Origin of the sequence: Leptospira tipperaryensis, from assembly GCF_001729245.1 — a bacterium.
GTDB classification, from domain to species: domain Bacteria; phylum Spirochaetota; class Leptospiria; order Leptospirales; family Leptospiraceae; genus Leptospira; species Leptospira tipperaryensis.
Genome location: NZ_CP015218.1, coordinates 1 through 115343 on the forward strand (window position 1 = coordinate 1; position 115343 = coordinate 115343).

The window sequence follows — 115343 nt, forward strand, 5'->3', positions numbered from 1 at the left end:
AAAATCTTTTACTTTCGAAAATAACAATTTATTAGAACAAGCTTCCCTAAAAAAGGCCGTCAAGATCCGAGCACCGGCTCTTCTTTTCGAAACACAAACGCAAAGAATTTTTCAAAAATCAAAATTCTTATCATTCCAAATTCGGTCTTGATAAGGATTCGATGTCGGATGTCCGACAATAGAATATAAGGTAGAATCATGATAGTTGTATCCATTGCAAACCAGAAAGGCGGAGAAGGAAAAACGACCACCTCTCTCAATCTCTCCATGGGGCTCGCGAGAAGAGGAAAGAAAACTTTGCTCATCGATATCGATCCTCAGGCAAACTCGACTGGTATTTTTATCAACCCGGAGACACTGGATAAATCCATGCACGGAGTTTTTAACTCCCGAATGAATATCAAAGAAATCATGGTAGATACCAAACTCCCGAATCTTTTTTTAGCTCCCTCAAAGACGAATCTTGCGGAAGTCGAAACTCTTTCCGGAAGTTCCGTGGACGCTCCCTATATTTTGAGAGACGCGCTTCAAGGATTGGAAGGATTTGATTTTTGTATCATCGACTGCCCTCCCAGTCTTTCCATTTTTACGATCAATGCTTTGGTCGGCTCGCAGTACGTGGTCATCCCTCTCCAGGCAGAAAAATTTTCCGTGGACGGAATCGTCGGACTTCAGCAGACGATCACGAGCATTAAAAAAAGAATCAATCCCAGCTTGGAAATTTTGGGCGCACTCATTACCCAACTCAAACCGCAAACACTTTTGACAAAGACCATCGTACCCGTGCTTACGAAATACTTTCGGATTTTTGAAACCAGTATTTCCGACGGAGTCGCCGTTGGGGAATCTCACCTGGCAAAAAAATCTGTATTCGAATACAACAAGTCGAGCAAGCAGGCACAGGAATACGAAGGGTTTATTGAGGAGTTTTTGAATGAGCTCAAAAAGTAAAAGATTAGGTTCCCTCGCCGACGTATTTCAAGCTGAAAAATTAGAAGGGACGATCCGCAAAATTCGATTAGACAAAATTCTTCCTTCCGACAACCAACCGAGGCAAGACAGAAAAAAAGGGGTCGAAGACTTAGCTCGAAGTCTGGACAAAGACGGACTCCTCCAGCCGATCATCGTCACAAAACAAAATCCGGAAGACGAGCACTACAGAATCGTGGCCGGAGAAAGAAGATTTCACGCCGCCAAACAACTCAACTGGGTCGAGGTCGAATGTAAAATCTTAGACCGAGACGAGAAAGAAACCTTTCGCCTCGCCATCATTGAAAATCTCCAGAGGGAAAATTTATCCCCCTATGAAGAAGTGGAAGCCATGTCTCATCTGAAGATCAGCTTCAAATATACCGATCAGGAATTGGCGACCCTTTTTGGGAAAAGTAGAAGTTATATGACCGAACTTTTGGGAATTTCCGACCTCAGCAAAGACGAACTCAGATCTTGCAAGGACGCGGGAATTGAAAGTAAGAATCTTTTGATCCAAGCGGTCTCCGCTTCTAGAAAAGGAACCTTCCCCGAATTCTTAAATTTATTTTCAACCGGCGCTCTAAAAACCGTTAAGGATGCAAAATCCTTTAACCGGGAAGAAGACAGCCTCTTCTCCTCCAAACCGAACGCAGTTGCACATTCCAAAAATCCAAGTTCGAAATCCACAGAATACAAAATCGCAAAAAAACCGGGGCTTATTCAAATCAGTTCAGAGAACGAAGAACTCCTGGGTGAAATTCTTAAACTGATCAAAAAAGAAATCCGCAAAAAATTCGAATCCGAATAATTTCTCCATGTCGCTTAATAATTTTGTTAAGCGACATTAGAATAAGTACATACAGGTACTTAGCAAAAGAATTTCCTGAAAACAGCCAAAAATGGGTCAATGAGATTGACAAAGTCGCGACAACGGGTTTAATGTGACATAATATAGTAAACGGAAATATAGTACGAAGCTTCAGTCCGGAAGGATTTAGGCCGAAGGCGTATTTATTTTGGATCCGGATAAAAAAAATTCCCCTGGATAACCAGGGGCCGGATTTTCCCGAAGGAATGTTGTTGGATGAGACATAAGTATCATTATGTCCGATAATGTCAACTCCCTTCAGAACTTTTGCTTAAAATTAATGTACTTTCCTAAAAGGAGGGTCCCGAAGGGAAATGGGCGAGCATTATCCATACATCAAATTTTTTGCCGATATCATCGATTCCGGTGTCTGGGCCAGCCTATCTTCAGCGGCCAAGACCTTGTATTTGGTGCTGCTTAAATTTAGCGACCAACACTTTAAGCCAGTCTGGCCAAGCACAGACATACTCTTAAAGCTTACCGGATTCAAAACAAAAAAATCAATCATCCAAGGAAAGAGAGATTTGATCCAGGCCGGACTCCTGCAGGTCACGCCCGGGACAGGACATACGAGTTCTCGCTATTATTTTTGCTTCAACTACCCCGGATCTAAGATTCCACCCCAGGGGTATAATTCTGGATACCTCAGAGGTGGAGAAACGGAATCCTTTGAGGGGTCAAAAAAGGGACCTCAGGGGTCTGCCGAAGGATCCCCAAACCATATCAATATAACAATCACCAACAATCAAAACCAAGAACCAGGGAAAAAGAATGCGCCTTTGAGTTTGTCTTTGTTGGAAGAAAAATACGGGAGCTCGATTTTGTCGGAAGCGCTTGGAATTGCAAAGCTTCGAGGAATGGAAGCAAACCTAAGATATGTCCAAGGGATTTGTAAGAATCTAATGGGAACCGAAGAGGTTGCGGCCCCGATGCCCGAATTTAATCAGGGTTCTCCGGGAACAAATGAAAAGGATCCGACTTGGAAGGGGTTCTTACTTTGGTCGCGAGAAAGATTGACTCGTTCCAGTGTGGAAATTTTGGAGCAGGTCCGAGTCGAACCGGATGGAAGAACTCTTTGTGTCTTGGACAACGTTCCGGAGTCCTTGCGAATGATCATAGCAAAGTACTTCACAGAGGAAATCCGTCCTCCGATATTGGTTATATTTTCCGCAAAAACCGAAGAAAATCGAACTATTTCCTCTAAATATTAAAAAGAGAACCAGGACAAATCTTGAATGAACTCTGAATCTATTCGAATCAGCCACCCCGGCTCCCTAAAAATCCGGGAAATCAAATCCTCCGGAACTTATGATTTAAAAGAAGGAAAACTTTTACGCTATACCGAAACCAAGGATTCTCCCGGAATTTCCGCCCTTACCCTACATCTGGATGGAATCTCGAGTTTGAATCAAATCCGACTTCATTCCAATCCGCAGGAACTTGCCTTTTTCCCGGATACGTTTCGTTTTGAAATTTCCATGGACGGAGTTGTTTGGGAACCGATTCTCCAAGAGACCGGATTTCGGCGTTTAAACCAGAAGGTCGGACAATGGAATTTTTCTCTCGTTCAAGCCAAATTCTTAAAATTGATCAGCCAGGTTTCTGAGAAAGACGGTTCCGGAAAATACAAGGTTTCTCTTGGGCAGTTAGAAGTTGGAATTTCGGGAATCGTAAAAATCAACGTGAGTTCCGAACAAGACCGTTTTTGGGTAAAGGAAAATCTCATCGATCAAAGACCCGACTACGGATGGGCATCGAAAGAAGTTCCCAAGCCGGGAGAAGAATTTTTTCTTACCGACCTAGGATCGATTAGTCGTGTGAACGAGCTCCGACTTCTTACTTCCAAAACGGACCCGGTTTGTTTCCCGGAAAGATTTACCGTATATTACAGCGAAGACGATCTTTCCTGGAATCAGTTGTTGGAAGAAAATCAATTCTTATCCGAATCCGGAGTTTGGTATCAATGGAGATTTCTTCCAACTAACGTGCGTTATCTGAAACTCGTGGCGCGTCAGAAAGAAAAAAAAGGTCAAGAATTCTATCAGACAAAGATCGTGGAGTTGGAACTCTATGCGACTCCGCACTTGAGCGATCTCACAAACAAACCGACTTCTGAACCTCTTCCGTATGCGACCGTGCTTCGTTCCGGTTTGGTCCGTCTTGCGGTAGACGGTGAAAATTCCGAAGGTGTTGCGGTTCAATCAAACGACAGAAGGTTGAGAGATTCTTCTACCGAATACAAAGGAATCGTAGAACTCGCCGGAGACGGAGAGGACAAAGAAGGTGTTGTCGTTCAAGGAAATGATAAACGACTGAAACACGCCACCGAACTCGCGCACGGTTTGGTTCGACTCGCTTCCAATGGCGAAAATCGGGCAGAAAGAGTTGTTCAAGGAAACGACGATCGTCTGAAGGCGGCGACGGTTTCGAGTCTTGGGATCGTTGAATTGGCTGAAAACGGGGAGACCAAAGACGGAGTTGCCGTTCAAGGAAACGACGATCGACTCAAGATCGCGACCTCGAAAAAATACGGTTTAGCGATTCTTTCCGAACCGGGGGCGTCCGAACCGGGAAAGGCCGTGACGGCTGATGATCCGAGAATCCGAAAAGCAAATACTGAATTTCCGGGAATCGTTCGTTTTGCGAAGAGCGGAGAAGATTCTTCCGAGGCGGCCGTTCAAGGGAACGACAAGCGCCTAAAAATCGCCAGCACAGAATCTTACGGAATTGTTCAACTCGCGCAGTCCGGGGAATCCAAAGAAGGCGTCGTAGTTCAGGGAAATGATAAACGACTTCGAAACGCGACCACTTCTTATCCGGGAATCGTGGAAATCGCGACCTTGGGAAACAACGCTCCTGGAAAAGTGGTTTCTTCCGACGATCCGAGATTGTCCGACAAAAGAGATCCAAAACCGCACACTCACGAATACGCTCCGTTGGATCACGACTTTAGTTCTCATACCGGATTCTTAAAAGTAAAAGGGAGCACGGAAGCGGCTTATACGAACATCGCGCCTCCTCCCGAAAATCACGCGCCGATTTACGGAAGAAACGAAAGTGAAAAAGGCGCGGGCATCGTTGGATCTGCGCGTAACGCGGGTTTGATCGGATACGGTGAAAAATTTGGAGTTCGAGGGGACGCCTCTTCCGGCGACCAGGATTCGGCGGGAGTTCTTGGGCTCGCCAAACGAGGGTTTGGTGGAATCTTTCATTCCAGATCCGGAGTGGCGCTTTTTGCAAACGGAAAAGGGATTCCTTCTTTAGGTGAAACCGGTTCCGGAAAAGCGTTTCTTGCGGAAGGAGAATCTGAATTCTCCGGAAGTGTTCGAATTTCGACGGGAAAGAATGCGGATTGTATCGCGAGATTTTTTCCCGTAAATCCATCGGACGTGATTGGAGAAGGTGATATTTTGGCGATGGGAGAAGACGGACGTTTGCAAAAAGCAAAGACGGCTAACGCGACGAATGCGATCGGAGTTGCCGTTAAATCGGCCGCCCTACTTTTTGGAGAATCGGCTCCGGCCGACGGTTCTCATTGGCTGGTTGCGGTTTCGGGTGTCGTAACCGTAAACGCGGATGCGTCTTCGTATCCGATTCAACCCGGAAGTTTGCTCGTGACCGGTTTGACCGGCGGGCACGCTGTTCGAATTTCGGCAGAATCCCTTCGTCCGGGTTCTCTTTTTGGAAAGGCCTTAACCCCGCTTCGCTCGGGAAGAGGTCAGATTCAAATTCTTCTCTGCTTTCAATGATCGAGATTTTATGAAAAAAATATCTGAAATTTACGGCTCCGCGAAGGGGCCCGTGTATTCGTTTGAATTCTTCCCTCCGAAAACTCCGGAAGGGGATCTGAAATTGATGGAGACCGTGAAAGAATTATCTCGCGTGAATCCCGACTTCGTTACGGTGACTTATGGCGCCGGCGGTTCTACAAGAGACAAGACGGTTCAAATCGTAACCGAAATTTCAAAGAATTATTCCTTTCCGACGGCTTCTCATTTTACCTGTGTGGGTGCGAATCAAGATCAGATTCGAGAAATTCTAAAAGGAATTCGTTCCCAAGGAATCGTAAACTTGATGGCTCTTCGCGGAGATCCTCCAAGAGGCGAAGGAGAATTTAGAAAAACTCCGGGCGGTTTTGAGAACGCGACGGAACTGATTTCTTTTATTCGTTCCGAGAAGATGGACTTTTGTATCGGAGGCGGCTGTTACCCCGAAAAACATCCGAGCGCAAAGTCTTTGGAAGAAGACGTCCGACATCTCAAATTGAAAGTCGACGCGGGAACCGACTTCTTAGTTTCTCAGCTTTTTTTTATGAATTCTGCCTTTGAGAATTTTCTCAACTTGGTTCGTAAGGTCGGAATTCAGATTCCAGTGATTCCGGGAATTATGCCGATTACTTCCTTTTCTCAGATCGAAAGATTTAAGTCACTGGCGGGTTGCGAGTTTCCTTCTGCTTTGATCGAGGATTTGCAGGAAGTAGAACATCGTCCCGAGGAATTTTACAGGAGAAGTTTAAACTTCTCCGTGAAACAATGCAGGGAACTTTTGGAGATGGGCGTGCCTGGGATTCAACTTTATACTCTGAATCAGTCGCACGCGAGCTATGATATCGTGAGGGAATTGAAGGGATAAAAGAAGGAGTTCCTACTTTTTTAAGGAGGTCTTTTCCTGAGCGAGAGGAATTTTTCTCTTTTGTCGGAGTTCCGACAAGGGAAGAATAAGGGAATTTTTCTTTACGAAGGAAAATTTCTGTGATAAGGAGAATTTTCTCAAATTTTCCCACCAGCCCACCTCCTCCACCCAACGAGGGTGGGGCGCGCGAACTTTCACGGTAGTGCTGTCGTAGTTACGACGGTTTTCTTTCTCCAAGTTTGAAAGTAAGGATAGATCTTCGCGGTGGTTTTGCTTGGATCCGTTGTTAAAAAAGTTGTTCTGCGCTGAAAAAGAAAATGTTCGCGCTTCCTTCTTTCTAAAACAAACTCGCCTCTTTGCCACTTGGCAAAAAGCCGGCTTCTACTCCTCTGCGATAGAGTTCCAAGATCGCTTCTCTTCCTTCTGTTCCAAGAGAACGAGTGAATTCGTTTACATACAATGCGATGTGGGCATCTACAACTTCTCGCGTCGTGTCTTGAGAATGTTTGAGGATATATTTGTAGGTTTCTTCTCTGTTCTGATATCCGAGATCGAGGCTTTTTTTGAGAGCGTTGTCAAAGTCTAATTTTAGAGTCGGATCCAAGTCCCTTCGGATCGCAATGGCGCCTAACGGAATGTGCTTTCCGGTTGTTTCTTCCCACCATTCCCCAAGATCCTGAAGTTTTTCAAGTCCTTGTCTTTCATAGGTAAAACGTTCTTCGTGAATCAAAACTCCGAAGTCGGCTTCTCCGGACAAGAGGAGAGGAATGATCTTATCATAACGAACCGCCTCCGCTTGAAAGTCATTCTTGAGAAATAATTTTAAGAGAAGATTTGCAGTTGTGAATTCTCCAGGGATAAGAATTTTTTTTCCTCTCGCGGATTCAAAATTCTTCCCTTTTTTGAAAACGAGGAGAGGGCCGCAGTTCCGTCCCAGGGCGGATCCGGAGTCGAGAATAGAATATTGATCCATTACCGAAAAGTAGGCCGCAAAGGAAAGTTTTGTGGTCTGATACTTTCCTAAAAACGCGGCGCGGTTCAATTCTTCTACGTCGTGAAGTTCTTCTCGTATCTGAAATTGATCCGAAGCCTTTCCGTGCGTAAGGTGATAAAATAAAAACGTATCGTTTGGACAGGGAGAATATGCTAAGCTGAGTTCCATCTTCTTGATTCTTTAGATTCCAGTTTTTTGAGTTCTGTCGGAAAAAGAAAGTTTCTTCCCGTTTTTTTTGGGAGAAGGTCTTGAGCAGAGTTCCCAATGAGAATGGAATTTTTTTTTCCGATTTGTCGGAGTTCCTACGAGATTTTCGAGGATCGAAATTGAGTTGCGGGATTCGTTTTTTTGTGCTAAAGGAAGTTTTTCCGAGTTTTCCCACAAACCCGCCTCCTCCACCCAATCAGGGTGGGGCGCGCGATTTTTACGGAAGTTTGTAGTTATTACGACAGGTTTTTGTAAGATTCAGAACGCATCTAAGAAGAATCTCCAACCAATGCTCCAATATCTGAGAATTTCCTTCTTCCGTCCTATGTCGTACCTCCGAAAACGAATCGACAAAAGTTCCGGCTTTCGAATACGAACATTCGCACTCTTCTTTGAACGGTTCTTGTGATTCTCCTTTAAGCGGCTGCCCTATCCGTTGCGCAAAAAATCTTAGGATTCGGGTTTCGCATTCCGATCTCGGAAATAAAAAACTCCTTCTCTAAATTCTCCTTTCCGATTTCCTGAAACAAAACATGTCTTTTGATCCTTCGCAGATTCACACGATCGCAGTCGACTTAGACGGAACTCTTCTCAATTCTAAAAGTAAGATTTCTCCCCTCACCCACGCCGTTTTGCAAAAGGCGATCGACCAGGGAAAAAATCTTGTCATCGCGACTGGAAGAAGATTTTTCTCCACCTTTTCTTTTGCGAAAGAATTCAAAGGAGACGTTCATGTAGTTTCCAACAACGGACAAATTTTAAGACATTCTCCAAGCGCGGAACGAATCTCGGAGAGTTACCTCGAGCCGAAGCTCGTCTATGATATCCTTCTTTTAGGAAAAGAATTTCATACGCCTCCGATTCTTCACGTCGATCGTTTTGAAGACGGCGTAGATATGCTCACCGAAGTTTCGATCACGAGCGAAATCTATCATAACTATTCCGGAGGCGATTTTTCTCGCACTCGTTCCATCGGAGATTTTCTTTCTCTCGATCTCGATAAGATTCTCGTAGTTTGTTTTTTATCTCTTCAAAGGGAGGATTTGGATTCTCTCGTTCAAAAAATTTCCGCGTTACCCGGCGCCTCCGATCTTCGTTGTATTCTTACAAAGATTCCCGGTGTAGCCTATTGTGTGGAAGTCATCAACGTTTCCGTTTCCAAATGGTCCGGGATTTCTCGTTTTCTTTTGTTAAAAGGTTTGGATGGAAGCGGAGTTGTTTCTTTCGGAGACGAAAGAAACGATCTTGAGATGTTGCTTCATAGCGGATTCGGATTTGCGATGAAAAATGCGATTCCCGAAATTAAAAATTCGGCGAGACACGTTACGCGATACAGCAACGAAGAGGACGGGGTCGCTCTTGCCTTAGTGGAGAATCGGATCGTTTCCTTTTGAAGTATTCTTCACTTCGCAAGAATTGCAGGCCTGCGTATAACAACCAAAGTCTTCGTCTTTAGAATGAGAGTCCTTTCCGGTAAATTCTCGAATTACGGAAAGAAGAGGAAAGAACAGCCGAATCGCGGTCAAACTCACGATTCCGTAAACGATCCAATCCTGAGTCTGAATATCAAGTTGCATATATGACCAAGTTGAAAATCAGTCTCAATAAAGTCAACGGAAAGTTTTTCCCCTCGGTGACACTTCTTTGACAATCAGACCCGTAAACCTGGTATAGTTCTTTTAACAATATGTGGTCCACACTTCGCGTTTATCATTCTACTCAGAAAGACAGAGAGATGATTGAGAATCCGGATTCTTTTTCCTGGATGACCTGTATGCGCACGATTTGGATCGCCGACAGCCGAATTCACGGCGGGCCTTCTTCTCTTCCTTCCGCCTTGGAAACTTATTCCGGCTACGAAGGTTATCGTTTTCTTTTGGAAGTCATCTCGGGTCTTCATTCCAGGCTCTTGGGTGAAACGGAAGTTCTCGCTCAATTCCGAGATAAATTTAAGAATCCTTCTCTCCCCTCTTCCGCATTTGGAGAATATTTAGCAAGGCTTCGCGACAGCCTCATTCAGGATTCTAGAAGTATTCGTTCTCGTTATCTTCAAAACATTGGCGAACAATCGTACGGCGGACTCGCAAATAAATATCTGAAAGACGCGACTCATGTAACTCTTCTGGGGACCGGGCAACTTTCCGAAAAAATTCTTCCTTGGATGAAAAATCGAAACGTGACTCTCGTGGGAAGAAACGAAACCCGTCTTTCTGAACTTTCCACTACGTTTGAAGTGAATTCGAAATTGTTAAACGACTGGAAAGCTGACGGTTCTGCGATCGTGGTCGCGGCTCCTCTGGATCTGACTCCTTATCTCGATCAGATTCATCCGGGGACTTTGATCGTAGATTTCAGAGAAGTTCCTCTGGAAAAAAAACTTCCTGATACGATTCATTCTATTTCTTTTGCTGCGATGTTGGATTCTATTCGTGAAACCGAAGAAAGAGCTCTTCAAATCAGGGAAAGAGTGCAGCCTGCGTTAGACGAAATTGTTGAAGAGCGGGAGCTCGAAGCGCAGCAATTTATTTTCGGCTGGGAAGATCTTACTTGTCCCGCGTTCTAAAGATCGGTTCCCGCAAAAGCGCTCTCGCCAGACTTCAAACCTATCTTGTACTCGGTGCCCTCCGAAAAAATTTTCCGGATCTACAGGTGGAACTCTATTTTAGAGAAGCTTCGGGCGATCAGGACTTACAAACCCCTCTCTGGAAAATGGGAACCCGAGGCGTTTTTACGCAGGACCTCACAAAAGAACTCGTGGAAGGCAAAGTCGATCTTGTCGTTCATTCTTGGAAAGACCTGGACTTGGAAGGTCATCCGGGAACTACGATTCTGGGCGTTTTGGATCGCGCGGATCAGAGAGACGTTCTTCTCTGGAAAAAATCCTCTCTTTTAAAACATTCTCCGGAAGAATTGAAGATTCAGACCTCTTCTCCCAGAAGAGAATACAATCTCAAAAAATTTCTTCCTAAGTTTTTTCCTTCTCGTTATAAAAATTCCAATCTTATCTTTCTTCCGGTGCGCGGAAATATTCAGACAAGAGTTCGTAAATGGAAAGAATCGGACGCAGACGGGCTCGTGGTCGCAAAGGCCGCCCTCGATCGTCTTTTGTCCACGGACTTTCTCAATTCCGACGAATTAGAATATCAAGAAATACGAAAGTTCTTAAAGGAAGCCTTGGAAGAATCCGTCTTTCAGATTTTTCCTTTGTCCTTAAATCCTTCCGCTCCGGCTCAAGGCGCCGTTGCGGCTGAAGTCAGAACCGACGACGTTTGGGCTTTGGATATTTTGAAAGCCCTTAGCAATTCCGACGTAGTAGCCGCAGTCGAAGAAGAGAGAAAAATTCTTCATAAGTTCGGCGGCGGTTGTCATCAAAAGATCGGAGTTTCGATTTTGAAACGTCCTTACGGTAAAATTTTGTATCAAAGAGGGCTTACCGATGCCGGAGAAGTTCTCGAAATCGAGGAACAATTTTTTTCTTTTTCGGCTCCGCCTGCAGCTTCCGTGGAAAAGGCCTATCCGGTTCCGGGGGAAGCGATCAAACAAAAAAGGACTCCTCTCCCATCTAACAAGGGTTATGTGCTCACCGCCGACGGTAAAAAGGAAAACCATATTCTTCCCGAAGAGTTGATCCAAAAGGACTGGCTCGTGACAAGAGGCAACGCGTATCCAAATCTGGATTCTTCCTTAGAACACAAGGGTCTTGTTTGGACGAGCGGTCTCAAAACTTGGCAACAGCTCGCGGAACGCGATGTTTGGGTGCACGGTTCCTTGGACGCTCTGGGTGAAGAAGAATTGCCGAAAGGGTCTCTCTTTGAAAAGAATTTGAATTTTGTAAAATGCACTCATATCGGTTCCACGGAAATTGAATCCGGTTTAGAAAGAGTTCTTACGTATCAAACGATTCCTCTCGAAGATCATCCGGATCTTTCCGATAAAACTCATTTTTTTTGGATGAGCGCGTCTCAGTTTGACAAAGCGCTTTCCTTGTTTCCTCAGATTCGCGACAGGAATCACGCCTGTGGGCCGGGAATTACTTCCTCTCATATCCGAAAAGTTCTGGGAGAATCCGCAAACATTTCTATCTTTATACACTATGAGTCCTGGCTTGCGAGTTTGGGCCTCAAGGAATTCAAAGGAACAGAGCTTGGAAACCAAACAGAGAAGAATTCGGCTTAACGCCGCCCTCAGAGATCTCGCTTCTTCGGAAAGTCTCAATTACAAAAAGCTAATACAGCCTCTCTTTATCGTGGAAGGTCTGAAAGAAAAAGAGAAAATGGATTCTCTTCCGGGCGTTTTTAGAGATACGGAAGCGAGCGTTTTGAAACAAGTCGAGTCCGATCTAAAATCCGGCGTGACACATTTTATTCTCTTTTTGGTTCCTGAGCTCAAATCGAATACTGAAATTCCAAAACCGTTTTACGAACGTGCGATTTCATCTCTTAAAAAAGAATTCCCGGAATCGTTTCTTTGGATCGACACTTGTATGTGTTCTCTTACGACTCACGGTCATTGTGGTCTTTTGCACAAGGACGGAAGTATCGACAATCCAGCTTCCGTAAAACACCTTTCGGATATCGCGCTCACCTACGCACAGTCAGGCGCCGACGGAATCGCTCCGAGCGATATGATGGACGGAAGAGTAGGAAGCCATCGTAGAATCTTGGATACGAACGGTTTTTCTCACGTCCCTGTGATGAGTTATTCCACGAAGTTTAAGAGTAATTTTTACGGACCTTTTCGTGCGGCGGCGGATTCCGCTCCGGGACACGGAGATCGTTCTTCGTATCAGATCGACGTTCGCAATCGGGAGGATTCGATTCTTTCTTCGATTCGAGACAAAGAAGAAGGCGCTGACTTTCTGATGGTCAAACCCGGAATGACTTCGATCGATCTCATCGGTCCGATCCGAGAACAAACCGGACTTCCCACCGGAGCGTATCAAGTAAGCGGAGAATACGCTTCGATACATTACTTGGCGCAAAACGGATTTTGCGATTTCGATTCCGCGTTACGCGAAACATGGCAGATCTTTTCGAGAGCGCGTTCCTCGTATCTCATTACTTATGCCGCTAGAAGAGGAAAGGAGATTTTTCAATGAGTCAGCATCAAACGTCTTTATCCGCAAATTCTTGGAAAGGAAAAACTTCGGAAGAACTTTTTGAAAGAGCAAAAAAGGTTTCTCCCGGAGGAGTTCATTCTCCCGTTCGTTCCTTTCGTTCCGTCGGAGGAACTCCCGTCTTCTTCGCTTCCGCAAACGGAGCTACGTTAACCGACATCTCCGGAAAAGAATACATCGACTATTGTCTCAGTTTTGGTCCTCTGATTCTTGGGCATCGGGATCCGGAAGTCGAAGAAGTCGTTCGCGAAACCGCCGGCCTCGCCTGGAGTTTTGGTGCAACCGAACCCTATTCTCTCGAACTCGCCGAATTTATCACGAGTCAAATCCCTTGGGCCGAAAAGGTTCGTTTTGTAAACTCGGGAACCGAGGCCGTAATGAGCGCGTTACGCGTCGCTCGCGCCGCAACCGGGAGAGAAAAGATTCTCAAGTTTGACGGATGTTATCACGGTCATTTGGACGCTCTTCTTGTAAAGGCGGGTTCGGGTCTTGCGGGAGAATCCTCTTCCGATAGCGCGGGAATTTCAGCTTATGCGATCGCAAACACTCTCGTTCTTCCTCTCGACGACGAAAAAAACGTGGAAGCCTTGTTCGCCAAAGAAGGAAAGGACATCGCCGCGCTGATCATCGAACCGCTTCCCGCCAACTACGGACTTCTGATCCAAAGAAAAGAATTTATTTTGAAGATTGTGGAGATTGCAAAAAAACACGGAACGTTAGTCGTCTTTGACGAAGTGATTTCGGGTTTTAGGACCGGATTTCAGGGAATGGCCGGTCTTCTTGGAATCAAACCGGATCTCGTAACTTATGGAAAGATCATCGGTGGAGGTTTTCCGGTCGGATGTTACGCCGGAAGAAACGACCTTATGGATCTCGTCGCGCCTGCGGGTCCGGTCTATCAAGCCGGAACCTTGAGCGCGAGTCCTTTTGGAATGAGGGCGGGTTTGGCGACTTTGCAAAAAGCTCAAAGAGAAAACGTCTATTCCATTCTTGAAAAAAGAACAAAAACATTCACCGAAGAAATGGTAAACATTCTCAACGGGAGCGGGCTGGGAGAATGGGAAGCGGTAGCGCATTCTTCTCTGTTCTGGTTTCATAAAAAAACGTCGGAGCCGATCCGCACGATCGAAAAAATTCCGGAAGGTCATAAGGAAGGTTTTGCAAAAGTATTTCACGCTTTGCTAAAGAACGGAATCTACCTCGCGCCTTCGGGATACGAGGTCGGATTTCTTTCCTTTGCACACACGGATGCGGTGATTTCAAAAACTCTGGAGACGGCCAACAAAGCTCTGAAAAATCTCTGATGTCTTCTCTTTGGAAAAACACGAGAATTCTTTTTGCAGTTATCTGGCTGGTGGTAACTTTTTCTCTCGGAGTCTGGTGGTTTCTCTTGGGATTAAAACTCACGAGTTTGATCGCCGAACTCAGCGCGAAACTCGGAGGAGCCGCAGGGACGGAAAGTCTTCTTGTCTTGGAAAGACAGAGTAGAATGATCAAGATGGAAGGTCATTTTTTTCTCGCCATGCTCGTGTTAGGCGGAAGCACTTTGATCTGGCTTTCTTATAAGGACGCACAGAGAAACAAACTCATTCATGATTTTTTTTCGACAGTGACCCACGAGATGAAAACTCCGCTCGCGAGTCTTCGTCTCCAAGCCGAAAGTCTTCAGGAAGAATTGCCCAATCCGAGCGAAAACAAACTCATCTCGCGATTGTTGATGGATTCGGTTCGTATCGAGTCCCAGATGAACCGAGCGATGTATCTCGCAAGTCTAACAAGATCAGAAATCCTTTATATAGAAAAAACGAATCTTCAAGAGGTGATCGCTTCGATCAGGGAAGACTTTCCGAGTTTAAAAATCGACGTTTCTCATCTTGAAAACTCAAACGTGGCCGCGGATCGAAAGGCGCTGGAAAGTATTTTTAAGAATCTCGCGGAGAACGCGATCAAACACGGAAGGGCGACCGCGCTCGAGGTGATTTCCAAAAAACAAGCTCCCGGAAAAATTTGGATCAACGTGATCGACAACGGAACCGGTTTCGACGGAAAATACAAAACTCTCGGAATTCCTTTTAATCGGCATACGAGCACGAGCGGAACCGGAATCGGACTTTATATCATAAAAAAATTGATGAACAAGATGAAAGGAAGAATGGAGGTCGTCCCCGTTGCTTCCGGATTTAGAGTGGATCTGATTCTTCCGGAGGTCGTTTGATGAAAGCCAAACTCTTGTTAGTCGAAGACGATCGATCTCTCGGAGAAACTCTTCAGGAAAGACTTCAGAAAGAAGGATACGAAGTATTCTGGACTGTGTCTGCGGTTTCCGCAAAAAAACTTGCGAAAGACGAGAAGCCGCATTTGATTCTTCTGGACGTAAGGCTTCCCGATGGAGACGGGTTTACGCTCGCGGAAGAACTGAAAGAAACAAAGGATTGTCCGCCGTTTTTATTTTTGACCGCGCAGGCCGGAGCTCCCGAAAGACTTCGCGGTTTTGAATTGGGTGCTGAAGAATTTATTCCAAAGCCGTTTCATCTCAAGGAACTTTTGATACGAGTCAAACACGTATTAGAATCTCATAAACATTCCATTGAAGAATCCAAGTTTCGTTATAAAGATTATATATTAGATTTTCAAGGGTTTCAGATCAAAAAAGGAACGGAAGAATTTCCGCTTTCGAAAAGAGACTGCGCCCTACTCCACTTTTTAGTAAGCGAACGGGATCGCACCGTCAGCCGCGCCGAAATTTTGGACAGACTTTGGGGAGAGGAAAGCTTCCCGACAAATAGAACGATAGACAACTCGATCGTACGACTCAGACAAGCCTTCGGTGAAGACGGAGACGCCGTGATTCGTTCGGTAAGAGGAGTCGGTTATCAATGGACTGGAGATATTCAAAATGTCGAATGAACGATATTTAAACGCGTTGCAAGGGATTGCACAAAAAATTCCGCCCGTATGGATGATGAGGCAGGCGGGGCGTTATCACAAACACTACCAAGCCCTTCGGCAAAAACATTCTTTCGAAGAACTCTGTAAAATTCCGGAACTCGCCGCGGAAGTCGCCTTCGGGCCCGTAGACGAATTTGATTTCGACGTAGCGATTCTTTTTTCCGATATCCTCTTCCCTCTGGAAGCGTTAGGGATGGGATTAAAATACACCGATGCCGGACCCGAACTCGGTTTTGCGATTCGATCCAAAGAAGATCTCGCGAAGTTAAAGTCAGTAAAGGATTCCATTTCCTTTATGCAATTTCAAAAGGACGCGATGAAATTGACTCGGGAAAGAATTCCAAAAGAAAAATCTCTGATCGGCTTCGTGGGCGGTCCTTGGACTTTGTTTACATACGCGGTCGCGGGAAAACACGAGGGCAACCTTTCACTTCCGAAGACATTGACGAATGTCAGGAAAGAATTCTTAGAAGAGATCGTCCAATTCTTAAAGGCAAACATCGCCTTACAATTGGAGGGCGGGGCAGACTTGATCATGATTTTTGATACCGCCGGCGGAGATCTTTCACCGGCGCTTTTTGAGGAGATCGTGGTTCCCGGAGTAAAAAGTCTCGCCGATGCCTTTCCGGGAAAGGTCGGATATTATAGCAGGGGAACCGCTTCTCCGCACTTTCAGAGCGTACAAAGAATTTCTTCTCTTGCGGGTTACGGACTCGATCATCGATGGGATCTTCGAGACGTTTTTAAAACCGAAAAAAGAATGATCCAAGGAAACTTTGATCAGGCGTTATTGTTTATGGAAAGAGAAGAATTTAAGAAAACTCTAATAGACTATTTGAAACCGTTCCAAGATCTGGCTCCGTCGGAAAGGGTCGGTTGGGTCTGCGGACTCGGTCACGGCGTAATGCCTAAAACGCCAGAAGACAACGTAAAAACATTCGTAGAAACAGTGAGAGAAACATTCCGATGACTACAGCAAAAGATTTGATCGCAAAATACGACATACCCGCTCCGCGTTATACGAGTTATCCGACGGTCCCGTATTGGTCTGAAAATCCGACAACTGAAGAATGGTTGGACAAGGTGAGAAATCGCCTGAGTCCGGAAGATTCTTCGTTATCCTTGTATCTTCATATTCCTTTTTGTGAAACGTTATGCTCCTTTTGCGGATGTAATACTTCGATCACAAAAAATCACGCCGTGGAAGACCCGTATATTCAATCTCTACTCGAAGAATTTGAAAACTACGTCGTCGCCGTTCCTGAAATCGGACAAAGGGAATTAAAAGAACTGCATCTAGGCGGAGGAAGCCCGACTTATCTTTCCGAGAAAAACATAGAATTCTTATTAGATTCTATGTTAAAAAAAATGAATGTATCTTCAAAACCTGATTTTTCACTCGAAGTGGATCCGAGAAGAACGAGAGAGACACAACTCAAGATTCTTCATGATTTTGGTTTTAGAAGAATCAGTCTCGGAGTGCAGGATTTTGATCCCGAGGTGCAAAGGCTCATCAATCGTACACAACCGTTTGAAATGACGGAAAGAATCACCGACGTTTCCAGAAACATAGGATTTAGTTCCGTGAACTTCGATCTTATCTACGGCTTGCCAAAACAAACCTTGGATAGTATGAAACGAACTGTTGAAAAAACTCTCGAGTTGCGTCCCGATCGAATCGCATTCTATAGTTACGCTCACGTCCCTTGGATCAAAGCGGCACAGAGGCTTTTTACCGAAGCCGACCTTCCTTCCGGTCCTGAAAAAAGGGAACTCTATGAGGTCTCAAGAGAGATGTTTCTGGAAGCGGGTTATCATGAAATCGGCATGGATCATTTTGCTCTGGAAACGGATTCTCTCTCTACGGCGGCGAAGAATGGAACTTTGCACCGAAATTTTATGGGATATACAACAAAAACTACGGAAATGCTCTTGGGACTCGGAGTTTCTGCAATTTCCGACAGTTGGGATTGTTTTCATCAGAATGAGAAGATCGTAAAAAAATATCAGAAGCACATTCAAGAAAACAAGTTCGCTACACTCAGGGGACATAAACTCGATACGGAAGATCTGACTCAGAGAGCCTTGATCTTACAACTTTCTACAACGGGTAAGGTTCGAGTACCGGATCAAATTTTGCAGGATGTGCGACTCTATTTGGCTTCTATGGAAGACGATACTCTTATTAGATGGGAGGGAAATCTCCTTTCTTTGACTGAAAAGGGCTGGCCTTTTCTTAGAAACGCTTGTACGGGACTGGATCTTCGGTTAAGAAGAAAAAGTCCGGAATCGCGGGTTTTTTCAAGAGCCATCTAAGAATCGATCGAATTTCAGTCAAAAAGTCGTCCAATAAATTATTGATAAGGAAGGACGACTCGTTCATTCTTGAAGTTCGAGTCGGTTTCGTTCGGGGAAGGCCCGTTTTGATGCAATTATTGAAAAAATTTTATCTGATTCTATTCAGTCTATTCTTACTTCCCTTCTCTCTTTTTGCCGAGACGGTTCTTTTACACGAAGGAGGCTCTTTTCGTGGAAAGGTCGTCACTCAAAATCAGAAAACGATCACTCTTCAGACAAAGGAAGGGAAACGAGTCGTAGCCAAAAAAGAAATCCTGAAAGTAATCTATAAGGATATCGACGAAGAAGAGGAAGAAAGAATCCGAAACGCCGAAGTCAAAAGATTGGAAGATGAAAAACTTTCCAAACAAAGAAACTTAGATCTTAAAAAACAAAAGGAAGAGGAAGAACGTCTTCGTAAAGAAAAAGAAGCGGATGAAAAAAATCAAAAACCTCTTCCTCCAGCACCTCCGCCTAAACCCGCAGTGTCAAAAGCGGGAGCGCTCGGAAGGTCCGCAATTCTTCCCGGTTGGGGACAATGGGCGAGCGGAAGAAAGTTCGCCGCGGTTATCTACCCTACTCTCTTTTTAGCCGCGGGTTATGCGGTATATGAGAACAATCGAAAATATCACGTCGCAAGAAAAGACTATGAGAGTTACGGAAATCCATATTCAAACGAAGCGATCGCCTTATCGGCGTTAGGAGTTTATAACCCGACTCTTCCTCCGGTGATTACCGATCCTTTGACCCTCTATCTCTATAACGAAACTTCGAGCAATCAGTATCAAAATCGAAGAGAAGCGGTCGATAAGGCCTATAAGAATTTGCAGACGAGCATCGGTGTGTTAGCCGGAATTTATCTGATCAACTTGGCGGACGCTTTTATCTTTGGAGGTGCGGTTTCTTCTTCCGTGGGAATCTCCGACGGATCAAGCAAAGGTGTGATGTTCGATTTTAACCCGATGGCAAACTCCGGAACTACGATGGGTGGAACCTCGTCCACTTCTTGGGAATCCAAATATACCTTCGGTTACAGATATAACTTTTAGTTCGTTCCTAACTCTTAATCGCTGACATACTTTAGGTCGAGACTCGATAAAGTTTCCCTAAATCCAAAGATTGCTGATTTACAATCTTTGGATTCTTATAAAAATAGATCCGTGGCGTCACAACAACCGGATCATATCATCATCGGAGCCGGGTTTACCGGGCTTCTGCATGCAACCCTTTCCGTTCAGAAAGGAGAATCCGTTTTTATCTATGAAAAAAGAAATCGTTTCGGCGGCTTGATTCAATCCGTTCAAACTCCTTTCGGGCTCGTGGAAACCGCCGCTAACGGAATCTTAAATTCTTATCGTCTGGAAGCATTGGCCGCCACCCTCGGCTTAGAAATCATACCTACCCAGAAAATTTCCAAAAAAAGATATATCTGGAAAGACGGGGTTCCCAAAAGGATTCCTCTTTCTTTCTGGGGCGGCTTACGCGCGTTATACGGAGTGTTGAGAATTCCATCCGGATTTCAGAGGGACGAATCCGTATATCACTGGGGAATGAGGGTTCTCGGAGAAGACGCTGTCAAAAGTGTATTAGAACCCGGACTTTCCGGAGTGTATGCGGGCGATCTGAAAAATATGTCAGCCGAACTCGTTTTAGGAAGATTTATCCGTTCAAACGAACCTCTCTGGAAAAATTTGAGAAGTATGATGGAGAAAAAAAAATCGGAACCTAAGGTGCCGAAACAACGCAAAGGTACGGTCAGCTTCCGAGGCGGTCTCGGAGAATTGTTAAGCGCAATGGAGACAAAGATAAAGTCGTCTCCGAATACGAAGTTGATCTATTCGGAAGAAGCTCCTTCTTTTTCAGCTCTGAAAAAAAAATATCCGAAAGCAAAAATCACTCTTGCCTGCGGTTTGGAATCTTCTTTAAAAATTCTTTCTTCAAGTCTTCCGGCTTTTAAGAGATATGAAAAGGTCTGTAGGACGTTAGGCGTCGTAACCGCGACCAGATTTGGAAACGAACCTCTTCTCGGTCAAAAGACCGGCTTTGGAATTCTTTTTCCTCCGGGCTCCGGCTTTCGCGCCCGAGGTGTACTTTTAAATTCGTCGATTTTTCCGGGAAGGGTTTCCAAAGGAAATTTTTCCGAAACGTTTATCTTTGGCGGCGCCTTGGACACGGAAATTTCAAAACTAAAAGAGAATGAGATCGTTTCGATCTTAGAAGAAGATAGAAAAAAAATCACAACTCAGAAAGACGATCCGATCAATCACTACGTAACGATTTGGAAATCCGCTCTTCCCGTGTATGATTCCGCGCTTCTTGAGTTCAATAAAGAATTGGACCGCAGTCTTCCGGAAGGGGTTTTTGTCGAAGGAAATTTTAGATACGGGATCGGGCTGAGTTCCATTTTAGAAAGAGCCTGGAACGTTATGCGCTCTTGAACTCTTCTCGGATTTGTTTGCAAAAATCTTTTTAAAAAAGTAAAAACGAACGTGATGTCCGTTTTTAATCAAGTTTGATGACTGCTTTTAAGCCCGTTCGATTGTATTTCCCGGTTTAAACCAAGAAATATTCTAAATTAACTTTTATTTTGAGAGAGAGGGCACTCGCCGGTTTTCGGTTTGTGTCCGCCCAACGTTTTACAAAGACATTCACTTTTAGATGCGCGAGTCGATTCTAAACTGATCTCAGCCATGGCTTCGATAAACTTCGGATAGATCCCAGGTGCCGGAATTCGATAATAGTCAGAGATTCCGCTTTTGTGAGCGACTTCTTTGAGTTGCTCCCCGATTTCTTCGAGGGTTTCGAGATGATCGCTGACGAAGCTGATCGGATAGACGGCTATTCTTTTGATTCCTTTTTTTCCGAGCTCTTCCAACTTCGTGATGGTATTTGGTTCCGTCCATTTGGAAGGCCCTACCCTACTCTGAAAAGAGATATGGAATTCTCCCTTGAATCCTTTTTCTCTGAGCAATGCCGTCAAATTTTTGACGTTGGTTTCGATTTCTTCTCTGTATCTGTCTCCCTTTTGGATGAGTCGGATCGGGATTCCATGCGCGCTAAAAACCAGATCTATGTTTTCCCAATCGGAGATTTTTTGAAAAGATTCGGAATGTAAGAATATCTTTTTATCCAGTGTGCCTTGAAAAAATTCTAAGATCAGATCTCGAATCGATTTCAGATAAGGGAGGGCAGAATGAAACGGAGGAACCCAACCTTCAAAACCGACCGGGCATGTGAGCGTTGTCTTTTCCACGAGCTTAGCCGTGCTCAGAACCGTTGATCTTGAAAAATGAGGAAACAATGGAAGAAGAATATTATTCTTAGACGGGCTTAGGGCTTCTTTACTCAGCTCTCGAATATCCGGATAACCGCAGGCCATCGTGATCTCTCCGTCCCATTCTTCTCCCGTAAGTTTTGTAAGGGCCTTTGCGATCGCTTGTGCTTGTTTCTCGGTTTCGGAAACGATCGGAGATCCTCCTCCGAATCCCATCGACTCGTATGTCACGGCGACTTTTGGGGCTCTTTTTATGGCGATCCATCGTGCGAGTCTGATTCTGATAAACTCCGGGAGGGGGAGGTCGAATACCAACGGATCTTCAAAGAGATCGATTAGGAATTTTTCAATTTCGGAAGTGTTGCGGGGTCCGCCTAAGTTGATTAGGAGAATTTTATTTTTCAATCCAGTTTCCAATAGAATTTAGTAAAGATATCCGGTGATTGCGAGTTCGATGTTCCATTCTTTTAGGTTCATATAATTTTTATACTGCCCTAAATTTTGGGAAAGAATATCGTTATAGCTTAGACCCCCCTTTGTGACAAAATGCCCGTCTCCAAAAAGTCTGTGCTCGTTGAGTTTTAAAAAAATTAGATAATTTCCGAAAAGGCGTCCCGCGCTGAGGTTGAAGTCGAGCCCAAAACCGGATACGTCTCCGATAAAATTGAGGGCTCTCTGATAGTGAAAATCTCGAAAGTGTCCGCTCCAAAAAACTCCGGAGAAAGAGGTTTCCAGAAACCAGCCGTCGTTTGAGTAACGATATCCGAGTCCCAATGGAAACTCGTATGTAGAATACGAAAGGCTTAAGCCGAGTCCGATCCGATTGAGAAAAACCGGATTGGAATCAAAAAATTGAAAAACGTCGTAGAGGATGTATTTCATAAACGTGTATTGAAATCCTCCGGTAATAAAAAGCCCCTTCCCTTCTTTTCTCGCATCGGGATCGGAGTCTCCGAAGTATCTCCTCAAGATCAAAGAATGACGATCCTGTTTCATCGAAAGACGCCCTTTCCCATCCGCAAAATTCCGAGAACCTATAAACGTATAAGGAGTATCGTAGTATGAAAATTCTCTCGTCGAAATTTTGGTTCCGCGTTCTATCGTCGGATCGCCGAGAAAAAAGTCTTCGTCCCTCCCCTCCCCCGCGTTTACATACCAACCGGTTGTCCTTCCTCCGTAGTTTGCTTCCCACTTTTTCCAGCGAAGAGTGAAACCTAACCCGGAGTAATTAAAATCCCTTTGATAAGTGATTCTGGATCCGCCTTTAAGTCCGGAAAGGTTGGCGTATTTGGTTCCGGTCTCGAAAAGATTGTCTCCTCCGTTTCTCCCGGCCAATAGAGTGAACGAGGATTGTTTGATCAGTTTTTGGAAAAACGATTCCTCGGCTGCGATCGGCATTTCTCTTTCTTGGATGATTCTTGGAGGTTGAACATCGGGTTTGGTCTCGTTCTGTGCGGAAAGAAATGTTGTAAATGAGATATGGATGATGATGAGCGGGAAGAATGTTCTGAATGACTGTTTTTTTATATTCATAAATAAATTTTTATTCGGCTGCGGACAAAGGTTTAGGGTGAAATCATTTCACCCCTTGTCGTTTTGATCCGGGAATCAAGGCAGAATAACCGCCCTACCCTACTCACGCAATTCAGTTTTTTAGGCGTTGTAAATCTATGAGACATAGTATTGATTTGACAAAGTGCGACTGTTTAGACGATTCTGATCTCAAGCGCCTTAACGATGAGTTCCAAAGTTCTTACAACACGCCAGGTTTTAGACGAATATGAAATCTCTTCCGAAGAAGAGTTTTTATCCAAGGTCAAAGAATGGAAAATCCCTTCTTCCGGAAAAGGAAAATACGACCGAGAAGTGATCGAAAAATACTTTCAGAAGTCGGAGCAAGCGGTTTTTGAATCCGTTATCATCGCCGTTTCAAATCAAAAAGGCGGAGAAGGCAAAACTACGGTTTCGGTTTGTCTCGCGGAAGCGCTTTCTAAAACGGCTCCCGTGCTGCTCGTAGACTGGGACGCACAGGCAAACATTACTCAGTTGTTTTTTGGTTCCGTGGAAAGGTCAGTCTTTCACGCTCTCGGTTATAGAGGAGACGAACCCGTTCCAGTTCAAGATTTGATAGTGAAGTTGGCGGACGGCCTGGATCTTCTTCCTTCTTCGATCCATCTCGCAAATTTTACGACTCCGTATGAAAGGGATGATTTTGAACTTTTGAAGGACGCGCTCAAGCCGGTCCGTTCCAGTTATAAATATATAATCATAGATTGTCCTCCGTCGCTCGGTTTGATTCTTGAGAACGCGCTGATCGCCGCCGATCACGTTTTGATCCCGATTCAGACGAGAGCGTTCAGCGTTCAAGGATTGAAGGATCTTCATTCTACGATTTTAAAAATCAAAAAGAAGGCGAATCCGTCTCTGAATCTTTTAGGGGCAGTTCTCAACCAGTATGAAGACGCGAGGGCTTTGGCCGGTCTCGCGGACGCGATTCGGAAATACTTCGGCGTTTTTGAAACCGTGATCTACAGAAGGGAATCGATTCCCCAGGCACAGGCAAAAAAAAAGCTGTTGGGAGAATACGACGGCAAGGCGATGCAGATGTTTTCCTCCCTTGCTGACGAATTGATAAAGAGGATTTCAAATGGCTAAACGTTCTGAATTTGCAGGAATGGATCTCCTCACCGCGTTCGGTGAAAAAGAATCTTCGAAAACAGAAATTCAACTTTCCGATATCATTCCCAATCCGGTTCAGCCGAGGGTTTTTGGGAAGGAAGAAGTATCCGATCTCGTAGAATCGATGAAACGTCTGGGCTTGATCGAGCCGATCGTAGTCAGAAAGTCCGGTAAAAAATATCAGATCGTCGCCGGAGAAAGAAGATATCAGGCCGCGAAAGTACTAAAGTGGAACTCGATTCCCGCGATCGAGACGGTAGCCTCCGAAGAAAAATGTTTTGAGATGGCCCTCGCGGAAAATGAAAAACGCAAAAGTCTCAATCCGTGGGAAGTTGGCAGGGCGATCCAGTATCTCAGAAAGGAAAAACGAAAGACCGCTGAAGAAGTTTCTAAGGTCCTCGGTTTTACGGAGAGATACGTAAAACAACTGAGTTCGATCGCCCGATTGGATCAGAAGTCGGTCGCGGATCTTATCAAGTCCGGAAAGGACGCTTCCGTAAAAAATTTAGAAGAACTACTAAAGCAGAAAGAAGGACGAGGGGGTGAAATGGTTTCACCCCGGAAAACCGTCCCGGCGAAAATTATTCTGCAGCTCGGAAAATTGACGTCCCAACAGAGAGAAAAATTCTTAAAAGAACTATCGTCCCTAAAAAAGAAATACGGACTCAAAGACTGAGAGGTTTTTCGCCGAGTTTTAGGGCGAGCTGGAAGTTTGGATAAGGTTGTGTTGTTTGTTCGTCGCGGGAAAAGGGATCTAAAAACTGCTTGAGCCGAGACTCGAAGTCCCTTTCAAGGTATTATAAGAGCTGACATTTCTTTTTTAGAAATTCTTGGGACAATGGCCCTGAGTCTAAAGAAAATCCTTTTAACAAAATAAATAGAAGCTAAATCTTTTTCAAATCGGAGAGAACATGAAACTTGCCATCATCTCGGCGTCACATCGAAAAATATCGCAGTCTGCAAAGGTCGCGGAATGGATGAAAGCCAGACTTCTTTTTTTTGGTCATCAGGTTTGGACGCTGGATCTTGGAAATCAGAAGCTCCCTGTTTGGGATGATTCCTTTTGGGACGGCGGTGCTGAATGGGATAAGATTTGGAAACCGATCGAATCGGAATTGGATCAAGCGGACGCGCTGGTCTTTGTAACCCCCGAGTATTCCGGGATGGCCTCGCCTGGGTTAAAAAATTTTCTTCTCTATTGCAGCAATAAGATTATAGGTCATAAGCCCGTTTTGATTGGCGCGGTTTCGGCGAGCCGAGGCGGCAGTTATCCAGTCGCCGAACTCAGGATGAGCAGTTATAAAAATACGAAGGTTTGTTATATACCGGAACATATCATCGTAAGAGACGCGGAAAAAGTTCTGAACGGACCTGACTCGGTGAGCCAGGAAGATTCTTATATCCGAGAAAGGATCGACTTTGCACTCAAAATTTTGGTGAGTTACGGCGAGGCGTTGAAGACGGTTCGCGCATCCGGACTTACCGTGAAAAAAGAATTTTCAAACGGAATGTGATTCTTCCGTTTTAGATTTTAGGCGAAGTCGAAACGACTTTTACCGGATATTCTAAGATTTTATTTACAACGAGCCAGGCCGACAACGGTAGAAGCACGTTGACAAACGCCGTGATCGGAATCAAAATCCAAGAGAACGCGGATCCCCATTCAAAAGGACTCCACGCGTGCATGAGATGGATGAGGATGGGATGTAAAAGAAAAATCCCCATGCTATTCTTTCCCACAAAGGTAAAAATTTGAATCAGAGTTTTATGTCTCTTTTCTACCCGTGCTTTTTCCGCCCAGAAAAATAAAACCAGAAACATTCCGAGCGGATAGAAGAGAAGATGATTGGAAGAATCGAACTTCCAGACAAATCCGGCTAAAAACAACGCCGAAAGATAAATCAAAATTCCGATCCAGAGAATCTTTTTCATGGAGTAGGGGAGGGGAGAGGATTTTTCTTCCGAGAGGGCCAAAAAATTCTTCGGTTGTTTAAACCACTTCCCAGCTAACATTCCGAAGGTGAAAAAGAATATAAATCCGGTGAACAAAATCGGTTCGATCGTTCGTATCGGCCCTTCGGAAAAAAGGAAAAAGATGTGATTGGAAACTAAATTGACCAACAAGCTCAAGAATAGAATCGAAAGGATCGCCTTTTTCGTGTTAAGTTTTGTTTGGATCTTTGAAAACAAAGGAAAGATCAAATAAAATGAAAAAAGAAGCGGAACAAAATAATACGGAGCACACCAGGTTCCGAGTAACAAACCGGAAAGAAAAGCCCCCAGATCCGGCAACGTTCCTAATTTCACATAAGCCGCGAGCAGACTTACGAAGAAATATGGAAGAATCAGTGAAAGGATCTTTGATTTCCAATAGTCTCTAAAGTTTGTGGATTTCAAAAAAATTCCCGACGAAAGGATAAAGGCCGGGACGCTGAATCTTGCAAGATTGGAAAGAGCCAGAGTCGCAATCGACGCGCTTTGATCGGGCCCAAAGTATTGAAAGTAAGAATTGACGTGGATAAAAACGATTCCAGTGATCGCGAGGCCTCTGATAAAATCGATGGATTCGCTTCTTCCGCTTTTAGACTCGTCTTTCTGCGGAGAAGAAATTAACATTTGAGACGAACGATTGGAAAAAAAGAAGAATGCGAATAGAAGAATCAGACCGAAGAGATCCATGAAAAGCTGAAGATGTGAATTCATAAAAGAGTGTACTTTTCCTGGGTAGAATTAATATTCATCTGTCAATATGCGATTTTTTGGTAAAGAATCTAATTTATTAGGTCGGTTTAAAAAATGAATAAGGTGCAGGTCCCTGCCGGCGGAATCATCTTTCGCGAAGGCGAACTGAATAACGCGATGTATGTGATTCTTAGCGGATCAGTCGAAGTTTATTTTACGCGTAAGAATGTGGTACAACGTCTTGCGATCATGAAAAAGGGAGACTTTTTCGGAGAGATGGCTCTTTTTCGTTCCTTGCCGAGAACCGCAACTGCCAAAGCCATTTTGGATTGCGAACTTGCGGTGATCGAAAGTAAACAACAACTGGAAAGATTCTTACTCAACAATCCGGATTTTTCCGCAAAGATGGTGCGTATTCTCGCGGATCGTCTTGCAAACACGAACGCGATTTTGATTTCTAAGTTGGACGAATACGCTTCGGGAGAATTGGAATTCGGAAATTCCGAAGCCTGATTATAACTCCGGGGAATGGATGAGGATTCGGTCTTTGCCGGATTTTTTTGCTTTGTAAAGAGCTGCGTCCGCGTTCTTAAAAAGATCGTTCGTATCTTTTCCGTCTTCTCCAAATCTACAGATTCCTCCTGAGACGGTAACCGCCAAACCGTACTGACTCATCGAAGCTTCTAAAAGATAATTACGAAAACGATTGGCGGCCACGAGCGCGTTTTCTTTCGGAGTTTCGGGCAAGATCACAGCGAATTCTTCTCCACCGATTCTGCAACAGATGTCTTCTTGTCGAAAGGAAAAAAGCATCGTACCCGCGATCAATCTTAGAATGTCGTCTCCAAATCCGTGTCCGTATGTGTCGTTGATGATCTTAAAATTATCAACATCCAAAATCAAAAGACAAAAATCTCTCTGATATCTTGAACTCCGATTGATCTCCTTATTAAGAATGATGTTGAAGTATCTTCGATTGTAGATTCCACTCGTTTCGTCGATGACCGTATTCAGAATAATCTCTTCAAAGGAATACAATTCCACGATCTTTGGATTTTCTATGATTCTATTTTTGCTGAAGATATAGTCGAGCATGGAGACGATGAAGTTTACGTTTCTTCCCAGAGAAGCGCTCATACTTTCTCCGTGTTTGTAAATCTCTTCCCAGAGTTCTCTTGCTTCGGGTTCTTGAATTTCGAGATGAGAAATGATTCTAAAAAACTCGGAATAGAAGAACGGATTGTTCACGGCGAGTTCCGCGATTCTTGTTTTGAATTCGGGCAAGCCGGATTCGTGATCGTGTAAAAGTGAGATGACTTTTGTCTTGAGATCGGGGCCTATGTTGCGGATGGCTTTGAGTTGTTCGTTCATCTTGATTAGTTCGAGCCTCGCCATTCCCGCCGTATTTTCCTGAGCCTCGAGAGTTTTTTCAGCTTCTAAAAGTTCGCTTTCACTGAGTTTGGAAATTCTTTCGTAAAGTTCTACGAGACTTTTGAGCCTGGTGATTTCGTCTTTCTGGTTCAGGTCCATACCTCACCCTTCTTTTTCGCATTTACCTCCGAAGAGGCGCTTTTTACAAATTTATTGCTTCAAGGTTTTTGAGGTAAACTAAATAAAGAGAGTCTTCTTCTAAATTAATGTTTGAAGCGAGTTATAAGATAACAGGAAGTTGTTTTTATGAAAAATGTTCTCATTACCGGAGCCAGTTCCGGAATCGGCAAAGAATTAGCCAGGATCTACGCGGAAGCGGGAGCTAACGTCGCTCTGACCGCGAGAAGAAAGGATTCTCTCAAAAAAATCGCGGATGATTTGAAGGCAAAGGGCGCGAAGGGAAAGATAGTGTTTGCTTCCTTGGACGTAGCCGACTACGAACAAAACTTCAAAGTGATTCCAAAACTTGTGAAAGAATTGGGCGGTCTGGATTTGATCATTCTCAACGCGGGAATTTCCACAAGCGCTTCGTTCGGTGGAAGAAGTTTTGAAGCGGATCGGAAGGTGATCGAAACCAATCTGATCGGCGCGATGGCCGGCGTGGAAGCCGTTCTTCCCGCATTTCAAAAACAAAAGTCAGGTCAGATCGTCGGAATTTCTTCTGTGGCTTCGTTTCGGGGACTTCCGGGTTCCGCGAGTTATTCTTCTTCGAAAGCCGGACTTTCCACGTATATGGAAGCTCTGAGAGGAGAAGTAAAACGTTATGGAATTCTTGTCACCGTGATCCATCCCGGTTTTATCGATACTCCGATCAACAATCAGATGAAGTCCCGTCCTTTCGTGATTCCAGTCGAGAAGGGTGCGCAAAAAATTTATAAAAGAATTGAAAACAAAGTTTTATCGGCTACAGTTCCTTGGTTCCCTTGGGCTTTCTTGGGTTATCTCATGAGAAGTTTACCAGAGTTTTTATGGTCGAAGATCAGTCTGAAATAAATTTACCTTTTGAAAAGTCAGCCTCACAAAACGGAAATCTGATTCGAGTTTTGTTTGTCTGTCTCGGAAATATCTGCCGTTCTCCCGCGGCGGAAGGCGCATTCTTAGATTTGGTACAGAAGAAGAATTTAGAATCCTCCTTTTTTGTGGATTCTTGCGGAACCTCCCGCTTTCATCTCGGTGAACTTCCCGATCCGAGAGCGAGACAGGCCGCTCGCAAAAGAGGAATCGAACTCACTCACAGAGCGCGTCAGTTTCGTAAGGAAGATTTTAAGGAATTCGATCATATTCTTGCGATGGATAAATCGAATCAGAAAGACGTTCTCTATCTTGCGTCCACGGACGAGGAACGAAAAAAAGTTCAGCTCTTTCGATTTTTTCAAAAGGATTCCAAGAAGGATTCGGAAGTTCCGGATCCGTTTTACGGAACTCTAAAGGACTTTGACGAAGTACAAAATATTGTCTCGGAAACCGCAGAAGACTTTCTGGAATTCCTCCTCTCTAAAAAACTGGATTTGAAAGCATAGTATCCGGGAGGAAAAAATCTCTCTATGAGTAAATCCGGAAAGAAGAAAGTAGTCATCATCGGCGCAGGGTTCGGCGGTCTTCAGGCCGTTAAAAAACTCTCTCAAAACTCGGACCTCGATATCACGGTCATCGACAAAAAAAATCATCACCTCTTTCAACCGCTTCTCTATCAAGTTGCAACTGCAGTTTTGAGTCCGGCGGACATTGCAATTCCGACTCGTTCTCTTGTCGGGGAAAGTAAAAACGTAACCGTCGTCCTCGGAGAAGCTACTAAGATAGACACCGCGAATAAAACGGTCTATTTTCAAAACACTTCAACAAATTATGATTATCTAATATTGTCGGCCGGCGCTCGGTCCAGCTATTTCGGAAACGATCAGTGGGCTCAACATACGATCGGCCTAAAAAATCTGAAGGACGCTCTAAAGATCCGTCATAAACTTTTGATTTCTTTTGAAAAGGCTGAACTTTCCGGAGATCCTGAAATCGCAAAATCTCTTTTGAACTACGTGATCATCGGAGGAGGTCCGACCGGTGTGGAACTCGCCGGTTCCATCGCGGAACTTTCTCATCAGATCATTCGGGACGAATTTCATTCTATCGACCCGGCGCTTTCCAAGATTACTTTGATCGAGGCGGCTCCGAGACTTCTGATGGCGTTTTCTCCTTCTCTCGGCGATTTTGCAAAACACAGATTGGAGAAGAGGGGAGTGGAAGTTCTCACCGGAACTAGGGTCGTAAACATCGATGAGAAAGGAGTGCACCTGGAGGGAAAGACGATTCATTCCGAAACCGTAATATGGGCCGCCGGAGTTCAAGCGAACGCGATCGCCGCTACGTTAGGCGCTCCTTTGGACCGTTCCGGAAGAGTGATGGTCGACGAGTTCTGCAATATAGAAGGACATCCGGAAGTGTTTGTCATCGGTGATATCGCCAATTATACAAAAGGTCTGGAACGTCCTCTCCCCGGGGTTTCTCCCGTTGCAATGCAGCAGGGAAGATACGTCGCCGCTCTGATCAAAAACGATCTGAAGAATAAAAAACGAAAAAGTTTTCATTATATCGACAAAGGCTCCATGGCGACGATCGGAAGGACGGACGCGGTTGCGGAAGTCGGCTTTTTAAAGATGAAAGGTTTTTTTGGATGGCTCGCTTGGCTTTTTGTTCACTTGTTCTATCAAGTCGGATTTAAGAATAAGATTACCATCTTGATTACTTGGGTTTGGTCTTATATCGCATTCAGCGCGGAGGCGAGAGTGATCCAGGACGAAGTCAGCGCGGATAAGGATTGATCCGAAAACGATCGCGCGCTTTTAATTCGAGAGCGCGCATCGATGTCGAATGGTTTTGCAATGAGAATCAAACTTTGGATCGGAATTCTTTTCGTGAGCGCTTGTTTTCTTTTTGCATTCTATTCTTTTTTGAAGAATGTGGAATATACTCCGAAAGACGCGATTCTTGTATCCGATCAGTTTCTCAGTCTGTTGATTTCCAAAAAGATCGAACAAGCCTACGCTCTTACCAATCAGAATTCCATCGTTGGAAGATCCTACGAAGGATTTCAAAAGAAGGTCGAGAAAGAATTGGGAAGCGCGGATTTTCACGACTGCAACCTCGCTGTCACGAGCTACCATCCTAGGCAATCCTACGGAAACAGACTTCGAAGATATTGGAGCCGAAGTCCGGTTGTGGTCGATCCGTTTCATATCGAATACGATCCTTGTAAGATTCCATTGAAAATTTCTCTGAAACTCAACGGAAACGGAGAATGGAAGGTCGTCAATTTTCAGACGCACGCAGAATAACATTTTGTACAACGACTTTTGATCCATCCGATAAGTCGCTGACAATGTCGCTTTACAATTTCGTTCGAGAATCGGAATCGATTCTCCTTTCAACTTGCAATTCCGGCGGAATCGCAATCGCATTCGGAAAGAATTCGGATCGCGAAAAAAAAATCAAAGTTCAGGGAATCGAATACGTTCCGCAGAATTTCAGACCGGTTTTTGTTTGCATAAAAGAAAAAACTTTTTGAGTGCTTTCGGAACCTAAGAGCGGTTTGTGCACGGTCACGAGGACTTCGTAACCTTTCGAGTTTCGGGATTTTTGATCGGATAAAATACAAGGCCGATTTTGGGTTTCCTGATTTGTCTCGTGACGATGAACGCTGTATCGGTTGGGATCTTTGAGAGCTTTTTTTGTCTCTTCATCAAAGACGTTTGAATGATTCTTTTGCAGAAATTGATTGATGGGTATAGAGGAAAGTTCGTTAGGGTCGGAGTAGTATCTTTTATACGCTGCGATCGGATTCAAATCCGTTAAGGATTCTTCTTCGCTGAGAAGGCAGTCCATGCAGTCGATTTGTTTTGTGGATAATTTTTTAAACTCAGTGTGGTCGTTTTGTTCCACCGAGTTTGCAAACGCGATCCAGGTCTTTTCCATTTCGGAATCCGACTCGGTCGTATCCGTAACAATCCCGATTTGATTTTTATCCTCCGAAGAATCGTCTTTACAAAACGTAAAGGAGAAGACTAAAAAGAATAGGGAAAAAGAAAGAATGGCTAACGTTCTATTTTGATACATGCTTTTGTTTTGTAAAACCCAATTCTATAACGTTTTTGGGGCATAACATTTGCGGGGATTCTTCTTAGTTTTTGCGAGTGGGTCTGATTGAAGAATCATTCTTACCGAAATCTTGAACGGAAACGTGGAACAAGCTCTTTCTTTTCAGGTTAGGCGTAACGGAATCTTATCTATTCTCGTTGAAAAAATCCTTGAACCCTTTCTTCTCACGGATAAATTGCTCTGAAATGAATCCCGATTATTGGAAAGGCAAGACCGTCGTTGTAACCGGAGGTTCTTCGGGGATCGGAGAAGCGATTCTTTCCGCGCTTTCCAAGATCGATTGTAAGCTCATCAATCTTTCCAGAACACAACCGGAACTCTTAAAACGCAAGGGCGCCTTTCCCGCCGAGTTATTACATATTCAGACGGACTTGAGTTCGGAAAGAGAAATCGATAAGGCGATCAAAAAAATCTCTAAAGAATACAGAGGCATCGACGTGCTTTTTGCAAACGCCGGAGTCACAACCCATTCCCGTTTTGACGGAACGAGAATCGAAACCTTTCGTAAAACCTTTGATATTAATTTTTTCGGTCCAATCTATCTCATCCAGAGATTACTTCCTCAGATCAAACTCAACGTGGGAACGGTGATCGCTACGTCAACCGTGAGCGGGCTTTATGGAATTCCCGGAAGGAGCGCTTATTCTTCTTCAAAGTCCGCGTTACACGCGGTTCTGGAAGCGGCGAGAATCGAACTCTCGGAGCAAGGAGTTTCATTTGTTATCTTTTGTCCTCCTTATACAAAAACAAAACTAAGAGCAAGCGGTTTGGACGGAGACGGAAACCCTCTGAACGAAGGTTATTACCCGAGCCGGAAAATTAAAACTCCCGAAGAAGTGGCTCTTAAAATGTTAAATGCTGTCGAAGATCCGGAATCCAGATTGGTGATCATGGACAGTTCCGGATTCTTCTTAAAATGGTTGCGTAATATTGCGCCCGCATTTTTAGAAAGAACTCTATTCAAAAAACTTTATAAAGATTTTCACTAGTAGGAAAGCATGGAAACGAGAAGTGTTGTAAAAGAATTTCAGTTCGACTATCCTCTGATGAGAGTGTGGAACGCTGTGACGGTCAACGAAGAGTTGATCCACTGGCTGGCCGATAAGGTAACCGGACGTCCGAAAGAAGGAGCTAACTTCGCTTGGACTTGGAAACTCGGAATGGAGGGAGACCTCACAACAAACGGGATTTATAAAAAGATAGTCCCTCTTAAAGAATTGATACTGCTCTGGCAGGATCATCCGGCCGGAGAGATCGAGTTAAAACTCGAGTTTCAATCTCTGAATGAGAATTCTTCGAAGCTCGTTGTAACGAATTCGGGCTATCCCGTGGGCGATAAGTATGACGTTTGGATCGAAGCAGCCTCTGAGGGATGGGAAGAAGAAGGAAAACATTTGAGAGAATACTTAAAAAAATCTTGAGCGGGCAAGGCCTCTAAAAAAGATGGTAAAAGGAACCTATAGGAAAGGTGATTTTACCTGTGGAACTACTCGATTTAGAAAGTTACTTTCAAACACTCACAGATCTCACTGATACCATAGCAGTCGTCAATTCTCCTTACGAATCAGACTTTGACCATGATATCGGACAGTTAGAGCAGTATTTCTCTGATATTGCTTCTAGACCCTGGGAAACTTCGGAAAGAGATTACTTTAATCTTTTTTGCAGTCACTTTACATTCCACGCAAAGATCGTGGAAGAAATCATTCATGAAGCAAGACGAGTGCTGATGCCTGAGAGAAGGATCTTCGTAAAGCGTCTCGTCGCTTATCATAAGCACGCGGGAGAATGGTTTGCGGAACTTCAGAAGAAACGCAAACAGTTCTCGCAGAAAGACATGGTAACTGCCTGATTTCATTTGACAGCTACCCGCTTCTCAAAGAATCTGAGCCGGTGTCTTTACCGGCTCTTTTCATATCAACACATTCGCCCGGGAGAATCTCTTGAAGTCCAAGCCTTTCCTCTGGTATCCAGTCCTACTCTTTTTCGCAATCTTTCTCTTTGATAAACTCTTCTTCCTCGACACGGTAAGAGATTACGTAAAACAAGAATTCACTTATATCTACTACGACGTAAAAAAAGAACTTCTAAAAGAGATCGTTTCCAAATACGGAACCAATGGAGAATACGAAAAGGATTCTTCCAAAAAGAAAAAGCTCATGGTTCTCATGGGATCTTCTCGGATGCTCTACTTTAAAAATTCCGATCTTGAGGCTTTTTATCCGGATTGGGATATCTACAATCTTTCCTCGGCGGTCACAACTCCCGCTTATTATCTCTACTTCTTGGAAGGACTCGCAAAAGGCGGGGTTAAACCGGATCTCGTCGTGATAGAAACCGATCCTTTTCAGTTTAATAAGAACAGCACTACATTCAAAAAATCGAATTTAGCAAACAGCTTTGATCCGGTCTTTATTCTTAAATATGCTTGGACCTTGGGTAAGGAAAACGTAAACTACTACTTCGGAAATTTTCTTTTCGGCGTGAGTTATAATAAACCTTATATCGGTAACGTCTTCAAACGTATGAAGAACGAGAACGCTGAAATCGCGGATATGCTCAAATCGATGACGATCGCGACTCTCAAAAACGACAAAGGAAATTCTATTTCTCCTGCCGGTGCTTTTGTCGAAAGAGATTTTGGCAAAATTCAAGAATCCGCTAAAAAGACTGTGGGATGGATTTATCCATCTTATGCGCCTTCGGCGATGCAATACGAGTTTTATCAAAAAATTCTTAACTTATTGAAAGAACAAAACTGGAGAGCCCTGTTTGTAAAACCGGGTTCTTCGATTCCGATGGAAAAAGTTTTAGACGAACTGAATATTCCCGGACCTTGGTTTGAGATCGTAAGACCGATGCACGAAAAGGCGAGGATTCCCCTCATCGATATGAGCAAGGATTCTTATTACGCTTGTAACACGTACGCGGACAGCGGTCATATTTCTTTGGATTGTTATCGTCCTTTCATTCGTTTTATTCTTCTCCACTATTACCTCGATCCAAAGTAATTTTTCGGAATTTCTTGACTTTTGGATTCGCTTCCTTAACGTTTGGGAGAAGTTTTTAAACTCATAAGGAACATCATGAAACTATTCTGTTTGTCTCTGCTCGCGGTTCTTGCCGTTTCCTGCTCTACAATTCCGGGCGTGGAAAATAAAGGCAAGGATCAGGAAATCCAAATCCTTCCGCCAAACATTCGTGTGGAAAAATACAAAGATACATTCAATATGAAAGCCGAAGGTCCGGTCGTCACGGATTGCAGCGGCAAACCTTGTACTCCGGAACAACTGGACGGTTTGAAGCCGGATCAGATCAAGAAGTTTAAGAAGAACGGAGCTTGGAAAGAATACCAAGAGAAGGAAGATTCCGCGACTAAGAAAAAAGTCAGCGTTCTGATCCGCACCGGAGAATATAAAGACGATAAGAGAGAAGGTTCTTGGAAAACTTTGTATGAAACCGGAGAAGTGCTTCGCGATACTCCTTACGTTGCGGGTTTGAAAGAAGGCGAAGAGAAAAAACTCAAAAGAGACGGAGTGCAAACTGAAAGCACTCTTTATAAGGCCGATAAGAAGAACGGTCCTTACTGGAAGAAAAACAACGAAGGCCTGATGGACGAAGAGGGCGCTTACAAGGACGATCAGAAAGACGGGGTCTGGACCGAATACTATGCGGAACCGGGACAAAACGGCGCGAAGAAAAAAGTTTCCACTTACTCCATCGGTATCAAACAAGGTCCTGAAACTTCTTATCATAAGGACGGAAGTACGGTTCAGAGCGAAGGATCCTACAAGGACGATTTGAAAACCGGAATCTGGAAAACCTATTATGACAACGCTTCCATTCAGATGGAAGGCGGTTATAAACCGAAACCGGCGCCGGCGGATGAAAAGGAAAAAGATCCGAAAGAAAAGAAAGCGCTTCGTTCCGGTTACTGGAAAGAATATTATAAAAATGGAAATGTCTTTGCGGAAGGCCAGAGAGAACACACTCGTAAGGGAGTTTGGAAATTCAACTGGAGCAACGGAAATCCGGCTTACAAAGGCGAGATGATGAACGAGTTTATGATGTCCTCTGCGGAAGCTTACAACAAAGAAGGACAATTGATTGGAAAGGGGAAACTTCAGTTTTCGATCATGAACATAGACGAGGCGACTAACGAGCTCAAGGCGAGTTACAGACCCGACATTCCTTTTACGTATTATAAGAATGGTACAAAACAATTCGAGATCCTGAGCGAGTCCAAGGCGATCGAATACGATGAAAGCGGAGCGAAACTCGGAGAAGGTCCGATCATGCCGGGAACAAACAAGAAGAACGGTTGTTGGTCGGTGAGTTCCGGTAAGACGTATTACATCAACGGGAACGAAAATAAAAAGATGGGTGAGATGCAGGGTTGTAAATAGAGTCCATTTCTTTTTTACTCTGTATTTGTTGTTCCGACAAACGGGTTCCATCGAAAAAAGCTTGAAGCGGATTTGAAGTTCGTCTTCGGGTGAAATTTCGGTGGACTTTTTCGAAACGGTTTACGTGCGACTTTATCCGTCTCGTCGGAAGAACGTGTCGGTTTTCAAAAATCGAAAAAAATACGATCTAAGAATCAAAAAAGCAGAGGGTGAACTTCTGCTTTTTTGTTTTCAGACGTGAATGCTTTTTCGAATTCTCCGATAATATCGTATGAGCACTGAAACCAATTCTCGTTCTTTTTGGAAACGGGACCTTACGATTTTTATTCCCACCGCCATTCTATTTTTTGTTTTAGGTTTTTTCTTGAGAACCTGCGGATCGGGAATGCATCGATCTGCAAAGGTAACTTACAACGGTTCTTTTACCCAAGGCACTCTTGTTTTTTTAGATCAGAATACGGTAAAGTTAGAGGACCCGGATCAAGAGATCGCAATGGAGATGGTCGAAAAGATCGAATTCTTTCCCGAAGAAAATCCTACGACGTCCGCTGAACTTTCTGCGAACGATAAACTCTTTGTGGGAACTTATCAACTTACTGTCGGTCCTCACAAAGGGGTTCTTCAACTTTTCGGGGGTAAGAATGGTCGCCTCTATGGGAATTTAAAATTCTCCAATTGGGGAAAGGGAAAATGGGAACCGGTAGGAGCTCCTTTTATAAAAGGAAATCAGATTCAATTTGTAAGATCCTGCTCGGGAATAAAATGTTCGGAGATAGGAAGCAACGTTCCTTTTTCCCAGAAATACATTGGAGTTTTGGAAGGGCGTTCGATCTCGGGAACTTATCGTGGAAACAATAGCTCCGGGAACTGGGAAGCGAAGAAATAAGTTGAACCCTGTCGTAGTTCCGACGGATCTTCCGTAAAACGGTCGCGGCCCCACCCTGATTGGGTGGAGGAGGAGAGGCGGCGGGAAAGAATCGGGAAATTTTTCTCTATCACAAAATATCCAATCTCGCAAGGAAGTTTTTTCTAAGATTCCTTGTCGGAACTCCGACAGAACCGAAATGATTTGATTGACTTTCCTATATACGACTCCCTTCGGAAATCAACCGGGACCGCCGCCCGGGTTCTTGTCGAGAGGACTCATTCCGGCAGCACGAAAGCGCGTAACGAGGGAATTCGCTTGAAGCAGATCCTACGTTCTCCGATTCTTACATTATGGAAAAAGATCTCCTCTCTGGAGAAGACGTCGAGTTTGCCAGAATCACTCTGGACACTCTAAAGAAAGAATTAAGTAAAGAAATTACCGGACAAGACGAGGTCATCCGAAACGTTCTCGTTTGTCTGGTCTGTCAAGGGCACGTCCTCTTGGAAGGGATGCCCGGTCTTGCGAAAACTTTACTTGCGAGATCTCTTGCCTCCGCGTTGGATTTGGATTTTAAAAGAATCCAATTTACTCCGGATCTCTTGCCGGCCGATCTTGTAGGAACCGTAGTTTTTAATCCGAAGACTACCGAGTTCGAAACCAGAAAGGGTCCCGTTTTTACGGGAGTTTTACTCGCGGACGAAATCAACCGCGCGCCGGCAAAGGTGCAGTCTGCTCTTCTCGAAAGTATGGAAGAGAAGACGATCACCATCGGAGACAAAACGTATAAACTCGATCGTCCCTTTCTCGTAATCGCGACTCAGAATCCGATCGATCAGGACGGAACCTATCCTCTTCCCGAAGCGCAGATGGATCGATTTTTTATGAAGGTCAATGTCGGTTATCCTGCTCTCGAAGAAGAGATCGCGATCCTCGATCAACACGGACGTCTGAATACTGAGAATGGGAAAATCAAAAAAGTAGTAACTTCGAAAGACATTCTAAAGTTGTCTTCGCTTTTGGATAACGTCTTTATCGAAGAGAAGATCAAGTCGTATATCGTTCGTCTTGTGCGAAATACAAGACCCGAGGAAAGAACGATTCCGGAACTCATTCCTTATATCCGTCACGGCGCGTCTCCAAGAGCGTCTTTGAGTATATTAAAAAGTTCTAAAGCAAATGCGCTTCTCAACGGAAGGACATACGTGATCCCGGAAGACGTCAAAGTTTCTCTCGTGGAAATACTAAGACACAGAATTCTTCTTACCTTTGAAGCGATCTCGGAAGAATTGGACGTGGAGTCCTTGATTCGAACCGTAGTTGAGGCCACTCCGGTTCCTTAAATACTTTATGATTCGTAAAGAATTCTTATCCATTCTTTCGAGCCTCGAGTTGGGTCGCAGAACGCGATCCTTTCGGGAAAAAGCGGGAAGCGCGGAAAGTTCAAAACGAGGAAGGGGTCTTGACTTCAAGGACGTTCGTCTCTATAGTTTTGGCGACGACACTCGTCTGATCGACTGGAACGTAACTTCCCGTTTCGGAGAACTCTATGTCCGGGAATTCTACGAAGAAAAAGAAAGACAGGCGATCCTTTTCTACGACGTTTCCAGTTCTATGGAATTCGGTTCCGGAGAATTTTCGCGATCCGAAAACGCCTTTCAGGTTTTGGCGCTCCTCTCCTTGCTCTATGTTCAAAAAGGAAATCGAGTCAAGATCATTCTCTTTAGCGACAAGGTAGAATGGGAAACCGACTTTCTTCGTTCCCGAGACGAACTTCTTCCCACGCTTCAAAAAATATCCAAGAAAGAATTGGTCGAAAGAACCTCCGATCCTCTTCTCCCGTTTCGATATCTAAAAAACCGGGTTCACAGACACGCGGAAGTATATTTGTTAAGCGACTTCATCGGGATCGGAACTCTCAAAAAATATTCCAGTCTGAAAAAACTCTATTCTTTGCACGCGATTCGTTTCCGCGATCCGATCGAGATGGAACCTCCTAAATCCATACTTTCCTTTTTTTATACGAGAGATCCCGAACAAAAAAGCGGAGGGCTTTTTGGAAGAACGCTTGCTCCGGAATATGAAACAAAAACTTTGAATTCTTTTTTTCAGGGTTCTCTACTGGATCTGACAAAATCCGAATTGGATTCGAAAAACATCATACGGTATTTTTCCAAATGAAAAGACGAATTCAAATATTTGTATATTCTTGGATTCTAATTTTTGCATCCTCACTTTTGGGCGAAACCGCGGAGACACTTTCTCCGGAAACGGTTTTGATCGCACAAAAGGTTCGTTACGAACTCAAGTGGTCTCCCGGAGAAATCAAAGAAATCATCGCTCCTCAAGTGGGAATTCACTTTGCGGAAGGAGTTTCCGATCTTCCCTGGTTCGAAGTTCTTCTTTCCGAAAAAAAGGACACGAAAATCGCACTCGAGATTTCTTTTTATGCGACTGGAGAATTTCCGATCCCCGTTTCCTGGACTCTCTCCAACGGAAAACAAGAATCTTCACAAAAGAAAGTTCTCGTACAATCCGCGCTCGCGGAATCCGACACGGGGCCTTCCGATATCATTCCTCCTTTGAGTTTTTCCGGATCGTATCTGGGAAGGTTGCTCGTGTTTCTAACTCTTTTTGGAATTCTCCTCGCGTTTGGAATTTATGCGTATCGATTGTATGCGAGACAGTCTTCGTTTCCGATGGACGCGATCATACAGGTTACACCTCAACTCGAAAGAATGGAAGTTTATGAAATTCGTCTGAGAGAACTTATTAAAAAAGATCCGATCTCCGCTCGAGAATTTGCAAGGCTCTTATCGGGATATATTCGGGAAAAGGCGGCCAACCTTTCCGGAAGAAAAACCTCCGCGTTTACCGAAGCCGAACTCTTTCAGTTTTTATACGATCAATTTCCTTTCGAAGAAAGAGAACTTCAGTCTTGGAGAAAATTCTTAACCGAAAAAAAATTCAAACCCGGAGAAGCCTTTCTCACAAAAGAGGACGCCGAAGAAAAATTCTCCCACTGGAAAGAGACCTGGGATAAATCATGAATTTTGAATATCCTTACGCTCTTTTATTCCTCGCTCCGATTTGGATCTGGGCATTCATATATTATCAAAGAAGAATGTATCTTCAGAGGATGGAAGTCCGTCTTCCGGGAAGAAGACAAGGTTCTTTTTCAAAGTTGGAAAGACTCGGAGTTCTTCTTCCCTTGCTCCGTCCCGTCGCTCTGACCTTTCTCGTCGTCGCTCTCGCGGGTCCCGGAAAAAAAGTGACCTTTCTTCCGGATGAAAAAGAAGGCGTGGATATCATGATCGCACTCGACGTTTCCGGATCGATGTCCAGAAGCCGGGACTTTCTTCCCGAAACGAGGTTGGGAGTTTCTAAAAAGCTCCTTCGTCGTTTTATTGAAAAACGACAGAACGATCGCCTTGGTCTTGTCGTCTTTGCGGGAGCGGCCTATTTGCAGGCGCCTCTTACGGGAGACCGCGAGTCCTTAAACGAGATCCTGGGGACGATCGAGGAAGAAACCGTAGCGGAGCAGGGAACTGCGATCGGAGACGCCATCATTCTCTCTACGTATCGCCTACGAGCCTCTCAGGCCCGCTCCAAAGTTATCGTTCTTATCACGGACGGGGTTTCCAATACGGGCAAGATCGATCCGGTTACCGCGACCGATCTCGCGGAACATATCGGAGCCAAAATTTATTCGATAGGAATCGGAAAAGAAGACAGTTCGTACGAGATCAACTTTGAAATCTTACAGGAACTTTCCGCAAATACGGGAGGCCAGTTCTTTCGCGCGGAAGACCCCGAGGAGATGAAAGAGGTTCTTGCTTCCATCGATTCTCTGGAAAAGGATCCGCTCGCCGCTCCTCCGAAGGAAGTAAGAGAAACCGAATACGAACTCTGGCTCTATCGCGCTCTCTCCGTATTGCTCTTGGATCTGATTTTTCGATCGTTTGTCTTTAGGTATTACGTATGAGTCACGAGTTTTCGTCGTATCTAAAGAATATTTTTTATGCGGTCCTGGCGCTCTGGTCCATATATTCCAGTATTAGAATATATTTAATTTATAAAGTTTCCAATTGGAGAATCCAGTATCCCGGTTTGGAGAGGACTTCTTCTTTTCCCAGAGCGGCTTTTGTTTCCGCGAGAATTTTTCTTTTGTTTATCACTTTGATTTGTATCTTTTTTGCCGGATGGAAAACGGATTATAAGGACGAGAAAAAAGAAGAATCCTTTCGAGGAGTCGATATTCTCTTTCTCGTGGACGTCAGTCTTTCCATGCAGGCGATCGACAACGCCCCGACCAGGCTTGCCAAGTTTAAGGAAATCCTTTTGCGGATGTTGCCGTCGCTTGGGGGAAATCGTTTTGGAATGATCGTCTTTGCCGCGAGTCCGTTTTTATACTGTCCTATGACTTCGGACGTGGCGGCTTTTTCCGATTATGTCCGAGGATTGGACGTGGATATGGTGGGAGATCGAGGAACGGATCTAAAGAAGGCCTTTCAAAAAGCGGAAGATCTGTTAAACTCGGAGAAAGTGTTTCGCAATCGAATTCTTATTTTGGTGACGGACGGTGAGGATCAAAACGATCCGGAGGCTGTTTCCTTTCCCGCAAACTTTCAGATCTGGGCCACGGGGACGCCGGAGGGAGGACCGATTGCGTACAGCGATGAAGAGTCGGGACTGAGCGGCTACCTTTTGAAGGACGGAACCTTGAGTCCGAACGCGAACGTTCCCGGAGTCATTCAGTCGAAGATGAATCCTTCTTTTTTACGAGAACTCGCGAGAAAGAACAACGGAGAATTGTATTCTTTGGAAACAAATCCGCCCTCGCTGGAGTCTTTTCAAAAGGAGGTCCGTGCCTTGGAGGAAAATCTCTATTCCAGAAAGAAGGATCTCAAACGGGCGGAAGGCTCGGGTAAATTTTTGTTCGCGGCCATTCTTTGTATGCTCTTGGATTGGGTTTTTGTGGAAGCGTTCTTATTCTCCAAAAGAAAAAAGGAGGTCGCTGCGTGAGAAGGATTCGTATATTAGAATATTCTATATTTCTGATTCTCTTTGTTTTTTCGGTTCCTTTGACGGCGGTCGAACTCGATCCGGGCGGAAATCGGATCAGCGAAGGCCTGGACCACTACAATCAGGGAGAATACGTGGATTCCTTGAGGAAATATCAGGAAGCCGAAAGTTATTTTCCTGAGGATCCCCGACTTGAATTCAATCGGGGATCGGTCGAGTTCAAGTCCGGAAATCTGGACAAGGCGATCCGTCATTTTGAAAAGTCCGCAAATTCACCCACGCCCGAATTGCAGTGGAGATCCCGTTTTAATTTAGGAAACAGTTATATGCGCGCCGGCGATCGAAAGAAAGCCGCGGAAGAATACATCAAGGCACTCAAGCTCAATCCGGACTTAAAAGAAGCCAGAAAAAATTTGGAATATCTGAGACAAAATCCTCCTCCACAAAATTCTCCGAACACGTCTCCGAATTCTTCCAATCCCAATCAAAAGAATTCTCCTTCACAAAAAGGAAATCAGCCTCAGAATCGGAACGATCCTTCTTCCAACGGAGACGTCATCGGAGAATCTCCCCGGGATAAAAAAGGAAAGTTAACCGAAGAGGAAGCAAAAAGGATTTTAGATTCTTTAGATCTCAATCAGATCCGAAGAAAGAGCAGAAAGAGCCGGGACAGAGAGGTCTTCTGGTGAAACGAATTCTTTTCGTCCTATTTTTTTTCTTAACGTTTGCGCTCGGCGCGGAAGAAATCAAATTCTACGTTACGCGAAACATGTTTCCAATCGGAGAAGAATCCTATGCGGTCTTCGAGATGGATCTCAATTCCAAATACACAATCCCTCAAAACTCTTTTTCCAACGGAGACCTGACCGTCTTTTACGCGGGCGTCGAAGAGAATACAACGATCATCAATTTTCAAGTCTTTCGAAAAAGACTTTTGAAGTTTAGAATCAAACCTTCCAAACAAGGAACGTTCGTTCTTCCTCCGCTCAGCATCGAAGTCAACGGTAAAACGTTCACACCGAGTTCCGTCCAAGTGCAGGTCCTCGCGAGAACACAAACCGCGAAGAGTAGAGGCGGATCTTTTTTCGATCGTTTCTTTCAGTTTGAAGGAGAAGACCTTCCGGAAAACGCGGATCTTCGCGTGTTGTTTCAGACGAGTAAAAAACAAGCCTGGGTCGGAGAACCGATTATCGGGTATTTTACGCTTTATTATCGCGACGTCCGTAAACCTTACTTCGATCGTAATCCCGCGGACTCGATTCAGTTTCCTTATTTTAGAAGCGAAGTCCTTTCGGGAGTCGCCGTAAAAATTCCCGAACAAATTTTATACGAAGGAAACGTCTATGACGTCGCCGTTTACAATAAGGAAATCTATTCTCTCATTCCCCTTCGTCCCGGAGATTTTTATCTCGGAAAGACCACGTTCTCCTTGGAAGGACAACTACAATCCTACTTTAACGTAAAGACGGTTTCTACGATTCCGAATCAGATCGCGGTTCGTCCTCTTCCGAAATACGAAGGAAATTTTAGCGGAGGAGTGGGGAAGTTTAAGACTCAGGTGAGAATCAAAAACGATCCCTACGGAATCGCCGTCGGAGATACTCTCTATCTCACTGTAACCGTCGAAGGAGAAGGGAATCTTTCCTCGATCACCGATCCTTTTTCTTCCACATGTAACTCCGGAAAAAATTGTTTTCCCCGCGCAACGTTGTATGACACACATAGGTCTTGGAAATTTACGGAATTGGAAAACTCGGGTTACGGATTTTATTCCACGGCCCGATTTGAATACGGAATTCCGATGACTCAAAAAGGGATTTGGAAAGAAGAATCCAAAGTTTTTGTCTATTTCGATCCGGATTCCGGAAGTTATAAAACCGCAAATTTAGAATTCCCGTCCGTGGAAGTGTTGAGCGAATCCAAAAAGAAAAAGATTCCGATCGACGAAAAGAGGGAAGAAGAATTCTCATCTCATTCTTCGAAGCGGTTTTTATTTGTATCATTGGGTCTTTTGTTTTTTCTCGCGATTTCTTTTTCGATCTGGATCCGTTGGAAAAAACCGGAGACGACTTACGGCTTTTTGGAATGGATCCCGGGAATCTTTTTACTCACGGGTGTCCCGATCTTAAAAGAGCTTGACTTACTGGTAGGAATCAAAAGAGGCTTGGTATTAAAGCAATCTCTGCTGTCAAAGGGGATCTCTGAACCGGACGCTTCCTTTCTGGCAAACATTTCCCGGACGGAATCCAACTTTGTCGAAATCTCCCATCGATTAAACTCCGATGGAAAAAAGAATTTGCTTCGAATCGCAAAGACGATCGTTAAAAAATTAAAGGAGGAAACTTAAATGAGCGAAGAAATCAAAGGAAGAATTTCCGTAGAAACGGAGAACATATTTCCAATCATCAAGAAATGGTTGTATTCCGAAAAAGACATATTCATTAGAGAACTCGTGTCCAACGCAAGCGACGCGATTACTAAGTTAAGAAAAATTTCACTTTCCGAGGAATTCGAGGGCGGCACCGATTATAGAATCGATCTCGATTTTGATCAGGAAAAAAGAACTCTTACGATCGAAGACAACGGAATCGGAATGAGTTCCGAAGAGGTTCAGAAATACATCAATCAAATCGCATTCTCCAGCGCCGAAGAATTTGTCAAAAAATTTCAAGGTGAAGGTGGCAAACCCGAGATCATCGGTCACTTCGGTTTGGGATTTTATTCTTGTTTTATGGTTTCTTCGAAGGTGATTATCGAAACCAAGTCCTACAAAAACGGATCGACGGGAGTCGTTTGGGAAAGCGAATCGGGAACCGACTTTTCTCTTCGCGCTTCCGATAAGGCGACTCGTGGGACCAAGATTACGCTTCATCTCGACGGAGATTCCGGAGAATATCTGGATCAGTGGAAGTTAAAGGAACTGATTCGTAAATATTGCGATTTTCTTCCCGTTTCCATCTATGTAAAAACCGAACAAGCAAATAAACAAACTCCCCTCTGGTCGGAGACTCCGGCTTCCGTAACAAAAGAAAAATACGAAGAGTTTTACAACTACCTCTTTCCGTTTTCGGGAGAACCTCTCTTCCACGTACATCTCAACGTGGACTATCCGTTTCGTTTACAGGGAATATTATATTTTCCTAAACTAAAACACGAGCTCGACGTAAATCAATCCGGGATTAAACTCTATTGTAATCACGTTTTTGTAAGCGACGACGCGAACGAATTGGTGCCTAAGTTTTTAACGGTTCTCAAAGGAACGATCGATATCCCCGATCTTCCCCTCAACGTTTCGAGATCTTATCTTCAGAGCGATCCTCTTGTAAAAAAAATATCGGCGCATATCGTAAAAAAAATCGCGGATCGCCTTCAAGAGGAATTCAAAAAGAACGAAGAAGGATTCAAAAAGAATTGGGAAGAGATTTCAATTTTTGTAAAATACGGAATGCTTACGGACGACAAATTCTACGAAGCCGCAAAGGATCTTGTATTCTTTAAAACTTCGAACGGAGACGTGGTTCGTCTCGAAGACTATTGGTTGAAGAATAAAGAAAAGAACGGAGGAAAGGTGTTCTACGCAAACGAAGCCGAAACTTCTTCCGTTTATATGGATCTTCTCAAGTCTCAGGGTCTGGAAGCGATTCTCGTAGATTCCAGGATCGATTCTCACTTTGTCCAATTTATCGAATCGAAAAATTCCGAGATGAAGTTTCAAAGAGTGGATTCCGAACTCGCTGACGGAGTCGTGGACAAGGAAAGCGCTTCCACTTTAGTCGATTCCGAAAACAAAACCGAAGCGGATCGTGTGAAAGAATGTTTTGAACAGACCCTCAAACGCGACGGATTGGAAATCAAGGCAGAACCTCTCAAGGCGGAGGGAGTTCCTGCGGTTGTTCTTCTTCCAGAACACCTGCGACGTCTGAGCGAGATGAATCTGATGGGCGGTCAAAAGCCGATGGATCTTCTAAAAAATCATACGCTTGTTCTCAACACACGTTCGGCTTTGGTGAAAAACATTCTCGCGCTTTCGAAAGGACCTAACCCCGAAAAGGCGGCAAAACTGACTCGTACCGTTTACGATATGGCCCTTCTTTCTTCGAAAATTTTCGGAGAAGCGGAGTTTGCAGAGTATCTCAAAAGGACGACGGAAACCTTAGAGGAGCTTAGCGCCTCTTAAAAATCAGGAAAAAAAGCTTGGAATTCCGAAGTCGGTCCGATACATATAATGTGCGTTTTATGGACCGATTTCGGGTACAACTTCTCTTCACCTTTTTGATTCTTTCGGGAATCGTTTATGCTGAGGAACCTTCCGCTCCCATATCGGCTCCGATTTCAAAGGCCCCGGAAGAAAGCGGGGACTCCCACAAAAACGCGGCTTCCCTCGACAAGGAATACTACGAATACTATTTCCGAACGATCCCGGACGTCGACGCGTTAGAAAAAGCAAAATTAGAATACAATCTTATCCGTTCTTTCAAGCTGGAACTCAGAAGAAGAGAGCCGGAAACCCCCCGCGAATATCTAAAACAGATCAATGCATCGAGCATTCGTTACGAACGCGCCCAACCGGATTCTATCTGGATGCGCGGAATCAAAAATCAGATGCAGCATATCAAGTTTAAAGAATATATGTATATCGTAATATATGATAAATACTTTTGTTATATTTCCTACGATATGAATCCGGCTCGTTACGTAATGGAGCCGTATCAGGTTCAGCTGATTTTTAAGAAAGAAAATCCGTTCTTTATCAAGCTGCCCGACCCTTAAAAATTCGATAATAGATTCCTGTCAAAATCAGGATTCCCGAAAAGCAAAGCCCGGTCAGTGCGAAGATTTCCAAAAAGTCGAAGTCGTTTATAAAAAGAGAATTCTTTTTGATTCTTGCTAAAACTCGGATCTTACCGAAGGTCTCGAAAGTTTTTCTGCGTATTTCGATACTATCTCCAACCCTAAGTCTTTGGTAGAGATTTTCATCCACTTGCTCGGTGATCTCGTGGAGTTTTCCGGATTCGTCCGGAACTCGATAAGAAACGAGATAAGCCCGTTTGCCTGATTTTTCCACTCGAACGGATTCCGTTAACGTTCCGAATACGGTCGCGCCCGGTTCTCTCAGGCTCTGATAGACTTGATCTAGATGTTTATTTTCTCCTGAGACAACGAGATAAAAAGGAAGAAAGAACAGGATCGAACCCAATCCGAGTACGAAAAGAATTTTATAAAACGGAGTTGAATAGGAAGATGAATTCATGAAAGGAAAAGAATCAAGTTCTGTCAGATAGTTTCCAATTCCTTCCGATTATTACAACCAGATAAAATAGGAACTGATCGAGAAATTCAGGATGGCGATCGTTGTAGTTTCTGAAAACTTAGACGTATGACACTGACTCGATCCCAGTTTTTAGAATACTTAGGGAAGGGAATCGGAGCGCTCGCTCTTGCAAAGTCCGGCAGCCTTTTTGGTTCCGGCAAACGCACTCATAACAAACCTTCCATTCCATCGGTCAAAAATTCTTTTCCTAAGTTTAAACCGATCTCCGCGAGCGACCAAGATTCTTTGATCCTTCCCGAAGGATATAGATACAGTACGATCGCGCTCTTCGGAGACCGTATCAATCCGCAAGGAGATACTTTCGGTTTTAATTCGGACTTCAATTGTTATCTTCCGTTTAACGGAAAGAAGAACAGCGGACTTCTCTGGAACAATCACGAAACCCTCGGAGTTTTAGAATACTACGTAAACGGTTATGATAGTCAGAAACAAGGACCGAATCTAAGAACTGACAAACAGATCGAACAGTATTTGTATGCGTTAGGCGGTTCCGTTTTGAGAGTCTCCAAAGAGAACGGAGAATGGAAGATGTCTCCGGATTCAAAATACGGAAGAAGAATCAACGGCCTCACCGAGTTTCGTCTGACGGGGCCCGGGGCGGGAAGTCCCGCGCTTGGAAATACCAATCGTGCCTTCGGAACCTTTGCCAACTGCGCGGGAGGAACGACATTCTGGAACACGATTCTTTCTTGCGAAGAAAACGTGGAGTGGGTGATCGAACCTTGTAAACTTCCGAATGAAACCCACTACGGATGGGTGATCGAAGTCGATCCGTTTGATCCAAAGTCCACTCCCGTAAAACACACCGCGCTCGGAAGATTCTCGCATGAAAACGCGGCCTTGGTTCTTTCGCCGGAAGGGAAACTCGTCGTCTATATGGGCGACGACGCGAGGGATCAATTTGTCTATAAATATATATCAAAGAATTCTTATGATCCATCTTTGGGAGCCGGGAACTCGAGCCTTTTGGAAGAAGGGATTCTCTACGCGGCCAATTTTGAAAAAGGCATTTGGATTTCTCTGGATCTGGAAACTAATGAAGTATTAAGAAATTCTAAATTAGAAAACGGTAAGGCACGATTTACGTCCCAGGCTGACGTTCTTGTCTATTGCAGGGACGCGGCAAAAATTTGCGGAGCGACTCCGATGGATCGGCCGGAAGACATCGAGATTCATCCGATCGACGGAACCGTTTTTATCGCAATGACGAACAACGATTCTCACGGAAATCTTTTCGGACAAATCGTACGAATCCAGGAAAAATCGGGGAATCACGCCGGATTAGAATTTGATTTTGAGGTTTTTGCCGCAGGTGGACGCGGATCCGGATTTGCTGCTCCCGACAATCTCGCGTTTGACAAACAGGGAAATCTTTGGATGGTTACCGACGTTTCTCAGAAGAATCTAAATCGTTCCGTATATAAGAAATTTGGCAATAACGGAATGTTTGTAATTCCGACCACGGGACCGGAATCGGGGAAGGCCTTTCAATTTGCTTCGGCCCCGATCGGAGCCGAACTCACAGGGCTCTGGTTTACCCCCGATGAAAAGGAATTATTTGTTTCGGTGCAACATCCCGGAGAAACTACAAAGGACTATCAAAATCCCACGAGTCACTGGCCTCACGGTGGGAATTCGATACCGAAGTCCGGGGTAATTGCAATTTATCTAAAGTAGATCGGATTTATTTTTTGGCGACTTCAATCGCTTCCGCTTCGGATTCCAGATGTGTGAAAGGTTTCCATAAACCCAGAAGGTTGAAGATCTGAATGACCTTATCGGAAGCCTCGGTCAGAAGCAGTTTTTTACTTTCGTTTGAAAGTTTGTTTCTGAGTTCGAAGATGGCTCGGATTCCGGAGCTGGAAATATATTTTAATTCGGCGAGGTTGAGAATCACGACGTCCGGATGCGGAGGATCGATGATTTCATTTTTAAAATCTGAAAAGCTGCTTTCGTCCAGTCTCCCATCGAGTGAATAAACGTAAATTCCCGCAGATGTCTCTTTTGTTTTGATGTTCAATTGACTCATAATTTACGAACCACTACATGTAATTTTTTTTCAGAGAGTTTAAAATCAGCTTTTGCGCCGGGGGGAAAATCGTAAATCGTTTCCGCAAGTGAATCGATCGAAATTCCGCCCTTCATTTCGGAAATTAAACTAAAACTATCCGTGACCGTAAAATGGTCCAGAGTATAGCGGGTGTGTTCCTTTTTCCGAAGCTCTCTACAATAGACTTTAAAAACGGGAGATTGTTTGTCAAAACTTGTATCCTTGTTTTCACAGGACATAACCCAACCCGTGGAACCCGCGCCCGTATAGACAAGTAACCCGGAACATTTCTGTTCTTCCATCTCTTTCCCGTGGCAAATAAAAAATCGGCTCGTAAGATCGGGGCTGTTGTTTCGGATCGAAATCTCGCTGATTCCCTGTAGAGTGCTGACCTTTCTTCCGTCCGGATAATGGATCTTAACTTCGATTAAGGGCCATTCTTCAATCCTTGCGTTTTTCCAACCGGTTTTCAGGGCGTCCTGGATGTCTTCGACGTGAAAAGAAAGGAGGGCGCCCACGGACGTAGGAGGGTCGGAATTACATCCTAGGACGAGAGTATCGACTGCGTGATGCGCCACATAGGTAAAATGATTGTCGCCTCCGAGAGCGATTACGAGGTCGTAAGAGGAAGGCGGAAATTCTTCCATAGATTCACGAAAGATAAAGGTGCTTTCGGGAAAGAGTTGTATGAGAGTTTCTCGATTGGAGACCTGTCTGAGATGGGATTCGTGAATTTTGGAAAAAGAATCGTTCTGGAGTTTATAGATTTTTTCAAGAATTTCGTGAGAACCCCATTCTTCCAAATCCAATTCGAACTTGGTTCGTTTTCCTAAAATGAGGACTCGTTTGACAGACTGTAATCTCTCCAAAGCCATTGAATGATCCAAATACAAGATCCGTTTGAAAACAGAAACCCATTTTTCGGACCTTTCGATCTTTTGTTCTCGTTGGAAAAGACGCGGCTTTCCGCGAGAAACTTCTTTGGGAAAGAAGAATTTTTTACAGGGCGTTCCCCGAGGATCCGAGGACGTTTTGTATTCGAGACGTTTTTTGTTTTAGAGGTCGTTCGATTCTTTCCAAAAAACGGATCGGGAAGAATCGAACGTAGGAGTCCGTGTTAAACCAAGATCGTTTCCGAAGAAATATCCTGATCGTAGTCTTCGTCTCTTGCTTCTTTTTCCGCGACGAGGGCCTTTAAGTTTGTCATGATAAACCGAAACTTGGAACGATTCCCGACGAGTCTGTAGAGTTCCACGAGATGTTTTAGATTGCGGATATTTTCCGGTTCGCGGGAACGAAGTCTTTCGGAGAATTCGATCGCTTTCGAATATTCTTTGATCTTCCGCAACGTAAAAGAAGTGTAATATAAGAATTCGTTATCGAACGGGAATTTAGTCACGTAACTTTCGGAATAACCCGCCGCCGCGGAAAAATCCTTTTGGTTGATACAAATTCTCGCGAGTTGTTTGAAAAGTCCCGGATCCGCGTCGCTGATCGCAAGCGCCTTTTCAAAAAGTTCTCGGGTGACCGTCAGATTCTTTTTTCGAATTTCCTGAATTCCTTCCTTTACAAGGCGATTGTATTCGTCTCCTGCGGAAGGAATTTTTTGAAGTGGAAGTTCGGCTTCGGTTTTATATGCAATTTTCATAATGGAAAGATCGTCTGTGATTTCTCCCGCGTGATGGAGGAGCTTTTCCAGATCTCCGAGATCCCCGTTTGCAAGTTCGACCAATCTTAAGAATAGGGTTTCGTCCTCGTTCATAAACGTTTCTTCCGATCCGGGTCTTTTTAAAAGGAGATCGTCTCTTCCGTCCGAACCGATAAAAACGAAATCGTTCGGTTCGAGTTTAAAAACTCGGATGATCGGCTCCGGAGCGTTTTCGGTAAAACCGATCTTGCGGAGGAGAAGTTCGTGATCGAGAAAATTCGCCTTTCCGTCTCTGTAGAGAACCATCCAAGGATGTTCCGCGTTGATCGAATACAAGGCTCCCGTTTCCTGATCGAATAACGCGATGACCGCGGAAACGAGCATACTTCCGTCGAACGTGACAAAGACGTTCTGGAGTTCCGTATAACAGTCCTTTAACCATTTCTCAGGAGTTTTTTTCTGATTGGAACGAGAGAGTTGGGTTCTTGTGATGATGGCCTTAAACACGGTTCCCATCACCAACGCTCCGCCGGCGCCTTGGATCGATTTTCCCATCGCGTCCGCGTTGAGAATCACGAGATAATCCTTTCCCATCAGAGTGATTTCTTGGATGGAACAGAGATCTCCTCCGATCTCCGAATTCTTCGTACGAAACTGGAATTCTTTTTTTTGCTTGAGAATGGATTCTATCTTTGTGTTTTCATCGGAATAACGAAGAGCCGTCAGAGGTTGAATGAGAAGCGACGTGAGATAATAATCTCCGTCCTGTTTTTCTTTTAAGGCTTGGACTTCGCTCAGAGTGTCCTGAAGCTCCTGGGTTTTTTCTTCAACCTTTCTTTCCAGAGAAAGCTGGTGATCCAGGAGTTCTTTTTTCATGTGAACAAAAACCTCTCCCATCTGACCGAGTTCGTCCGTACGATCTAAGTCGATGATCGTCGTTTCGTCTTCGGAAGGATTTTTCATCGCAAAGTTCAACGCTTTTACGGCGTTGATGATATCTCTCGAAAAAAGATACGATACGAGAAGAATTCCTATAAAGATCGAAAGGGCCAAAAGACCGCAATAGATCCAGAGATTTTGAGTCGTTGTATGAAGTTCCGTTTCGTCGATCATAAGAACGAATTCAAGTGCAAGATTGGTAAGGCCTTTGTTCTCGTATGGAATTCTCGTGAGGTAGTAATACTTTCCGTCAAAGGCGAAACGGGAACCGTTTTTGAGAACGGTGAGCGGATGATTTTTTAGATAATTTTGGATTTGATCGCCGGAGACGGAGATCTGTTTGTCCTTTTCATAGATCGCCATGTGGACGTCCGTAGACCCGGTGATATTCTCCGTGAACTTTTGATCCACGACTTGTCCCACTAACACCAAGGAACCGTTTCGCAGAGGCGACGTTACACGAAGTCCGAGGCCGCTGTGACCGAGTTCGAGAGTGGATGCGATCTTACCGTTAAGCGCTTCTTGCACGATCTTCTGTTTGGACTTATCGTCTCCGAAATCCGCGGGTCTGTGAAAACGATAGACTACCTTTCCGGAAGAAGAGATCACTTCAAAGATCGAGAGGTCGTATTGTTTCATAATCCCGAGAAAGTATTCTCTTTGAGAATCCAAGAGAGCGCGGTTGTTGGAACCGGATTCTAAGATCGAAAGTGTTTTCGAATTTCGTTCTAGTTCCTTCAGCATAAAACGAATCGTTTCTTCCTTATGCCTGAGTTCTTTTTGAAAGTCTACGGATTTGTCGAAGGCACGTTTGTCCTGAGGTTCGTTCTTGACTCGGTCGATCATCTGGATGAAAGTAAACGCGAGAATGAGAACAAGGAACAACTGACTTGCGCTGAGGATTAAAAATATTTTTTGTCGGAAACTCATAAAAGACTCGCTCGGGTTCGAGATGGAACTCAACTCATTCGATTTAAAATGTTGAGAACTTTTTCAATGGGATCGAGCCTGTTCGAAAAAAAACTCTAAAGGTGTAAACGGGCTCAATTTGTTTTTTCAGCATAGAAAGTGAATTATCACTTGAACCCATAGCAGTGGAAGGTAGTTTAGAAATCCCCCGGTTTTCAGATCGGGAATGTGAAAATCTCGTTACAGAAATAAAGAGCTTTATGTCCCCAGAAGAGAAACGAATTCAAGAATTAGAAGATGAAAACAAAAAACTCAAACGGCAAATCGAAAACACGGCTCAGTCCCCTTATTTAAAAAAGGGAATGGCCAGCGTAAGATATTACGCGAGAATTTTTCGAGAAGAAATCGTCGAGAACGAGATCCGAGGAAGGATCGACGAAAGTTTGGGAACCCTATACGAGATTAAAAATTTCGTGCACCGTTATTCGTCGTTAGCCGGATTGGATCCGGATACGATCCGGATCATCGCAACCGAGGCCACGCAAAATATCGTGGAACACGGACAGGGAAAATACGCCGAAATCGAATTAGAATTACATAATGAAGTAGTAAATCCGTTTTTTAAGATGTCTTTCAAACACGAGATGAAACCCGGGATGAAATACACTCTTTCTCAGATCAACGAGAACGTAAAAAAAGGGGATTTTTCCTCCGAACTCTTTGATATAGAAAGTTCTCGGGGTAGGGGAGAGTTTTTGATGAAAGAACTCGCGGACGAAAGAAGGGTCTTGAACGGCGTAGAAATCACTCCGGAAGGTAATAAGGTCCATTATTTCAAAAGGGTTTTGATCAATTATAGAGATCCAAAGGGGCCGAGAGACGTAACGAGCTTCGACGAGATCAAAGAAGAAATCGATCGTCTGGATCCGGAAGAAGCCCTTTGTTATTTTCATATCGATCACAGAAAGAGCAAGTTGTCTTCGGTGACGATCGTAGTCACCGCTTCCAGAGAAACCAAACTCAGAACCATAATGGAAGAAGCCGGATTCTATCTCGTGCATAAGGATAAGTATTACAGAGCCGTGTTTTGTTCTTTTGAGCCGACCCGTGAATTTACACCCGGAGAATTGGAGAACTTGTTTGAAAAGGTCCGCAAACAAGTGGAGATCGAAAAGGAATGAGTTCCGATCCTTCTTCGGGAGCTGGTTTTCCGTTTCATCCTTTCCAGGATTTTCTACTCGGAGAAGTCATTTTTAAAACATTAAAAGAATTGAATGTTTCCCCGGACCTCGCGGAAGAAGCGGTGCGTTCCCATCTTCCGCCGGATCAAAAGGATTTTGTATTCACCCCCAACGCCAAAAAACAAACTCTGATGAATCTTTATCCGGAAAAGATTCGCGGTTTTTTAAAAGCCGGAAAGACGGAGGAAATCAAAAAGGAATTTAGGATGATGATCGCTTCCGAAGGAAAGTTGGATCTGGCTCTGGAACTTTTAGAATGGCTTTTTACCGGTTTTGAAGAAAAGAAATTGTTAAACGAATTGTTTTCCCTCGTCTTAAACGATAAGATCTCTCTCCCCGAAAACTTTCTCGAAGTCCTCAAAAAAAATTACGAAGAAGAAGTTCTAAAAGATCTGGAGAATTTGGAATAGGATCTTTTTGAAAGACCATTTTGAAAGTGTGAGTTCCTACTTTTGGTCTTCGTGCAAAGGCGAAGTTTTTCCCTAGTTTTATGTCAGACCGACTTGAAGTCCGTTTACAAGTAGTTTTTTTCGGTGAATTCGTTTGTCGGAAGAATCGATCGGTGCATTGACACCAAGAAAGATGTTTCGATCCCCAGATTTGATTTAAGATCTTACCCTAAAAGTCTTCAGGGTGTGGGAACTCCAATAAGAATTTAACAAAAGAAGTCTGTTAAAACGTTCATTATGCTATACCATGTATTTGTAGGAACTCCAGCGTTTTCTATTACGAACCACTGCGAGTTGTAAAAGCGGCTTCTTGTTTCGGAACAAGTTCTAAATAAGAAAGTGGGTTATAAAATGAAAAGCCCGCCGAAGGCGGGCTTGTAATAGGAGCAATTTTTAAGCGGCTACGCTGGGAGACGGATCTACGATCACATCGGATCCGCGGAGAATTTTTTTTCCTTTTTCGGTCCAAACCGCTCTTTGGATTTTGATGATTTTCAAAAGATGTAGGACCTTCATTACTTGATAGGTTAGATCCAATTCAAACCAACGAAATGCAAAGTTCGGAGAATTTGGATGCGCGTGATGATTGTTCTGATACAATTCTCCAGCGATCAAAAAATCCACGAAGAGAGTGTTCATCGAATGATCCGGATTTTCTTTATGGTTTCTATAACCATACATATGTCCGCACCAGTTTACGATCGCTCCGTGAATCGGTCCCATCAACCAGTGAATCGGAAGTAAAAGATACCACCCATACTGACCCGCAGGAACAAAGTAAAGATAGAATAACGTATAAAGAGTTCCGCAGATTAAACGAAACGGCCAAGAATCGCTGAGCTTATCGATCGCAGGCCACTGGGGATAATTTCCTCGAAAGTCTTTTTCTACGTTCGCTTTTTCATCCAAGATCGATTCGTAGTTGAGCGCCGTTTTCCACATCATATCCAAAAAACCTTTGGAAGCGATCGGAGAATGCGGATCTTTTGCCGTATCGCTGTAAGCGTGGTGTTGTCTATGCATGATCGCATAGGCGCGAGGATTTAAAAAGGAAGAACCTTGAGCCACACAGGTAAAAATATAAAAGAATTTTTCCCAGAACTTGTTCATCTTAAACATCGCGTGAGCGGCATATCTGTGAAGAAAGAAGGACTGAGCAAACGCTGATAAAAACCAGTGTGCAAAGAAGAATGTAAGAATGATTGCCATTGAAATATTAGCTCCTATTGTAGAAAGTTGGAGCCGGATGATGGGAGCTTGTTGCAGAAAAGTTTTGAAATTTTCCAAAAAAAGAATCTGGAAAGGTTCTAAAAAATCGGTTTTCAGCTAAAAATGAAGAGGTTTTGAAGAAGATGTCGTTTTAGCAGGAAGTAAAAAAGCCGAGAAAAGCCCGGCTTTTTAGAGAAACGATCCCTTTGAAGACGGGTTATTTTCCTTTGTGAATCGTTTTTACAGGAACACGAATCCCATCGACTTTGATTTTATAACCGCCGGAAACGGTAATGATTCCCTTGTAGAGATCGGAAACATCGGTTACTTTCGCGATAAACCACTGGCAAGTGCGCGCTTCTTCTTTACTTTCTACGGCGCGGTAACCGTCTTCTGTTCCAAGATCGGCCATAATTACGATCGCTCCGATTTTGAGATCGTTTTGTTTTGCGATTTCAGTTGAGTAAAAGAACTTCGTCCATACCTTATTCCCGTCGTGAACTTGCAAAAACTCGGCTTCATTTTTAGTCTTAGGAGAAGGTGGCGTTAGTTGTTTGGCGAGATGAACATGAATCCAAGCTTGATTCTTAAATTCTTCTTTGGTGATAAAAAAATCGTCCGGTTGAATGTAGTGCGCGTCTTCTTCTGCGAAGAGAAGAGTAGGGAGGAAACTAAGTGAAAGCGCGAGTACGAGAATCGCGGTTACAGAATGGAACTTTTTTTTCATTTTTGACTCCTTGTCAAAGTTGTATTCTCAATTGAATTCAGAATATTATAGATTAGAATTTGGTTGATCTGCCAATTCCAAGGATCAAGATTCAAACGCCTCCCGTTTTGAGGAAACAAATATTTTCCAAATTTGGAAGTTTCGTTTTTTATAAGAACGGAGTCTTTCTCGGGGCGAGGATCGGATATAAGGGCGTCTAAGTGAGAAGGCTTTTGTAATTTTAGAATCGAACCCGCCGCTCGAAGAGCGGCGGGTAAATCGGTTTATCTTGTTTGTAACCATTCTACAAAAAAATTGATTTTAAAACGGAGACGTTATGAAGGGAAAGAAGATCGGAATTTTAGGATCAGGAATTGTCGGGCAGACTTTAGCCAACGGATTCCTTAAGTATGGAGCGGAAGTAAAAATCGGAACGAGAGATCCCGAAAAACTCAAAGACTGGTTGTCCAAGGCGGACAAGGGAGCTTCGGTCGGTTCCTTTGCGGAAGCCGCGAAGTTCGGTGAAATTCTCGTCCTAGCTTCGAAAGGAAACGCTGCGAAGGAAGTTTTAAAACTTGCAGGAGGTGATTCCTTAGACGGTAAGACGATCCTCGATACTACAAATCCGATCGGAGATCAAGCGCCTGTTAACGGAGTTTTGAATTTTTTTACATCGTATAACGAATCTCTTATGGAGCAAATCCAGAAAGAATATCCGAAGGCGAATTTTGTAAAGTGTTTCAGCTCGGTCGGTAGTTCTTTGATGGTGGATCCTCAACTGAAAGGTGGAAAACCGAGTATGTTTATCTGCGGGAATGAAGAGAACGCAAAAAAACAAACAAAAGAAATCTTGGATACTTTCGGCTGGGAAACGGAAGATATGGGGAAGGTCGAAGCGGCTCGTGCGATCGAACCGCTTTGTATTCTCTGGTGTATCCCCGGATTCTTATCACAGTCTTGGACACACGCGTTTAAACTCTTAAAATAAACGATTAGGGTTTGGGTTTACTCGAAGCGGATCTGGATTTTGTTCCTCCCGCCGCTTCGAGAAGCGGTATGATCGCAGTTCGTTCATAAGCGGTTGCTAATGATAGCGCCGTGTAACCGTCCACTTGGTAGTTCGGATCCGCTTTTTTCTCCAGAAGAATTTTTGTGAGTTCGGGAAGATCGAAGTAAACGGAAAGATGAAGAATTCTCCAGCCCTTACTTTCCGTATTCGGATCAGCGCCTTCGCTTAACAAACGGAGCGCCGTTTTCAAATCCTTCTTATATGCTGCCTTGATGAGGGCATTGTTTTTGGAGGTTTGTTCCTCCGGAGTCAAAGAAACGGGATTGTTCGCGGGTTTTGTTTCTTCAGTGGTCGTTTGGTTGGAAAGTTTTCCGTTCGGGTTCCCGGCGAATGCGTAGTCGAAAATCACTTTGGCTTCTTGAACGCCCCTATGATAAAAAAGTTTTCCGCCGGAGAATTCAGGATGATCCAGCTTTGTAACTTCGGAGAGTTTTGTCTGTGTGTCATAGACTCCTCCGAAATTCTTTCCCGTAAAAAGATCCGCGATGATACTCTGCGCCGTCCAAGGCGCCCATGTCGCATAATATCCTTGAAAGCCTGCCTTTAAAAATGGAGCCGAATACATAGAAACTCTATATTTTGTTTCCTCAGCGTCTATGACTCCCATATCATAAGCCATGTTTCCCGCGGTGAAACAAGCACCGAGAAAGAGAACCACCGCGCCCTGGGCCGGCTTTAGAGAATTCTCCACCTCGTCATTGGAAACAAATTTTCCCTTTAACGCAAATCCCCCCACGTATTTCTGATGAAAAGGGGAGTTGGTAAGATTACTTCCGATTCCGTGTCCCGCATAGAGGACGATGTTCGCACCTTTGATTGCCTCTTTGATTTGTTCCCAAGGTGTTCGCGGGCTATAAAATTCGGCGACTTGTACTCCGCGAGATTTAAGAACCTTTGTCACTTCTTGCATATTCTTAATATATCCTAACGTGCCGGGTCCATTGTCTCCGTCCACGTCTCCGACCAAGGCGACTGCCTTATATCCGTTTCCGGAAATTGCCGCGTCCGGTAAGTTGGCGCGCTTTGATATTTTGAGGAGGGATTCTCCGATTGCATGGTTGGGATGTTCGCCTTCGGAAAGAATCGGTAGGGCAAGAAAGGTGAGCAAGAGGATCTTTGTAAGATTCATAGAGGAAGTAATGTAAGAAAGAAATTTCCAATGTCAAGGAGAAGTAGGTCTTAAAAATGTTTCCGGTGAGAAAAAAAATTCTAAAATTGGAATCGTCGAGAAGTGGATTGGGAACCGTTCCGGGTATGGATATTCTTTTTTTAAGTTCGGAAAATAAGATTCAATCTGCGTTGATCGAAGGTGAGTTAGGAACCGACTCGATTCTGATTCCGCTTTCCTACTGGGATGTGTTAAGCGCCGATGAAAAGAGAATTCTTCGGAGAAAGCTCCCGTATCTTTTAAGGAAATATACGAAGTATGTGAGTTGTCTGAAGAGATTGCATTGGAGAGCGGGGAAGATTAAATACAATCGGGGCGTCGGGAAAATGAAGAAGATGAGTATTCGAGTGAATACCGGGGCTTGGGCTGTTTTGGGGGCTCTTGCGGTCGCACATGGGGTTTCGAGGTGTTATCTTTTTAATTATATGCTTTGGTTAGACGACGTTGGAGTCGGAGATTCTGTCGTGGAAACTTTAAACCAAGGAGTTCCTAAGTTTCACGGGTCCTACAGAATGATCTGGACGCTCGATTTACGACAAAATCTCATCTCACGAGAACTGGACTTCGAACCAAACCCAATGACGGACACTTTCCCCTATCACCTGCAGCCCAACAGCGCCTAACGTCAACCCAAACTCGCAAAAACAAACCGCCCCAACCCCTCAAGGACTCGAACCCACTTCGAGCCCCTCACCTCCCCACGAACATTACTCGACGCTTCTCTCCTCACCTCTCAAAAGAACTCTGTTCAAAATCGGTTTCACCTTAGGATAAGAATCTTCCCAAGAAGAATCACTCTCCAAAAGATTTCTCGAAGAAATCGAATCATCCGAAGACAACTCGATCTCCAAGGACCTGGAAGCGCCACCCGAAGGTTTTGTAAAATTCGACAAGACGTCTCCGCCTTTGATAATCGAATGTGAAGGAGAATTCAAAACTGCGAATATAATATGTTTTGCATATGTCAGGCCCGCTCTTGTCCTCGGAGAAGAAAGAGGTTCCATCGGAATCCAACCGAAGGACGGGTGCCAGACTTCCGCAATCTTATGATTTAGTTCCACCTTCGTAGAAACCGGAAGCCAGTTCCAAGCGAGCCTCGCAGGAATCCCGGCGCTTCTCAAGAGGGCGATCTGAGCGTAACTGTGTTCGGTGCAAGAACCGTGACCGTTTTGAAGAACGTTGGGCGCCGCGTCGAAACGACCGTCTTGTTTGTAGACCAGATTTTTCGTGATATGTTTATAGACCGCTTGGATATAACCTTCCACACTTGCCGTCTCCGATTTGAGTTGATCGCGAACGGAAGTGATTCCTGGATCGTTGATCAAATAGACCGATTTATCTTCTAAGAATTGATTCCACTTCCGATCGACCTTCCAATCCTCCCAAGAAGTTTTGAAATTGGAGAGTCCGGAGTCCAGATTGAATCTTGCGATCTTCGCGGAATAGACGACTTCCGTCCAAGACTGACCAGCGGATAAGGTGGGAATTTTTACAAACAGAGTTCGATTTCCTTGCGCGTCTTCCTGAAAGGAGCCGAACTTTGTAACGGATTCTTCGCTTAGAATCTGCGATGCTGTTTCTTTAGGAGGAATCGCAACCGCGATTTCGGATTCCGGAGAATCCTTCTCCTTCGCAGTAACCGTAATGGAGAATGAAATTTTTTCTTTCTTCGGAGCAAAACGATAACTCAGATTCCCTTTGAGAATCTGGTTTCCAGCGACGACGGGATAAAACTGGTTTCCGATCTTGATTAGATTTTGATAATATCCTTTATCCGGATCCATCAACGCGAAGTCGTTTCCTCGACAGGCCAACTTAGGAGCCAGTTTTCCGTCGATCTTAACCGAAAAACGATCTCGTATGGAGTTTAGAATCGGATTGTAAGAATGGAGATTAGAATCTCCGTCGTTGTTCCAGAGAAAAATTTCCTTATCGGAGCAGGCATAAGCCTGAGCGATTTTTGTAATAGGAACGTTCTTACTTTCGATCTCGTTTCCGTTTTCTTTATCATAAAAAGTGAATGTGTTTCCCTGGATCCCGAAAAGTTTTTCCTGAAAAAAACCGATGGACGTCCAACCGGAGTTCGTCGCGGGGAATGGAACCCTTCTCTTGACTTCGAAAGAATCGATATCGATTACTGCGATTTCCTTTTTCAATCTCGCATAGACTTGATTCTTAACCTTGTCCCAAGCCAAACCTCGAACCGGTTCTCCGAAATCGATTCGCTTCGAATCTCCGTTTTTAAGATTTCGCAGAATCAAACCGTGACTTTCTTTTCCATTTTCACCCGGAAGAATCGCGGGCCAAAAAAGCCAATTCCCCGCGATCAAGGCTCCTTGAAAACTCCGGACTTTTTCATCGATAGACGGAGGAACGATCTCTGTATAATCTTCTTTTTCAACGGTCTCCCAGCCTAATACCGGATAGGCGGACTGAGAAAAAAGAGGGGCGGTCGCAAAGGCCAAACCAAGAATGAAAAGTGGAAAACGAGTTTTGAAGGACATGACAGGATCCGACTCGAACAAAGCTTTGATTCCAACTTTTCAAAATTCTAAAAACGGGAATCTAACAAAAAATCGAACCGCCAAAATCCAAAACGATCGACCGCAAAATCGTATCGAAACAAAGAGCTTCTCTCTAAAACCGAAAAGAGAATCTGTAAGAGTTCCTACAAGCCTCTTACCATTTCGCTCTTTTTAACGACCTCCGGAGATTCTTTCCGTAGATTGAAAACGGAGGAGTTCCCACACTTACAGATTTTGGAAAAGATGAAAGGCCGATCCAAATTCTAAAATAAAAAGAATTCAGAGGACCCGCTTGGAAAGAATTTTCGATCGTTGCCTTTCGACTTCCGAAACATCGAATCCGAAATTTTCAAAGCAGCCCTTGATAATCAGAAAGAGCGACAACGCGAACTCAGGCTTTCAGATGTCTTTTGATTTCATCCAGGGCAAGAGATTCTAAGATTTCAAAATTTGTGGAGCTGGAGTAGGGAAGATTTTCGATCAATCTTAGACCGAAGTTTCCGTAGTCGTTCTTGATCCATTTTTTGAGTTGAAGAAGAGTTTCTTTCGAACGATCTCCGGAAGGAACTGCTTTTCGAATAAATTCCAGAAGTTCTACGATCCCGACCTTTGTTTTTGTGGAAGTTTTAAAAACGGGAGGAAGATTTTTTCCCGGCATCATATCTTTTAAGAATTCCAGAGTTGTAATCAACATGTGATAGCTCGAATTCGCGAGTTGTTCTTCGTCACATTTGTTCAAAATAAAAGAATCCGGAACTTCCATAATTCCACTCTTCATAAACTGAACCTGATCCCCGCCTAACGGTTGCAAGACGAGAAAGGAAAGATCCGTGAGCTTGGAGACTTCGATTTCGTTTTGCCCGATCCCGACGGTTTCAATAAAGACATAACGAAAAAAACAACGCAAAAGACGTATGACGTGATACGTGTAAGGATTGACTCCTCCGAGTTCGAGTTGGCTCGGTTGGGAACGAAAGTAGATTCTTTTTTCTCTCGCCGGAAGAGAAAGCCTGGTTCGATCTCCCAAAAGGGAACCGCCCGAGATATGACTCGAAGGATCGATCGCAACGATCGCCATCGTCTCTTCGTTTTTTTCTTTTAAGAATTGAGTCGCGAGTTCTCCGAGTAAGGAAGACTTTCCCGCGCCCGGAGTTCCTGTAAAACCGATGGTCAAAGAATTTCTTCCGGTCAAACCTCGATTGTAGAGTTCTTCAAAAAGATTTTTTCTGAATTCAAAAGAGTCGGTTCTTTCTAGACCGGAGATGAGTTTCGCGAGAGGAAATTTTTCTCCCTCTCGCGCACCCTCGATGAGTTCCGCGAGTTCTGTCTTAGATGGATTCACAGACATTTCCGAAGAGGACGCGTTATGCGGCTTTTACGGTTTTGGAAATGATATCGATGATTTTTTCCATCACGTCCATCAAATCGTAATCCTTCGGAGTAAAGATCGCCTTGACACCGAGTTTTAAAAGAGCGTCGAAATCTCCCGGAGGAATGATCCCGCCAAAAACGACGGGAATGTTCGCTTTGTAGTGTTTTAATTCCTGGAAGATCTGTTCCGCGAGTTCTTGGTGAGAACCCGAAAGGATCGAAACTCCGATCACGTCCGCGTTTTCTTCCACGGCGGTCTGAACGATTTCCTCCGGTGTTAAACGAATTCCGGAATAGATCACGTCAAAGCCCGCGTGTTTTGCGGAAACCGCGATCATTTCGGCTCCGTTGGAATGTCCGTCTAACCCCGGTTTGCCGACTACGATCTTCGGTCTAGAACCGTTTGCTTTTAAGAAGGCCTCGACTTTCCCTCTGACTCTCGTTACCTTTTCGGTTTCTAGATTGAGTTTTTGTCCCTCGACTCCGGTAGAAGGTCTGTATTCTCCGAAAACGGATCTTAAAACGTCGGCCCATTCTCCCGTGGAAACTCCGGCCTTGGCGCATTCAATCGAAGCGGTCATCAGATTCTTATTTGCTTTTGCGTCGGCTTCGAGATTGGCAAGAGCGGTCTTTACTTGATTCGCGTCTCGTTTTTCTTTTGTCTTCGCCAAAACTTTGAGAGTTTCTTCCGCGGACTTAGGATCCACTTTGAAAACACCACCGTCTTGGTCGGTCATCAGAGGGGATTCGATTCCTTCGGTCCACTTGTTCTTTCCGACGATGATGAGTTCGTTGTTGTTGATCTTTGCGAGACGTTCCGCTTGCGATTTGACGAGTTGCGATTTCATATAACCGTTCTCGATCGCCTTGATCGCTCCGCCCATATCCAGAATTTTTTGAATTTCTTTGTAGGCTTCTTCTTTGAGATCCTTTACTTTGCTCTCTACTACTTTAGAACCTTCGAATAGATCGGGATACTCTAGTAAGTCCGTTTCGTACGCGAGAACTTGTTGAAGTCTCAGAGACCACTGTTGATCCCAAGGTCTTGGAAGAGAAAGGGCTTCGTTCCAAGCGGGAAGTTGAAGCGCTCTACAACGAGCGTCCCGGCTCATGGTGACGCCTAACGCTTCGATGAGAATTCTCCAGGCGTTGTTTTCCGGTTGTTCTTCGGTGAGACCGAGAGAGTTTACCTGAACCCCGTAACGGAAACGACGATACTTTTCCTGTTTTACTTGATAACGATCTCTTGTGATCTCGTCCCACATATCGGTGAAGGCGCGCATCTTGCACATCTCTTCCACAAAACGAATTCCCGCGTTTACAAAGAACGAAATTCTTCCCACGCACTGTTCGAATTCGTCCGGAGTAAAACAGTTTCTTTCTTTGATCGCGTCTAGAATTGCGATCGCGGTTGCGAGAGCGAAGGCGAGTTCCTGCACCGGAGTTGCGCCGGCTTCCTGCAAGTGATACGAACAGATGTTAGATGGATTCCATTTCGGAATGTTTTTCAAACTGTATTCATACATGTCCACGATCACACGGATGGATTGTGCGGGTGGGAAGATGTAAGTCCCTCTTGCGAGGTATTCTTTGATGATGTCGTTTTGTGTGGTTCCTTGGAGGAGTCCGATGTCCACTCCTCTTTCTTGGGCAAGGGCGACGTAAAGAGACAGAAGATACATCGAAGTCCCGTTGATCGTCATCGATGTGTTCATTTCCTCGAGAGGAATCTGGTCGAAGAGAATTCTAAAATCCTCAAGGGTGTTGATCGGAACTCCGACTTTCCCGATTTCGGGTCTTGCGATCGGATGATCGGAGCTGTAACCGCACTGAGTCGCGAGGTCGAAGGCGATGGAGAGTCCGGTTTGACCTTTGGAGAGGTTTTTTCGGAAGAGTTCGTTCGATTCTCTCGCGTTTGTGTGTCCCGCGTAGGTTCGGAAGATCCAGGCTGGCTCTTTGGAAGGCTTCCCGGCTTTGTCGTAAAGGATATGATCTTTATTTTCCATGAATTCTGTCCCGATTCGAGGTTCTCATTGTTACTTCAAAATGTGTTGGTAGAATTTCACCTCAATTTTTATCCTTGCTCTGATTTCCGCAAAAACCCTACGGACCCGCAATGGATTTAGAAAGAAGCAACAAAGCCAACCCAATCTACCTTTTTCTCTCGGCGATCGGCCTTTCAGTCGTGCTTTCCGTCCTTTATAACTGGTTCGGAGAACCTCTGAATCCGGAAGCGATGAGCGTTCTTGCAAACCTTCGTTCTCTTACGGAAGAGGGAAAATTTTTCTCCGATCAAGCTCCGCTTTCCTTTTTCATTCTGGATTTTTGGAAATCGATCACCGGGCTCAACTATACCACGGCTTTTTATTCTCTCTCCGCTTTTATTTTTTCATTTTGTATTCACGTGATCGGCCTGACTCTTCAGAGAGAAAAATGGAAACCGAATCATTATTTGATCTGTTATCTTTCGGCTCTGACTCCACTTAGTTTTTCGATACCATTGTATTTTTATCCTGAGTTGTTCAGTCTTGCCTTTCTGTTGATTCTCTTTCTTGCATTTAGAATGGAAACTCTGGGCGACATATTCTTGCTCGTGGTTTGTATTCTAGGAAGTTTCTTTTCTCATTTCTCGGTGTTTCTTTTTGGAATGACCGTCTTTGTGATCAAAGCCGGAACCGTGGGAATCAGAGAGAGAAAAAAACATCAGTCCGTCTTTTTTAAAAGAAGAAACATTCCTCAACTCGTCTTGCTCGTTTATTTAGGAGTGCTTCTCGCACTTCTGACGATTCTGGTCAACGTAGACTTCTACGGACAAAATTCATTCGAGAGTTTTTATAAGCTGGGTTGGAATTATCTGATCAACCTGGGTCCGTTGTTTCTCATCCTCTACGTAGGAAGTTTTCTTTTGAAGTCGGAGAAAGAACTGAGTACGATCGGAGCGAGCGCCGTGTTGTTTGTGGCTCTTCTTGTTTCCGCATACTTTTCGGTGAAACCTACGACCGGAATCAACGCGACGAAATTAAGCGCGTTTACGAAGGATCTTGTAAATTTAAAGAGTAGGGAAGTGATTCAAGCGGAGGAGAAGATCTTTGCAAGCCCCGCTGTTTCGTCTTACGTATATTTTCATTCCAAACAAAGACTTGTTTCTATTAAACCGAAGGAATGGAAGAATCGGGACTATCTCTTTTTGGAAGAAGTCTGGCTCGCGGACAAGAGAGATCTTTTAAAACGATATAAGTTTAAGAATCCACAATATGTTTTTCTATCCGGAGAACAGATTCTGATTACTGGATTTCTTACAAAAGTGATAAGCGGAGAAAAGGAAAATACGCAGATCAAGATCCAGGTGGAAAAAGCAAATTCTCAACTTCTATCTAAGAATGGGGAGAAGGGGCTCAATCGTTTTCTGACGGGAATCTTTACATCTTCTGCGTTGAGTCCGGAACAGAACCCTTGAAGTCCATCTGGAACCAAAAGAAAAATTCAAAAGATAAGAATCCGACTTCCAAAGGTCAAAAGATCGCCGTCTCCTTATCGGAATATAAAGAAAAACTAAAGTTCGGCTTAAAAGGCAAAAAAGAAGAATCTTCCGAGGACGAGGGTTTGACGATAGGAGCCAACGGACTTCCTTTTGAAACCGCGTATTGGAGGGACATCTACGGTTCCGGGACGGACGTGGACGCGACATTTAACGCAAAAGAACACGCACGTTATGCGAAATCGATCCTCAATTTGATGGAGATCAACGTAAACTCGATCGCTGACTTCGGTTTTGGAAAAGGGATTCTTTTGAAAGAGATGGTAAAGATCTTCAAGCCCGGAAGGGTTCTCGCGATCGATCCTTCGGAGCAGATGCTCGACGAACTGATCGCGCAAAAATGGATCCGCGCCTGGAACATCTCCGTCTTAAACACAACCGTTCAAGAATTAGATTTGTCTTATTTTGTTCATCTTCCTTTCGATCTTGGAATTTGCAATTCCGTTGTACAGTATATCGAGGGAGATCTCAAACCGGTCTTCGAGAAACTTCATAGAATTGTAAAGTATCTCTATTTCTCCGTTCCCACAAAAGACGACTATATAAGAATGAAAAAAGAAATCTACTTTGAAGATCCCTACGCATTCGTAAGAACTAAAAAACAATACATGAAGATGATCGAACCTTACTTCCGAAGAGTCGGTTTTAATCTTTTGGAAAGTCGCCTTGTCGCAGATTCCCGTTTTACGGATCAATTGTTTAAGGACGAATAATCCTTAATATCCCTTCCCTCCAATCCTCACCGGATCGGAGTCAAAGGATTTCACCACTTTCGTCCTTAAAAAGTTGATCCGTAAATCTTCGAATCCCAACAGATTCGCATTCTTTAAAAAACTAAACTCATCTAAGTACAACTGACTGAACTCAGGACGAATATAACTGAGCCTCGCATAAATTAAAATCACAGAGCGGATCGATACAATAGCAGATTTTTTCTGAGATTTTTCATAGTTTCGCATTCAAATTATTTCTGAAAAATTGAAAAAATACATTCAAGTAACTGAATGTATTTGTTTTTGAACCATTATTTAAGACTAAAAAAAGAATCAGGACGTAATTCTCCTAACTCAAATACACGAGTTCCTTTTCCAAAATAGACTACAAACGTTAGGCTACGTTTTTGTAAGAATAAGTATGATACAGACCGCCAAGAACGGGTGTTGCAATTAGCTCCGCTTTCCCGTTTGCAGGCGGTTTCAGGATTGGAGACGGAACAGGACTGTCTTTATTTAGAGCGAGATGGGTTCGATGATGATTGTAGAAATGAATGAACTCTTCCAACTTCGTTTCCAAATGATACTGATTGATTGGAATGAAATAATCTAAAAATTCATTTCTGCACGTCTTAACCCAACGCTCCGCGTAACAATTTTGCCAAGGAGAATAACGGGTTGTCTTTTTGTGTTTGATTCCAAATCTTTCTAAGTATTTACTAAATCGTTTCCCGAATATGGGATCGTTGTCAGACAAGAAATATTGAATCTTCTTTCCTGACTTTGCTTGTTTTCGAATTACGAGTTTCAAAACGCTCTTCATCCAATTCGTGGTTGGGTTTGTATGAATATCAAAGTGAAGGATTTGTCTTGTCCCAACATGTAAAAAGAAAACTACGCGAAAGATTTCTTTAAAATTTGCCGAGTAAGAAGTAAAGGTATCGGAAACAATCATTGTGTCCGAATGAAGGGAATAGAACTGTTTCCAAGAAAGCTGTTTTTTAGGATCAGGAGGTCTTTTGGGGATGTATTTAGAAACCGTTCGTTCTGAGCAATTGTATCCTAATTTTTGTAAAAGGCCGTGTAGTTTTGTGGCACCCCAGATTCTGTTTTCTTTTGCGACCCTGCGAATGAGTTTAATGATGTCCCAAGGGATATTGGGTCTTCCCGGTTTTTTCTTTCTTGAAATCATTGCCCAGAAGATTCTGAGTTTGTTCTTTTTCCATTCTAAGAGAGTTGCAGGAGAAACAAGAATTAAATTTTCTTTCCAATCAAAATTGCAGTAAGAAAGTAACACAAGTTTCAGTCTTTCAAAAGGTGTTGGTTGAAACTTTTTGTTTTTCCGTTTGAATGCAGTTAACTGTAATTTGAGAATTAAAATTTGGTTGGAATGTTGGGTTTGATTTTTAAAATCCGAAAAGGATCGAAAGATTAAAATGCAGTTGAGAAGCAAGGAAAGTTCAAGTAGAAGCATCTGTATTGTTTTTATCGGAGAGTTAGATTATATCGTAATAAAAAAGCATTCGGAATTTGGCCCCGTTTCTATAAAAAAGATAACGTTAGGTCTGCGCAGCTGTGGCACGAATGAAGGTGATGATAACTTTGAATCCTTGAAAAAGAAATTACACGCAAAGAGTAGAGTAATTGTTAGAAGCCGCTCTAAAGATATCTATGAGAAGTTTTGTATTCAAATAAACAGATTCAAAATCCGAATGATCTTCTTCAAGAAGGTATTTATTTGAATCAAGAATTAGCTGAACACCAATCAAGCAACCTGTAACGTAGATATCGAAATTAAATTTAGAAGAAATACGAAAGTAGTTGTCGCCCGTTCAGACTTTTACATACTTTCAAAAGGAGTTGAATTTAGAGAATTTTTTCGAGGATTCGACTCAACTGCACCGGCGGTGCGAAGGAACGATTTTTGATAAAAGAAAGATCGTTCTAAGAGAAAAATGAATTTTGTAACTCCCGCGGCAGGGATGGAAGCGTGGTCAATAAATTGCGAGTTAGAGTAATACTTTTCATATCGATATTATCTTTCAATTTATTGACCGGAGCTGAGAGCCCGGTTTCGGGGAAACGCTACTCAAAGCCTTTTCTTTCTTCCTACTCAACATTCCAAAACAATAATATCTTTTCCCCGAAAGCCGCCCTGGCCTTTTCTTCAAGCATCTCCAAATCCGACAAATACGGTAACGTTTTAGTAGAACGTGGTGTGATCACAGCAGAGCAGATGGGCACTCTGATGACGAAAGACGGTGGTCATGACGAATTGATCTCGTTGTATGATTCGAACAAACAGGCAGCCATCGAAGGTGGTCCAGCGAGTCAGAAGCTTTGGGAAGACAGCACAAGCAAAGCAGTCGAACAACTTCGTAGCGAAGGTTTGAACATTGCAATGGGAGGTCAGTCTCAGAGCGGCTTTTTCAACGATCTGCTAAACAGCTTTCAGCGGTGATGGGCTATGCGACGGACGGCAATGGTGGATTGGATGAGAATGGTGCGTTTAGTATCAGTACCTGTTTTACAGCAGGGACATTGGTCCATACGAAGACAGGAACGAAGAAGATCGAGGAGATCCAAGTTGGAGACCAGGTTCTTTCTTGGGATGAGAGTGAAGATGAGTTTGAATATAATAGAGTATCAGAGACTTATATTCGCCAAACGGATAAAATTTATAAACTGACTTATGAGAACGGCAGTTCGGTTGAAACAACAAATACGCATCCATTTTATATTGATGGCAAAGGTTGGGTTAAAGCAGAAAAACTGCAAGTAGGCGACAAATCTATTTTATCAAACGAAGAACGCTTAACGCTTCATTCAATCGAGATTGAACTAAGACAAACTACTGTGTATAACTTCCAGGTTGAAAACGCTCACACTTACTTTGTATCGGATGTTGCGATTCTGGTCCACAACGCTGACGGTTATGAAAATATGGTAAACAGATATTCGGAAGCAAGGTTATCAATCGAAAAAGATTTTAGCCAATATCAGGAATTGAAAGATAAAACTTTGGAAGAATTTGTAAAGGCAGGTGCAGATTTATTAAAAGGAACTGCAGGATCGATATTAGGTGCCGGTATTGAGGGCGGGACTGCTGCAAAAGATTTAGCTGCAGATTCAAAAACAGGGCCACTTTATGAAGAGCTGATTGCACATGATGGAGAGATTGAGAAATCGAATTTCGAAAATGATGTAAAATTGATTAATGTTTCCAAGTCAGAAAACGAAAAAGAGATGAAGATACTTTTAGGAAATCGTACATTGGATAGTTTACGTGAAAGTGACGATCCAAACGATACAAAAAGGTATCTCAAGTATTCTCAGCTGGAGGGTAATAATTTGGATCTCGATAAAATGATGGCTAATAGGACTGAGAAATACAATACATATATGAGTAAGCTTGCAGACCTAACTGCGGGCATTAAAAATCGAGATTTTGGCGCGAACTTTAATTTTCGTAGAGAGTTGAATTTCGATGCAATTGAAGGTGACTCTCCGCTCAAACATTCTCAGATTGCATTGCAACAGTTGGCTGAGTTTTCGAATGATTACAGGAACTACTTAGGTTCTGCAATGGCGGACAGCGTTAGCGCTAAAACATTTGATGCACAAAAACTTGTGAAATCATATAATGATTATTTATTAAGTAGGGGATGGAGGCCAATAAAGTGAGTAAGAAAGGATCTATTGTCGGAATAGTGTTTTTGTTTTTGGTTGCATGTCCAAAACCTGCAAAAGCATGTACAGAATTTAATAGTAGAGGAACTTGTGTAACGACTGAAAAAATGCCAGATAATACCGTTGTACAAAAAGAGTTTAATAGAGAAGGAAAAGTTATAGAGGAATCAATCAGCTACTTGAATGGATCTGAGATTCGAAAGATTTTCGATCCTTCAGGGAATATTCAGAATATTATTAAATATTATAATGATAATGATGTCAATAATCGTCGAGTCATTGGCAATAGAGACGATGAGAGGCCAAGCGCTGTTGATAAACATGCGTATTTTAGCGGAGTTAAAAGACGCTGGATTGTAGAGAATCGCGTGAATGAAAAGCTGGAGGGTTCTTATAAGGAATTCGATATTACTGGTGTTTTAAAAATTCATTTAGAATTCAAAAACGGAAAGTTAAACGGTGAGCAAAAGTTTGAAAATGGCGAAAGTTTCTTTGTTTTTCATATGAAGAATGGCGAGTTGTTAGAGACATATACAGGTGCGAAACACAACGTTATTAGAAGAATAATTAATGATTATTGGTGATTGTTTTTGTGTCGTAGGCCAAAACTGCCATTTGTTAAGTATCGTTTTGTGTCACAGCTAATGTTTGTTAAGCGGTTTTTTCAAAGTCAACCTCGGAATGCTAGTAAAGATGATGAATTCCTCCGAGGACTTTTCGTTTGATGACTTTGGAGGTAGAAGAAGGGTAAGAAATTGGTCTTCCAGCAGGTGAGTCTTTGTTCAAAGCGAGATGCGGCCTCCAAACGTTGTAATAGTTGACGTATTCCGATGAAATGGCTTGTGCATGAGCCAAAGAAAAGATCGGAATATGATTTAAACATTCCCTCCTAAAAGAACCGAACCAACGTTCCATGATTCCATTGCACCAGGGAGAAGCGATGGGCGTGTGAAGAGATTGAATGCCTAATGCTTCCAAACCCAGAAGAATTCTTCTTCCTGAGAAAAGTATATCGTTATCCCGAAGAAGAATTTCAAATTCTTTGCAAAGAGATTTTGCTTCCCGAATTTGTCGCAGAACCCAATCTCTGGAAGGATTTGATGTAATATTTAGATGAACAATCTTTCTCGAACTTACATGAATAAAAGCTAATGCGTAAAGAGTTTTTCCATACATGGTTTGAATTCTACAAAGATCCATTGCAACGGTATACTCTTTGATTTGAGAGATTAAATTTAACCAAACATTCCAATTCCCTCGAAATGGGTTGTTTCCTTTTTATCGAAGTTAAGGATATTGAATATCCTAATAAAAGAAGTTCGGAATGGATTCTGGAGGCACCCCAATTAATATTGTTCTTTAACATATCTTTAATTTGATAGTAAAGCTTCCAATACTCTCGTAAACCTGGCCTGCCTTTTTGTTTAAGCTTTAAGAATTTTCTAAGTTTGTTTTTTAAGACTTTAAAAACAAAAGTGCCTTGCTCTGGTGGGAATTTCCAGAGAAGATACAAAAGAATATTTTCCACGACAAAAGCCCAAAACCAAGGATCTTAGAACAAGGAGTGATAATTCATATTCGTATTTTAGATTGTATTTAAGAAGACTGTATTTACAATGAAAATAGATAAGAATTGATTTCAGGTTATAACGTAAAGTTTTAATGAATGAATTTTTACGAACACGAACATTGAAATACTATGACTCGCAATGAACTAAACAAAATACTATTGAGGATTTTGAAAGCTTACGAAGAGATGCGAACCAAAAGTTCTTTGAACGGTAGCTCTGAAGTATTGGAAGCGAATCGGGAAATCGGTAAGATCTTAAAATCTGCAGAGGAAAGAAGCACAGAACAAGAACGATGGAGCGGTAGTTGGCTGAAATTGATTTCAAAGGAACTACGCAACCGTAATCAAAGTGGCTTTTTTGGGTGTGCTAATCAAAATTTTAATTCAAACTCGTAACCCTCGAAGATGTGCAGCTATTTATGCAGGCATTTATTTTGTCTTGAGCTTTCTCTTTATGGATGAATTTTCGTTTGTGATATTTATTGCAGTCGCAATTGTTTTTGGCCTTTCCTATGTATATTACTGGCTTCTGAATAAGTTTTACGATACTTCTATGATTTCCTTTTGGATAGTAATTCTGACAGGAGCTTTAATTGGTTTTATTTAAGTGATGCTAACGATTGTTTAATCTCGTCCGAACCTGGTTTTAATATTACTGTTTCGTCGAGCACCAAAGTTTATGAAGCCTTTTATATTTGAGGTCGTAGTGAAAAAAATTATGTATAGATTTGCTCTTTTAATATTCGGATTTCTATTAAGTGCAAATTGCTTGGGATTTTGGTCTGGATTAGTAGGGAGTAAAATTGATTCCGAAAATCAGCAAAATCAATATGTAGATAATTGCAATAATGGAGCCATGATACGCCGACTCGAGAATGTAAATAGAGATAAGTATACTTTTCGTGGTTTCATGGCAGATATTACGATATCAGTTTTAGCTGCGACCCAGTCTGTGGTTTCCGCTGGAGTCTATTTCGTTACTTCGTTTTTTGGCACTACCCTTGTTATTTTAGGTCATGATTCTGGGATGATAACGGAGTTAAACGGGGTCATTTCGGGTTCTCATGAAACAAAATGTAAAGGTGAAAAAGAATATTTTTATAAAGCATATTCAGTGAACGTCAAAGAGTCATCCTCAATATTCAATGACAAATTATTAGCCAAGTGTTCGGTAGTTACCCGGTCGGAAGCAAACGCTCGGATACGAAAAGATTTAACATTACATATTTCACAGCGGATCACGGAAGGAGAACCGATCTTATTTGCGGAAGAACTAAATACTGAATTGGAAACAGTAAATTTAGTTCAATGTTCTTATACTGCGATTTCTGAGGTTGGTGACTTCAATTGCCGTTGTATCTATAACATTCGAATTAGATTGAAAGAATAGAATGGTTTAGATTGCAGGCAATCGCCTTGCTCTATATTGATCGGGAGTGCCGAGAAAATTTTGTTAGGCGATATCTTTGCAAAAATTTCAGTACTAAGCTCAGTTAGAGTATGAAATTAAGTAAATATTAAAGGAAATTGCAACGGGCGCATTTGTTCTGGTATTGCTAGTTGTTTTAGGATAACGTCCTAAATCTTTCACACATTTAAGAATGACTGAGAAGGCTCTCCTTGCTGATTGAGTTTGTAACGAGCAAATTCAAAGAGAGAACCCAAAATAATGGTAGAACCGAACAAAGGTTACGGAGTGTTTCCAAATGGGAACTCGACTCTTACGTTGGGTAAGCGTGTCTTGGGGGGCTTTGCCTACATTTAAAAAGTATGTTGACATGGAGAAGTTAAAAGAATTAAAAACTTTAAAGCTTATGGCTTGCTCGTCTGAGGAGAATTTCTCGTAAGTTTTCATTTGTGCGAAACTTTAAAGACACGATTGTTCTGCGATTTTCAAAAAAAATATGAAAATAAAAAAAATCTTAATAGTTTTTCCGATATTTATTTATTCTTGCATGACAATGCGATTGAATTACTTAACTATCCCCGAACTCGTGACAAAACAGTTCGAAGTAAAAGAAATTGCTGAGCTAAGCGACTTAAACAATCAGACCATTCGATTTGATGTGCCGAATTTAGATCAAGCCTACGATTACCAAAATTGCCTCTCTACGAAATATTTTAGTTTTAGCTATTGCGATAAAACGATAAAGGAGAACATTTTAAGACTGCCTAAACTAAGTAATGATGAATATTATTACATTGGAGGTAGAAAAGGCTTTATTTATTTTAACAATGAATATGCGTTCGTTCACGGCAAAATGAGCCAAAATATTTACGAGGATGGATATTTGCAGTTTGGATTTCCTAAGTCGATTTCTATTTCGGATGATGGATTATCTCGTTTGGTAACTTATAATAAACCTAGGAAGGATCTTGATGATGTTTGTTACCATGAAATATTGAATAAAAGTTATGATCGATATGAGTTTAAACAAGATTGCGATAAAGTAAAAAAAACTCTAAAATTTCATTCAATGCAAAGAGTAAAGATACCTAAGACAATTTACATTTTCATTCATGAAAAGTCTCCGCGCTCTTTTGAACCTCTAATAAAGCAAAGAATGGTTTCAGTAAACGGAAAATACAATTTTTTAATTGAATTGTCGACAATCACTGGCGAACGAACCGAAAAACCTAACATTCTGTTGTACTTATTATATCCACCCGCTTTTATTTTCGATATTATAACCTTCCCGATCCAGATATTTGTCGTTCCTTTTGGTAAAAATGCGCTCGGATAATTTTACTGACCAGTCATAATGACTTCGATTTTTCAATCCGCTCGTAGTTCACTCTTGCTCTTTATTGCGAAATAATTTCTTCTTAGCCAAGTCGGACACTGCCCTTAAGATTGATTTCGCATCAATGAGAACCTAAGAGAAGCTTTTCTCATGTGATCAATCCATTAGCTTTGAAGTCTTGGCTCTTTTAACTTCTCTAAAGTCAGCCTACTTTTTAGTTTCCATTTAGTCCAAGCTACGTAACGGAGGCGAGCAGCAGTTAAGATGAGAGCGGACTTTCATCCGAAAAGGCTTCAACGGCGTTTGTTCATCTTTTTGAAATTTGTCTGATCAAAATCTCAATCGGCGAGAAAAGCCTTCTATTTCATTCTTAAAAGTGCGAAAAATATAAGACGTTATCTTTAAATATTAGTAGAAATATCCCAAAATAGAATTTAAAAAACGATGTATATTAAGGGATAATTGCGTTTTCTGTTGCTTAAATTTCCTAACTTATTTATACATTTAAAATAAGCGAAAGCCCTTACTTTTTGTCTTTCAGAATTTTCAAAAAGTGCCCAAATTCTCAAATTCAAATTTGAAACGCGATTTATCATTTGAAATATTGAATCTCTTCTTTGTATCCAACGCTTTCTCTCTTTGGGAACCTAATTTTGCTTATGGTCTTAATTCAGAATTTTTTTCTATTTGATACATCGGTTTCATTTTTACCCAGTTCTTATGATCCCATTCTGATTATTCTTTCCGTTCTTGTTGCCATTTTCTCTTCGTACATTGCGTTGCGTATGGTAGGACAATCCCTACCGGAATCTTTTCATCCAAGCAGTAAATTTCTCATTCTCTTTGCGGCAAGTCTTGCGCTCGGCTGTGGAATTTGGTCCATGCACTTTATCGGAATGCTTTCCTTTCAATTGTGTACTACCGTATCTTACGATAAGACGCTCACGATCGTATCAATTTTTCCAAGTTTGATTGCTTCGATGATCGCGCTTGCTTATGTGAGTCGACCAAAGATCAAGTGGATCGAATTGATCTTTGGGGGAATTTTGGTCGGCTCGGGAATCGGAGCCATGCACTATACGGGTATGGCGGCGATGAGAACCGACGTTTTATTACGATACGATCCTGTCTTTTTCGGGTTGTCCATTCTGGTCGCAATCGTTTTGGCGATCTTATCTCTTTGGATACGTTTCGGTTTGCTCAATCTAAAGTTAGGACCCAATTTACCGACTATGATCGCGGGCTCAGTGATGGGATTGGCGATTTCAGGAATGCATTACACCGGAATGTTCGCCGCGCGATTTATTGGAACTCCCGAAACGATCCTCTCGAATGATCCATCCAATCCGACGTTCTTAGCGTTAGCCGTTTCGATTACTACCATATCGTTTACTGCGTTTACTTTTGGAGTAAACGCATTTTTGCGTTATCGTAAATTGCTAAACAATCTTCGTTCCAGCGAAACTAGAATGAGAGCCATCATTACGACCGCAGTTGATGGTGTGTTTACCATCGATATGTCGGGATACATTCGAGATTTTAATCATTCTGCAGAAAAGATATTCGGATACGAAAGCTCTGAAGTGATAGGTCAGAAAATTCAAATTCTTATACCGGATCTATTTGGAAATCAACAACTCAATCAACTCTCGGGAGAATTTGGAAAATTTCTTGGAACGGATTCGGAGCCGATGGGGCTCAGGAAGAATGGAGACAGATTTCCCATCCGATTGGCAGTAGGTTATGCGAAACTCCCGAACGAAGATATTCTCGTCGGATTTGTAACCGATATCAGCGAACAGAAGATGATGGAGAATGCGTTAAAACAAAGCGAACAACAAAAGCGTTCTCTTATCAAAAATATTCCAGGTATAACGTATCGATGTTTGTTAAACGAAAAGTGGAGCGTTATATTTATGAGCGACGCAGTGGAAACGTTAACCGGCTACCCGGTCGCCGATTTTACGGAACCTCATCCAAAACGATATTTTATCGATTCGATTCTTCCGGAAGATCGTGAAAAAATTTGGGCGACGGTCGATGAAGCAGTAAAGAATAAAAAAGCTTTTGTTTTGGAATATAGAATCTTAGATAAAAACGGACAGATCAAATGGTGTTGGGAGCACGGAAGCGCAATTTTCGGAGACAATGGGGAAGTTCTCTTTCTGGACGGAGTCATCTTAGATATCACGGAAAGAAGAAACATGGAAGAAGAATTGCGAAGGTCTATGGAAAAAGCCGAACTTGCCGCAATTACAAAAACTTCCTTTTTGGCGAATATGAGTCACGAAATTCGAACTCCGATGAACTCAATCATAGGGTTTACTGAAGTTTTACTTTCCAGCGAACTCAAAAAAGAACAAATAGGCCATTTAGAAATCATTAAAGGATCCGCAAAATCTCTATTACGTCTTTTGAATGATATTTTGAATACGGCAAAGCTTGAAAAAGGCGCCGTGGAACTTGAGAATAATACGTTTTCTCTTCGCAAATTGATAAGCGAACTCAAATCCATTTTTGGTTTGAACGCGAAAAAGAAGAATCTTGATTTTGAAGTGATTATAGATCCTAATCTAGCCGAATTTTTTTTCGGAGATTCTTTGAGGATCCGCCAAATTCTGATCAATCTGATCGGAAACGCAATTAAATTTACAGAGCAAGGAAAGGTAACTCTCAAACTAGAATCGAAAGATGCGTCCGTACATTTTTCGATCAAAGATACAGGGATCGGAATTCGGGCCGATCGTTTGGGCAAAATATTTGAACCTTTTACTCAAGCCGATATTTCAACGACTAGACGCTACGGAGGAACCGGTTTAGGAACTACGATCTGTAAACAGTTAACGGATCTTATGAAGGGACGGATCTGGGTGGAAAGCGAGTTGGGTAAGGGAAGTAATTTTCACGTTACGCTACCATTAATAGCAAATCCGAACTTTGAGACACAAAATGAAAAATTTCTGAATTATCATTACCCAAAATTAAGAATTTTGGCGGTGGATGATATTGAAAAGAATACCGAACTTTTGAAGCTCCTCCTTACAAAGGAAGGACATACGGTGACGACAGTGTCTAACGGAGAAGACGCGGTGAAGAAATATTCCCAGGAAACTTTCGACGTAGTCTTTCTGGATGTTCAAATGCCCGGCTTAGACGGTCTCGAAACCGCCAAGATCATGCGTTTTCAGGAAACGCAAGAAAAGAGAAAAAAAACTCCAATCATCGCACTAACCGCTAGCGTTTTTCAAGAAGATCGGGATGCCGCGGAGGCAGCGGGTATGGATGGATTTGTAGCGAAGCCGATAGAACTTTCCGAATTGTTAAGCGAATTGGCAAAGGTATTAAATTTCAGTGAAACGACTTCCATCAAAAGTCCCAAAAATTCCAGACTGAATGTTCCGGATGAATCGGATATAGAACGTATGAGGGTTCTTTTTCTCCAGATTTTCGACGCTTTTGATAGAGGAACTATCGAAGAAAACCACATTAACGAATTACTAACTCTAGTTTCCGGAAAGATAGAAGAAGATATAATTGAGAAATTTATCTTTCATGTAAATCAGTTTGAATTTGAAGAGGCGCAATCCAGATTATTCGAATTTTCAACGTTATTAAAAATTCCGGGAATCAAAAGATAAATGAGCATAACAACAAACTCGCAAGCGAAGATTCTAATCATCGATGATGAAGCCGCAAATCTTCAGGTATTGAAGCAAATCCTAAGCGCTGATTATAGATTGTATTTTGCAAAAGACGGTTATAAAGGAATTGAACTCGCGAAGTCGGAAAAACCAAACATCATTTTGTTAGATGTGATGATGCCCGGTATGACCGGACACGAAACGTGTAGAATTCTTAGAGCGGAGCCTGAGACATCTAGGATTCCTATTATATTTGTAACCGCAATGGCAGACGAAGAAGACGAAGCCGACGGATTTAATTCCGGGGCTGTCGACTATATTACAAAACCTATCAGTCCCGCGATCGTAAAAGCTAGGGTTCGAACCCATCTATCGTTGGTTCGAAACGATGAACTTCGAGAAACCCGATTGCAAATCATTCAAAGACTCGGTCTGGCAGCGGAATACAAAGACAACGAAACGGGTTTGCACGTGATTCGGATGAGTCATTATTCTCAGATTCTTTCATTAGCCGCTGGATTTTCCGAGGAATGCGCGGAAGACCTTTTGCATGCGTCTCCTATGCACGACATAGGGAAAATCGGAATTCCGGATAACATATTACAAAAACAAGGTAGACTTACTCCCGATGAGTGGGAAATCATGAAGAGACATCCCGCCATCGGCGCGGAGATCATAGGAGATCACGATTCTCGATTGTTGCAGTTAGCGAAAACGATCGCTCAGAATCATCATGAGAAATGGGATGGTTCCGGTTATCCGAACCGTCTCAAAGGGGAGGGGATTCCGATCGAAGCTCGTATCGTTGCGTTAGCCGATGTTTTCGACGCGCTCACAACACAAAGACCTTATAAAAAAGCCTGGGAAATTCAAGACGCAATCGCTCATATACAAAAAGAATCCGGAAAACACTTTGATCCTAGTTTAATTCCTATCTTCTTGGATGTGATGCCTAAATTTTTAGAGATCCGAGAACGTTGGGCTGAAAGTTAAAGGGCACGAATTAGGTTTAAAAAATTTAGTGGATATGTATGCACTGATATTTACGCGAATGAAAAGATAAAATTATTTCCCAGTTATTGAATGAGAGCAGATGCAAAATCCTCAATTTACCCTTTACTTTTAAATTAAAAAGCGCTTCCTTGAAACTCCTCTCATCGAGTATGATCAAAATCGATTCAGGGATGTAAAGCGATTCTTTTATGAAATATTATTCGATTGAACTTTCAGGAAATATAGATTTCGAATAAACATTTCGTATCCTATAAAGGATCCCTATAGCTATATTTTAAATATCTCGATCGTTAAAATTTTACAAAATTTGTGGCAGAGTTATAGGAGAATAAATATCTGAAAAATTGGAAATCGAATTTAATAGGAGTTTAGATATTATAAAAAATCACTCAGATTCTGTTCGTAATTTAAGAATCGAAGTTTGATACAATCTTTGGAAGTATCGATTCGGGCTATACCATCTTGTCAAATATGCCCTGCTTGTTCAATTTAGGTCGCTCGGTTTAGAAATTAAATTTTGAGGAAAAGAAAGAATCCGAGCAAAATTAATAAGGAGAAATGAGGTATAGATTCCGATATTACGGAATTGCAATAGGTTGATTTTGCTCGTTCAAATCGGTCTTTTGATTTTTTAAAGGAAAGTGGTCCTGGACCCACTTTTGTTTTATCTTTTCCAATCCTCTTTTCCGAGTTTCCGTATAATCCATTTTTTTACTTATCTGATCAAACTGGATACGAGAGACTTCTTTATCTAGAGAAGATTCTAACCAGCCGTAAGCATGGATAAAGTGAAGAACTTTCCCAAACCAAGAGAGATTATTTTCAAAACACAAGAATTGTAACTGGAAAAGTTTTTTGTGAAATTTTGGGTTAGAAAAAAGAGTTGGGAAATTCTTTTTATTTTTAATAAGTGCGAATAAAAAGCATTTAAGAATGTCTTTTTTGTAGGAAAATTCATTTATCATAATATCAAGTAAACCTTCTACGTTCTTAGGCTTATTGTAAAAGATGCAGTTTACTTTTCGTTTTCCCTCATACCATTCGTCCGCGATACATTCCGGATCTTTACGTAATTGTTCAATTACTTTGTAGGAAAATTCTCGATTTTCTTCTAAGTCGATCAAAACAAATTTGGATAAGCTCTCTATGTTCATCGACATCATTGTTTTTAGAAGTTTAATTGATTGGACCTCCTGCGCAGAGATGCCCATGTTTCGTTCACTGTCGTTCTTTTGCGAAATATAATTTGCTAAAATTAGAAAATCGGCTATTTTATCTTTTCTATCTAACATCAGTTTACTAATGATAGACAACTCTTGTGATAATAGAGTTGACTCCAATTCTTCAAAGGACCCCTCAAAATCTAAATCGATTTCAAACGTTTTTCGAGCTTCTAAAATCTTGGACCAGATTTCCGGATCCGTCGTCATAATCTTTGGAATCAATCTTTTCAAATAGAAGTGTTTTATTACCTCAAAGGCGTCGCTTGCTAAATGATCGGAAACGTGAAAAAGGCCTACGGTTTTAGTGACCACAACTTGTTCATTCTCATGAATCATTTCTAAGATGATACGAACGCAATCCGCATAAACGTCATCTTTGATCAGTTCCCTATTGCAAAAGGAGTGGATCCAGCGATTGCAGTCAAATGAATCCCTTAAAAATGTTCCCTCTGTCTCGGTAGTGAGGAAATCGGAAATTTGATTTAATTCACCAAGATGATACGGTTCACATGTTAGGATATAATTTTGAATGGATGAAGAAGACCGACTCAAGCTATTGAGATAAATCTCTTTTATGATATTTGCATCTTTTACTCTGAATTCTTTTCCGGAAATTAAATTAAGATATACCAGTAACTCTTTCGTCTCCGGCTTAAAACGAAATTCAGGAAAAATTAATATTAGATTGGAGTTCGACAGTTTTATTAGTAGTTCGGTATGGTTTACCTTCGCCGTCTCGTCTTTCCAAATTCTGAGTATCTTTCCGGAAAAAAAAGATTCAATGCTAGTATGATTTCTGATTCTGAATAGAATATCCACTTCTTTTGGCGCAAGATGAATGGCCCCTTTTTCTGAGGCATCCGTCTCGTCTCTTAAGAAAAAATATTTTGGCATGAACTTTGAATAGTTTTCTCGATCATAAAGGCAATCATGAGCATTCATTAATAAATTCCAATGTTCTAATTATTATCATTCGAATCGAGTATAGAATACAATAAATTATTGTCTAATAAATTTCTTTGCCTCTGGAGTGGAAATACTCCGTATCGAATTGCATGTCCCCTAAATTTTTAACATTGATTGCCGTAAGAGATTCAAGACTGAAGTCGGTAGCATTAAGGATCTCGGACTTATGCCTCCTTGGCCTCGTAAATTCAAGGCGGAGCAGAATTCAACGGAATCTTCCAAAGTAGTTTTATTTTATGAAAAACGGAGGCTTTGCAAACCGGCGGAAGTGCGGATATAAAACGGTAAGAATATTTAGTTCCGATGAAGCGACGGCAAAATACTGGATTATACTCCGGGCAGTTTTATAGATTCAGATGAGAATCTTATTATAAGCGGATCCAACGAAGAAATCACATTCCATATTTATGGAGTTCTAATCAATCTTTTAAAAAGGTTGTTCCGGAAAAAGGATTGGGTTGCCAGATTGAATCAATACAAGTTTAGAAGGAAAGTTCTTTATTTTCCCTGAAATCAGACTAACTAGAAAATTTCTAATTCTTGAATTTATTGACTTTCAATTCGCTTAAATTATCTTTCCTTATTTTAATTTCGAGTTAAGATAGTTTTCCATTTGTTGGTAGCTATTTATGTCTACGGAGACGAGGTTACATGGATTTTGAATTGTATAATACCTTTTTTGAAGAGACTCCGGATGCCGTTATAGTTACAGATAAGGCTGGATTTATAGTATTTTGGAATAAGGCTGCTGAACAGATCTTTGGGTTTCATCGGGATGAGGTATTGGAAAAAAGATTAGCCGACTTGCTGACTTCTCCGGATCGCCTTAAGGAAGAAGAATTAATTCAGGAAAGAGTGCTCCGTGACGGTCTTGTCGTTTATGAATCTGTCAGAAGAAAAAAAGACGGATCCTTAGTGCATGTGAGTGTTTCGACCAAAGCCATATACGATAAAGAGAATAAATTTAAGTATTTTCTTTCAACAAAGAAGGACGTAACGGCTCTAAAAGTATTAAGAGACGTTAAATTAGTAGAATCTAAATTTAGAGACCTCCTTGAGTCAACGCCGGATGCCATCGTAATGGTGAATATTACGGGTAAGATTATTTTGATTAACTCGATGGCTGAGAAAACTTTTCGGTATCGGCGCGAAGAGCTCATTGGTCAATCCATTGAAATCTTACTCCCTCAACGTTTCCAATCGGATCATCTGAAACATCGTTCCCAATTCTTTATTCAACCTCGATCGAGGACAATGGGTGCCGGACTGGAATTATACGGGATTAGAAAGACTGGCGAGGAGTTCCCCGTTGAAATTAGTTTAAGCCCGATCGAGACTGAGGAAGGTACGATGGTGATGAGTGCGGTTCGCGATATTACCGATCGGAAAAAAGCGGAACAGAAGTTTAAAGATTTATTAGAGTCTGCTCCGGACGCGATGGTCATTGTCAATCGAGAAGGGAATATCGTTTTAGTAAATTCTCAAACGTTGAATCTATTCGGTTGGGATCGTGATCAGTTATTAGGACAGAAAATTGAGATTCTTGTTCCATTGAGATATAAGGAAATACATCCGAAACATCGAGATCAATTTTTTGAAAATCCAAAGGTCCGTTCTATGGGCGCCGGTTTGGAGTTACATGGTTTAAGAAAAGATGGTTCAGAATTCCCCGTTGAAATTAGTTTAAGCCCTTTAGAAACAGAAGAAGGATTGTTTATATCGAGCACGATAAGAGACGTCACAAATCGCAAGATATTCGAGCAAAAATTACAAGATGCAAATCGTCTGCGAAGTCAATTTCTTGCTAGTATGTCGCATGAATTGCGCACGCCTTTAAACGGTATTATCGGATTTTCGGAGTTCCTTTTAGACGAGAAACCGGGAAGCCTCAACGATCGGCAAAAAGAATATTTATCCGATATTCTTGATAGCGGCCAACATTTGCTAAATCTCATTAATGACATTTTGGATCTTTCAAAGGTCGAATCGGGAAAAATGGAACTGCTTATAGAATCGTTCCCCGTTAAGAAAGTTGTAGATGAGGTTCTTTCGGTAATTGATACGTTCGCCAAGAATAAAAAGATTCAGTTAAACTTAACTCTCGAATCCGACATTCACGATGTCTCACTGGATCGAAAAAGATTCAAACAGATACTATTTAACTTACTTTCAAATGCGGTTAAATTCACCGATGAGCAGGGGAAGGTGGACGTTATTCTAAATCAAATTGACGGTAAGTATTTAGATCTTCAAGTAAATGATACTGGTATTGGAATCAAATCGGACGACATCGGAAAACTCTTTCGTGAATTCGAGCAACTAAATACCGGTTCGAGTCGTCAGTATCAGGGCACTGGATTAGGTTTGGCGCTTACAAAACGATTCGTAGAACTTATGGGCGGCAAAATTAAAGTAGAAAGTAAAATGGGAGTAGGATCCAAATTTTACGTTAGACTACCTACACAATTTATAGGCGAATCTCAATGAAAAATAAGATACTCGTTGTCGACGATAACCTCATAAATATAAAACTTATATCTAATGTATTGGAGGCTGCTGGATTTGAAGTTCACAAAGCCAATTCGGCGGAAGCTGCTATAACCGAGCTTGGCGTATCGCTTCCCGATTTGATTTTAATGGATATAGAACTTCCCGGAATGGACGGCCTGACTCTTACGAAATTATTAAAGTCAAAAGATCAGACAAAATCGATTCCAATCGTAGCTCTCACTTCTTACGCGATGGTTGGGGACGATAAAAAAGCCTATGAGGCCGGATGCGAAGGATATATAACAAAGCCGATTGATACTCGCAAGTTTCCAGGATTGATTACAAAATTTCTAACGGATTAATGGAATGCCGACAAATGCTTCGATTACCGCCTCTCCTTGTTCCATGAGAATTTTGATTGTGGAGGACAATCCCATTGAGATGAAATTGGTAAAGAGCGTCTTAGAACATGAAGGTTCTCAGATTCTCGGTTTAGAGAATGGTAAGGACGTTTTAGCGTTGCTTGAAAAATTTCAGCCCGATCTTATTTTAATAGATCTTTGCCTTCCTGAAATGGATGGAATCACGATCGCACAATTTTTAAAAAGAAATCAGCTTGTTATGAGAGTTCCGATCGTTGCGTTAACTTCTTATCCGGAACTTTACACTCGGGAAAAAGCGATTCAAGCAGGTTGTGACGCTTATTTTGTAAAGCCTTTTGATACCAGAAAATTATATAGTCAGCTGAGAAACATTACAATGAGTAATGAGTCCTAAAAGAGATGAAACTGAACTTCATTGAAAACATATTAATCGTAGACGATATACTCTCCAATTTAAAATTACTTCGAGTATATTTGGAAGCTGAAGGATATAACGTTTTCCAAGCCTTGGACGGAGCGGAGGGATTAAGAATATTAGATGAACGTAAAATCGATGCAATCGTTTCCGATATCTTGATGCCAAATATGGACGGTTATGAATTCTGTTCGAAAATTAGAACGCATGAAAACTATAATTCGATAGTATTTATCTTCTACACCGCTACGTATACATCGGCAAGTGAGGAACAATTTGCAATGAAGCTCGGCGCGGACGCATTCTTTCGAAAACCTTCCGATCTAAGTAAATTAATCCGAACGATCCAATCCATAAGCCAAAATTTTGAAGAACGAAGTCCTCCCGCGCTCACTCAGTCAACCGAGTCTATTCTTCGTGAATACAGTCATAGTTTAGTCGCGAAGTTGGAAGAGCAAAACGCAAAATTAACCGAACAAAACGATCTCTTAATACATGAAGTTGCTGAAAGGAAAAAGGCCGAAGAAGAAAGTAAGCGGCAGTCGACTTACTTCCGGTTGTTATTCGAGTTATCTCCTATAGGGATCGTAATGCTCGACAAAGACAATCTGGTCTTGGCAACCAATCAGATGTTCTTAGAAATATTTCAGTTCTCAGCCAATGAACTGATCGGAAATAACCTAGACGATTTTATTATCCCTCCGAATAAGATTACGGAGTCTGAGACTTTGCTGAAGGCGGCTGCGTTAGGAGTTACGGATCCTACCACAATTGTCAGGAAGAAAAAAGACGAAAGTTTAGTGGATATCCAGCTTCAGATGTATCCGTTTGTGATGGACGGAGAAGTCATCGCTATTTGCGGAATTTACTTAGATCAAACAAAACAAAGATCTCTTGAAAAGCAGCTACGGCAATCGCAGAAGTTGGAAAGCCTGGGAACTCTTGCGAGCAGCATTGCTCATGATTTTAATAATATTCTTAGTATAATTATGGGACACGCAAACCTTATGGAATTAAGGAAGTCCGACGAAAGTAAATTGGTAAATAGTATCAATGTCATCAAGAATGCAACCGATCGCGGGGCCTCCATCGTAAAACAATTACTTACGTTTGCAAGAAAGGCTGACACTAGTTATAAGTCGATTTTGATAAACGATGTCGTCAATGAAATAGGCAGCTTTCTTCATGACACGCTCCCTAAAACGATCATCTTAAAAATAAGTCTCACTTCGAATATTCCTATTATTTCCGCAGATGCAAGTCAGGTTCATCAATTGCTCTTAAATCTTTGCATCAATGCCAGAGATTCAATGACTGAGCAAGGTGTGTTGACGATTTCAACGCAGGAGGTGGAAAAGGAAATTGTTGAGCAAAAGTTTCCAAAGGCAAGTGCAAAATCCTATATCCGAGTCAGGGTAAGCGACACGGGAACCGGTATGACCGAAGAAACTATGCAGAAAGTTTTTGAACCGTTTTTCACAACCAAAGAATCGGGCAAAGGAACTGGATTAGGACTTTCGGTAGTTTACGGAATTGTAAAGAATCATTACGGCTTCATTGATATCCGGAGTAAGGTTGGAATTGGAACTACGTTTACGATCTATTTTCCGGTTCAAGAATTTAGATCGATTCAGAAAGAAGATCTTAAAGATCAGATAGGCGATTTTCGTACAAAAAGAATCGGTTCCATATTATTGGTAGAGGATGAGGAGTTTATTCGTGAATTTAGCGAAGAGTTTCTTTCGGGATTCGGTTATGAAGTAATTACAGCCGAGAACGGTAAGGACGGGTTGGAGAAGTTTGAAAAACATCAAAATGAGTTATCGTTAGTTATATCCGATTTGGATATCCCGAAAATTAGCGGAAAGGATCTTTGTTTAAAAATTCTTACTTTAAAACCTGAAATGAAGATTCTTATCACGAGCGGGTATATTGAAAAAGAAGTCAAAAAGACTCTTCAAAATAAGCAAAAGGGAACTATATTTATTCAAAAACCGTATTTGCCTTTTGAACTATTAAATGCGATCAACGAATTGTTTCAATGAATGAGCGCAACGACGCAAGATAAGATCCTCTACATTTGGATATTCTCCAAATCAATGTCTATTGCAAGATGCTACGTATATTTCCGTCGAATTCCTACTAACAAAAATCATTTTCATATACGTCGACAAAAGTCACTTCGAAGCAGGATGTTCAATGAACGCATTCTTAAACCTCAATTGAGATGTTCCAGTCACTCAGTCGAATCCGAGAAAAAGAATAGTTCTTAATTTTTTATCTTTCATTGATTCTGAAATTACACCATTGACATATTTTCTCGCGGAAAGTATCGAATGGAAATAGAACTGCCTTCGTTTCATAAGCTTTCTAAGTCGCAATTTCTCATTCGTATGATTGCATACTAATGCTCCGTCAACTCAATTGATCGTAAGGAAATAAATTCTTGAAGTAGAAGGTGATCCGATGATACACTTAGAAAATGTTCACTCCAACTCAAGCCTACTCGGCTCACTCGTTCCGGAACATATAGCTTTAAAAAATACTGTTCTTATTTTAGAAGATGATGATGACATCAGAGACTTGATGCTTCAGATTTGTGAAATCTTCGGGATATCTGCGGAAGGATACTCTGAAGGTTTACAAGCGATAGAAGCCGCAAAGAATAATAAATATTCCGCTTTTATTGTGGATCTTGAAATGCCTTCGATCAAAGGCCAAGACTTTATAAAGGAAATCAAGAACCTTTTAGGGGATCCGATCGTTCTTGTACAAACGGGTAATAGTCTTCCGGAAACGATTGTCGAAGTAATGAAACTCGGCGTTTTGGACTATTTGATAAAACCATTGAACATTCAGGTTTTTATACAATCCATGAAACGGGTTTCCGAACTGGAGCAAAAGAGAGAAGCAGAGAATAAATTTCAGGAAGAAAGCGAATCCAGGCTTCGGGCGCAATTGGATTGGATATTGTATAAACAATCTTGGACGTCCGATTTGGAAAAAACGATCGATATCAGCAAAGTAACGTTGAATAATATCAAGCAAACTTTCTTAAGTGGGAGCGGGTTTGGAGCAATCGTAAGTCTCATTAAAATTTTGGAAACCTCGGCTCGTTTCGAGGGAGACGATTGTATTTTGCCTAAGGAGATAGCCGATCTTCTTTTTCAAAATAATGATTCCGTTCAAGATACTTTAAAAAGTTTGGAAAAAAGTATGGAGATCCTCAACCGAGATATCCCGAAGGCAAAGGAGTCGATGCCTCTTTCCGATTTTTATGAGTTGATTCAGAAAATAGTAGAGAATGCAAATTCAAAGATGAATGATTTTTTAATCGATAAGTCTCTTGAAATCTCATATCATCATAGTCTTCAAGCGGATTCGGCGGAAATTCAAATCGATATCAATTCATTCCAATTGATATTGGAGGAATTGATCGTAAACGCAGCCAAGTATTCGGGGAAAAATGCAAAAATCCTAATGTACGATAAAATTCAAAATGGAATGTTGAATTTTTTTGTTAAAAACGAATTCGATCCGAAATGTGTTCCCGGAATTCCAAAAGAAAAGGAACATTTGGTCAAACAGCCTTTCTATCGATTGACCGGTTTTGTTTATGAAAATCTTCCGTTGGAAACGTTCTTTTCAGGACTCGGACTAACGATCGTTGATTTTGTCGCTCGGAAGCATTCGGGTACATTTCAAATATCGAATATTATGGATCATTCAGTTTCCGACATCCCGGTGGAAACTGTGCTCGCTTCTCTATCGTTACCTTTGTCTTTTTAGAATTAGGTTACGCGTTTTTTTGAGCGAATCGTTTGTCGTTACGAAAAAATTTCGGGTCGGATGACTGATTGTTCGCCGAGGGCACGACTTGGGGGAGTATATGGTATGTATTATCACATTCTTCAATTGCCGATTCTTCCAGAAGGATTCGAAAGGCTCTGCTGATAGACTCGGGTGTTGTCCCGAGTAGGGAGGCTAATTGCTGTTTGGTGATCGGCAAAGATATAAATTCGTCGGTAGCCCCGGATTCTTTTAGAAAAATGAGAATCCTTTCCTTTACCGAATATAACTGATTCTCCAATACTTTACTTCGAAAGTAACTAACGTGTTCGATAGAAAGCGCTGAAAAAAGAAAAAGCGCCTCCACATTCTTAAATAGAAAAGATTTGAACTCCCTTTTTGGAAAGTGATTCAATTCTCCTCCGTTTAAGGTCTCACAGAATAGAGGATAAACACAAGGCTCTTCGATTTGAAAGATGAGTTGTGTCGCTATGAATTCTCCGGGATAAAATATTTTTAATATGATTTCTCTCCCATCGAGATCCAAAGAATACACTTTGAAAATTCCGGTGATTACTTCAAAAAAACCTAAATATGGATCCTTCGCGCTGTAGACTCGATCCTTCTTTTGATAAACCTTTCGGATCGCGAGCGAATCGATATCACATTGAAATTTCTTTTGAATCTCCGCCCAGTGTTTGTTTCGGATGGATTTAGGAATTGGTTTTGTTGTTCGCATTGTATTTCCTAAGTATTGGCCCTTGCTGTTTACTAGGTGAGTATAGTAAAATAGTCTAAAATTGATATAGATCAAGGACAAAATTTAAAATTCTGTTAATATTCCCGCCTGCAGATTTCTCAACAGAAATCTTAGAGATCTATCATACATTGGGAAAGGGAATGAAACATGCTCACTAAGTTCCAGGCAAAATTATTTTTTCTACTCGGAACCGCTTTGTTTTCCGTCGTATTTTTATTTCTCACTTTTGATTCTATGAGATACGTATATTCGCAAGATTCGAATAAAAATCTATCTCCAAGCGTTGTTCGAGGAAAAGAAATCTGGGAAAAAAATAATTGTATGGGATGTCATACGATTTTAGGCGAAGGGGCTTACTACGCTCCGGAACTCACCAAGGCCTATGAAAGACGAGGTCCCGAATGGCTTCGTGTATTCTTAAAAGATCCGGAAGCGATGTATCCGGGTGAAAGAAAGATGGTCAAATATTCTTTTACGGAAGCGGAGATCGACGACGTAATCGCATTCTTAAAATGGAATGGAGAATTGGATCTAAAAGGCTTTCCTCCAAAACCTGATTTCAAACAAGAAACAAAAACGGTCCATCTTGAGTCGGCGAAAATAGCTCCTCCTGAAAAATTCAAACAGATCTGTTCAGCTTGTCACGCAGTGGGTGGCTCGGGCGGTAACGTTGGTCCGGCCTTGGACGCGGTCGGTAATAAATACGACACCGCTTATCTGGAGAATTGGCTCAAAGACCCTCAGAAGATCAAACCGGGAACCGCGATGCCGAAGTTACCTCTGAGTGAATTGGAAATCAAAGATCTTACAAAGTATTTATCTCAGTTAAGATAATCAACGAAAAGGATTCATAAGTGGAGCGATCATGAAATATAAATCTCAGAAAATAGCTTACTGGTTTTTTGCAACTTGTATGTTACTTTTATCTTTACAGTTAGTTTACGGATTTCTAATGGCTTTTGCGCGGATGGGATTTGACGGATTACACGATTGGATTCCATTCAATACGGCAAGGGCGACACATACCAATCTATTGGTTGTTTGGCTTCTCACCGGTTTTATGGGAGCTGCCCATTATATCATTCCGGAAGAATCCGGTAGAGAACTCTATTCCGAAAAATTGGCCTACGCCCAGTTAATTTCGTTAATCATCGTTGGAGTCGTTTCCATCATAGGATTTCATTTTAATATCTGGGAAGGACGCAAATTTTTAGAAATTCCGAGACCGCTCGATTATCTCGTAGTGATAAACGTTCTTACATTTCTTTTTAACATTGGAATGACCGTGTGGAAAGGAACTAAGAATTCTACAACGGGACTCGTTCTGTATTTCGGTTTGTTCTCTGCGGCGCTTTTGTATCTGCCGGGTATGATTCAGTTTAACAGTCAGACCGTGGATTCTTATTTTAGATGGTGGGTCGTTCATCTTTGGGTGGAAGGAGTTTGGGAACTGATCATGGGCGGTATCCTTTCTTTTCTTCTCATCAAACTGACGGGAGTAGACCGAGAAGTTATCGAAAAATGGCTCTACATCATCGTGGGTTTGACTTTTCTTTCCGGAATTTTAGGAACGGGACATCACTATTACTTTATCGGAGTTCCTGAATATTGGAAATGGATCGGTGGATTCTTTTCCATGCTCGAGCCGCTTGCGTTTTTGGCGATGGCGATGTTTGCAATTTCCATGTATCGTAAGAGCGGAAGAAATCATCCAAACGCGATCTCTCTATACTGGACTATCGGAAGCGCGGTCATGTCTTGTGTGGGCGCGGGGTTTCTCGGATTTGCTCATACTTTACCGCAAGTAAACCTTTATACTCACGGAACCTTGATCACCGCGATGCACGGACACCTTGCGTTTTGGGGAGCTTACGCTATGATCGTACTCGCGATTATAACATACGCGATGCCTCTTATGACCGGAAGAAAACTCTGGAACAATCCGATGGGGCTCTACGCTTTTTGGGCGTCTAACATCGGTATGCTGGGAATGACCGGCGCTTTTGCGGTCGCCGGGATCGCACAGGTTTATCTGGAACGTAAGTTTGGACTCGATTTCTTAGTGGTTCAAAAAGAGATTCAGGTTCACTTTTTAGGTCTCACGTTAGCTGCCATTCTGTTTACGTCGGGAATCATCGCATTTATCATCAACTTCATCCGTTTTGGTCAGCCGACGGACGAAGCGTTGAATGCGGAAGATTCTTCGGGGGATATCGTTTTAAAGTTTAAATGAAGAATTCTCCGAATACCGAAGACAAGGAACAACCGCGTGATGCGGTTGACTTGCCGTTTTACAAGGAGACCGGCCACGAGGTCGTCACATTCGAACACGCACATAGAAATAAGTTGCCCCTTCTGATCAAAGGGCCGACCGGTTCGGGCAAATCTCGCTTTGTGGAATACATGGCCGCAAGAATGAAACTTCCACTGCTGATTGTTTCTTGTCATGAAGAAACGTCTGCGGTGGATCTGTTAGGACGTTATCTCATTCAAGGAACCGAAACCATCTGGCAGGACGGACCGCTCACGAGAAGTCTTCGTATGGGAGCCGTTCTTTATATCGATGAGATCGCCGAGGCAAGACCGGATACGATCGTCGCGATTCATCCTCTTACCGATTATAGAAGGGAAATTTATTTGGATCGAAGAAACGAGACAATCAAAGCTCCCGATTCTTTTATGCTCGTTGCGTCTTACAATCCCGGTTATCAAAAAGGTTGGAAAGAATTAAAACCTTCGACAAGACAAAGGTTTGTCGCATTACAATTTGATTATCCGAAATCGGATGTCGAAGAGATAATCGTAAAGGGTGAAAGCGGAATTTCATCGGAGCTTGCCGCCAAACTCGTCAAGCTTGGACAAAAAATTCGAAATCTAACGGAGCTGGGACTTACGGAATCCTGTTCGACGAGGTTGCTCGTGGACGCCGCAAAGATGATCGTAAGCGGACTTCCTCCTCGTTTGTCCTGCGAAGTGGCGATCGTACAACCTCTTTCGGACGATCGTGATATCGTAAACGCTCTCAAAGATTTAGTTTCTTTGTTGCTGTAATCTCCAGTGGGCTGGGAAGAATTTACATTCAAACATCTATTCCGATTCACACAACGATGGATCGGATTCCAAGAAAATTCGAATACGTTGGAAGCCCGCCTAACTCTAACTTCCGTTAAGGATCGGCTTTCTATTCTCGCAAAAGCCATTACCGGAGAAAATATAGAGATTCTAACCGCTGAAAGAGAAGGCGGTTTCCAAAAGAATCGTTTTTTTCTTCCCGGCGAGTATTCTCACTCTTCGGACAAAATAAAAAATTTAGAATTTTACATATTTAGAATATTATATCTAACCGAACAGAGGCGTCTTCGTTTGAATTGGAAGGACGGTTTAGATAAGGGAAAAGAAGAATCTCGACAAAAAGCAAGGGAATCTTATCCTATTGTTCTGGAAAATCTCAAAAAAAGATATCCGGACTCGATGGAAATGGTGGCCTCGGCGATCGAAACGGAGGAAACATTCCAAAAAAAGAATATTCAAAATTCTAAAAATAAATCCGACTTTTCGTTTTTGTACGGCTCGTGGATGTCGGCTCCTCCGGAGATGGGATCGAAAAAAGATTCCATTCTTCCAAACGCGCACTCTGTAAAAAAGGATACGATCGACACCGAAGTGGAAGGGATCGCGAGGGAAAAAATCGAACGGATTGAAATCGATAAAAAATCACAAGAAGATTATACTCTTCAGCATCATTTTGAAAAGGTCGATACGATCGAAGAATTTAACGGGAACTGGAGAGACTTTGACGGTTCCGACGAACTCTCGGAACAGAAAGACGCTCTTCAAGAATTGGATTTAAGAAATACCGTCCGCTCCGACGATCCGACTCATTCTATCTTTCGAACCGAATTCTTATTCGGATCCGGACTTCCGGATATTCAGGACGCGAGACCGAATGAAAAATCGATTCTCTACGACGAATGGGACGCATCTAAAAAGAAATACAAACAAAAATACTGTAGCGTATTTCCGCAAGAGCTCGTTCAAGAAGATCCGATCTTTTCAACAAAAGCCCTTTCGGAAAACATATCGACCTTGAATACGCTTCGATCCCGTTTCAATCGATTTGTGAACGAACGGACCGCAGTCAAACGTCAGTTAGACGGAGAAGATTTAGACTTGGATTCGATCGTGGATTATTTTACGGACATTCTTTCCTTTCGAAGTCCTTCCGAAAGAATCTATATTTCCAAAAGAAAGATGCTCAGAGACATTTCGATTCTCGTTTTGATGGATACGAGTCTTTCAACGGATTCTTTCGTGGAAAATAAACGGATTTTGGATGTTGAAAAAACTTCTCTTCTTTTATTCGGTCAGCTCTGTTCCGAATTCGGAGATCGATTTCAAATCGATTCGTTCTCTTCTCGAACGAGAAATCACTGCGATTATTTTTCGATCAAAAAATTCGAGGACTCCTGGGAGAGAGCGAGAAATAAGATCGGGGCCGTTCAAGCAAGCGGTTATACGAGAATCGGTCCCGCGATAAGGCACGCGCTGAATCAGATCCAAAAAGAAACGAGTTCGAAACGTTGGATTCTACTTTTATCCGATGGAAAACCGAACGACTATGACCGATACGAAGGACGTTACGGAATCGAAGACGTAAAACAGGCGATTCGAGAATGTGAAAAATGCAAGGTCGGTTTTTACGCGCTCGCGATCGATAAACAGGCTAAACAGTATCTTCCCGCCATGCTTGGGCACAGTTCGTATCGGATTCTTCCCAATCCATCTCATTTGCCGGACGCACTTACGGATTTTTATATGAAACTTTTAAGATAGAGTTTTCCTTTCTACAACGTCTGATCTATGATAGTATATCAATATTTGAATATTTAAAAAATAGAATTGTCTTAAATACTTAAAAAACAGAATGGAAAAAAAATTACTTAGAAAAACGGCTTTTATCAACGAGGATGTAAAAGCAATTTCTTCACTTGCGTTCGGAATCCGAGTGAAGGCTTTAAATTCCATCATATTGTCTTCCCGAGCGGGGAGCGCCGCCAAAGGTTTCGGAGTGGTCGCTCAGGAGATCATTGTCTTTAGTAAAACAACCACGACGATCACCGAAGAACTTACAAAAGTCATGTATTCCTTGAGTCGCGAGGCGAGTCATCAAGTCAAAAATAGAATCGCTTTTGAAAAGGCAAAAAAGATCGAGAACTACGGAAATAAATCCGGAGCCCTGGCCCGGATGATACTATCTTTTGAAACAAAAGAATCTGGTTTTCAAAAGGCTACTTTTTCGATTCAGAATACCATGTTAAACCGAAGTAAAAATTTAATACGACAATGTTTGGACGGTAAGGTGATCAGCCTTCAGGCAAAAATTGAAAGTGAATACATCGGCGTCGATAAAGCGAAGGCAGGAGACGTTGCGGAAAAATTTTCAGCGGCGATCGACTCGATCGAAAATTTAGCAAAAAAAATCTTGGATGGATGGAAATATGAAAAGAATGGAAACGATTTATTCCAATCAAGATTATAGCTGGTCTGTAATCGCGAGGGATCCCGATAAACCCGGTTATATCATCGATACAAACGAGTATCTTATCGTTTCTTCCGGTCAAGGTCTGCTTACGGATCCGGGTGGGAGTGAAATTTTTCCCGAGGTCTTCTCTGCGATCTGTGAGAAATTCGATCCTACTCAGATCAAAAAAATTTTCTCAAGTCATCAGGATCCGGATATCATTTCTTCTCTTTCGCTTTGGTTGGAGGTGAACCCTGATCTCAAATGTTATCTGAGTTGGTTGTGGTCCAGTTTTGTTCCGCATTTCGGAGGAAAACAGGATACGTTTATTCAGATCCCCGATCAGGGGATGGACGTTGTCATCGGAAATCATACGTTACGCGCCATTCCCGCTCATTATCTTCATTCCTCCGGGAACTTCAATCTCTACGATCCTACTTCTCGAATTTTGTTCAGCGGGGATGTCGGCGCCTCCTTGCTACCTCCGGAATATACGGATCTGTTTGTTTCCGACTTTGATAGGCACACTCAATATATGAAGAAGTTTCATCAAAGGTGGATGGGATCTAACGAAGCCAAGAAAAAATGGATCCGGGAAATTCGAAATCTCAAAGTGGATATGATGGTTCCCCAACACGGCGCACTCTTTCAGAAAGACCAGGTACAAAAATTCTTAGATTGGTTCGACGAATTGGAAGTAGGCATTACGGAAAATTAATATTCTTATCATTTATATTACTTCAGTTATTACCCGCTCGGATTGGCGACACGGTCCGAATTGATTCAGATCAATGAGCTAAGACCTCTTTTGTGGTTTAGTTGTAAAGGGCCCCATGGAAAACCTTGCAACAAAACACAGATCTGTTTCCACCGACGTTTTGGTCATCGGCGGCGGCTTGGCGGGAATCGTAACGGCTCTCGACTTGTTAGATGCAAATCGAAACGTAGTTCTCATCGATAGAGATGTTCCGAAACATTTTGGCGGCCTTGCTAAACTTTCCTTCGGCGGAATTTTTATGGTGAATTCTCCAGTTCAAAGGAGGCTTGGAATCAAGGACAACGTTTCCCTCGCCTTTGGCGACTGGTGCGCCACCGCGGGTTATTCCGAAACGGATCTGCTCCCGAAACAATGGGCTGAAAAATACGTTCATCAATCGATCGAAGATATATATCGTTATCTTGGAAAACATTCGGTTCGATTTTTTCCGGTAGTTCACTGGGTGGAGAGGGGATTGTTTCGGCCGGGTAACAGCGTTCCTCGGTTTCATATGGTCTGGGGAACCGGTCACGCTTTGATCGAGTCTTTGGTCAATGATCTCCTGAACCATAAAAATCGCAGAAACCTTACATTATTTTTTTCTAATAGAGTCACGAATCTTCTTACGTCTCAAGGCCGTGTTGCCGGTTGTATCGCTCGTGAGAATGAAACGGGTCAAGAGCTGGTCGTTCATGCGGAGCATACAGTAGTAGCTTCGGGTGGGATCGCCGGCGATCTAAACCTGATCAGAAAAAACTGGCCTGAACAAATGGGAACACCGCCCGAGGTGATGCTCAACGGCTCTCACCCTTTTGCAATCGGAGATCTCCATACACAAGTGGAGGGTTTATCCGGAAAGATAACTCATTTGGATAAGATGTGGAACTACGCCGCCGGGGTACATCATCCGCATCCTAGTATGGAAGGTCACGGCCTCAGTTTAGTTCCTCCGAAATCCGCTCTCTGGTTAAACTCAAAAGGGGAAAGAATCGGTCCGATTCCGTTGATAACCGGCTTTGACACAAAGTTTTTAGTGGAAGAGGTTTGCAAACAAGATAAGAAATATTCATGGCAGATTTTGAACTGGAAGATCGCGGTGAAAGAACTGGCGGTCTCCGGAGCCGAATACAACGACGAAATTCGTAACAAAAAATTCTTTCAATTTCTAAAAACGATTCTATTCGGAAATTCTAAATTAGTAAAAACGATGATTCGAGAATGCTCTGACTTCGTTGTCGCGGATTCGATTCCGGACCTGGCCGCTCAAATGAATCGACTCACAAAAGATCATTCTGTAAATCCGAGTATATTAGAAGAATCGGTTAGATCTTATGATTCGATGCTTTCTCGAGGAATTAAGTATCACGACGACGATCAATTGAGAAGAATCGCCCAACTGAGAAGTTATAGCGGCGATCGAGTGAGAACCTGCAAATATCAGAAAATTGTTGATAAGAATGCGGTGCCGCTCATCGCGATTCGAGAATTTATCCTAACGCGAAAATCTTTGGGCGGGATTCAGACGGATTTGGATTCGAGGGTTTTGAATGTAAACGGAGAACCGATTGAAGGATTGTTTGCAGTGGGAGAAGCCGCGGGCTTCGGCGGAGGAGGTATTCACGGGAAAGGCGCGTTAGAAGGCACCTTCTTGGGAAGTTGTATTATCACCGCAAGATCAGCCGCTCGAAAGATCATAGGGATCGGATGTTAGAATGGGAGAAACCAAATGAAAAGATCCGGAGCCAGTCTCGTAGTATTTGCTTTGGAGCAAATCGGCGTAAAAGCGACGTTCGGAATTCCAGGAGTTCATAATACCGAACTCTATGACGAACTGAACAACTCGAAAAGTATACAACCGTACTTAGTAACTCACGAATGCGGAGCCGCGTTTATGGCGGACGCGGTTAGTAGAACCTCAGGCTCGATCGGTACGATCGTAATCGTTCCGGCAGCGGGAATGACTCACGCGTTAAGCGGCATCGGAGAAGCGTATTTGGACGGAATTCCGATGTTGATTCTATCGGGAGGCGTAAGAACCGATAACGGAAGAAGCTATCAATTGCACCAGATCGATCAATTGAAAATATTGGAAGGGATCACAAAAAAAGCCTTTCGAATTCAAAGTTACAAGGAAATCATTCCGACGATCTATGAGGCCTATCGTATCGCGACTACGGAAGAATGTGGTCCTACTTTTATTGAAATTCCGGTGAACATACAACTCTTTCAGGGAGAAGTGGATTCTTTACCTTTGTATCAAAGATCCAATTCTCAAACGAAGGTCGAATCGGAGAAAATTTTTGAGGCGATTCAAATTCTAAAATCCGCGAGTCATCCGGGAATTTTTGTAGGTTGGGGAGCAAAGGACGCCGTAAAAGAATTGATTGAAATATCAGAATTATTGAATGCTCCTGTCGCTACAACTCTTCAGGGGTTGAGCGTATTTCCGGCGAGTCATAAAAATCATACAGGTATGGGTTTCGGAGAATATTCGGTTCCAGCCGGAGAGGCTGCCTTTGCTTCCTGCGATTGTTTGCTTGCGATCGGAACAAGATTTTCGGAAATACCAACCGGAAGCTTTGGTATGAAAGTTCCCGAAAATTTGATTCACGTCGATATCAATCAAAACGTATTTTCCAAAAATTATCCGGCGAAAGTTTCGATCTTAGGGGACGCGAAAGACGTTCTTACATCTTTATTAGAAGAACTTAAAAAGGAGAATTTCAGTCAGATCAAGGATTCTAAGAAATTAGAAGAACTCATTTTTAAAAAGAAACAAGAATATCAAAACGAATGGTCTCAGCACAACGTAAAAGACCGAGTCAATCCGGCCTTGTTTTTTCAAGGTCTGAGAAATCGTTTAAGCGACGATTCTATCCTAGTCGTGGACGATGGGAATCATACGTTTCTTGCGGCTGAGCTTTTTCCGGTAAATCAAACCAAAACATTTATATCACCTACCGATTTCAACTGTATGGGCTACTGCGTCCCCGCGAGTATCGGAGCAAAGTTGATGAACCCGGATAAAACGGTGGTGGGTATCGTCGGCGACGGAGCGTTTTTGATGACCGGTTTGGAACTTGTTACCGCAAGTTCCCAGAATATAGGAGTGATTATATTCGTTTTTTATGATGGAGAACTCTCACAAATTTCTCAAGGACAACAAATCCCTTACGGAAGAAAAACGTGCACCATATTGGGGGAAATGAATCTAAAAGGAATCGCTACCGGTACGGGGGCGGGTTATCTGCATTTATTTTCCAACGATCAAATCGCCTCCGTTATCGAAGAAGCGATTCGTATATCCGAAACCGGTCAACCCGTAGTGGTCGAGGTAAAAATCGACTATTCTAAAGCCACGCGGTTTACGAAAGGTGTGGTAAAGACAAACTTAGGAAGATTTCCTTTGGGAGAAAAGTTTCGATTTATCGGGCGTGCGTTGTTGAGAAAAATCATCGGTTAGAACCCGTCCAATTCGGAAACTATTCTTGCGAATTCAAGGATGGAAAAGAATTTTGTGAAGTGAACATTTTTTCGTATCTTATCTTTTTGTCCTTACATATCTTCTCTGCGATTTTTTGGATCGGTGGAATGTTGGCTTATATATTTGTCTTTCGACCCGTTTTGAAAAATCAGAGTTATGCAAACATAAAAACAAATCTATTTTACGAACTCGCCCTACAATTTAGGAAAGTCGCATATTATCTATTTGCGGTTTCTTTTTTAAGCGGGTCCGCGATTCTTTATGGAAGAGGATATCGACCTATGGACGTCCTCTCCTTATTTCAAGAACCGTTTTCAGTGATCAAGTTAAAGATCCTTCTCTTTTCTATTTTGATACTCAGTTCTATTTTTCACGACTTCTTCTTAGGACCTTTGACTCAAAAGTTAGTCCACGAAAATCCTCGTCTTTGGGAAAGTTATCGAAGCAAAGCCGCCTTTTTTGGAAGAATGAATCTTATTCTTTCCATTCTTATAGCTGTCCTAGGCATTTTATTTTCTAGGGGTCAAAATTCTTTTTCGCTATAATTCGCTCTTCCAAAGAGGGAGTTCTGGTTTGAGTCAAAAGGTCTATCTCTTAAAAAATTCTCTATTTATTTGGAGAATCCACTCTCGGCTCTATGAGTATATTCCAATATTTGAATAATAGGACCGCAAAAGAAAGCATCCAAAGAAAAGCCGAAGCGCCGTATCCGATATTAGCAAAACCGAAAAGGGGAAAGAGAACCCTAGCGAATACCGCTAAGGTGATACAAATATAACCGAATAGGATCGTTTTAGACGCTAATATGATTCTTCCCGTATGACCTAAAGATACGCGAGTGATCATTCCATAGATAAAACCTCCGATGGAACCAACGGTAAGGATATGAAAGGCGAGGGAAACTGGAAACACTCCGAAATGAGAAAGACCGTAGAAAAAAAGTCCAAGGACAAGCCAGAAATAGGATAAGTATAATATCCACAAAATCGGTGTACGGCGGGACTTCCATGGTTCCCATAAAAACCAGCGAAGGGCTTGAGAACCGGTAAACGCGAGGGCAAAGAATCCGGCTACGACTTGTAATTTCGGAAACCAAAAAAGAAAAGATTCGATTCCGATAAAAAGAAAGGAGCCGTAGGTCGTTAGGGTTTCGACTCTCTGGATTCTTCTCGGACTGGAGTTTGCAACGGCGACCGTCGTAAAAAAAGGGAGGATTCTTCCCGCGATCAAAATGATAAAAATCAAAACTAAAAAGATCGAGATATGAATCCAGTGGAGAGTTAACATCGAAGAGAGGATTCCCAATATGGAAAGAATCGCTAGACCGTGAGCGAAGGCGAATAACGTGTAACAAACCACGATTACACGATTGTGTTCTTGGCCTTTTTTCATTAACGTCGGAGCCAGCAGATACAAGGCGAACGTGTCACAAACAAAATCACTCAAGAACGCGACGTTGGAAAGAATCGGGATGTCGATCCAACTGAATCTTCCCAAAACCCAAAGAGAGAATAAGACAAGGAGCGATCTTTCTCGGATCAATATCGTCTTCGTCCAATTCTGAGCGGCCGTAAAGAGAAATCCCAATATGGCCGCCCGTGCAAAGCCGAACACCATTTCGTAGGAATGAAACGAAATCAATCCGGTGATCGATGGAGGTTTTAAAAAGGAAAAAAGAATCAGAATCCATATAAGGATCGATACAAGAGCGTGGATGGAAGTCGCGAGAAAAAAAGGGCGAAAGGCGTTTGCCCATAGGTGCGTTCTTAAATTCAAAAATAAATTCATTATATTATTCTAAGTTATATCCATCATATTTTCATTGATTTGAATCAAAAGTATATCAGAGGAATTGTTTTAGTCCGTCTTTGTTGAGAATTTTGATTTGTCCTCTTTCCGAATCTATGATCTGAAGGTCTTTCAATTGTCTGAGAATTCTGGAAAACGTTTCAGCCCTAAGAATCAACATAGATGCGATTTGGCCGTGGTTGAGAGGAGGGCAGTCGGCGGGAAGATGATACAAAAAATGAGAGACCCTCTGCATCGAATCCATAGTAAGACCTCGATTGATCGTCATGTTCAATGCCTGTACTTTTTGAAATAAGGACTGCACGAGTAAGTGATTGAGAGCGATATTGTTTTTGATTTCACTTTTGAGTAAAGACAAGGGAAGTCGTATCACTGTCGCGTCTGTGATAAATCTCCCCGAGGCGGGATAGGGAATTCCTGTGATGATCGCAAGCTCGGCAATAAGAGAATAGGGTGAAAAGAAATTCATAGTGATCTCGTTTGAATTCCCGTCGTATTTAAAAATTTGTACCCTTCCTTCCGTCAATAGATCCAAAGAAGTCGGGCTGTCCCCTTCGTGAAAAAGGAATTCGCCCTTTTTATAGTGTTCCACTTTCCCTTTGGAAAAAATGGAAAGAATCTCTTGGTCTCCGATCTCTTCGAATATATTCAGTAACACAATTCGTATTCCTCTTTGCGTAGAATAGAATCATAAATTCTTTCTATTTCTTGTCAGCTTGTAAGAATCCTTACTCTTACTGTCTTAGTTTCATTCTTTTTTTAAAAGGGATACGATGACAATTGTCAATGTATTGTTTTATCGCCACTTGATTTGGATCAATTGAGAAAAACGGATAGAGAGTATAATCAGAAAACAATTCTGCGACGTGTGGATCGGATGTTTTCACTTGCGGGAAGGATTCAAGTTAGAGCGAGGAACCAAATGGAGATTCTATCTTTTAAAAAGGATTTTGGACGTATAACGAGAGAAATGACGATCATAATCGCAATTTCTTTAATATTCGGAATTTCTTGTGGAAAGGACAAAACGGAAGAAGGCTCCGCTTCCTCCGAAAATTCAAAGGGAATCGGCCCCGTGGCTTCGGTTTCGTTGGCGGCGTTGGATGAAACTCTTGCAAACAAAGGCAAGAAACAGTTCGAAGCAAAGTGCAGCGCCTGTCATAAGTTCGAAGAAAAAGTAGTGGGGCCCGCATTAGCAGGGGTTACCAATCGGAGAACTCCTGAATGGATCATGAACATGATTCTGAATCCCGTCGAGATGACTCAGAAAGATCCGATCGCCCAAGGTCTTCTTGCGGAACACTTGACTCAGATGACTTTTCAAAACGTACAGGAAAGTGAAGCACGAGAGATTCTTGAATATTTTAGAAAAATGGACAGTAAGAAATAGGAGGAATTCACATGAAGATAAAATTGATATTCTTTAGATGTCTTTATCTACTTTTGATCGCGATAGCCTTCGCGACGGGCTGTAAGGGAGGCGCGTCTACGGCTACACTTGCGTCGGATGCGGCGAAAAGAGTTTACGTCGCACCGGGAGACAAGGACGAGGTCTACGCATTTTTATCAGGAGGTTTTAGCGGACAGATGTCCGTCTATGGAGTTCCATCGACTCGGTTGTTTAAAATTATTCCGGTCTTTTCCGTATTTCCCGAAAACGGTTACGGTTATGATGAAGAAACCAAAAACATGTTAAAAACTTCTTATGGATATGTTCCTTGGGATGATAGTCATCATATTGAAGCTTCCATGACCGATGGAAAACAAGACGGCAGATGGTTGTTTATGAATGCGAATAACACTCCGCGGTTGGCAAGGATTGATTTAAAATCTTTTGAAACGAAGGAGATCATCGAAATTCCGAATACCGCGGGAAATCACGCGTCTCCGTTTGCAACCGAGAACACCGAGTATTTGATGGCTGCGACCAGATTCTCCGTACCGATTCCTCAGAGTAGTGCGAGAGTGGAAGATTTTTCCAAGGGCGCTTTCAAAGGAACGATCACGATGGTTAAGGTCGATCCAAAAAGCGGAAGGCTTTCGATCGAATTACAAGTTTTGGTTCCCGGATTCAATTACGATCTATCACATTGCGGAAAAAATAAATCTCATGATTGGTGCTTCTTTACGAGTTATAACTCCGAACAGGCGCACAAAATGTTGGAAGTCGGCGCTTCTAAAAACGATAAGGATTATATCTTAGCGTTTAACTGGGTGCGTGCAAAACAATGTCTGGATCAAGGAAAGGCGAGTAACTTCGGCGGAGAATATTATAGAAACTTTCTTCCTGAAAACCAACCCGCCATTTCAGAAAAGTTGAGCGGCGTTAAGATGCTCCAACCTAAGGATTGTCCGGGCATCATGTATTATATGCCGACTCCAAAAAGTCCGCACGGAACAGACGTAGATCCAAGCGGAGAATATATCGTGGGCGGCGGGAAACTGGCGACCGTGATCCCAGTGCATTCTTTTTCAAAATTGATGGAAGTAAAAGACAAACCGGATCACAGATCAGGAGAAATTTCTAATATTCCAGTTTTGAAATATGAATCCACTTTGGCCGGAGAGGTTAAAAAGCCGTGTTTAGGACCTTTACACACCGAGTTTGACGGAAAGGGTTTTGCTTATACGTCCTGTTTTGTAAGTTCCGAAGTCATCAAATGGGAACTTGGAACTTGGGAAGTGGTTCAACATCTTCCGGCTTATTACAGCGTAGGTCACTTATCGATCGTAGGAGGCAGTTCTAAGGATCCTTACGGAAAGTATCTCATCGCCTTGAATAAGATTACAAAAGACAGATATCTTCCTGTTGGAATGGAACTTCCTCAGAGCGCTCAACTCTATGATATTTCCGGCGGAAAGGCGGAACTCTTATCCGATTTTCCTACGGTCGGAGAGCCTCACTATTCGCAGATGATTCCCGCGAAACTATTGATGGATAAGGCCGCAAAAATTTATCCGCTCGAAGAGAACAAACATCCTTACGCGGTTAAGAATGAAAAAGACGCACGTGTGGTGAGAGAGGGAAACACCGTAAGAGTTTATATGACTCAGATACGATCCCACTTCAAGCCTGATATCATCGAAGTAAAAAGAGGAGACACTGTTTATTTCCACGTAACCAACTTGGAACAAGACTTTGACATTCCTCACGGTTTTGCGATCGGAGGAGCTCCGGATATGCCGAACCTTTTGATCATGCCGGGTCAGACAAGGACCTTCAAATGGCAGGCGTCAAAACCGGGAATCTTTCCTTTCTATTGCACTGATTTTTGTTCGGCTCTTCACCAAGAGATGCAACAATACATCAGAGTGAGTCAATAGGCTAAATGATGAAAGGCCTATTTTTCAATAAGCTAACAAACATTCACCGACTCCTAATCTTAGGGGTCGGTTTTGTTTTGATATCGGTCTTTTTTGTTCCGATCTGGTTTATCTCCCTCGGGGCTCCTCAGTATCCGGAAGGGTTGGGAATGCAGATCTGGATCTACAAGGTGACCGGCGCCACCCCCTATGATTTACAAAATATTAATTTATTAAATCATTATATAGGAATGCACGAGATCGTTTCGGATTCGATTCCGGAACTTTTGTTTATGCCCTATGTTTTGGGTTATTTGATCTTAGGGGCGTTGTTTACCGCGATCTTTCCAAGAGTCTATATGGTTCTTTTGGGAATTTTCAATTTTGTATTGCTCGGTCTCGTGGGTTTGATCGACTTTTGGCGTTGGGAATACAATTACGGCCATAATCTCAATCCCGAAGCTCCGATTATCGTCCCCGGAATGGCGTATCAACCACCGTTGCTCGGTTGTAAGGAAATGTTGAACATCACTGCGTGTAGTTTTCCTTCCTGGGGAGGAATCGTTTTGTTACTCGCAATTTCGATTCTTGTGTTAATCGTAATTCGGGAAAAGTCCAGGTCCAAGAATGAAGTTTAGAAATCCATTATGGACCTTTTTTTTTGTTTCCTGGAGCATCGTCTCCTGTGTTTCGAAGGAGCCGGTGATCCCGGAACGAGGAAAGGAGAAATGTTCCCATTGTTCCATGTCCATCGTGGACATGAGGTTTCATTCTCAACTGATGACGGATAAGGGAAGAAGATACTATTTCGATTCTATAGAATGTCTTCAGTCTTACGAGGAAACTCTGAACTCGGAGGGATTTCATTCTTGGATCGCCGATTTTGAAGATACAAATCGAATGTTAAACGAAGCGGAGGCAACCATCGTTCAGTCTCAGGAGATTCATTCTCCCATGGGAAAAGGGTTGGCGGCGTTTGCTTCCTTTGAAAAAGCGAGTGAGTATTTAAGAAGTCACAAAGGTTCCATCATGGTCCCCGCTATAAAGAAATAATAGGATAGAATGAAGAAGGATTTAAAACAATTTCAATCCGACCCAAGGATACTGGCGAGATTCTTTATATTCTTTTTACTATGTTTGAACGGATTTGTAAAAGATCTAGAATCAAAAGAGATCCGCGTATGTCATCGTTGTCCTTTTGTTTCGATTCAAAAGGCGATCGATTCGGCAAGTGTCGGGGATAAGATCAAAATCGAGGCGGGCGTTTATGAGGAAACCTCGATCATCGTAAACAAATCCGTTGTGATCGAAGGAACCGACAAAACGTTTATCGATGGGAAAAAAAAGAAACACGTAATCGATGTACAGTCGAATCAAGTTACGATCAAAAATTTAAGAATCAAGGGAAGCGAGGTTTCCGATACGAACGAATACGCGGGTGTCCACGCGGAAAAAGTGCAAGGTTGTATCTTTGAAAATCTTATTTTCGAAGACAACGCCTATGCGGTCTATCTCGCGGAAGTGGACGGATGTAAGATAATCAACAATCGTTCGAATGGAAACGCGGAGAACGAAGTCTCGGGCGGAAACGGAATTCATCTCTGGTCTTCCAAAAACGTGAGAATAGAAGGAAATCAATTGGAACGTCATCGAGACGGGATCTATTTAGAATTCTCATCCAATCTAAAGATAGAAAAAAACATATCCAGAGACAATATACGATACGGAATGCATTTTATGTTCTCTTCGGATAACGATTTTAGAAAGAATACGTTTGAACATAACTCCGCGGGAGTCGCGGTTATGTATAGTAAGAATATTCTAATAGAAGATAACGTTTTTGCGAATAACTGGGGAGAAAGTTCTTACGGGCTGCTCTTAAAGGAAATTTCGGATAGTATTCTTACCAAAAATACGTTTCAAAACAATACGATTGCGATTTTTGCCGACGGAGCAAATCGAAATTATTTTACATATAACGAGATCATAAATAACGGATGGGGAATCCGTGTATTGGGGAACAGCGATCAGAATATCTTTGCAAAGAACGATTTCAAAGAGAACGTATTTGATATCAGCACCAATACAAAACAAACAACCAATACATTCAAAGAAAACTACTGGGATGATTACAAAGGATACGATCTAAATCGGGATCGATACGGAGACGTTCCGCACAAGCCGGTTCACTTTTTCGGATACTGGGTCGCGGTATATCCGTTTTTGATGATACTCTATCAATCACCCGTTGTGATTTTTTTACAAGGTATCGAGAACGCGTTTCCGATCGTAACTCCGATCGATTTTGAAGACCCCAAGCCGAGTATGGGAGTGAATCTATGATCCAAGTCACAGACTTAGAAGTCGTTTACGGGAAGACGGTCGCTGTAAGAGACGTCTCCTTTGCCGCAAAAGGAAGTTCCATTCTTTCCATCATCGGTCCGAACGGATCGGGAAAGAGTTCGTTGCTCAAAAGTCTGATCGGACTTGTACAACCGATCCAAGGAAGAATCGAGATCGAAGAAAGTGCAATTCTCAAAACGGATCCGGATGTTTCCGCAATCGGATATATGCCCCAGTCTCCTTTTTTTCCAAAAAATCTAAAGGTAAAAGAATTGATCGATTTTTTTAAAAGATTAGAAGCGGTGGATCCCGCCGATTTTTCCACGTTGTATGAAACACTCGGACTAAGAGAATATGAAAATCAAAAATTCGGTTCTTTGTCGGGAGGTACTAAACAAAAAGTGAATATACTCCAGTGTTTTTCCACAAAGAAGCCGATTTATATCGTGGACGAGCCGACGGCGAGTCTGGATCCGTATATCTCCCATCTGTTAAAAGATTTGTTAAAACAAAAAAAGGAAGACGGAGCTCTGGTAATCTTTTCGACACATATTCTCAGCGAAGTAGAAGAAATCTCGGATCGGTTTTTACTAATGGCGGAAGGACGATTGTTGATCGATGATTCTCCGAAAGAATTTATCGCAAAGAATAAAAAAGAAAATCTGCAGTCCACTTTGATGGAATTTTGGAACCAAGAGTTTTTAAAAACAAAATGATAGAAATCCTTTTATTCGAATTGAGAGAGAATATCCGAAGTCGTTGGCTATTCGTCTTTGCCGGCTTTTTAGCGCTTTCCGTCTCCGCGCTCAACTACTTCGGGGACGAGAACGGAACGAGGTTGATAACGAGTCTTATGAACATCGTCTTACTCATCGTTCCTCTTTTTGCGATCTCCTTCGCAGGACTTTCCTTTTTGGATTCGATTCCGTTCGCGGAAGTATTACTCTCCAAGTCGGTGACGAGATCAGAATATTTTTTTGGAAAATACTACGGAGTTTCACTTTCACTTTCTCTCGGGCTCGTGGTCGGAGTTGGAATTCCCGGAGTTTTATCTTTTTATTCGGATCTTAATTTTTTGATTCTGTTTTTAGAATTGATTGTATTCGGTTTGATTTTGATCTTTATCTTTGTTTCACTCGCCTTCTTATTGGCTTCTTATTTTAAAAAAGGGGAATTGATCATTTCGGGCGCGCTTCTTATCTGGTTCTATTTTTTTATTTTCTTTGATTCGATTGTGTTTATGTTCAGCATTTATCTCGGAGAATACCCGGTGGAAATCCCGTCCTTGATGATCATTCTATTAAATCCGATCGATCTGGTTCGAATTGTCATGGTCTTACAGACAAAGGCATCGGTTCTACTCGGTTTTTCAGGAGCGTTTTTACTAAAGACGATCGGAATAAGATCGGTGATTCTTCTTTCCGCTTTTTTTCTTTCTGGATGGGTTTTGGTTCCGCTCTGGATTTCCTATAAGAGATTCGTAAAACGGAACTTTTAAAACATTTTATTTTTAGAATATACTGATATTCTAAAAAATTTGGTTAAGGACAGTCATCTGATAAGCCGCGGTCATTCGAGTTGAAACCTCACAAACAGATTGACCGTCGATTGAACCGCCATCTGTGGTCCGTTTAAATGTTGGTGAAACGGTCTTCCCGCTTCAAAGCCGAACTTTGTTCCTCGAAAAGGACCATCGAGAATCAAAAAGTTCAAACCCAAGTAAGCCTCCGATCGATTGCCGCCTTGACGATTCGGATCGTTCTGCGGATCCATCTTTGGATCTAAGGAAGAATCCCTTCCTCGAAGATTCTCCCATTGAGTTGACTGAACTCTCGCAGAAAAACTCATCCACTGAAACAAGGAGTAGGCGATCCAAGTAGTTGTTTCATACCGATTTCCAAAACGATAGTTGTTTTGATTTTTGGAGCTTCTTAGATTTGCAGAGGAATTGATCCCCCAAGAAAAACGATCCGACTTTCCCGTATAAGTAAAACCCGGCAGATAGTTGATCGTTCCGGTTCCGGGTTGCATATTGTATGGAACTTTTTGTCTTCCCATCATGGGCATCGAATCGGTTTCGTCGATCGACCCCGTTGGAAGGGAAACTCCGAAATTTAAAAAGAAATCGTGATTCTCTCTTTTGAAAAAACGATGAGCGGCTGTGAAGGATATATCGCCAACTCCTCCCGAAGACATATTGGAACGATCAAAGTTGCTAGTCTCCATAACCATTTTGTTTTTAATCACCGGAAGCATAAACATAAGCATCGTATCATCTGTGAGACCATACATAACGTTTGCCATATACATTTCCATGGTCATCGATTTCGGAACCGACATATAACGATAATCATTGAGTGAAGTCTGAGGAACGCTCGATCCTCCCGTGAGAAGACTGCCGGAAGGCATCGCGATGGTCGGATCGAATTGAGGAAACCAAAGAGTTTCGATTCCGCCGATAGGTTTGTTTCCCATGAGAAGAGTAGACATCTGCATCGTCATGGATCGAAAGTCGAATATCCAAGAACCTTTTTTATGCAGGTGGGGAGCCATCACACCTGCGGGTGCGACTTGGTCGGCCCTCTCTTCGTGAACGTGAGATTTTTCATCCTTTTGTTCCGCGTCTACGTGGTGGTGTTCATGAGAATCTTCTAATATATTCTTTACTTGAGCTGAAAGAGAACTAAAGAAAAAGAATAAAAAGAGAAGAGTGAGAATTTTCGAAGTATAGATCATTCTGAGTTACCATTGGGTTTGTAAAAAAAGAAGGCCGCCTTTGAAGACGGCCTTCAGAGTGAAGGGTTAATCGATTTGGGAAATGATTCCGCCTATCGTAAACGAAGTGACCGTCGCGCCGTTGAGAACAAAGCCGACCTTGGAACCGGAAAAGGTGGGGACGTTCATCATCTGCATCACGGGGAACATCATCATAGAATTTCTTTCGGAAAGGCCGACTTCGCTACAAGCCTTGGGCCAGGCGTTGATCCACTGCTGAGAGTTTGCATATTGAAAGTCTATGCAATAAGTGTAATTTACCTGTGGACTGAGAGCGGCGGTTCCCTTGCTAACCGTAGTAAACCCGCCTAACATGCTTGAGTAGTATTCCTCCTTTTTGGAATCGCTTACCCGAAAGGAAGGACCGCTCAAAACAAAATCGGACCCGATTCCGTAAGAATTGATTTCGAGGCTGCCACCGGTTTTAAGAGAAAATGACACTTCGATATTGGTTCCCCCTTCCGACATCGGAAGAGAATACGCTCCGCTCGTAGCAAAAGAACTCGTCGAAGATTGACCGGAAATTCCGGAACTCAACTTGGAGGAATTTGCGATCAAGCCCAATTTGGAGAGGTCCTCAACATTACATGCGTTGATATCAAACTTGGTTCTTCTATTTTTTACATAGGAGAGGGTGTTTGAAATCGGGGTGGTCGACATTACGGAACAACCCGGAGTCTGAGACGTTCCTCCTAATAAAGCCAATTGGATCAATTGTTGTTCGATTTGATTTCCGTTCCGGGCCGTTTGGAGCTGAGAACATCCGATGGCAAGAAAAGAGTATAAAATGATTATAATATTCTTAATAAGCTGATACATACGATATCCTTAAAGTGACGATTGTGAACGTTTTGGATCCGTGTAAGATGATTCTTCAAGGGCTTTTCACGGATGAAATGATTCAAAGGTCTTCGGGATATTTAGGGGGTTTGATCGGTCTTTGGAAATGTCCGCTTGTAAGTTTTTCGGCGGAGACATCCGGAATTTTGGATAAACAATTCCGAATCAATCTGAATTGAAAGTTCGTTACGGAAAGATAATAAGAATGAAGACTTATCTGTAAAAAGAAAGAATCTGCATTCTTATTTTTGCATCCGCATTGGTGGGCCTCACCCTTTTTTGAAGAATGACAATCTGGAATTCTTTCTTCGGTCTTTAATTTAGTATGAGAATGGGAAGCAACCTTTGTATTAAAATAGACGTCTTCTTCATCTTCGTGTTTTTGAATTTTAGAATCATGATTGCATTTGCAATAGGAAGATTGTGTTAGAAAACTTCGTGAAAGCATTTCTCCTTTAGAAAATAGAATCTGAGGAAACATCGTCATAAGAAGAATTATGGAGATCAGTGTTTTCATACCGCGTGAACGACGATTTTAAATCTTTCCTTTTATCCTACCTTAGCCCCTTAATTGCCGATTTTCATTGATCCGGATCAATAGAGGACGTTCGAAGAGATTTTCAACTTTGATATAGATCAATGCGAAGAATTGAGAACGTTGTTATAGTCGTTAAGAATCACTTGAGTTAAGATTTGTGTGACCCTTTGACAAGGTCAACGGGAGGTGCCTGTGGCTCGCGATGCTCGATATATCGATAACGAATTGGAAAAGGCGGAAGAACGATTGTTGAAGCGATTACAGGTGAATCAAAACAGAAAAGCAGAATCTTTTGAAATCGAATGTAGTTTAGATTCTAATGGGAAAATTTTAGAGATGAGTTCTCAATCGTTAAGACTGTTACAGTTTGTTTCTTCCGAGATGATAGGAATGAATCTTGAAGTATTTATCTCTGAAACCGACCTAACAAAGTGGAAAAAGATTTGGATTCAAGTTTTGGATGGAAACGCGGTCATTCATACAGAATTCAGTCACAATCTGAAATACGAAGGTATCACAGTGCTTCGTTGGTCCTTTTTTATGGATGAGGATCGTATAATCCATTGCAAAGCTAAAGACGAAACCGCGTTTTTAAAAAATATATTGGATGCGTTGCTTCTTTCTAAAGAGATCAACAAAATTCAGAACTTACTACAAAGATTAAAATCCTAAAACAAAAGGGGATGTATTCAAATTAGAAAATCATGTTTCATAAAATCATAATGATTCTGATAGTTAGAATCAATATTGGAATAGAACGGCTTCTATTTAAAAGGGTTCCGATTATACTTTTGTATCTGAGCTTCTCGTCTGTTTACGGATTTCAGGGAATTATACAAACTTCTTTCGGTGCAAGGCAGGCGGGAATGGGCGGCGCGTTTCAAGCGATCGGCGGTTCCGTGATGGATTTGGAATCAAATCCTTCCCACTTATCCCGTTTTCAAAAATCAAAGTTAGAATTCGGTGGGGCCTCACACTTTGCACAAATTGAATATTCCGATTCCTTTATGGATCTTCGTCCGGAAAATTCTTATTCGAACGGGATCACACAACGACCTAAGGCGATTCTTCCTTATATCGGGTATGTTTCCAAAGTTTCGGATCGATTGGGGATTGGAATCGCCCTCTATTCTCAGGGAGGCGGCGGAGGAAAATTTTCTGACATTACAAGACTGGCTCCGGAAAAAAAGAATCTAAATGAAACTCTCGGTTTTGAAATCCCTCTGGTCGGCACTGAGAGAAAGATTCGAGAGGACTTGGCGTTTAAGTTTCTGATTACGAAGATGACCCTTGGTTTTGGATACAGGTTTGATCGATTGTCTATCGGCGCGGGCGTCGACTTCGTTTATTCTTTTATGCAAATGAGGAGAATCTATTGGGACAGAACTCGAAGTCTGGAGTTGCCGGGGAGTTTTCAATATACGAGCGACCCTTCTTATACTTACGGAGGTAAATTAGGAATCTCTTATGAACTTACGCAGAGGATGCGGATCGCATACTCTTATACCTTACGAAATGTGTTGCACTTGGACGGAAGGATGAAGGTCGAAAGTCTTGATCCTGCGAACTTGGGTGATACGAGAGTCTCTCGTTTTATGTCCTGGCCGGATCGACATATTCTTGGAATTTCCTATCGAAACGACGTTTGGTTATTGGATTTCGACGTTAAGTTCATTCCTTGGTCCGAAAGTTTTAGGACTAGTAAGTTTGTTTTAGAGCAGTCGCTGATTCAAACCCCGGTAGGGACGAATACAAACACGATGCAGATGAATTTTAGATGGAGAGATCAATATACGTTTGCCTTAGGTGCTGAATACAACTGGAACCAAATTCTAAAATTGAGAATGGGATATAGCTACGGTAAATCTCCGGTTACGGGTCAAGGTTTGAGTCCGATGCTGGGAAGCACGACGGAACACCATGTTGCCGGTGGCCTTGGATACTATCGGAACGACTATGCTTTTCACTTAGCCTTGGAATATGGATTTCCAAAACGTATGAGAGGCGACGTTTCTTCGGATTGGAGCCTTTCTCATTCCGTATTCTCAACAAGCGATGTTTCATCGCAGACGTTTCAATTTGATAAGTCGGTCAGCGTTTTTAGTTTTTATTTTGGTTTTGAATTGAATACATAAAGGTAGGATTATGAATTTTAAAAACATTCCTTGGGGTATATTTTCATTCTTATTATGGATAGGAACTGTAGGGCTGCTCGTCTTCTTTTTTCTAAGAGGGGACACCGGAGTTTCTAGAGATGGAAGAACTTCGATCCATTTAACGGAAGATGAAAAACTTTTGGTGTTAGGTGAAATGAGAGGCCTTCTTACCTCCGTAAATGGAATTTTAGAAGGTCTTTCCAAAAATGATTCCGAGAAGGCCGCAGAAGCGGCTTCGAATTCCGGAATGGGTCTTGTCAAAAGTTTAGAAAACGAGGAAAAGAAAATTCTATTAAAACTTCCATTGGAATTCAAACGTCTCGGCTTTGGGACGCACGAACAATTTGATAGAATTGCCGTTCAAATCCGTCAAAAGCAAGATCTGAAAATCATACTGGGTGAAATGAACGATCTGACAAAGAAGTGTGTCGCTTGTCACGCCTCGTATAAGATCGAATGAATCCCGAAGATCAGATAGGATTTTTTATTCTCTATAAGCCTAACGAATTTCTATCCATGCGATCCTAAGTGAAACGTTTTAACTTTAATTATCGCATGAATGAGAATTTAAAAGTTATAGAATATTAGAGAATCGAATTATCCTTATTCGGACCAGCCGTTTTTTAAGATTTTAAAAAGTGTTTCCAGAGTTGTTCGAGGGTGAGACGAATCGCTCGACCTGTAAAACGCATCCGAAATAAAATGTGCAATGGATGCGGCTTCCACCTCGCCCAACTTCGTTTTAGCCTCTTTTCGAAGAACTTTTGCCAGAGAATTCTCGTATCTCATCGTGATCTGTCTTTCATAAATAGAGAGTTCAGGTGTGGATTTGATAAGGTTTCTAAAATCACGAACGAGTTTGCTGTTCGCAGGATTGAATGCAGGATTTTTCAAGCCGAACTCAAGGAGAGCGTCCAGTATCGAAACTCCTTTTTTTCGGGATACGACGGCGTCGATGAGTCGTTCTTCTCTCTCAACGTCCTCGTCGAAAACAAGAGATTCTTTGTTTGAAAAATAGTTAAACAGAGTCGGCACGGACACATTGGCGAGTTTCGCGATTTCAGCCGTAGTAACTTCATGATATCCGCGCTCGATAAAGAGTTTAGTCGCCATATCGGAGATGGCCTTGCGAGTTTGTTTCTTTTTTAATTCTCTTAGTCCCAAAACAAAAATCCTTTTTTTGATTCGAAATCAATACTCCATAAAATTTAATTGACTAAAATATTTAAGTCAATTAAAAAATATTAGAATCTTGGATTTAAGACTAAAAAAGGAGATTTGCTATGACTCAAATTAACCACACTCCAATTGCAATCATCGGCGCCGGGCTCGGCGGCTTGACGCTCGCTCGTGTTCTCCACGTTCACGGTATTGAGGCGACGATCTACGAAGCTGAAGGCTCGTCGAGCTCACGTAAACAGGGAGGTATGCTCGATATTCACGAATACAACGGGCAGCTCGCGCTCAAGGAAGCGGGACTCTTTGATCAGTTTCTTGAAATCATTCACACTGGAGCGCAAGCGTCTCGGATATTCGATAAGACCGGCAACGTTTTACTGGATGAGCCCGACGATGGTACGGGTGGCCGACCTGAGGTTCTGAGAGGTGACCTTCGTCAGATTCTTCTGAACTCGCTTCCCGGTGATAGCGTTCGCTGGGGTCACAAAGTGAATGTTGTTTCT

At 42.5% G+C, this 115343-nt stretch carries 104 protein-coding genes and 2 pseudogenes (1 of these 106 running past the window's edge); 79 read left to right on the forward strand and 27 right to left on the reverse strand.

The annotated features are described in order from the left end of the window. Window positions 1-198 precede the first annotated feature (198 nt). From A0128_RS19320 to metF, 5 genes are all read left to right on the forward strand, one after another. The gene (locus A0128_RS19320) at window positions 199-951 is read left to right on the forward strand and encodes a ParA family protein (protein WP_069609417.1); all 753 of its coding nucleotides are present in this window, start codon (window positions 199-201) and stop codon (window positions 949-951) included. Next, window positions 935-1780, forward strand: coding sequence for a ParB/RepB/Spo0J family partition protein (locus tag A0128_RS19325; RefSeq protein WP_069609418.1), 846 nt, complete (start codon window positions 935-937; stop codon window positions 1778-1780). The genes A0128_RS19320 and A0128_RS19325 overlap by 17 nt, the downstream gene beginning before the upstream one ends. 374 nt (window positions 1781-2154) lie before the next feature. Next, the gene (locus tag A0128_RS19330; protein WP_069609419.1) at window positions 2155-3051 is read left to right on the forward strand and encodes a helix-turn-helix domain-containing protein; all 897 of its coding nucleotides are present in this window, start codon (window positions 2155-2157) and stop codon (window positions 3049-3051) included. A 24-nt stretch (window positions 3052-3075) separates the two neighbouring features. Continuing rightward, window positions 3076-5589, forward strand: coding sequence for a discoidin domain-containing protein (locus A0128_RS19335; RefSeq protein ID WP_069609420.1), 2514 nt, complete (start codon window positions 3076-3078; stop codon window positions 5587-5589). A gap of 10 nt (window positions 5590-5599) precedes the next feature. Next, the gene (gene metF / locus A0128_RS19340) at window positions 5600-6472 is read left to right on the forward strand and encodes a methylenetetrahydrofolate reductase [NAD(P)H] (RefSeq protein WP_069609421.1); all 873 of its coding nucleotides are present in this window, start codon (window positions 5600-5602) and stop codon (window positions 6470-6472) included. Between the two features lie 337 nt (window positions 6473-6809). On the opposite strand, the gene A0128_RS19350 is transcribed toward metF, so the two are convergent. After that, entirely contained in the window at window positions 6810-7634 is an 825-nt protein-coding gene (locus tag A0128_RS19350) for a 1,4-dihydroxy-6-naphtoate synthase (protein WP_069609423.1), read from the reverse strand. A gap of 572 nt (window positions 7635-8206) precedes the next feature. Here A0128_RS19350 and A0128_RS19360 point away from each other — a divergent pair. Continuing rightward, the gene (locus A0128_RS19360) at window positions 8207-9067 is read left to right on the forward strand and encodes a Cof-type HAD-IIB family hydrolase (protein ID WP_069609425.1); all 861 of its coding nucleotides are present in this window, start codon (window positions 8207-8209) and stop codon (window positions 9065-9067) included. On the opposite strand, the gene A0128_RS19365 is transcribed toward A0128_RS19360, so the two are convergent. Next, a complete protein-coding gene (locus A0128_RS19365) occupies window positions 9038-9250 on the reverse strand; it encodes a hypothetical protein (protein WP_069609426.1) in 213 nt (70 codons plus the stop codon). The genes A0128_RS19360 and A0128_RS19365 overlap by 30 nt on opposite strands. Before the next feature lie 110 nt (window positions 9251-9360). On the opposite strand from A0128_RS19365, the gene A0128_RS19370 reads away from it, so the two are divergent. The 10 genes from A0128_RS19370 (at window position 9361) to hemG (ending at window position 20513) form a co-directional block, all read left to right on the forward strand. Continuing rightward, entirely contained in the window at window positions 9361-10236 is an 876-nt protein-coding gene (locus A0128_RS19370; protein WP_069609427.1) for a glutamyl-tRNA reductase, read from the forward strand. Beyond that, window positions 10221-11849 carry a type 2 periplasmic-binding domain-containing protein gene (locus A0128_RS19375; RefSeq protein WP_069609428.1) on the forward strand — a complete coding sequence of 543 codons (1629 nt, stop codon included), beginning with the start codon at window positions 10221-10223 and terminating at the stop codon, window positions 11847-11849. The genes A0128_RS19370 and A0128_RS19375 overlap by 16 nt, the downstream gene beginning before the upstream one ends. After that, on the forward strand, window positions 11818-12771 hold the full coding sequence (gene hemB / locus A0128_RS19380) for a porphobilinogen synthase (RefSeq protein WP_069609429.1): 954 nt from the start codon (window positions 11818-11820) through the stop codon (window positions 12769-12771). The genes A0128_RS19375 and hemB overlap by 32 nt, the downstream gene beginning before the upstream one ends. Continuing rightward, the gene (hemL, locus tag A0128_RS19385) at window positions 12768-14093 is read left to right on the forward strand and encodes a glutamate-1-semialdehyde 2,1-aminomutase (RefSeq protein ID WP_069609430.1); all 1326 of its coding nucleotides are present in this window, start codon (window positions 12768-12770) and stop codon (window positions 14091-14093) included. Before hemB ends, hemL begins: the two co-directional genes overlap by 4 nt. Beyond that, window positions 14093-15004: a sensor histidine kinase gene (locus tag A0128_RS19390; protein ID WP_069609431.1), complete on the forward strand. Its 912-nt coding sequence runs from the start codon at window positions 14093-14095 to the stop codon at window positions 15002-15004. The genes hemL and A0128_RS19390 overlap by 1 nt, the downstream gene beginning before the upstream one ends. Then, window positions 15004-15696 (forward strand): response regulator transcription factor, encoded by a 693-nt coding sequence (locus A0128_RS19395; protein WP_069609432.1) that lies wholly within the window; start codon window positions 15004-15006, stop codon window positions 15694-15696. Before A0128_RS19390 ends, A0128_RS19395 begins: the two co-directional genes overlap by 1 nt. Beyond that, window positions 15686-16708, forward strand: coding sequence for a uroporphyrinogen decarboxylase family protein (locus tag A0128_RS19400; RefSeq protein WP_069609433.1), 1023 nt, complete (start codon window positions 15686-15688; stop codon window positions 16706-16708). Before A0128_RS19395 ends, A0128_RS19400 begins: the two co-directional genes overlap by 11 nt. Then, complete coding sequence (hemN, locus tag A0128_RS19405; RefSeq protein WP_069609434.1) at window positions 16705-18054, forward strand: oxygen-independent coproporphyrinogen III oxidase; 1350 nt, start codon at window positions 16705-16707, stop codon at window positions 18052-18054. The genes A0128_RS19400 and hemN overlap by 4 nt, the downstream gene beginning before the upstream one ends. A gap of 110 nt (window positions 18055-18164) precedes the next feature. Continuing rightward, on the forward strand, window positions 18165-19124 hold the full coding sequence (locus A0128_RS19410; protein WP_069609832.1) for an LA_0442/LA_0875 N-terminal domain-containing protein: 960 nt from the start codon (window positions 18165-18167) through the stop codon (window positions 19122-19124). A 111-nt stretch (window positions 19125-19235) separates the two neighbouring features. Next, window positions 19236-20513 carry a protoporphyrinogen oxidase gene (gene hemG / locus A0128_RS19415; protein WP_069609833.1) on the forward strand — a complete coding sequence of 426 codons (1278 nt, stop codon included), beginning with the start codon at window positions 19236-19238 and terminating at the stop codon, window positions 20511-20513. Window positions 20514-20650: 137 nt separating this feature from the next. Here hemG and hemH read toward each other — a convergent pair whose 3' ends face one another. Both hemH and A0128_RS19425 read right to left on the reverse strand, forming a co-directional pair. Then, window positions 20651-21754, reverse strand: coding sequence for a ferrochelatase (gene hemH / locus A0128_RS19420; protein ID WP_083244231.1), 1104 nt, complete (start codon window positions 21752-21754; stop codon window positions 20651-20653). An 18-nt stretch (window positions 21755-21772) separates the two neighbouring features. Beyond that, window positions 21773-22882 (reverse strand): putative porin, encoded by a 1110-nt coding sequence (locus A0128_RS19425; RefSeq protein ID WP_069609435.1) that lies wholly within the window; start codon window positions 22880-22882, stop codon window positions 21773-21775. Window positions 22883-23086: 204 nt separating this feature from the next. On the opposite strand from A0128_RS19425, the gene A0128_RS19430 reads away from it, so the two are divergent. From A0128_RS19430 to A0128_RS19440, 3 genes are all read left to right on the forward strand, one after another. Beyond that, window positions 23087-24004 carry a ParA family protein gene (locus A0128_RS19430; RefSeq protein ID WP_069609436.1) on the forward strand — a complete coding sequence of 306 codons (918 nt, stop codon included), beginning with the start codon at window positions 23087-23089 and terminating at the stop codon, window positions 24002-24004. Continuing rightward, the gene (locus A0128_RS19435) at window positions 23997-24704 is read left to right on the forward strand and encodes a ParB/RepB/Spo0J family partition protein (RefSeq protein ID WP_069609437.1); all 708 of its coding nucleotides are present in this window, start codon (window positions 23997-23999) and stop codon (window positions 24702-24704) included. Before A0128_RS19430 ends, A0128_RS19435 begins: the two co-directional genes overlap by 8 nt. 235 nt (window positions 24705-24939) lie before the next feature. Beyond that, on the forward strand, window positions 24940-25542 hold the full coding sequence (locus A0128_RS19440; protein ID WP_069609438.1) for an NADPH-dependent FMN reductase: 603 nt from the start codon (window positions 24940-24942) through the stop codon (window positions 25540-25542). Window positions 25543-25552: 10 nt separating this feature from the next. On the opposite strand, the gene A0128_RS19445 is transcribed toward A0128_RS19440, so the two are convergent. Then, window positions 25553-26731 (reverse strand): acyltransferase, encoded by a 1179-nt coding sequence (locus tag A0128_RS19445; protein ID WP_069609439.1) that lies wholly within the window; start codon window positions 26729-26731, stop codon window positions 25553-25555. A gap of 93 nt (window positions 26732-26824) precedes the next feature. Here A0128_RS19445 and A0128_RS19450 point away from each other — a divergent pair, with 93 nt between their 5' ends. Next, window positions 26825-27223 carry a cyclic nucleotide-binding domain-containing protein gene (locus A0128_RS19450; protein ID WP_069609440.1) on the forward strand — a complete coding sequence of 133 codons (399 nt, stop codon included), beginning with the start codon at window positions 26825-26827 and terminating at the stop codon, window positions 27221-27223. Here A0128_RS19450 and A0128_RS19455 read toward each other — a convergent pair whose 3' ends face one another. Next, complete coding sequence (locus A0128_RS19455; protein WP_069609441.1) at window positions 27224-28240, reverse strand: GGDEF domain-containing protein; 1017 nt, start codon at window positions 28238-28240, stop codon at window positions 27224-27226. 147 nt (window positions 28241-28387) lie between these two features. On the opposite strand from A0128_RS19455, the gene A0128_RS19460 reads away from it, so the two are divergent. Genes A0128_RS19460 through A0128_RS19475 form a run of 4 tightly spaced genes read left to right on the forward strand, consistent with a single transcriptional unit; the run spans window position 28388 to window position 31467 of the window. Then, window positions 28388-29134: an SDR family oxidoreductase gene (locus A0128_RS19460; protein WP_069609442.1), complete on the forward strand. Its 747-nt coding sequence runs from the start codon at window positions 28388-28390 to the stop codon at window positions 29132-29134. Further along, complete coding sequence (locus A0128_RS19465) at window positions 29110-29661, forward strand: low molecular weight protein-tyrosine-phosphatase (protein WP_069609443.1); 552 nt, start codon at window positions 29110-29112, stop codon at window positions 29659-29661. Before A0128_RS19460 ends, A0128_RS19465 begins: the two co-directional genes overlap by 25 nt. A gap of 24 nt (window positions 29662-29685) precedes the next feature. Next, window positions 29686-30954 (forward strand): NAD(P)/FAD-dependent oxidoreductase, encoded by a 1269-nt coding sequence (locus A0128_RS19470; RefSeq protein WP_069609444.1) that lies wholly within the window; start codon window positions 29686-29688, stop codon window positions 30952-30954. 60 nt (window positions 30955-31014) lie between these two features. Then, on the forward strand, window positions 31015-31467 hold the full coding sequence (locus A0128_RS19475) for a sugar:proton symporter (protein WP_069609835.1): 453 nt from the start codon (window positions 31015-31017) through the stop codon (window positions 31465-31467). Between the two features lie 160 nt (window positions 31468-31627). Here A0128_RS19475 and A0128_RS19480 read toward each other — a convergent pair whose 3' ends face one another. Next, a complete protein-coding gene (locus A0128_RS19480; protein WP_069609445.1) occupies window positions 31628-32245 on the reverse strand; it encodes a hypothetical protein in 618 nt (205 codons plus the stop codon). 227 nt (window positions 32246-32472) lie between these two features. On the opposite strand from A0128_RS19480, the gene A0128_RS19485 reads away from it, so the two are divergent. The 15 genes from A0128_RS19485 to A0128_RS19555 all read left to right on the forward strand — a co-directional run bounded on the left by A0128_RS19485 (window position 32473) and on the right by A0128_RS19555 (window position 47353). After that, entirely contained in the window at window positions 32473-33276 is an 804-nt protein-coding gene (locus A0128_RS19485) for an SDR family NAD(P)-dependent oxidoreductase (RefSeq protein WP_069609446.1), read from the forward strand. A gap of 9 nt (window positions 33277-33285) precedes the next feature. Next, window positions 33286-33708 carry an SRPBCC family protein gene (locus A0128_RS19490; protein ID WP_069609447.1) on the forward strand — a complete coding sequence of 141 codons (423 nt, stop codon included), beginning with the start codon at window positions 33286-33288 and terminating at the stop codon, window positions 33706-33708. A gap of 59 nt (window positions 33709-33767) precedes the next feature. Beyond that, complete coding sequence (locus A0128_RS19495; RefSeq protein ID WP_069609836.1) at window positions 33768-34139, forward strand: hypothetical protein; 372 nt, start codon at window positions 33768-33770, stop codon at window positions 34137-34139. A gap of 91 nt (window positions 34140-34230) precedes the next feature. Next, window positions 34231-35298, forward strand: coding sequence for a DUF1574 domain-containing protein (locus tag A0128_RS19500; RefSeq protein WP_069609448.1), 1068 nt, complete (start codon window positions 34231-34233; stop codon window positions 35296-35298). Between the two features lie 75 nt (window positions 35299-35373). Next, on the forward strand, window positions 35374-36693 hold the full coding sequence (locus A0128_RS19505) for an LIC20035 family adhesin (RefSeq protein ID WP_069609837.1): 1320 nt from the start codon (window positions 35374-35376) through the stop codon (window positions 36691-36693). A gap of 271 nt (window positions 36694-36964) precedes the next feature. Next, entirely contained in the window at window positions 36965-37579 is a 615-nt protein-coding gene (locus tag A0128_RS19510) for an LIC20036 family protein (protein ID WP_069609449.1), read from the forward strand. Between the two features lie 332 nt (window positions 37580-37911). Further along, window positions 37912-38901 carry an AAA family ATPase gene (locus A0128_RS19515; protein ID WP_069609450.1) on the forward strand — a complete coding sequence of 330 codons (990 nt, stop codon included), beginning with the start codon at window positions 37912-37914 and terminating at the stop codon, window positions 38899-38901. Between the two features lie 7 nt (window positions 38902-38908). Beyond that, a complete protein-coding gene (locus tag A0128_RS19520; protein WP_069609451.1) occupies window positions 38909-39739 on the forward strand; it encodes a DUF58 domain-containing protein in 831 nt (276 codons plus the stop codon). Continuing rightward, window positions 39736-40608 carry an LB_053 family protein gene (locus tag A0128_RS19525; protein WP_069609452.1) on the forward strand — a complete coding sequence of 291 codons (873 nt, stop codon included), beginning with the start codon at window positions 39736-39738 and terminating at the stop codon, window positions 40606-40608. Before A0128_RS19520 ends, A0128_RS19525 begins: the two co-directional genes overlap by 4 nt. Continuing rightward, window positions 40605-41543, forward strand: a complete 939-nt coding sequence (gene batA / locus A0128_RS19530; RefSeq protein WP_069609453.1) for a VWA domain-containing protein BatA — start codon at window positions 40605-40607, stop codon at window positions 41541-41543. The genes A0128_RS19525 and batA overlap by 4 nt, the downstream gene beginning before the upstream one ends. Further along, window positions 41540-42583: a VWA domain-containing protein BatB gene (gene batB, locus A0128_RS19535; RefSeq protein WP_069609454.1), complete on the forward strand. Its 1044-nt coding sequence runs from the start codon at window positions 41540-41542 to the stop codon at window positions 42581-42583. Before batA ends, batB begins: the two co-directional genes overlap by 4 nt. Continuing rightward, entirely contained in the window at window positions 42580-43272 is a 693-nt protein-coding gene (gene batC, locus A0128_RS19540; RefSeq protein ID WP_069609455.1) for a TPR repeat-containing protein BatC, read from the forward strand. The genes batB and batC overlap by 4 nt, the downstream gene beginning before the upstream one ends. Further along, on the forward strand, window positions 43269-44930 hold the full coding sequence (locus A0128_RS19545) for a BatD family protein (RefSeq protein WP_245667267.1): 1662 nt from the start codon (window positions 43269-43271) through the stop codon (window positions 44928-44930). The genes batC and A0128_RS19545 overlap by 4 nt, the downstream gene beginning before the upstream one ends. Beyond that, window positions 44931-46760: a molecular chaperone HtpG gene (gene htpG / locus A0128_RS19550; RefSeq protein ID WP_069609457.1), complete on the forward strand. Its 1830-nt coding sequence runs from the start codon at window positions 44931-44933 to the stop codon at window positions 46758-46760. Between the two features lie 17 nt (window positions 46761-46777). Further along, a complete protein-coding gene (locus A0128_RS19555) occupies window positions 46778-47353 on the forward strand; it encodes a hypothetical protein (RefSeq protein WP_069609458.1) in 576 nt (191 codons plus the stop codon). On the opposite strand, the gene A0128_RS19560 is transcribed toward A0128_RS19555, so the two are convergent. Then, the gene (locus tag A0128_RS19560) at window positions 47334-47834 is read right to left on the reverse strand and encodes a hypothetical protein (protein ID WP_069609459.1); all 501 of its coding nucleotides are present in this window, start codon (window positions 47832-47834) and stop codon (window positions 47334-47336) included. The genes A0128_RS19555 and A0128_RS19560 overlap by 20 nt on opposite strands. Window positions 47835-47960: 126 nt before the next feature. Between A0128_RS19560 and A0128_RS19565 the strand changes: the two genes are divergently transcribed. Then, window positions 47961-49592: a PhoX family protein gene (locus tag A0128_RS19565; protein ID WP_069609460.1), complete on the forward strand. Its 1632-nt coding sequence runs from the start codon at window positions 47961-47963 to the stop codon at window positions 49590-49592. Between the two features lie 7 nt (window positions 49593-49599). Here A0128_RS19565 and A0128_RS19570 read toward each other — a convergent pair whose 3' ends face one another. The 3 genes from A0128_RS19570 to A0128_RS19585 form a co-directional block, all read right to left on the reverse strand. Then, on the reverse strand, window positions 49600-49944 hold the full coding sequence (locus A0128_RS19570) for an STAS domain-containing protein (protein ID WP_069609461.1): 345 nt from the start codon (window positions 49942-49944) through the stop codon (window positions 49600-49602). Continuing rightward, window positions 49941-50840, reverse strand: a complete 900-nt coding sequence (locus tag A0128_RS19575; protein WP_069609838.1) for an NAD(+)/NADH kinase — start codon at window positions 50838-50840, stop codon at window positions 49941-49943. The genes A0128_RS19570 and A0128_RS19575 overlap by 4 nt, the downstream gene beginning before the upstream one ends. A 242-nt stretch (window positions 50841-51082) precedes the next feature. Beyond that, a complete protein-coding gene (locus A0128_RS19585) occupies window positions 51083-53482 on the reverse strand; it encodes a SpoIIE family protein phosphatase (RefSeq protein ID WP_069609839.1) in 2400 nt (799 codons plus the stop codon). Between the two features lie 239 nt (window positions 53483-53721). On the opposite strand from A0128_RS19585, the gene A0128_RS19590 reads away from it, so the two are divergent. Further along, window positions 53722-54642 (forward strand): ATP-binding protein, encoded by a 921-nt coding sequence (locus A0128_RS19590; protein WP_069609463.1) that lies wholly within the window; start codon window positions 53722-53724, stop codon window positions 54640-54642. Continuing rightward, entirely contained in the window at window positions 54639-55112 is a 474-nt protein-coding gene (locus A0128_RS19595; protein ID WP_069609464.1) for a hypothetical protein, read from the forward strand. The genes A0128_RS19590 and A0128_RS19595 overlap by 4 nt, the downstream gene beginning before the upstream one ends. Before the next feature lie 432 nt (window positions 55113-55544). Here the strand turns inward: A0128_RS19595 and A0128_RS19600 are convergent, their stop codons facing one another. Both A0128_RS19600 and A0128_RS19605 read right to left on the reverse strand, forming a co-directional pair. Continuing rightward, window positions 55545-56360 (reverse strand): acyl-CoA desaturase, encoded by an 816-nt coding sequence (locus tag A0128_RS19600; RefSeq protein WP_069609465.1) that lies wholly within the window; start codon window positions 56358-56360, stop codon window positions 55545-55547. Window positions 56361-56577: 217 nt separating this feature from the next. Continuing rightward, the gene (locus A0128_RS19605) at window positions 56578-57087 is read right to left on the reverse strand and encodes a hypothetical protein (protein ID WP_069609466.1); all 510 of its coding nucleotides are present in this window, start codon (window positions 57085-57087) and stop codon (window positions 56578-56580) included. Between the two features lie 316 nt (window positions 57088-57403). Between A0128_RS19605 and A0128_RS19610 the strand changes: the two genes are divergently transcribed. Then, window positions 57404-58054 (forward strand): NADPH-dependent F420 reductase, encoded by a 651-nt coding sequence (locus A0128_RS19610; protein ID WP_069609467.1) that lies wholly within the window; start codon window positions 57404-57406, stop codon window positions 58052-58054. Between the two features lie 4 nt (window positions 58055-58058). On the opposite strand, the gene A0128_RS19615 is transcribed toward A0128_RS19610, so the two are convergent. Next, complete coding sequence (locus A0128_RS19615) at window positions 58059-59243, reverse strand: ankyrin repeat domain-containing protein (RefSeq protein WP_245667268.1); 1185 nt, start codon at window positions 59241-59243, stop codon at window positions 58059-58061. 146 nt (window positions 59244-59389) lie between these two features. On the opposite strand from A0128_RS19615, the gene A0128_RS19620 reads away from it, so the two are divergent. After that, a complete protein-coding gene (locus A0128_RS19620) occupies window positions 59390-59926 on the forward strand; it encodes a DUF1564 domain-containing protein (RefSeq protein ID WP_069609840.1) in 537 nt (178 codons plus the stop codon). Between the two features lie 84 nt (window positions 59927-60010). On the opposite strand, the gene A0128_RS19625 is transcribed toward A0128_RS19620, so the two are convergent. From A0128_RS19625 to A0128_RS19640, 3 genes are all read right to left on the reverse strand, one after another. Next, window positions 60011-61807 carry a transglutaminase-like domain-containing protein gene (locus A0128_RS19625; RefSeq protein WP_069609469.1) on the reverse strand — a complete coding sequence of 599 codons (1797 nt, stop codon included), beginning with the start codon at window positions 61805-61807 and terminating at the stop codon, window positions 60011-60013. Between the two features lie 412 nt (window positions 61808-62219). Then, window positions 62220-63170, reverse strand: a complete 951-nt coding sequence (locus tag A0128_RS19635; protein WP_156781941.1) for a P-loop NTPase family protein — start codon at window positions 63168-63170, stop codon at window positions 62220-62222. 22 nt (window positions 63171-63192) lie between these two features. Beyond that, a complete protein-coding gene (locus A0128_RS19640) occupies window positions 63193-65205 on the reverse strand; it encodes a protein meaA (RefSeq protein WP_069609472.1) in 2013 nt (670 codons plus the stop codon). Between the two features lie 110 nt (window positions 65206-65315). Between A0128_RS19640 and A0128_RS19645 the strand changes: the two genes are divergently transcribed. Next, a complete protein-coding gene (locus tag A0128_RS19645) occupies window positions 65316-66656 on the forward strand; it encodes a hypothetical protein (RefSeq protein ID WP_069609473.1) in 1341 nt (446 codons plus the stop codon). A gap of 62 nt (window positions 66657-66718) precedes the next feature. Next, on the forward strand, window positions 66719-67450 hold the full coding sequence (locus tag A0128_RS19650; protein ID WP_156781961.1) for a class I SAM-dependent methyltransferase: 732 nt from the start codon (window positions 66719-66721) through the stop codon (window positions 67448-67450). A gap of 394 nt (window positions 67451-67844) precedes the next feature. Here A0128_RS19650 and A0128_RS19660 read toward each other — a convergent pair whose 3' ends face one another. Beyond that, window positions 67845-68924, reverse strand: a complete 1080-nt coding sequence (locus A0128_RS19660; RefSeq protein WP_069609476.1) for an integrase core domain-containing protein — start codon at window positions 68922-68924, stop codon at window positions 67845-67847. A 762-nt stretch (window positions 68925-69686) separates the two neighbouring features. Here A0128_RS19660 and A0128_RS22185 point away from each other — a divergent pair. The 3 genes from A0128_RS22185 to A0128_RS19680 are packed head-to-tail and all read left to right on the forward strand — an operon-like array spanning window position 69687 to window position 71724. Next, entirely contained in the window at window positions 69687-69911 is a 225-nt protein-coding gene (locus tag A0128_RS22185) for a hypothetical protein (protein ID WP_156781942.1), read from the forward strand. Then, entirely contained in the window at window positions 69911-71134 is a 1224-nt protein-coding gene (locus A0128_RS19675) for a polymorphic toxin-type HINT domain-containing protein (RefSeq protein WP_069609479.1), read from the forward strand. Before A0128_RS22185 ends, A0128_RS19675 begins: the two co-directional genes overlap by 1 nt. Continuing rightward, complete coding sequence (locus A0128_RS19680; RefSeq protein ID WP_156781943.1) at window positions 71131-71724, forward strand: toxin-antitoxin system YwqK family antitoxin; 594 nt, start codon at window positions 71131-71133, stop codon at window positions 71722-71724. Before A0128_RS19675 ends, A0128_RS19680 begins: the two co-directional genes overlap by 4 nt. Before the next feature lie 100 nt (window positions 71725-71824). Here the strand turns inward: A0128_RS19680 and A0128_RS19685 are convergent. Further along, window positions 71825-72668: pseudogene (locus A0128_RS19685) on the reverse strand (integrase core domain-containing protein). A gap of 171 nt (window positions 72669-72839) precedes the next feature. On the opposite strand from A0128_RS19685, the pseudogene A0128_RS22400 reads away from it, so the two are divergent. The 5 genes and pseudogenes from A0128_RS22400 to A0128_RS19710 form a co-directional block, all read left to right on the forward strand. Next, window positions 72840-73067 (forward strand): annotated as a pseudogene (locus A0128_RS22400) (DUF1016 N-terminal domain-containing protein); the annotation flags it as partial. Between the two features lie 322 nt (window positions 73068-73389). Beyond that, a complete protein-coding gene (locus A0128_RS19695) occupies window positions 73390-74100 on the forward strand; it encodes a hypothetical protein (protein ID WP_069609482.1) in 711 nt (236 codons plus the stop codon). A gap of 604 nt (window positions 74101-74704) precedes the next feature. Next, window positions 74705-75454 carry a hypothetical protein gene (locus A0128_RS19700; RefSeq protein WP_156781944.1) on the forward strand — a complete coding sequence of 250 codons (750 nt, stop codon included), beginning with the start codon at window positions 74705-74707 and terminating at the stop codon, window positions 75452-75454. 659 nt (window positions 75455-76113) lie between these two features. Continuing rightward, on the forward strand, window positions 76114-79092 hold the full coding sequence (locus A0128_RS19705; protein WP_069609484.1) for an MHYT domain-containing protein: 2979 nt from the start codon (window positions 76114-76116) through the stop codon (window positions 79090-79092). Continuing rightward, entirely contained in the window at window positions 79093-80088 is a 996-nt protein-coding gene (locus A0128_RS19710; protein WP_069609485.1) for a response regulator, read from the forward strand. Between the two features lie 599 nt (window positions 80089-80687). On the opposite strand, the gene A0128_RS19715 is transcribed toward A0128_RS19710, so the two are convergent. Then, window positions 80688-82274, reverse strand: coding sequence for a hypothetical protein (locus A0128_RS19715; RefSeq protein WP_069609486.1), 1587 nt, complete (start codon window positions 82272-82274; stop codon window positions 80688-80690). Between the two features lie 675 nt (window positions 82275-82949). On the opposite strand from A0128_RS19715, the gene A0128_RS19720 reads away from it, so the two are divergent. The 5 genes from A0128_RS19720 to A0128_RS19740 all read left to right on the forward strand — a co-directional run bounded on the left by A0128_RS19720 (window position 82950) and on the right by A0128_RS19740 (window position 89375). Beyond that, window positions 82950-84785, forward strand: coding sequence for a PAS domain S-box protein (locus tag A0128_RS19720; protein ID WP_069609487.1), 1836 nt, complete (start codon window positions 82950-82952; stop codon window positions 84783-84785). Next, complete coding sequence (locus tag A0128_RS19725) at window positions 84782-85150, forward strand: response regulator (RefSeq protein WP_069609488.1); 369 nt, start codon at window positions 84782-84784, stop codon at window positions 85148-85150. Before A0128_RS19720 ends, A0128_RS19725 begins: the two co-directional genes overlap by 4 nt. Before the next feature lie 4 nt (window positions 85151-85154). Continuing rightward, window positions 85155-85565, forward strand: coding sequence for a response regulator (locus tag A0128_RS19730; protein WP_083244234.1), 411 nt, complete (start codon window positions 85155-85157; stop codon window positions 85563-85565). Window positions 85566-85570: 5 nt separating this feature from the next. Next, window positions 85571-87631, forward strand: coding sequence for an ATP-binding response regulator (locus A0128_RS19735; RefSeq protein WP_083244235.1), 2061 nt, complete (start codon window positions 85571-85573; stop codon window positions 87629-87631). Window positions 87632-88052: 421 nt separating this feature from the next. Continuing rightward, a complete protein-coding gene (locus A0128_RS19740; RefSeq protein ID WP_083244236.1) occupies window positions 88053-89375 on the forward strand; it encodes a response regulator in 1323 nt (440 codons plus the stop codon). A gap of 7 nt (window positions 89376-89382) precedes the next feature. Here the strand turns inward: A0128_RS19740 and A0128_RS19745 are convergent, their stop codons facing one another. Continuing rightward, window positions 89383-90114 carry a Crp/Fnr family transcriptional regulator gene (locus A0128_RS19745; RefSeq protein ID WP_069609489.1) on the reverse strand — a complete coding sequence of 244 codons (732 nt, stop codon included), beginning with the start codon at window positions 90112-90114 and terminating at the stop codon, window positions 89383-89385. Window positions 90115-90282: 168 nt separating this feature from the next. On the opposite strand from A0128_RS19745, the gene A0128_RS19750 reads away from it, so the two are divergent. From A0128_RS19750 to A0128_RS19790, 9 genes are all read left to right on the forward strand, one after another. Further along, on the forward strand, window positions 90283-90969 hold the full coding sequence (locus A0128_RS19750; protein ID WP_069609490.1) for a c-type cytochrome: 687 nt from the start codon (window positions 90283-90285) through the stop codon (window positions 90967-90969). 31 nt (window positions 90970-91000) lie between these two features. Beyond that, window positions 91001-92368, forward strand: coding sequence for a cbb3-type cytochrome c oxidase subunit I (locus A0128_RS19755; RefSeq protein WP_069609491.1), 1368 nt, complete (start codon window positions 91001-91003; stop codon window positions 92366-92368). Then, the gene (locus tag A0128_RS19760; protein WP_069609492.1) at window positions 92365-93186 is read left to right on the forward strand and encodes a CbbQ/NirQ/NorQ/GpvN family protein; all 822 of its coding nucleotides are present in this window, start codon (window positions 92365-92367) and stop codon (window positions 93184-93186) included. Before A0128_RS19755 ends, A0128_RS19760 begins: the two co-directional genes overlap by 4 nt. An 87-nt stretch (window positions 93187-93273) precedes the next feature. Next, complete coding sequence (locus tag A0128_RS19765) at window positions 93274-94968, forward strand: nitric oxide reductase activation protein NorD (protein WP_245667269.1); 1695 nt, start codon at window positions 93274-93276, stop codon at window positions 94966-94968. A gap of 91 nt (window positions 94969-95059) precedes the next feature. Further along, entirely contained in the window at window positions 95060-95674 is a 615-nt protein-coding gene (locus A0128_RS19770) for a methyl-accepting chemotaxis domain-containing protein (RefSeq protein WP_069609494.1), read from the forward strand. Further along, window positions 95643-96374: an oxygen-binding di-iron domain-containing protein gene (locus A0128_RS19775; RefSeq protein WP_245667270.1), complete on the forward strand. Its 732-nt coding sequence runs from the start codon at window positions 95643-95645 to the stop codon at window positions 96372-96374. The genes A0128_RS19770 and A0128_RS19775 overlap by 32 nt, the downstream gene beginning before the upstream one ends. A gap of 115 nt (window positions 96375-96489) precedes the next feature. Continuing rightward, the gene (locus A0128_RS19780; protein ID WP_069609496.1) at window positions 96490-98124 is read left to right on the forward strand and encodes an FAD-binding dehydrogenase; all 1635 of its coding nucleotides are present in this window, start codon (window positions 96490-96492) and stop codon (window positions 98122-98124) included. A 15-nt stretch (window positions 98125-98139) separates the two neighbouring features. After that, window positions 98140-99876, forward strand: a complete 1737-nt coding sequence (locus tag A0128_RS19785; RefSeq protein ID WP_069609497.1) for a thiamine pyrophosphate-binding protein — start codon at window positions 98140-98142, stop codon at window positions 99874-99876. A gap of 59 nt (window positions 99877-99935) precedes the next feature. Further along, window positions 99936-100442 carry a hypothetical protein gene (locus A0128_RS19790; RefSeq protein ID WP_083244237.1) on the forward strand — a complete coding sequence of 169 codons (507 nt, stop codon included), beginning with the start codon at window positions 99936-99938 and terminating at the stop codon, window positions 100440-100442. A gap of 61 nt (window positions 100443-100503) precedes the next feature. Here the strand turns inward: A0128_RS19790 and A0128_RS19795 are convergent, their stop codons facing one another. Both A0128_RS19795 and A0128_RS19800 read right to left on the reverse strand, forming a co-directional pair. Then, window positions 100504-101685: an NnrS family protein gene (locus tag A0128_RS19795; RefSeq protein ID WP_069609498.1), complete on the reverse strand. Its 1182-nt coding sequence runs from the start codon at window positions 101683-101685 to the stop codon at window positions 100504-100506. Between the two features lie 55 nt (window positions 101686-101740). Then, window positions 101741-102364 (reverse strand): Crp/Fnr family transcriptional regulator, encoded by a 624-nt coding sequence (locus tag A0128_RS19800; protein WP_069609499.1) that lies wholly within the window; start codon window positions 102362-102364, stop codon window positions 101741-101743. Between the two features lie 312 nt (window positions 102365-102676). Here A0128_RS19800 and A0128_RS19805 point away from each other — a divergent pair, with 312 nt between their 5' ends. Genes A0128_RS19805 through A0128_RS19835 form a run of 7 tightly spaced genes read left to right on the forward strand, consistent with a single transcriptional unit; the run spans window position 102677 to window position 108850 of the window. After that, window positions 102677-103096, forward strand: coding sequence for a c-type cytochrome (locus A0128_RS19805; protein WP_245667271.1), 420 nt, complete (start codon window positions 102677-102679; stop codon window positions 103094-103096). Between the two features lie 11 nt (window positions 103097-103107). After that, window positions 103108-105030: a Sec-dependent nitrous-oxide reductase gene (gene nosZ / locus A0128_RS19810; protein WP_069609500.1), complete on the forward strand. Its 1923-nt coding sequence runs from the start codon at window positions 103108-103110 to the stop codon at window positions 105028-105030. A gap of 8 nt (window positions 105031-105038) precedes the next feature. After that, on the forward strand, window positions 105039-105647 hold the full coding sequence (locus A0128_RS19815) for a hypothetical protein (protein WP_069609846.1): 609 nt from the start codon (window positions 105039-105041) through the stop codon (window positions 105645-105647). Next, window positions 105637-106062: a nitrous oxide reductase accessory protein NosL gene (locus tag A0128_RS19820; protein WP_069609501.1), complete on the forward strand. Its 426-nt coding sequence runs from the start codon at window positions 105637-105639 to the stop codon at window positions 106060-106062. Before A0128_RS19815 ends, A0128_RS19820 begins: the two co-directional genes overlap by 11 nt. A gap of 9 nt (window positions 106063-106071) precedes the next feature. Beyond that, window positions 106072-107352, forward strand: a complete 1281-nt coding sequence (locus tag A0128_RS19825; protein WP_069609502.1) for a nitrous oxide reductase family maturation protein NosD — start codon at window positions 106072-106074, stop codon at window positions 107350-107352. Next, complete coding sequence (locus A0128_RS19830; RefSeq protein ID WP_069609503.1) at window positions 107349-108068, forward strand: ABC transporter ATP-binding protein; 720 nt, start codon at window positions 107349-107351, stop codon at window positions 108066-108068. The genes A0128_RS19825 and A0128_RS19830 overlap by 4 nt, the downstream gene beginning before the upstream one ends. Beyond that, window positions 108065-108850 (forward strand): ABC transporter permease, encoded by a 786-nt coding sequence (locus A0128_RS19835; RefSeq protein WP_069609847.1) that lies wholly within the window; start codon window positions 108065-108067, stop codon window positions 108848-108850. Before A0128_RS19830 ends, A0128_RS19835 begins: the two co-directional genes overlap by 4 nt. 71 nt (window positions 108851-108921) lie before the next feature. Here the strand turns inward: A0128_RS19835 and A0128_RS19840 are convergent, their stop codons facing one another. The 3 genes from A0128_RS19840 to A0128_RS19850 form a co-directional block, all read right to left on the reverse strand. Then, complete coding sequence (locus A0128_RS19840) at window positions 108922-110088, reverse strand: transporter (RefSeq protein ID WP_069609504.1); 1167 nt, start codon at window positions 110086-110088, stop codon at window positions 108922-108924. A 66-nt stretch (window positions 110089-110154) separates the two neighbouring features. Continuing rightward, on the reverse strand, window positions 110155-110946 hold the full coding sequence (locus tag A0128_RS19845; protein WP_069609505.1) for a hypothetical protein: 792 nt from the start codon (window positions 110944-110946) through the stop codon (window positions 110155-110157). A gap of 82 nt (window positions 110947-111028) precedes the next feature. Beyond that, window positions 111029-111484 carry an LIC_11090 family protein gene (locus A0128_RS19850; protein WP_069609506.1) on the reverse strand — a complete coding sequence of 152 codons (456 nt, stop codon included), beginning with the start codon at window positions 111482-111484 and terminating at the stop codon, window positions 111029-111031. Window positions 111485-111697: 213 nt separating this feature from the next. Here A0128_RS19850 and A0128_RS19855 point away from each other — a divergent pair, with 213 nt between their 5' ends. From A0128_RS19855 to A0128_RS19865, 3 genes are read left to right on the forward strand one after another with little or no spacing between them, the layout of a single operon-like run. After that, the gene (locus tag A0128_RS19855; RefSeq protein WP_069609507.1) at window positions 111698-112177 is read left to right on the forward strand and encodes a PAS domain-containing protein; all 480 of its coding nucleotides are present in this window, start codon (window positions 111698-111700) and stop codon (window positions 112175-112177) included. A 50-nt stretch (window positions 112178-112227) separates the two neighbouring features. Continuing rightward, window positions 112228-113640: an OmpP1/FadL family transporter gene (locus A0128_RS19860; protein WP_069609848.1), complete on the forward strand. Its 1413-nt coding sequence runs from the start codon at window positions 112228-112230 to the stop codon at window positions 113638-113640. 10 nt (window positions 113641-113650) lie between these two features. Next, window positions 113651-114121, forward strand: a complete 471-nt coding sequence (locus A0128_RS19865) for a hypothetical protein (protein WP_069609508.1) — start codon at window positions 113651-113653, stop codon at window positions 114119-114121. A gap of 143 nt (window positions 114122-114264) precedes the next feature. Here A0128_RS19865 and A0128_RS19870 read toward each other — a convergent pair whose 3' ends face one another. After that, entirely contained in the window at window positions 114265-114825 is a 561-nt protein-coding gene (locus A0128_RS19870; RefSeq protein ID WP_069609509.1) for a TetR/AcrR family transcriptional regulator, read from the reverse strand. 119 nt (window positions 114826-114944) lie between these two features. Between A0128_RS19870 and A0128_RS19875 the strand changes: the two genes are divergently transcribed. After that, a protein-coding gene (locus A0128_RS19875; RefSeq protein ID WP_069609510.1) for an FAD-dependent oxidoreductase crosses the window boundary here: on the forward strand, window positions 114945-115343 show its 5' end (the start). It continues 741 nt past the right edge of the window; 399 of the gene's 1140 nt are visible here — the first part of the coding sequence; its start codon is at window positions 114945-114947; the stop codon falls past the right edge of the window.

Coding starts and splice junctions, on each gene's coding strand:
- A0128_RS19320 (WP_069609417.1), top strand. CDS start 199: ATGATAGTTGTATCCATTGCAAACCAGAAAGGCGGAGAAGGAAAAACG.
- A0128_RS19325 (WP_069609418.1), top strand. CDS start 935: ATGAGCTCAAAAAGTAAAAGATTAGGTTCCCTCGCCGACGTATTTCAA.
- A0128_RS19330 (WP_069609419.1), top strand. CDS start 2,155: ATGGGCGAGCATTATCCATACATCAAATTTTTTGCCGATATCATCGAT.
- A0128_RS19335 (WP_069609420.1), top strand. CDS start 3,076: ATGAACTCTGAATCTATTCGAATCAGCCACCCCGGCTCCCTAAAAATC.
- metF (WP_069609421.1), top strand. CDS start 5,600: ATGAAAAAAATATCTGAAATTTACGGCTCCGCGAAGGGGCCCGTGTAT.
- A0128_RS19350 (WP_069609423.1), bottom strand. CDS start 7,634: ATGGAACTCAGCTTAGCATATTCTCCCTGTCCAAACGATACGTTTTTA.
- A0128_RS19360 (WP_069609425.1), top strand. CDS start 8,207: ATGTCTTTTGATCCTTCGCAGATTCACACGATCGCAGTCGACTTAGAC.
- A0128_RS19365 (WP_069609426.1), bottom strand. CDS start 9,250: ATGCAACTTGATATTCAGACTCAGGATTGGATCGTTTACGGAATCGTG.
- A0128_RS19370 (WP_069609427.1), top strand. CDS start 9,361: ATGTGGTCCACACTTCGCGTTTATCATTCTACTCAGAAAGACAGAGAG.
- hemL (WP_069609430.1), top strand. CDS start 12,768: ATGAGTCAGCATCAAACGTCTTTATCCGCAAATTCTTGGAAAGGAAAA.
- A0128_RS19390 (WP_069609431.1), top strand. CDS start 14,093: ATGTCTTCTCTTTGGAAAAACACGAGAATTCTTTTTGCAGTTATCTGG.
- A0128_RS19395 (WP_069609432.1), top strand. CDS start 15,004: ATGAAAGCCAAACTCTTGTTAGTCGAAGACGATCGATCTCTCGGAGAA.
- A0128_RS19400 (WP_069609433.1), top strand. CDS start 15,686: ATGTCGAATGAACGATATTTAAACGCGTTGCAAGGGATTGCACAAAAA.
- hemN (WP_069609434.1), top strand. CDS start 16,705: ATGACTACAGCAAAAGATTTGATCGCAAAATACGACATACCCGCTCCG.
- A0128_RS19410 (WP_069609832.1), top strand. CDS start 18,165: ATGCAATTATTGAAAAAATTTTATCTGATTCTATTCAGTCTATTCTTA.
- A0128_RS19425 (WP_069609435.1), bottom strand. CDS start 22,882: ATGAATATAAAAAAACAGTCATTCAGAACATTCTTCCCGCTCATCATC.
- A0128_RS19430 (WP_069609436.1), top strand. CDS start 23,087: ATGAGTTCCAAAGTTCTTACAACACGCCAGGTTTTAGACGAATATGAA.
- A0128_RS19435 (WP_069609437.1), top strand. CDS start 23,997: ATGGCTAAACGTTCTGAATTTGCAGGAATGGATCTCCTCACCGCGTTC.
- A0128_RS19440 (WP_069609438.1), top strand. CDS start 24,940: ATGAAACTTGCCATCATCTCGGCGTCACATCGAAAAATATCGCAGTCT.
- A0128_RS19445 (WP_069609439.1), bottom strand. CDS start 26,731: ATGAATTCACATCTTCAGCTTTTCATGGATCTCTTCGGTCTGATTCTT.
- A0128_RS19450 (WP_069609440.1), top strand. CDS start 26,825: ATGAATAAGGTGCAGGTCCCTGCCGGCGGAATCATCTTTCGCGAAGGC.
- A0128_RS19455 (WP_069609441.1), bottom strand. CDS start 28,240: ATGGACCTGAACCAGAAAGACGAAATCACCAGGCTCAAAAGTCTCGTA.
- A0128_RS19460 (WP_069609442.1), top strand. CDS start 28,388: ATGAAAAATGTTCTCATTACCGGAGCCAGTTCCGGAATCGGCAAAGAA.
- A0128_RS19465 (WP_069609443.1), top strand. CDS start 29,110: ATGGTCGAAGATCAGTCTGAAATAAATTTACCTTTTGAAAAGTCAGCC.
- A0128_RS19470 (WP_069609444.1), top strand. CDS start 29,686: ATGAGTAAATCCGGAAAGAAGAAAGTAGTCATCATCGGCGCAGGGTTC.
- A0128_RS19475 (WP_069609835.1), top strand. CDS start 31,015: ATGAGAATCAAACTTTGGATCGGAATTCTTTTCGTGAGCGCTTGTTTT.
- A0128_RS19480 (WP_069609445.1), bottom strand. CDS start 32,245: ATGTATCAAAATAGAACGTTAGCCATTCTTTCTTTTTCCCTATTCTTT.
- A0128_RS19485 (WP_069609446.1), top strand. CDS start 32,473: ATGAATCCCGATTATTGGAAAGGCAAGACCGTCGTTGTAACCGGAGGT.
- A0128_RS19490 (WP_069609447.1), top strand. CDS start 33,286: ATGGAAACGAGAAGTGTTGTAAAAGAATTTCAGTTCGACTATCCTCTG.
- A0128_RS19505 (WP_069609837.1), top strand. CDS start 35,374: ATGAAACTATTCTGTTTGTCTCTGCTCGCGGTTCTTGCCGTTTCCTGC.
- A0128_RS19510 (WP_069609449.1), top strand. CDS start 36,965: ATGAGCACTGAAACCAATTCTCGTTCTTTTTGGAAACGGGACCTTACG.
- A0128_RS19515 (WP_069609450.1), top strand. CDS start 37,912: ATGGAAAAAGATCTCCTCTCTGGAGAAGACGTCGAGTTTGCCAGAATC.
- A0128_RS19520 (WP_069609451.1), top strand. CDS start 38,909: ATGATTCGTAAAGAATTCTTATCCATTCTTTCGAGCCTCGAGTTGGGT.
- A0128_RS19525 (WP_069609452.1), top strand. CDS start 39,736: ATGAAAAGACGAATTCAAATATTTGTATATTCTTGGATTCTAATTTTT.
- batA (WP_069609453.1), top strand. CDS start 40,605: ATGAATTTTGAATATCCTTACGCTCTTTTATTCCTCGCTCCGATTTGG.
- batB (WP_069609454.1), top strand. CDS start 41,540: ATGAGTCACGAGTTTTCGTCGTATCTAAAGAATATTTTTTATGCGGTC.
- htpG (WP_069609457.1), top strand. CDS start 44,931: ATGAGCGAAGAAATCAAAGGAAGAATTTCCGTAGAAACGGAGAACATA.
- A0128_RS19560 (WP_069609459.1), bottom strand. CDS start 47,834: ATGAATTCATCTTCCTATTCAACTCCGTTTTATAAAATTCTTTTCGTA.
- A0128_RS19565 (WP_069609460.1), top strand. CDS start 47,961: ATGACACTGACTCGATCCCAGTTTTTAGAATACTTAGGGAAGGGAATC.
- A0128_RS19570 (WP_069609461.1), bottom strand. CDS start 49,944: ATGAGTCAATTGAACATCAAAACAAAAGAGACATCTGCGGGAATTTAC.
- A0128_RS19575 (WP_069609838.1), bottom strand. CDS start 50,840: ATGGCTTTGGAGAGATTACAGTCTGTCAAACGAGTCCTCATTTTAGGA.
- A0128_RS19585 (WP_069609839.1), bottom strand. CDS start 53,482: ATGAGTTTCCGACAAAAAATATTTTTAATCCTCAGCGCAAGTCAGTTG.
- A0128_RS19590 (WP_069609463.1), top strand. CDS start 53,722: ATGTCCCCAGAAGAGAAACGAATTCAAGAATTAGAAGATGAAAACAAA.
- A0128_RS19595 (WP_069609464.1), top strand. CDS start 54,639: ATGAGTTCCGATCCTTCTTCGGGAGCTGGTTTTCCGTTTCATCCTTTC.
- A0128_RS19600 (WP_069609465.1), bottom strand. CDS start 56,360: ATGGCAATCATTCTTACATTCTTCTTTGCACACTGGTTTTTATCAGCG.
- A0128_RS19605 (WP_069609466.1), bottom strand. CDS start 57,087: ATGAAAAAAAAGTTCCATTCTGTAACCGCGATTCTCGTACTCGCGCTT.
- A0128_RS19610 (WP_069609467.1), top strand. CDS start 57,404: ATGAAGGGAAAGAAGATCGGAATTTTAGGATCAGGAATTGTCGGGCAG.
- A0128_RS19620 (WP_069609840.1), top strand. CDS start 59,390: ATGGATATTCTTTTTTTAAGTTCGGAAAATAAGATTCAATCTGCGTTG.
- A0128_RS19625 (WP_069609469.1), bottom strand. CDS start 61,807: ATGTCCTTCAAAACTCGTTTTCCACTTTTCATTCTTGGTTTGGCCTTT.
- A0128_RS19640 (WP_069609472.1), bottom strand. CDS start 65,205: ATGGAAAATAAAGATCATATCCTTTACGACAAAGCCGGGAAGCCTTCC.
- A0128_RS19645 (WP_069609473.1), top strand. CDS start 65,316: ATGGATTTAGAAAGAAGCAACAAAGCCAACCCAATCTACCTTTTTCTC.
- A0128_RS19660 (WP_069609476.1), bottom strand. CDS start 68,924: ATGCTTCTACTTGAACTTTCCTTGCTTCTCAACTGCATTTTAATCTTT.
- A0128_RS22185 (WP_156781942.1), top strand. CDS start 69,687: ATGGGCACTCTGATGACGAAAGACGGTGGTCATGACGAATTGATCTCG.
- A0128_RS19675 (WP_069609479.1), top strand. CDS start 69,911: ATGGGCTATGCGACGGACGGCAATGGTGGATTGGATGAGAATGGTGCG.
- A0128_RS19695 (WP_069609482.1), top strand. CDS start 73,390: ATGAAGCCTTTTATATTTGAGGTCGTAGTGAAAAAAATTATGTATAGA.
- A0128_RS19705 (WP_069609484.1), top strand. CDS start 76,114: ATGGTCTTAATTCAGAATTTTTTTCTATTTGATACATCGGTTTCATTT.
- A0128_RS19710 (WP_069609485.1), top strand. CDS start 79,093: ATGAGCATAACAACAAACTCGCAAGCGAAGATTCTAATCATCGATGAT.
- A0128_RS19715 (WP_069609486.1), bottom strand. CDS start 82,274: ATGAATGCTCATGATTGCCTTTATGATCGAGAAAACTATTCAAAGTTC.
- A0128_RS19720 (WP_069609487.1), top strand. CDS start 82,950: ATGGATTTTGAATTGTATAATACCTTTTTTGAAGAGACTCCGGATGCC.
- A0128_RS19725 (WP_069609488.1), top strand. CDS start 84,782: ATGAAAAATAAGATACTCGTTGTCGACGATAACCTCATAAATATAAAA.
- A0128_RS19730 (WP_083244234.1), top strand. CDS start 85,155: ATGCCGACAAATGCTTCGATTACCGCCTCTCCTTGTTCCATGAGAATT.
- A0128_RS19735 (WP_083244235.1), top strand. CDS start 85,571: ATGAAACTGAACTTCATTGAAAACATATTAATCGTAGACGATATACTC.
- A0128_RS19740 (WP_083244236.1), top strand. CDS start 88,053: ATGATACACTTAGAAAATGTTCACTCCAACTCAAGCCTACTCGGCTCA.
- A0128_RS19745 (WP_069609489.1), bottom strand. CDS start 90,114: ATGCGAACAACAAAACCAATTCCTAAATCCATCCGAAACAAACACTGG.
- A0128_RS19750 (WP_069609490.1), top strand. CDS start 90,283: ATGCTCACTAAGTTCCAGGCAAAATTATTTTTTCTACTCGGAACCGCT.
- A0128_RS19755 (WP_069609491.1), top strand. CDS start 91,001: ATGAAATATAAATCTCAGAAAATAGCTTACTGGTTTTTTGCAACTTGT.
- A0128_RS19760 (WP_069609492.1), top strand. CDS start 92,365: ATGAAGAATTCTCCGAATACCGAAGACAAGGAACAACCGCGTGATGCG.
- A0128_RS19770 (WP_069609494.1), top strand. CDS start 95,060: ATGGAAAAAAAATTACTTAGAAAAACGGCTTTTATCAACGAGGATGTA.
- A0128_RS19775 (WP_245667270.1), top strand. CDS start 95,643: ATGGAAACGATTTATTCCAATCAAGATTATAGCTGGTCTGTAATCGCG.
- A0128_RS19780 (WP_069609496.1), top strand. CDS start 96,490: ATGGAAAACCTTGCAACAAAACACAGATCTGTTTCCACCGACGTTTTG.
- A0128_RS19785 (WP_069609497.1), top strand. CDS start 98,140: ATGAAAAGATCCGGAGCCAGTCTCGTAGTATTTGCTTTGGAGCAAATC.
- A0128_RS19795 (WP_069609498.1), bottom strand. CDS start 101,685: ATGAATTTATTTTTGAATTTAAGAACGCACCTATGGGCAAACGCCTTT.
- A0128_RS19805 (WP_245667271.1), top strand. CDS start 102,677: ATGACGATCATAATCGCAATTTCTTTAATATTCGGAATTTCTTGTGGA.
- nosZ (WP_069609500.1), top strand. CDS start 103,108: ATGAAGATAAAATTGATATTCTTTAGATGTCTTTATCTACTTTTGATC.
- A0128_RS19815 (WP_069609846.1), top strand. CDS start 105,039: ATGAAAGGCCTATTTTTCAATAAGCTAACAAACATTCACCGACTCCTA.
- A0128_RS19820 (WP_069609501.1), top strand. CDS start 105,637: ATGAAGTTTAGAAATCCATTATGGACCTTTTTTTTTGTTTCCTGGAGC.
- A0128_RS19825 (WP_069609502.1), top strand. CDS start 106,072: ATGAAGAAGGATTTAAAACAATTTCAATCCGACCCAAGGATACTGGCG.
- A0128_RS19830 (WP_069609503.1), top strand. CDS start 107,349: ATGATCCAAGTCACAGACTTAGAAGTCGTTTACGGGAAGACGGTCGCT.
- A0128_RS19835 (WP_069609847.1), top strand. CDS start 108,065: ATGATAGAAATCCTTTTATTCGAATTGAGAGAGAATATCCGAAGTCGT.
- A0128_RS19840 (WP_069609504.1), bottom strand. CDS start 110,088: ATGATCTATACTTCGAAAATTCTCACTCTTCTCTTTTTATTCTTTTTC.
- A0128_RS19845 (WP_069609505.1), bottom strand. CDS start 110,946: ATGTATCAGCTTATTAAGAATATTATAATCATTTTATACTCTTTTCTT.
- A0128_RS19850 (WP_069609506.1), bottom strand. CDS start 111,484: ATGAAAACACTGATCTCCATAATTCTTCTTATGACGATGTTTCCTCAG.
- A0128_RS19860 (WP_069609848.1), top strand. CDS start 112,228: ATGATTCTGATAGTTAGAATCAATATTGGAATAGAACGGCTTCTATTT.
- A0128_RS19865 (WP_069609508.1), top strand. CDS start 113,651: ATGAATTTTAAAAACATTCCTTGGGGTATATTTTCATTCTTATTATGG.